The sequence below is a fragment of the Phycicoccus sonneratiae genome (assembly GCF_016887965.1).
Lineage (GTDB): Bacteria > Actinomycetota > Actinomycetes > Actinomycetales > Dermatophilaceae > Phycicoccus > Phycicoccus sonneratiae.
The window spans coordinates 1-115,343 of record NZ_JAFDVD010000012.1 but is presented as its reverse complement, the minus strand read 5'-3'; the positions used below and the strand labels follow the sequence as shown (position 1 = coordinate 115,343).

General features: G+C 74.5%; 97 protein-coding genes, 1 other RNA gene and 1 pseudogene (1 of these 99 running past the window's edge). 70 read left to right on the top strand and 29 right to left on the bottom strand.

Going from position 1 to position 115,343, the window contains the following annotated elements; genetic code table 11:
- From JQN70_RS20945 to JQN70_RS20940, 5 genes are all read left to right on the top strand, one after another.
- Nucleotides 1–49, top strand: the 3' end of a protein-coding gene (locus JQN70_RS20945; protein WP_204131424.1) for a TadE/TadG family type IV pilus assembly protein. 485 nt of this gene lie to the left of the window's left edge; the window shows 49 of its 534 coding nt (coding positions 486–534); its start codon lies off the left edge, out of view; its stop codon occupies nt 47–49.
- Nucleotides 46–1,689, top strand: a complete 1,644-nt coding sequence (locus JQN70_RS11190; protein WP_204131423.1) for a pilus assembly protein TadG-related protein — start codon at nt 46–48, stop codon at nt 1,687–1,689. The genes JQN70_RS20945 and JQN70_RS11190 overlap by 4 nt, the downstream gene beginning before the upstream one ends.
- A gap of 120 nt (nt 1,690–1,809) precedes the next feature.
- The gene (locus tag JQN70_RS11185; RefSeq protein WP_307835931.1) at nt 1,810–3,492 is read left to right on the top strand and encodes a pilus assembly protein TadG-related protein; all 1,683 of its coding nucleotides are present in this window, start codon (nt 1,810–1,812) and stop codon (nt 3,490–3,492) included.
- Nucleotides 3,493–3,541: 49 nt separating this feature from the next.
- Nucleotides 3,542–4,969, top strand: a complete 1,428-nt coding sequence (locus tag JQN70_RS11180; RefSeq protein WP_204131422.1) for a phosphomannomutase/phosphoglucomutase — start codon at nt 3,542–3,544, stop codon at nt 4,967–4,969.
- An 86-nt stretch (nt 4,970–5,055) separates the two neighbouring features.
- Nucleotides 5,056–5,721 (top strand): CHAP domain-containing protein, encoded by a 666-nt coding sequence (locus JQN70_RS20940; protein ID WP_204131421.1) that lies wholly within the window; start codon nt 5,056–5,058, stop codon nt 5,719–5,721.
- 19 nt (nt 5,722–5,740) lie between these two features.
- On the opposite strand, the gene JQN70_RS11170 is transcribed toward JQN70_RS20940, so the two are convergent.
- A complete protein-coding gene (locus JQN70_RS11170; RefSeq protein ID WP_204131420.1) occupies nt 5,741–8,803 on the bottom strand; it encodes an AfsR/SARP family transcriptional regulator in 3,063 nt (1,020 codons plus the stop codon).
- A 148-nt stretch (nt 8,804–8,951) separates the two neighbouring features.
- Here JQN70_RS11170 and JQN70_RS11165 point away from each other — a divergent pair, with 148 nt between their 5' ends.
- Together JQN70_RS11165 and JQN70_RS11160 are read left to right on the top strand one after the other, a co-directional pair.
- Nucleotides 8,952–9,158: a Trm112 family protein gene (locus tag JQN70_RS11165; protein WP_204131419.1), complete on the top strand. Its 207-nt coding sequence runs from the start codon at nt 8,952–8,954 to the stop codon at nt 9,156–9,158.
- A 25-nt stretch (nt 9,159–9,183) separates the two neighbouring features.
- Entirely contained in the window at nt 9,184–10,335 is a 1,152-nt protein-coding gene (locus JQN70_RS11160; protein WP_204131418.1) for an SIS domain-containing protein, read from the top strand.
- Nucleotides 10,336–10,378: 43 nt separating this feature from the next.
- On the opposite strand, the gene JQN70_RS11155 is transcribed toward JQN70_RS11160, so the two are convergent.
- Nucleotides 10,379–10,663: a hypothetical protein gene (locus JQN70_RS11155; protein WP_204131417.1), complete on the bottom strand. Its 285-nt coding sequence runs from the start codon at nt 10,661–10,663 to the stop codon at nt 10,379–10,381.
- Nucleotides 10,664–10,812: 149 nt separating this feature from the next.
- Entirely contained in the window at nt 10,813–11,349 is a 537-nt protein-coding gene (locus JQN70_RS11150) for a YbaK/EbsC family protein (protein ID WP_204131416.1), read from the bottom strand.
- A 42-nt stretch (nt 11,350–11,391) separates the two neighbouring features.
- Between JQN70_RS11150 and JQN70_RS11145 the strand changes: the two genes are divergently transcribed.
- On the top strand, nt 11,392–12,417 hold the full coding sequence (locus JQN70_RS11145) for a cation diffusion facilitator family transporter (RefSeq protein ID WP_204131415.1): 1,026 nt from the start codon (nt 11,392–11,394) through the stop codon (nt 12,415–12,417).
- A 13-nt stretch (nt 12,418–12,430) separates the two neighbouring features.
- Here the strand turns inward: JQN70_RS11145 and JQN70_RS11140 are convergent, their stop codons facing one another.
- The gene (locus JQN70_RS11140; RefSeq protein ID WP_204131414.1) at nt 12,431–13,657 is read right to left on the bottom strand and encodes a hypothetical protein; all 1,227 of its coding nucleotides are present in this window, start codon (nt 13,655–13,657) and stop codon (nt 12,431–12,433) included.
- A 266-nt stretch (nt 13,658–13,923) separates the two neighbouring features.
- Between JQN70_RS11140 and JQN70_RS11135 the strand changes: the two genes are divergently transcribed.
- From JQN70_RS11135 to JQN70_RS11110, 6 genes are all read left to right on the top strand, one after another.
- Complete coding sequence (locus tag JQN70_RS11135) at nt 13,924–14,787, top strand: glycosyltransferase 87 family protein (protein ID WP_204131413.1); 864 nt, start codon at nt 13,924–13,926, stop codon at nt 14,785–14,787.
- 104 nt (nt 14,788–14,891) lie between these two features.
- Complete coding sequence (gene ahcY, locus JQN70_RS11130) at nt 14,892–16,340, top strand: adenosylhomocysteinase (RefSeq protein ID WP_204131412.1); 1,449 nt, start codon at nt 14,892–14,894, stop codon at nt 16,338–16,340.
- Between the two features lie 178 nt (nt 16,341–16,518).
- Nucleotides 16,519–17,571, top strand: a complete 1,053-nt coding sequence (locus tag JQN70_RS20935; protein WP_204131411.1) for a glycosyltransferase — start codon at nt 16,519–16,521, stop codon at nt 17,569–17,571.
- Nucleotides 17,568–18,764 (top strand): dTDP-4-amino-4,6-dideoxygalactose transaminase, encoded by a 1,197-nt coding sequence (rffA, locus tag JQN70_RS11120; RefSeq protein ID WP_204131410.1) that lies wholly within the window; start codon nt 17,568–17,570, stop codon nt 18,762–18,764. Before JQN70_RS20935 ends, rffA begins: the two co-directional genes overlap by 4 nt.
- Nucleotides 18,761–19,528, top strand: a complete 768-nt coding sequence (locus tag JQN70_RS11115) for a GNAT family N-acetyltransferase (protein ID WP_204131409.1) — start codon at nt 18,761–18,763, stop codon at nt 19,526–19,528. Before rffA ends, JQN70_RS11115 begins: the two co-directional genes overlap by 4 nt.
- Complete coding sequence (locus JQN70_RS11110) at nt 19,521–21,305, top strand: hypothetical protein (protein WP_204131408.1); 1,785 nt, start codon at nt 19,521–19,523, stop codon at nt 21,303–21,305. The genes JQN70_RS11115 and JQN70_RS11110 overlap by 8 nt, the downstream gene beginning before the upstream one ends.
- A gap of 10 nt (nt 21,306–21,315) precedes the next feature.
- Here JQN70_RS11110 and JQN70_RS11105 read toward each other — a convergent pair whose 3' ends face one another.
- Nucleotides 21,316–22,776: a hypothetical protein gene (locus tag JQN70_RS11105; RefSeq protein ID WP_204131407.1), complete on the bottom strand. Its 1,461-nt coding sequence runs from the start codon at nt 22,774–22,776 to the stop codon at nt 21,316–21,318.
- A gap of 216 nt (nt 22,777–22,992) precedes the next feature.
- Between JQN70_RS11105 and JQN70_RS11100 the strand changes: the two genes are divergently transcribed.
- Nucleotides 22,993–23,439: a GtrA family protein gene (locus tag JQN70_RS11100; protein ID WP_204131406.1), complete on the top strand. Its 447-nt coding sequence runs from the start codon at nt 22,993–22,995 to the stop codon at nt 23,437–23,439.
- 168 nt (nt 23,440–23,607) lie between these two features.
- On the opposite strand, the gene JQN70_RS11095 is transcribed toward JQN70_RS11100, so the two are convergent.
- Nucleotides 23,608–25,122: a hypothetical protein gene (locus tag JQN70_RS11095; RefSeq protein WP_204131405.1), complete on the bottom strand. Its 1,515-nt coding sequence runs from the start codon at nt 25,120–25,122 to the stop codon at nt 23,608–23,610.
- Nucleotides 25,119–27,329: a hypothetical protein gene (locus JQN70_RS11090; RefSeq protein ID WP_204131404.1), complete on the bottom strand. Its 2,211-nt coding sequence runs from the start codon at nt 27,327–27,329 to the stop codon at nt 25,119–25,121. Before JQN70_RS11090 ends, JQN70_RS11095 begins: the two co-directional genes overlap by 4 nt.
- A gap of 57 nt (nt 27,330–27,386) precedes the next feature.
- On the opposite strand from JQN70_RS11090, the gene JQN70_RS11085 reads away from it, so the two are divergent.
- Nucleotides 27,387–28,766: a hypothetical protein gene (locus JQN70_RS11085; protein WP_204131403.1), complete on the top strand. Its 1,380-nt coding sequence runs from the start codon at nt 27,387–27,389 to the stop codon at nt 28,764–28,766.
- Nucleotides 28,767–28,782: 16 nt separating this feature from the next.
- Here the strand turns inward: JQN70_RS11085 and JQN70_RS11080 are convergent, their stop codons facing one another.
- On the bottom strand, nt 28,783–30,192 hold the full coding sequence (locus JQN70_RS11080; protein ID WP_204131402.1) for a hypothetical protein: 1,410 nt from the start codon (nt 30,190–30,192) through the stop codon (nt 28,783–28,785).
- 215 nt (nt 30,193–30,407) lie between these two features.
- On the opposite strand from JQN70_RS11080, the gene JQN70_RS11075 reads away from it, so the two are divergent.
- The 7 genes from JQN70_RS11075 (at nt 30,408) to JQN70_RS11045 (ending at nt 37,326) form a co-directional block, all read left to right on the top strand.
- Nucleotides 30,408–30,587 (top strand): Flp family type IVb pilin, encoded by a 180-nt coding sequence (locus JQN70_RS11075; protein ID WP_166121552.1) that lies wholly within the window; start codon nt 30,408–30,410, stop codon nt 30,585–30,587.
- 97 nt (nt 30,588–30,684) lie between these two features.
- On the top strand, nt 30,685–30,885 hold the full coding sequence (locus JQN70_RS11070) for a Flp family type IVb pilin (protein ID WP_204131401.1): 201 nt from the start codon (nt 30,685–30,687) through the stop codon (nt 30,883–30,885).
- Between the two features lie 164 nt (nt 30,886–31,049).
- Nucleotides 31,050–31,832 carry a Flp pilus assembly protein CpaB gene (gene cpaB / locus JQN70_RS11065; RefSeq protein ID WP_204131400.1) on the top strand — a complete coding sequence of 261 codons (783 nt, stop codon included), beginning with the start codon at nt 31,050–31,052 and terminating at the stop codon, nt 31,830–31,832.
- Entirely contained in the window at nt 31,829–33,007 is a 1,179-nt protein-coding gene (locus JQN70_RS11060) for a CpaE/TadZ family protein (RefSeq protein ID WP_204131399.1), read from the top strand. Before cpaB ends, JQN70_RS11060 begins: the two co-directional genes overlap by 4 nt.
- Nucleotides 33,004–34,404 (top strand): TadA family conjugal transfer-associated ATPase, encoded by a 1,401-nt coding sequence (locus tag JQN70_RS11055; protein WP_204131398.1) that lies wholly within the window; start codon nt 33,004–33,006, stop codon nt 34,402–34,404. Before JQN70_RS11060 ends, JQN70_RS11055 begins: the two co-directional genes overlap by 4 nt.
- A complete protein-coding gene (locus JQN70_RS11050) occupies nt 34,401–36,413 on the top strand; it encodes a type II secretion system F family protein (RefSeq protein WP_204131397.1) in 2,013 nt (670 codons plus the stop codon). Before JQN70_RS11055 ends, JQN70_RS11050 begins: the two co-directional genes overlap by 4 nt.
- Before the next feature lies 1 nt (nt 36,414).
- Entirely contained in the window at nt 36,415–37,326 is a 912-nt protein-coding gene (locus JQN70_RS11045; RefSeq protein WP_204131396.1) for a type II secretion system F family protein, read from the top strand.
- Nucleotides 37,327–37,356: 30 nt separating this feature from the next.
- On the opposite strand, the gene JQN70_RS20930 is transcribed toward JQN70_RS11045, so the two are convergent.
- Together JQN70_RS20930 and JQN70_RS20925 are read right to left on the bottom strand one after the other, a co-directional pair.
- Nucleotides 37,357–38,013, bottom strand: a complete 657-nt coding sequence (locus JQN70_RS20930) for a response regulator transcription factor (RefSeq protein WP_204131395.1) — start codon at nt 38,011–38,013, stop codon at nt 37,357–37,359.
- 16 nt (nt 38,014–38,029) lie between these two features.
- On the bottom strand, nt 38,030–39,628 hold the full coding sequence (locus JQN70_RS20925) for a sensor histidine kinase (RefSeq protein ID WP_204131394.1): 1,599 nt from the start codon (nt 39,626–39,628) through the stop codon (nt 38,030–38,032).
- Between the two features lie 108 nt (nt 39,629–39,736).
- On the opposite strand from JQN70_RS20925, the gene mtrA reads away from it, so the two are divergent.
- The 7 genes from mtrA (at nt 39,737) to JQN70_RS11000 (ending at nt 47,439) form a co-directional block, all read left to right on the top strand.
- Nucleotides 39,737–40,414, top strand: a complete 678-nt coding sequence (mtrA, locus tag JQN70_RS11030; protein WP_204131393.1) for an MtrAB system response regulator MtrA — start codon at nt 39,737–39,739, stop codon at nt 40,412–40,414.
- 2 nt (nt 40,415–40,416) lie between these two features.
- Nucleotides 40,417–42,075 (top strand): MtrAB system histidine kinase MtrB, encoded by a 1,659-nt coding sequence (gene mtrB / locus JQN70_RS11025; RefSeq protein WP_204131392.1) that lies wholly within the window; start codon nt 40,417–40,419, stop codon nt 42,073–42,075.
- Nucleotides 42,072–43,838: an LpqB family beta-propeller domain-containing protein gene (locus JQN70_RS11020; RefSeq protein ID WP_204131391.1), complete on the top strand. Its 1,767-nt coding sequence runs from the start codon at nt 42,072–42,074 to the stop codon at nt 43,836–43,838. The genes mtrB and JQN70_RS11020 overlap by 4 nt, the downstream gene beginning before the upstream one ends.
- Nucleotides 43,839–43,947: 109 nt before the next feature.
- Nucleotides 43,948–44,748 carry a ComF family protein gene (locus JQN70_RS20920; protein ID WP_204131390.1) on the top strand — a complete coding sequence of 267 codons (801 nt, stop codon included), beginning with the start codon at nt 43,948–43,950 and terminating at the stop codon, nt 44,746–44,748.
- A 92-nt stretch (nt 44,749–44,840) separates the two neighbouring features.
- Entirely contained in the window at nt 44,841–45,485 is a 645-nt protein-coding gene (gene hpf / locus JQN70_RS11010; RefSeq protein WP_204131389.1) for a ribosome hibernation-promoting factor, HPF/YfiA family, read from the top strand.
- Nucleotides 45,486–45,542: 57 nt separating this feature from the next.
- The gene (locus JQN70_RS11005; RefSeq protein ID WP_307835930.1) at nt 45,543–46,247 is read left to right on the top strand and encodes a response regulator; all 705 of its coding nucleotides are present in this window, start codon (nt 45,543–45,545) and stop codon (nt 46,245–46,247) included.
- On the top strand, nt 46,240–47,439 hold the full coding sequence (locus tag JQN70_RS11000; RefSeq protein WP_204131387.1) for a winged helix-turn-helix domain-containing protein: 1,200 nt from the start codon (nt 46,240–46,242) through the stop codon (nt 47,437–47,439). Before JQN70_RS11005 ends, JQN70_RS11000 begins: the two co-directional genes overlap by 8 nt.
- Here the strand turns inward: JQN70_RS11000 and JQN70_RS10995 are convergent.
- Nucleotides 47,429–48,568: a GNAT family N-acetyltransferase gene (locus JQN70_RS10995; RefSeq protein ID WP_204131386.1), complete on the bottom strand. Its 1,140-nt coding sequence runs from the start codon at nt 48,566–48,568 to the stop codon at nt 47,429–47,431. The two genes, JQN70_RS11000 and JQN70_RS10995, sit on opposite strands and share 11 nt — an antisense overlap.
- 168 nt (nt 48,569–48,736) lie before the next feature.
- Between JQN70_RS10995 and secA the strand changes: the two genes are divergently transcribed.
- Complete coding sequence (gene secA / locus JQN70_RS10990) at nt 48,737–51,616, top strand: preprotein translocase subunit SecA (protein WP_204131385.1); 2,880 nt, start codon at nt 48,737–48,739, stop codon at nt 51,614–51,616.
- A 70-nt stretch (nt 51,617–51,686) separates the two neighbouring features.
- On the opposite strand, the gene JQN70_RS10985 is transcribed toward secA, so the two are convergent.
- On the bottom strand, nt 51,687–52,226 hold the full coding sequence (locus tag JQN70_RS10985; protein ID WP_204131384.1) for an Rv3235 family protein: 540 nt from the start codon (nt 52,224–52,226) through the stop codon (nt 51,687–51,689).
- A complete protein-coding gene (locus JQN70_RS10980) occupies nt 52,223–52,975 on the bottom strand; it encodes a LysM peptidoglycan-binding domain-containing protein (RefSeq protein WP_204131383.1) in 753 nt (250 codons plus the stop codon). The genes JQN70_RS10985 and JQN70_RS10980 overlap by 4 nt, the downstream gene beginning before the upstream one ends.
- 90 nt (nt 52,976–53,065) lie before the next feature.
- Between JQN70_RS10980 and JQN70_RS10975 the strand changes: the two genes are divergently transcribed.
- The gene (locus JQN70_RS10975) at nt 53,066–53,608 is read left to right on the top strand and encodes a hypothetical protein (protein WP_204131382.1); all 543 of its coding nucleotides are present in this window, start codon (nt 53,066–53,068) and stop codon (nt 53,606–53,608) included.
- A gap of 24 nt (nt 53,609–53,632) precedes the next feature.
- Here the strand turns inward: JQN70_RS10975 and JQN70_RS10970 are convergent, their stop codons facing one another.
- Entirely contained in the window at nt 53,633–53,881 is a 249-nt protein-coding gene (locus JQN70_RS10970) for a helix-turn-helix domain-containing protein (RefSeq protein WP_204131381.1), read from the bottom strand.
- Nucleotides 53,882–53,982: 101 nt separating this feature from the next.
- Between JQN70_RS10970 and JQN70_RS10965 the strand changes: the two genes are divergently transcribed.
- The 5 genes from JQN70_RS10965 to pruA all read left to right on the top strand — a co-directional run bounded on the left by JQN70_RS10965 (nt 53,983) and on the right by pruA (nt 59,548).
- The gene (locus tag JQN70_RS10965; protein WP_204131380.1) at nt 53,983–54,642 is read left to right on the top strand and encodes an RcpC/CpaB family pilus assembly protein; all 660 of its coding nucleotides are present in this window, start codon (nt 53,983–53,985) and stop codon (nt 54,640–54,642) included.
- A complete protein-coding gene (locus JQN70_RS20915) occupies nt 54,639–55,919 on the top strand; it encodes a CpaE/TadZ family protein (RefSeq protein ID WP_204131379.1) in 1,281 nt (426 codons plus the stop codon). Before JQN70_RS10965 ends, JQN70_RS20915 begins: the two co-directional genes overlap by 4 nt.
- A 12-nt stretch (nt 55,920–55,931) precedes the next feature.
- Complete coding sequence (locus tag JQN70_RS10955) at nt 55,932–57,377, top strand: WS/DGAT/MGAT family O-acyltransferase (RefSeq protein ID WP_204131378.1); 1,446 nt, start codon at nt 55,932–55,934, stop codon at nt 57,375–57,377.
- 22 nt (nt 57,378–57,399) lie between these two features.
- Nucleotides 57,400–57,822 (top strand): DUF6912 family protein, encoded by a 423-nt coding sequence (locus JQN70_RS10950; protein ID WP_204131377.1) that lies wholly within the window; start codon nt 57,400–57,402, stop codon nt 57,820–57,822.
- A gap of 97 nt (nt 57,823–57,919) precedes the next feature.
- The gene (gene pruA / locus JQN70_RS10945; RefSeq protein ID WP_204131376.1) at nt 57,920–59,548 is read left to right on the top strand and encodes an L-glutamate gamma-semialdehyde dehydrogenase; all 1,629 of its coding nucleotides are present in this window, start codon (nt 57,920–57,922) and stop codon (nt 59,546–59,548) included.
- A gap of 10 nt (nt 59,549–59,558) precedes the next feature.
- On the opposite strand, the gene JQN70_RS10940 is transcribed toward pruA, so the two are convergent.
- From JQN70_RS10940 to JQN70_RS10930, 3 genes are read right to left on the bottom strand one after another with little or no spacing between them, the layout of a single operon-like run.
- Entirely contained in the window at nt 59,559–60,053 is a 495-nt protein-coding gene (locus JQN70_RS10940) for a DUF2505 domain-containing protein (protein WP_204131375.1), read from the bottom strand.
- Nucleotides 60,054–60,097: 44 nt separating this feature from the next.
- Complete coding sequence (locus JQN70_RS10935; RefSeq protein ID WP_204131374.1) at nt 60,098–60,619, bottom strand: hypothetical protein; 522 nt, start codon at nt 60,617–60,619, stop codon at nt 60,098–60,100.
- Nucleotides 60,616–60,921 carry a hypothetical protein gene (locus JQN70_RS10930; protein ID WP_204131373.1) on the bottom strand — a complete coding sequence of 102 codons (306 nt, stop codon included), beginning with the start codon at nt 60,919–60,921 and terminating at the stop codon, nt 60,616–60,618. Before JQN70_RS10930 ends, JQN70_RS10935 begins: the two co-directional genes overlap by 4 nt.
- 68 nt (nt 60,922–60,989) lie before the next feature.
- Between JQN70_RS10930 and JQN70_RS10925 the strand changes: the two genes are divergently transcribed.
- The 4 genes from JQN70_RS10925 to JQN70_RS10910 all read left to right on the top strand — a co-directional run bounded on the left by JQN70_RS10925 (nt 60,990) and on the right by JQN70_RS10910 (nt 70,140).
- Nucleotides 60,990–62,162: a M20/M25/M40 family metallo-hydrolase gene (locus tag JQN70_RS10925; RefSeq protein ID WP_204131372.1), complete on the top strand. Its 1,173-nt coding sequence runs from the start codon at nt 60,990–60,992 to the stop codon at nt 62,160–62,162.
- Complete coding sequence (locus JQN70_RS10920; RefSeq protein ID WP_204131371.1) at nt 62,152–63,573, top strand: aminotransferase class I/II-fold pyridoxal phosphate-dependent enzyme; 1,422 nt, start codon at nt 62,152–62,154, stop codon at nt 63,571–63,573. Before JQN70_RS10925 ends, JQN70_RS10920 begins: the two co-directional genes overlap by 11 nt.
- A 145-nt stretch (nt 63,574–63,718) precedes the next feature.
- Complete coding sequence (locus JQN70_RS10915) at nt 63,719–68,632, top strand: NAD-glutamate dehydrogenase (RefSeq protein WP_204131370.1); 4,914 nt, start codon at nt 63,719–63,721, stop codon at nt 68,630–68,632.
- 26 nt (nt 68,633–68,658) lie between these two features.
- Complete coding sequence (locus JQN70_RS10910) at nt 68,659–70,140, top strand: sensor histidine kinase (protein WP_204131369.1); 1,482 nt, start codon at nt 68,659–68,661, stop codon at nt 70,138–70,140.
- Between the two features lie 15 nt (nt 70,141–70,155).
- Here the strand turns inward: JQN70_RS10910 and JQN70_RS10905 are convergent, their stop codons facing one another.
- A complete protein-coding gene (locus tag JQN70_RS10905; RefSeq protein WP_030527568.1) occupies nt 70,156–70,404 on the bottom strand; it encodes a WhiB family transcriptional regulator in 249 nt (82 codons plus the stop codon).
- A gap of 295 nt (nt 70,405–70,699) precedes the next feature.
- On the opposite strand from JQN70_RS10905, the gene JQN70_RS20045 reads away from it, so the two are divergent.
- Entirely contained in the window at nt 70,700–71,113 is a 414-nt protein-coding gene (locus tag JQN70_RS20045; protein ID WP_239111436.1) for a hypothetical protein, read from the top strand.
- On the opposite strand, the gene JQN70_RS20040 is transcribed toward JQN70_RS20045, so the two are convergent.
- Entirely contained in the window at nt 71,070–72,089 is a 1,020-nt protein-coding gene (locus JQN70_RS20040; RefSeq protein WP_239111435.1) for an ATP-binding protein, read from the bottom strand. The genes JQN70_RS20045 and JQN70_RS20040 overlap by 44 nt on opposite strands.
- Before the next feature lie 848 nt (nt 72,090–72,937).
- A pseudogene (locus tag JQN70_RS21155) lies at nt 72,938–75,076 on the bottom strand (FtsK/SpoIIIE domain-containing protein); the annotation flags it as partial.
- Between the two features lie 149 nt (nt 75,077–75,225).
- Here JQN70_RS21155 and JQN70_RS10895 point away from each other — a divergent pair.
- Genes JQN70_RS10895 through JQN70_RS10860 form a run of 8 tightly spaced genes read left to right on the top strand, consistent with a single transcriptional unit; the run spans nt 75,226 to nt 80,200 of the window.
- Complete coding sequence (locus tag JQN70_RS10895) at nt 75,226–76,455, top strand: TadA family conjugal transfer-associated ATPase (RefSeq protein ID WP_204131367.1); 1,230 nt, start codon at nt 75,226–75,228, stop codon at nt 76,453–76,455.
- Nucleotides 76,452–77,321, top strand: a complete 870-nt coding sequence (locus JQN70_RS10890) for a type II secretion system F family protein (RefSeq protein ID WP_204131366.1) — start codon at nt 76,452–76,454, stop codon at nt 77,319–77,321. Before JQN70_RS10895 ends, JQN70_RS10890 begins: the two co-directional genes overlap by 4 nt.
- Nucleotides 77,318–78,247 (top strand): type II secretion system F family protein, encoded by a 930-nt coding sequence (locus tag JQN70_RS10885; RefSeq protein ID WP_204131365.1) that lies wholly within the window; start codon nt 77,318–77,320, stop codon nt 78,245–78,247. The genes JQN70_RS10890 and JQN70_RS10885 overlap by 4 nt, the downstream gene beginning before the upstream one ends.
- A 25-nt stretch (nt 78,248–78,272) precedes the next feature.
- Nucleotides 78,273–78,491, top strand: a complete 219-nt coding sequence (locus JQN70_RS10880; protein WP_204131611.1) for a hypothetical protein — start codon at nt 78,273–78,275, stop codon at nt 78,489–78,491.
- Nucleotides 78,492–78,499: 8 nt separating this feature from the next.
- Complete coding sequence (locus tag JQN70_RS10875) at nt 78,500–78,886, top strand: TadE family protein (RefSeq protein WP_307835929.1); 387 nt, start codon at nt 78,500–78,502, stop codon at nt 78,884–78,886.
- Complete coding sequence (locus JQN70_RS10870) at nt 78,883–79,347, top strand: TadE/TadG family type IV pilus assembly protein (protein ID WP_307835928.1); 465 nt, start codon at nt 78,883–78,885, stop codon at nt 79,345–79,347. Before JQN70_RS10875 ends, JQN70_RS10870 begins: the two co-directional genes overlap by 4 nt.
- A complete protein-coding gene (locus tag JQN70_RS10865) occupies nt 79,344–79,823 on the top strand; it encodes a pilus assembly protein TadG-related protein (protein WP_307835927.1) in 480 nt (159 codons plus the stop codon). The genes JQN70_RS10870 and JQN70_RS10865 overlap by 4 nt, the downstream gene beginning before the upstream one ends.
- Before the next feature lie 59 nt (nt 79,824–79,882).
- Complete coding sequence (locus tag JQN70_RS10860) at nt 79,883–80,200, top strand: hypothetical protein (protein WP_307835926.1); 318 nt, start codon at nt 79,883–79,885, stop codon at nt 80,198–80,200.
- A gap of 243 nt (nt 80,201–80,443) precedes the next feature.
- Here JQN70_RS10860 and JQN70_RS10855 read toward each other — a convergent pair whose 3' ends face one another.
- On the bottom strand, nt 80,444–81,184 hold the full coding sequence (locus JQN70_RS10855; protein ID WP_204131364.1) for a FadR/GntR family transcriptional regulator: 741 nt from the start codon (nt 81,182–81,184) through the stop codon (nt 80,444–80,446).
- Between the two features lie 154 nt (nt 81,185–81,338).
- Here JQN70_RS10855 and JQN70_RS10850 point away from each other — a divergent pair, with 154 nt between their 5' ends.
- Nucleotides 81,339–81,866 carry a gluconokinase gene (locus JQN70_RS10850; protein ID WP_204131363.1) on the top strand — a complete coding sequence of 176 codons (528 nt, stop codon included), beginning with the start codon at nt 81,339–81,341 and terminating at the stop codon, nt 81,864–81,866.
- Complete coding sequence (locus JQN70_RS10845) at nt 81,863–83,296, top strand: GntP family permease (protein WP_204131362.1); 1,434 nt, start codon at nt 81,863–81,865, stop codon at nt 83,294–83,296. Before JQN70_RS10850 ends, JQN70_RS10845 begins: the two co-directional genes overlap by 4 nt.
- Here the strand turns inward: JQN70_RS10845 and JQN70_RS10840 are convergent.
- Together JQN70_RS10840 and JQN70_RS10835 are read right to left on the bottom strand one after the other, a co-directional pair.
- Nucleotides 83,293–83,781: a MauE/DoxX family redox-associated membrane protein gene (locus JQN70_RS10840; protein ID WP_204131361.1), complete on the bottom strand. Its 489-nt coding sequence runs from the start codon at nt 83,779–83,781 to the stop codon at nt 83,293–83,295. The genes JQN70_RS10845 and JQN70_RS10840 overlap by 4 nt on opposite strands.
- Nucleotides 83,775–86,051: a PKD domain-containing protein gene (locus JQN70_RS10835; RefSeq protein ID WP_204131360.1), complete on the bottom strand. Its 2,277-nt coding sequence runs from the start codon at nt 86,049–86,051 to the stop codon at nt 83,775–83,777. The genes JQN70_RS10840 and JQN70_RS10835 overlap by 7 nt, the downstream gene beginning before the upstream one ends.
- Before the next feature lie 111 nt (nt 86,052–86,162).
- Between JQN70_RS10835 and prfB the strand changes: the two genes are divergently transcribed.
- On the top strand, nt 86,163–87,281 hold the full coding sequence (prfB, locus tag JQN70_RS10830) for a peptide chain release factor 2 (RefSeq protein ID WP_204131359.1): 1,119 nt from the start codon (nt 86,163–86,165) through the stop codon (nt 87,279–87,281).
- Between the two features lie 17 nt (nt 87,282–87,298).
- A complete protein-coding gene (locus JQN70_RS10825; RefSeq protein ID WP_204131358.1) occupies nt 87,299–87,805 on the top strand; it encodes a TY-Chap domain-containing protein in 507 nt (168 codons plus the stop codon).
- 31 nt (nt 87,806–87,836) lie between these two features.
- Here the strand turns inward: JQN70_RS10825 and JQN70_RS10820 are convergent, their stop codons facing one another.
- Entirely contained in the window at nt 87,837–89,234 is a 1,398-nt protein-coding gene (locus JQN70_RS10820; RefSeq protein ID WP_204131357.1) for a hypothetical protein, read from the bottom strand.
- Between the two features lie 275 nt (nt 89,235–89,509).
- Here JQN70_RS10820 and ftsE point away from each other — a divergent pair, with 275 nt between their 5' ends.
- From ftsE to JQN70_RS10795, 5 genes are all read left to right on the top strand, one after another.
- A complete protein-coding gene (gene ftsE, locus JQN70_RS10815) occupies nt 89,510–90,211 on the top strand; it encodes a cell division ATP-binding protein FtsE (protein WP_204131356.1) in 702 nt (233 codons plus the stop codon).
- Between the two features lie 3 nt (nt 90,212–90,214).
- On the top strand, nt 90,215–91,120 hold the full coding sequence (gene ftsX / locus JQN70_RS10810) for a permease-like cell division protein FtsX (RefSeq protein ID WP_204131355.1): 906 nt from the start codon (nt 90,215–90,217) through the stop codon (nt 91,118–91,120).
- Between the two features lie 171 nt (nt 91,121–91,291).
- Nucleotides 91,292–92,578 carry a M23 family metallopeptidase gene (locus JQN70_RS10805; protein ID WP_204131354.1) on the top strand — a complete coding sequence of 429 codons (1,287 nt, stop codon included), beginning with the start codon at nt 91,292–91,294 and terminating at the stop codon, nt 92,576–92,578.
- Nucleotides 92,579–92,635: 57 nt separating this feature from the next.
- A complete protein-coding gene (smpB, locus tag JQN70_RS10800; protein ID WP_204131353.1) occupies nt 92,636–93,127 on the top strand; it encodes an SsrA-binding protein SmpB in 492 nt (163 codons plus the stop codon).
- A 4-nt stretch (nt 93,128–93,131) separates the two neighbouring features.
- Nucleotides 93,132–95,099 carry a DUF2207 domain-containing protein gene (locus JQN70_RS10795; RefSeq protein WP_307835925.1) on the top strand — a complete coding sequence of 656 codons (1,968 nt, stop codon included), beginning with the start codon at nt 93,132–93,134 and terminating at the stop codon, nt 95,097–95,099.
- Between the two features lie 70 nt (nt 95,100–95,169).
- On the opposite strand, the gene JQN70_RS10790 is transcribed toward JQN70_RS10795, so the two are convergent.
- Complete coding sequence (locus JQN70_RS10790) at nt 95,170–95,343, bottom strand: CsbD family protein (protein WP_204131352.1); 174 nt, start codon at nt 95,341–95,343, stop codon at nt 95,170–95,172.
- Nucleotides 95,344–95,553: 210 nt separating this feature from the next.
- Between JQN70_RS10790 and JQN70_RS10785 the strand changes: the two genes are divergently transcribed.
- Nucleotides 95,554–96,342 carry a DinB family protein gene (locus JQN70_RS10785; protein WP_204131351.1) on the top strand — a complete coding sequence of 263 codons (789 nt, stop codon included), beginning with the start codon at nt 95,554–95,556 and terminating at the stop codon, nt 96,340–96,342.
- Here JQN70_RS10785 and JQN70_RS10780 read toward each other — a convergent pair.
- A complete protein-coding gene (locus JQN70_RS10780) occupies nt 96,331–99,714 on the bottom strand; it encodes a pyruvate carboxylase (protein WP_204131350.1) in 3,384 nt (1,127 codons plus the stop codon). The two genes, JQN70_RS10785 and JQN70_RS10780, sit on opposite strands and share 12 nt — an antisense overlap.
- Before the next feature lie 229 nt (nt 99,715–99,943).
- On the opposite strand from JQN70_RS10780, the gene JQN70_RS10775 reads away from it, so the two are divergent.
- The gene (locus JQN70_RS10775; protein ID WP_204131349.1) at nt 99,944–100,501 is read left to right on the top strand and encodes a hypothetical protein; all 558 of its coding nucleotides are present in this window, start codon (nt 99,944–99,946) and stop codon (nt 100,499–100,501) included.
- A 118-nt stretch (nt 100,502–100,619) separates the two neighbouring features.
- Nucleotides 100,620–100,987, top strand: a transfer-messenger RNA (tmRNA) gene (gene ssrA / locus JQN70_RS10770).
- A gap of 76 nt (nt 100,988–101,063) precedes the next feature.
- Here ssrA and ppdK read toward each other — a convergent pair.
- The 3 genes from ppdK to JQN70_RS10755 all read right to left on the bottom strand — a co-directional run bounded on the left by ppdK (nt 101,064) and on the right by JQN70_RS10755 (nt 105,075).
- Entirely contained in the window at nt 101,064–103,736 is a 2,673-nt protein-coding gene (gene ppdK, locus JQN70_RS10765; RefSeq protein WP_204131348.1) for a pyruvate, phosphate dikinase, read from the bottom strand.
- Nucleotides 103,737–103,837: 101 nt separating this feature from the next.
- Nucleotides 103,838–104,452: a hypothetical protein gene (locus JQN70_RS10760; RefSeq protein ID WP_204131347.1), complete on the bottom strand. Its 615-nt coding sequence runs from the start codon at nt 104,450–104,452 to the stop codon at nt 103,838–103,840.
- A complete protein-coding gene (locus JQN70_RS10755; protein WP_204131346.1) occupies nt 104,449–105,075 on the bottom strand; it encodes an SIMPL domain-containing protein in 627 nt (208 codons plus the stop codon). Before JQN70_RS10755 ends, JQN70_RS10760 begins: the two co-directional genes overlap by 4 nt.
- 83 nt (nt 105,076–105,158) lie before the next feature.
- Between JQN70_RS10755 and JQN70_RS10750 the strand changes: the two genes are divergently transcribed.
- The 8 genes from JQN70_RS10750 (at nt 105,159) to JQN70_RS10715 (ending at nt 115,314) form a co-directional block, all read left to right on the top strand.
- Nucleotides 105,159–106,589 (top strand): NAD-dependent malic enzyme, encoded by a 1,431-nt coding sequence (locus tag JQN70_RS10750; RefSeq protein ID WP_204131345.1) that lies wholly within the window; start codon nt 105,159–105,161, stop codon nt 106,587–106,589.
- Complete coding sequence (locus tag JQN70_RS10745) at nt 106,586–106,972, top strand: VanZ family protein (RefSeq protein ID WP_204131344.1); 387 nt, start codon at nt 106,586–106,588, stop codon at nt 106,970–106,972. Before JQN70_RS10750 ends, JQN70_RS10745 begins: the two co-directional genes overlap by 4 nt.
- A gap of 213 nt (nt 106,973–107,185) precedes the next feature.
- A complete protein-coding gene (locus tag JQN70_RS10740; RefSeq protein ID WP_307835924.1) occupies nt 107,186–109,270 on the top strand; it encodes a DEAD/DEAH box helicase in 2,085 nt (694 codons plus the stop codon).
- The gene (locus JQN70_RS10735; RefSeq protein WP_204131343.1) at nt 109,267–109,827 is read left to right on the top strand and encodes a YqgE/AlgH family protein; all 561 of its coding nucleotides are present in this window, start codon (nt 109,267–109,269) and stop codon (nt 109,825–109,827) included. Before JQN70_RS10740 ends, JQN70_RS10735 begins: the two co-directional genes overlap by 4 nt.
- A gap of 30 nt (nt 109,828–109,857) precedes the next feature.
- Nucleotides 109,858–110,166: a DUF3039 domain-containing protein gene (locus tag JQN70_RS10730; protein WP_204131342.1), complete on the top strand. Its 309-nt coding sequence runs from the start codon at nt 109,858–109,860 to the stop codon at nt 110,164–110,166.
- 377 nt (nt 110,167–110,543) lie between these two features.
- Nucleotides 110,544–111,497 carry a zinc metalloprotease gene (locus tag JQN70_RS10725; protein ID WP_204131341.1) on the top strand — a complete coding sequence of 318 codons (954 nt, stop codon included), beginning with the start codon at nt 110,544–110,546 and terminating at the stop codon, nt 111,495–111,497.
- Between the two features lie 110 nt (nt 111,498–111,607).
- Nucleotides 111,608–113,374, top strand: coding sequence for a DEAD/DEAH box helicase (locus tag JQN70_RS10720; protein ID WP_204131340.1), 1,767 nt, complete (start codon nt 111,608–111,610; stop codon nt 113,372–113,374).
- An 89-nt stretch (nt 113,375–113,463) separates the two neighbouring features.
- A complete protein-coding gene (locus tag JQN70_RS10715) occupies nt 113,464–115,314 on the top strand; it encodes a bifunctional metallophosphatase/5'-nucleotidase (RefSeq protein WP_204131339.1) in 1,851 nt (616 codons plus the stop codon).
- Nucleotides 115,315–115,343: the final 29 nt, after the last annotated feature.

Sequence of the window (115,343 nt, the reverse complement as noted above, 5' to 3'; positions counted from 1 at the left end):
CGTTCTCAGCTTCGAGCCCAAGCCGTCGACCCAGACGTGCCAGCCGTGAGCCGCGCCGCCTCCCGCCGGACCCGCGACGAGGGCGGCTACGTCGCCGTCGTGTCCGGCCTGCTGCTCATCGTGCTGCTCGGCTTCTCGGCGTTCGCGGTCGACGTCGGGCACTGGTACCTCGAGGGCCAGCGGGCCCAGCGGGCGGCCGACGCCGCGGCCCTCGCCGGCGTGACGAAGCTCCCCGGCGACCGCCCCGCCGCGTTCCAGACGGCGCGCGACTACGCGACGGGCAACGGCTACACCAACGGCGGCGGGACGACCGTCTCGTCCGCGCTCGCCGGCGGCTCGACGCGCCTGCGGGTCGACGTCAGCACCCAGGTGGCGAACATCTTCGGTGGCTTCCTCGGCCTGCCGACCACCGCCGTCAGCCGGCACGCCGTCGCCGAGTTCGCCGCCCCCGTTCCGCTCGGCAGCCCGTGCAACCGGTTCGGCGACGACCCCGAGAACAGCACCACCTACAACAGCACGAGCTGCAACGCGGCCGGCAACTTCTTCGCGATGGTCGGCAACTACGGCACCGACAAGACCCAGGGCGACGCCTTCCAGAACGGCACCTGCACCAGCGGCGTCGACGGGTGCTCGGGGAGCACCAACACCGACTACGACGAGAACGGGTACGTCTACACGGTCACCCTCCGTCAGGCGGTCACGGACCTGACCATCGAGGCATTCGACCCGGCCCAGGTCGTCACCGGGGCCAAGTGCGACAACCCCCAGCTGAGCGGCGCGGCGGGCCTCAACACGAGCAAGACCCTCGTCACCGACCCCGCCACCCGCTACCAGACCGGCCCGGGGGACTGGTGCCCCGGCGACTCGGCATTCCCGAACTCCAACACCAAGAACATCGGCCTGCTGACGACCGAGTTCACCATCCGCTCGCCGGGGGCGAACCCGTGGGAGCCGACCGCCTGGCCGGTGATGACCGGGACCTGCGCCCCGAAGACCTTCGACGGGTTCAACGAGGACCTCTCGAAGGTGCTCGACAAGACGACGAGCCAGTACAACGCGCGCAAGGACGTGGCGCTGAACTTCCGGCGCTGGGTCCAGCTCTGCAAGGTCCCGGGCTTGACGCCGGCCGGCACCTACTCGATCCAGGTGAAGACCAACGGGCAGGGCACCGACGCCCAGGAGGGTCACAACCGCTTCGCGCTCCGGGCCCGCGGCTCCGGAGCCAACGACAAGGACAACATCGCGGTCGCGGGGTTCACGAAGATGGCCCTCTTCGCCAACACCCCGAACGGCACCTCGACCTTCTACCTCGCCCGCATCCCGGGCAACTCCGACGGGCAGTTCTTCAACGTCAACCTCTTCGACATCGGCGAGGGGGCCGGCACGGGCAGCTACGTGCGCGTCGTGCCCCCCGCCGAGAACGGCTCGAGCGCGAAGTTCTCCGGCTGCACCGGCAAGGGCAAGTACAACGGCGCGCTCATCGACTGCAAGGTGACGGTGAACAGCGGCTTCGACGGCAAGTGGCAGACCATCACCGTGCCGATTCCGTCCACCTACTCCTGCACCGACTCCTCGCCGACCGGCTGCTGGGTCCGCCTGGAGTTCAACTACGGCAGCGGGTCCAGCCCGACCGACACGACGTCGTGGAGCGCCAGCCTCGACGGCGACCCGATCCGACTGGTCGAGTGACATGAGCACCGCGGCGCCGCAGCGACCGACACCCCGGGTGTCGGCGGCGGCGCGGTGCGGGCACCCGGCGGTCGGCAGCACCACCCCTCTCTCGCACCCGCCTCACCCCCAGGAGTCCCCGTGGCTCGTCCCCGTCCCCGGACCCGTCCCTCCGTCCCCCTCGCGCTGAGCGCGCGCGCCCGTCGCCGTCCACGCCGCCGCGACGAGCGCGGCTACGTGGCGGTCACGTCCGCCCTGCTGCTCGTCGTGCTGCTCGGCTTCTCGGCGTTCGCGGTCGACGTCGGGCACTGGTACCTCGAGGGCCAACGGGCGCAGCGGGCCGCCGACGCCGCCGCCCTCGCCGGCGTGACCAAGCTGCCGGGTGACCGGACCGCCGCCTACCAGACGGCGCGCGACTACGCGACGGGCAACGGCTTCACCAACGGCGGCGGGACCACGGTCTCCGCGGCGCTCGCCGGCGGCTCGACGCGCCTGCGGGTCGACGTGACCACCCAGGTGCAGAACATCTTCGGCGGGTTCCTCGGGCTGCCGAGCACCGCGGTGTCCCGGCACGCCGTCGCCGAGTTCGCGGGTCCGGTGCCGCTGGGCAGCCCGTGCAACCGCTTCGGGGACGACCCGGAGGCCGGCAGCACGGCGAGCAGCAACTGCGACAACACCGGCCAGTTCTGGGCCAACATCGGGAGCCCGGCGGCGAACAAGCAGAGCGGCGACGCCTTCCAGAACGACACGTGCACCGCGGCGACCTCGGACGGCTGCCCGGGCAACGACAACGTCGACTACGACCCGCTGGGCCACGTCTACACGATCACCCTCCGGCAGGCCGTCAGCAACCTCACCATCGAGGCCTTCGACCCGGCGTTCGTCGCGGTCGGTGACTACTGCACCCTCGGCGCCGCGAACCTCAACAACGCGAAGAACCTGCCCTACCCGGACGCCGCCCTCGTCTCGAACCCGTCCACGCGGTACGCCGGCGGGACGACCTCGTGGTGCACCGGCGACCAGCCGTTCTCCTCGGCGTCGGCACCGGACACCGAGTTCATCCTCCGCGGGCCGGCCGGCAACCCGTGGGAGCCGACGGCCTGGCCGCAGCTCGGCGGCAGCTGCGCCCCGAAGACCTTCGACGGGTACTACGGGGACCTCAACAAGGTGCTCGACAAGCGCACCACCCAGTACGCGGCGCGCCCCGACGTCGCCGACAACTTCCGGCGCTGGGTGCGGCTGTGCCGGATCAGCGGCCCGGTGCCCGCCGGCACCTACGCGGTGCAGATCCACACCAACGGCCTCGGGGCCGACACCGAGGACGGGCACAACCGCTTCGCCCTGCGGGCCTACGGGACCAACAGCTCGGACAAGGACAAGATCTCCATCGCCGGCTTCTCGAAGATGGTGATGTACGGCAACACCCCGAACGGCACCTCGAAGTTCTTCCTCGCGCGGGTGCCGACGAACTCCAGCGGGCAGTTCCTCAACGTCAACCTCTACGACATCGGCGACGGCGCGACGGCCGGCAGCACGGTCACGGTGGTGCCGCCGATCGAGAGCGGCGGGTCGTTCACCGGGTGCACCGGCAAGGGCCGCGTCAACGGGTCGCTGCCGACCTGCCAGATCTCGGTGAGCAGCACGTACAACGGACGATGGCAGACGATCACGGTCCCCATCCCGTCGACGTACTCGTGCACCGACTCCTCGCCGACGGGGTGCTGGGTCCGGCTGGAGTTCTACTACGGCCCGAGCTCGAGCCCGGCGGACACGACGTCGTGGACGGCAACCCTCGACGGCGACCCGATCCGGCTCGTCGAGTGACGGCGGGGTCCCGGGGCCGCCGGCGACGCCTCCCGTAGGCTCGTCGGCCATGACCGCCCGTTCCCTCGCCGACGTCGTCAAGGCCTACGACGTGCGCGGCACCGTGCCCGACCAGCTCGACCCCGAGGTCGCCCGCGCCCTCGGCACGGCGTTCGCCGACGTCGTCCTCGTGCCGGACGGTGCCGCGGGCTGCGTGCTCGGCCACGACATGCGCGACAGCGGACCCGCGCTCGTCGCGGCCTTCGCGGACGGCGTCCGTGCACGCGGGCTCGACGTCACGCTCGTCGGGCTGTGCAGCACCGACGGGCTCTACTACGCCAGCGGGGCGCTCGACCTGCCGGGCGCGATGTTCACCGCGAGCCACAACCCGGCGCGCTACAACGGGATCAAGCTGTGCCGCAGCGGAGCCCGGCCGGTCGGCCAGGACTCCGGACTCGCCGACATCCGCACCCTCGCGGAGCGGATGCTCGCCGACGGCGTCCCCGCCGACGAACCCACCGGGACCCTCGTCGAGCGCGACGTGCTCGCCGACTACGCCGGCTTCCTCCGCGGCCTCGTCGACCTCTCGGGCATCCGGCCGCTGCGGGTCGTCGTCGACGCCGGCAACGGGATGGGCGGCTTCACCGTCCCCGCCGTCCTCGGCACGGGGGCCGGCCTGACCGCCCTGCCACTCACCGTCGAGCCGCTGTACTTCGAGCTCGACGGCACCTTCCCGAACCACGAGGCGAACCCGCTCGAGCCCGAGAACCTGCGCGACCTGCAGGCCGCGGTCACGGCCCACGGCGCCGACCTCGGGCTGGCCTTCGACGGCGACGCCGACCGCTGCTTCGTCGTCGACGAGCGCGGTGAGCCGGTCAGCCCGAGCGCGATCACCGCGCTCATCGCCCGCCGCGAGGTCGCCCGCGCCGTCGCCGAGGGCGCGGACCCCGCCGACGTCGCGGTCGTGCACAACGTCATCACCTCGGCGCAGGTCCCCGAGGTCATCGCGGCCACCGGCGCCCGGGCCGTCCGCACCCGCGTCGGTCACTCGTTCATCAAGGGCGAGATGGCCCGGCACCGGGCGGTCTTCGGCGGCGAGCACAGCGCGCACTACTACTTCCGCGACTTCTGGTTCGCCGACACCGGGATGCTCGCCGCGATGCACGTGCTCGCGGCGCTCGGCGAGCAGGACGAGCCGCTGAGCGCGCTCATGGCCGACCTCAGCCGCTACCCCGCGTCCGGCGAGGTCAACTCGACGGTCGCCGACGCCGGTGCCGCGACCGACGCGGTCCTCGCCTGGGCGCAGGGGGAGGGGGTCACCGTCGACCGGCTCGACGGGCTGACCCTCGTCCACGAGGGTGGAGCGGACGACCCGATGTGGTGGCTCAACCTGCGGGCCTCGAACACCGAGCCCCTGCTGCGCCTCAACGTCGAGGCCGAGGACGCCGTGACGATGGCCCGGGTGCGCGACGCCGTGCTCGGCATCGTCCGGGGCTGACGGCCGCGCAGCCGCGCCGCAGCGTCCTCGCAGCGGCCCGCGGCAGGCTCGGGACGTCCGCGAGACGCCACCCGCAGGAGGTCGCCGTGCACCACCGTCCAGCCCTCGCCCTCGCCGCCGCGTCGGTCCTCACCGCCCTGGCCGCCGTCCCGGCCCTCGCCGACCCGCTGCCGTCCACGACCGGCCTGTCCGGGCTGCGGCAGGCCACGGTCGACCGCGCCGACGCCGCCCTCAACAACCCCCGGTCGTTCAAGCTCGCCGGCTCGAACACGCTGCACAGCAGCACGGTCAAGAAGGCCCAGAACCGCAACGTCCTCGAGCTGTCCGGCAGCAACGACAACCGGGTGGTCTACAACGACTACAACGGCAACTCGTGGTGCGGCTCGTTCATCGCGGCGATGTGGACCGGCCACACGATGCCCGACCCCGCGGCCTTCCCGCGCATCCCGACGAGCTACGAGAGCTCGCAGGCCTGGCGCACCGACCCGCGCGTCGCCGACCGGTGGCATCCGTACACCGGGGCGCGACAGGCCCTCCCGGCGCCCGGAGACGTGCTCGTCTGGAGCGACGACGGCTCGAGCCGGGCCGGCCACGTCGGGCTCGTCGTCAAGGTCACCGCGAGCACGCGCACCATCCTCACCGTCGAGGGCAACGTCGACGGCGACGAGATCGCCCGGAAGAGCTACACGTGGGGCACCGGCGGCCCGCAGCGGGCCGGGAAGACCTTCCGCGGGTACACCTCGCGGGAGTGAGGTCCGCGGTGACGGCGCGTCAGGCGGGGCCCGGGGAGCGCCGCTGCGGGGCGGCCACGCGCGAGGCGGTGGCCCGTCGCAGCGCCGTCTGCTCCAGCCGCAGCGCCTCGCTCGCGCCCACCGCGTCCCCGGCGGCGTCGAGGGCGGCCGCGAGCACCTGGTAGGTGAAGGCGACGCTCAGCGGGCGGTCGAGGGCGGTGAACTCCTCGACCGCCCTCCGCAGCTCGGCCTCCGCCTCGCCGAGCCGGCCGAGCGCGAGCAGCGCCCGCGCCCGGGTCCGGCGGGCCCGGGCGGTGAGGAAGGCGTCGCGGGAGGCCGAGGCCCGCTCGAGCGCGGTGCCGGCCTCGTCGAGGGCCTCGGTGGCGTGCCCACCCGCGAGGCTCACCTCGGCCCGGGCGTCCAGCGCGTACGAGTACATGTGGACGGCCCCGACGCCGGAGAGGATCTCGAGCGACTCGTCGACGAGCAGGGTCGCCGGCCCGAGCTCGCCGGTGCGGCGGCGCGCGCGGGAGAGCTCGAGGGTCGCGAGCGCGTACGCGACGGTGCGCGGCGTGTCGCGGAGGATCTCGCGGGCGCGGGTGAACTCGCGGGCCGCGTCGGAGAGCTCGTCGTAGTCGTTGTGGACGGTGCCGCGGGCGATGGCCGCCCAGGCCGCGAGCGTGTGGTCGGACACCCGGCCGATCGAGGACTCGGCCGTCGCGATCGCGGCCTCCGCCTCGTCGCGCCGGCCGAGCGAGGTCGAGGCCTGGGCGCTGACGAGGGACGCGGCCGCCGCGGCGCCGTGCGCACCGAGCAGCAGCAGCCGGGGCCGGGCCCCCTCGGCGAGGTCGTGGGCCTCGCGGGAGGCCGACCGGCGGTCCTGGAGCAGCCAGGCCCGGCAGAGGAGGAGGTGGGCGGCGCCGAGGCGGCTGTCGTCGTCGGCCCCGCTCAGGGCGCGGGCGACCTCCGCCTCGGCCTCGAACCACGCGTGCAGGTCGCTCGCCGCGTCGGTGCCGAGGGCGCAGTCGTCGAGCAGCCGCCAGGCGAGGTCGGGGCGTTGGCTCGCCACGGACCGGGCGAGGGCGACGAACAGCGGTGTCTCGGTACGGAAGAAGCGGCGCGACCGCCGCCGGGTGCGTGGTCGCGGCTCGGGGGTGCCGAGCTCGGGGGAGCGGGGCGCGACGGGGAGGAAGCGGTGGGGCCGGTCCTCGAGGAACGCCGCCGACCGCGCCAGCGCCGCCGCGGCGGCCGCCTCCGTCTCGCGCCGGGTGTCCGGGTGGGCGGCGGTGCCGGCCCCCGCGCCCCGGGCGGCGCCGGCGCGCACCTGGGCCCGGACGAGGTCGTGGAGCCGGTACTGGGTGTCGTGGTCCTCGCGGACGACCGGCTCGACGAGGCTGGCCTCGAGCATGGCGTCGAGGGCGGCGTCACCCGCGGCGGGGTCGCCGAGCACCGCGCCGGCCACCCATCCGCTGAACGCGTCGGCGGGCAGGTGCGCCAGCGCCGCCACGCAGCGCTGCGCCGTGGCGTCGAGGCCCTCGAGGAGCTCGTCGAGGCTCTCGCGGAGGACGGCGATCTCGTCGGTGCCGGGGGTGCGGCCGAGCCGCTCGAGGCGCTCGACGACGTCGTCGAGCCCGAGGTCGGGACGCTGGCTCAGCCGGGCGGCCGCGAGGCGCAGCGCGAGTGGCACGGCCCCGGTGAGCCGGACGACGTCGTCGACGGCGTCCGGGGCCTCGGCGACCCGGTCCGCGCCGACGAGGGCCTCGAGCAGCGTGCGCGCGGCGGCGGGGTCGAGGCTGCGCAGCCGGACCCGGTGCCCCGCCCCGAGCCCCTCGACGGGCCGGCGCGAGGTGACGAGGGCCATCGAGCCCGGACCGGCCGGGAGCAGGTCGGTGACGTCCTCGCCGCCGGTGACGTTGTCGAGGACGACGAGCACCCGGCGGCCGTCGAGCAGCGAGCGGAAGAGGCCGGCCCGGGCGCGCGGTGACGCCGGGACGGCCTCGGGGTGCACACCGAGCAGCGGGAGGAACGAGGTGACGACGGCCTCGACCGGCACGCCACCGGGGCTGTTGGCGCCGTCGTGGTAGAGCGTGCCGTCGGGGAACAGGTCACGCAGCGCGTGGCCGGCCTCGAGGGCGAGGGCCGAGGTCCCCGACCCGGGGAGCCCGGTGACGGCGACGACGACGGGTCCGTCGTCGAGGCCCTCGGCGGCCCGTCGCACCTCCGCGAGCTCGGTGACCCGCCCGACGAACGGGTCGGGTCGACGGGGCAGCGTGCGCGGCACCGGCAGGCCGAGCACCGTGGGCTGGGCCGGCGGAGTGCTCGGGTGCTCCGGTGCCTCGGGGGCGGGGATGGCGTCGTCGAGCGGCTCGGGGCGGCGCCCGACGGGCACTCCCGAGAGGACGATGCGCTGGGCCTCGGTCAGCTGGTCCGAGGGACGCACCCCGAGCTCGTCGTCGAGGCGGGCCCGGGCCTCCTGGAACACCTCGAGCGCCCGGCCCTGCTGGCCGGTGGCGGCGAGGGCGAGCATGAACAGCGCGACGAAGCCCTCGTGGTACGGGTGCCGGGCGCACAGGGCGTCGAGCTCGGCGACGAGCCCGTCGTGGGCCCCGGAGCGCAGCGCGGCGTCGTGGCGCTCCTCGAGCACCGAGAGGCGCTCCTGGACGAGGCGGTTGCGCTCGACCTCGACCGCGGCCGTCTCCGGGGCGCCCTGGAGGGGCTCGTGCCCGAAGACGGCGAGCGCGGCGTCGTAGCGGCCGAGGGCGGCGACGGGGTCCTCCGGGCGCAGGGCGCGGGCCTCGGCGACGGCATCGCCCCAGAGGGCGAGGTCGACGGCGACGCCCTCCCCGAGGCGGTAGCCGCGCCCCTCGGTGACGATGACCGGCAGCTCGGCGCCGGCCTTGCGGCGGATGCCGGAGACGAGCGACTGGACGCGGTTGCGCACCGACGACGGCGGCTCCCCGTCCCAGAGCCACTCGGCGAGGGTGTCGACGCCGACGTGGCCGTGGAGGGCCGCCGAGGCGAGCAGCCCGTGCTCGAGCTCGGTGAGCCGCACGGGCCCGGCGTCGGTGGACAGGCGCACCCTGCCGAGGATCTCGAGCTGCACCAGGTCCGTCCCTCCGCACGTGTCGTCACAGGGGACCCTAGGCACGGGATCCGCAGGTCACAACACGGGAGGCCGGGGAGCACTCCCCGCCGCGGTCGGCGTGTGGAAGGATCGGGGCCGTCCCCGAACCACCCCCCGAGAGGACCCCATGAGCGAGCCGGCCGGCCCCAGCTCCCACCTCGAGCCCTGGCTCCGCGAGATCCTCCGCTGCCCCGCGTGCCGCAGCGAGCTGCGCGACGCCGACGGCCCCGCCGGCCCCGAGCTGGTCTGCACGAACGCCTCGTGCGGGCTGGCCTACCGCATCGACGAGGGCGTGCCCGTGCTGCTCGTCGACGAGGCCCGCCACCCCTCCTGACCCTCCCCCCGAGGAGCCGCCCGCGATGCCCTGGGTCGACGAGAACCGGCTGGACGACGTCGCCGCGCTCGCGGCGCTCGACACCCGCGACACGCTGCGCTGGCTGGCCTCGGCCGGCGCGCAGGTGCGTCGCGCGGTGGTCGCCGCGCAGGAGGCCGGCGTCGAGCGGGTCGCCGGCGGTGAGCGTCCGCGCTCGGTCCTCGTCGCGGCCCTCGGTGGCTCGGGGATCGTCGGCGACGTCCTCGACCTGCTCGCCGAACCGGGGTCGCCGGTGCCGGTGTCGGCCCGCCGCGACGCACCGCTGCCGGGATGGGTCGGCCCGCTCGACCTCGTCATCGCCGTCTCGCAGTCGGGCCGGGCGGCCGGCCCGCTGGCCCTGGCCGCGGAGGCGGCCCGCCGGGGCGCCTCGCTGCTGACCGTAGGCGCGGCCGACTCGCCGCTCGCCGAGGTCTGCGCCCGGGCGCGGGGGGTGCACGTCGAGGTGGCGCTCGCCGCGCCGTCGTCGCGCACGGCGCTGTGGTCGCTCCTCACCCCGGTGCTCGTGGCCGCCGACGCGCTCGGGCTGGCGGCCGCCCCGCCGGCCGTCCTCGACGCCGTCGCCGACGTCCTCGACGAGGTCGCCGAGGAGTGCCGGCCCTCGTCCGACGCCTTCGTCAACCCGGCCAAGGTGCTCGCCACCGGCCTCGACGGCACGGTGCCCGTCGTCCTCGGCGACGGGGCGCTCACCGGTGTCGCGGCCTGCCGGGCCGCCCAGATGCTCTCGCGCACGGCCCGGGTGCCCGCGACCCACGGCGCGCTGCCGGACGCCGCCGCGTCGGTCGTCGCGACCCTCGACGGACCGTTCGGCAGCGGGTTGGGCGCGGCTCCCACCGGCGAGCGCGACATCTTCGCCGACCCCTACCTCGACGGCCCCGCGCTGCCGCGGCTCGGGCTGCTCGCCCTGCGCGACCCCGCCCTCGAGCCCGCCGGCGCCGCGCTCGCCGAGGCGGTGCTCGGGTCGGCCCGCGAGTCGGGCGCCGTCGTCCTCGAGCACGAGGCGCGGGCGGGTCACCCGGTCGAGCGGTTCGCCTCGCTCGTCGGCCTCACGGACTTCGCGGCCACCTACCTGGCCCTCGGCCTCGGGCTCGACCCCTCGGTGTCGCGCCACGTCACCGACCTGCGCGACCGCACCTCCTGAGCCGGTCCGGCGGTCGGGGGCCGTCCGTTGGCGCGACCCGCCGTCAGCCGTTCTCGGCGTGGTGCCGGCCGGTCTGCGCCTCCCGGGCCTCCCCGAGGCTGCGCTCCTGCACGACACCGGGGTCGTGCCCGGGGTCGGGGACGGGGATCGAGGCCTCGACCTCGTCACCCATCTCCTCGGCCCGCTCGACCGCGTCCCGGTGGATCGCGGCGATGTCCTCGGCCTCGGCCCGCCACTGGCGAGCGGCCTTGCCCGTGCGCTCCTCGTCCTCGGCCGCTTGGGCGTGTGCGGCGTCCTGCCGGGCCCGCTCGCTCGGTTCGATGTCCATGGGTGGGGGGTACCCGTCGGCGTCTCGGCCCAATCCCCACGTCGCGAGGAGCCGGGGGACGGCCGGGGGTGGGGGGGGGGGGGGGGGCCCCCCACCCCCCCGCCCCCCCCCCCCCCACCCCCGCCCGCGGCGGACGCCGGAGCGCCCGGTCAGGGGCTCGGCTGGGCCAGCGCCAGGGCCTGGGCGCCCGGCAGCCGCAGCAGGTCCTCACCGGTGAGCAGCAGCTTGCTGCGGCGCAGGCCGCTGCCGACCACGACCTCGCCGGCGGCCACGACGGCCTCGTCGACGAGCACCGGCCAGTCGGCCGGCAGCCCGACGGGCGTGATGCCGCCGTACTCCATGCCGGTCAGCCCGACCGCCTCGTCCATCGGGGCGAAGGAGATCTTGCGGACGTCGAGGTGGCGGCGGACGACGCCGTTGACGTCGGCGCGGTGCGTCGCGAGCACCATGACCGCCGCGTGGGTCGTGACGCCGCCCCGCCGCCCCGCGACGACGACGCAGTTCGCGCTGGCCCCGAGGGCGACGTCGTAGGCCGCGCAGAACGCGGCCGTGTCGGCGAGGTCGGCGTCGATGGGGGCGACGAGCGCGCCCGGCACCGACACCACCGCCCCGGCCACCGGCGCCGCCAGCAGCTCGGGCCGGTCGGTGGCCGGCGCCCAGTCGAGGGTTCCGCGAGAGGTCGGCATGCGACCGACGCTAACCGACGAGCGGTCCCTAGGATCGGGCCCATGGCGAGCGAGGGTGGACGGACGGCGATCATCGCGGCGCTGCTGGCGAACCTCGGGGTCGCGGTCACCAAGCTCGTCGCCTTCCTCCTCACCGGCTTCTCCTCGATGCTCGCCGAGTCGGTGCACTCGCTCGCCGACACCGGCAACCAGGTGCTCCTCCTCGTCGGCAGCCGGCGCGCCAGCCGCGACGCCACCCTCGAGCACCCCTTCGGCTTCGGTCAGCAGCGCTACGTCTACTCGTTCATCGTCGCGATCATGCTCTTCGTCCTCGGTGGGGTCTTCGCGCTCTACGAGTCGTACGAGAAGGTGCGGGAAGCGGTGCAGGACACCGACTACGACCCCTTCGAGTCGCAGTGGTGGTGGGTGCCGGTCGCCGTGCTGCTCGTCGCGATGGTCCTCGAGGGCTTCAGCCTGCGCACCGCCGTCCGCGAGTCCAACGCCATCCGCCGCGGCCGCTCGTGGGTGCGCTTCATCCGCACGACGAAGTCGCCGGAGCTGCCCGTCGTCCTCCTCGAGGACTTCGGGGCCCTCCTCGGCCTCTCGTTCGCGCTGGCCGGCGTGGGGCTGACGCTGCTCACCGGCAACCCGGTGTGGGACGGCCTGGGGTCCGGGGCCATCGGCGTCCTGCTCGTCGTCCTCGCCGCCGTGCTGGCGGTCGAGATGAGCTCGCTGCTCGTCGGCGAGTCGGCGTCCCTGCCGGTGCGGAAGGGCATCCTCGCGGCCCTGGAGTCCCCGGAGGTCGTCGACCGCGTCATCAACAGCCGCACGATGCACCTCGGGCCCGATGAGCTGCTCGTCGCCGCCAAGCTCGCGGTGGGGGAGACCGACAGCGCGGCCGAGGTGGTCGCAGCCATCAACGAGGCCGAGCGGGCCGCGCGCGAGAGCGTCCCGCAGCTGCGCCTCGTCATCTACCTCGAGCCCGACGTCGACCTCACGCCCGGCAGCCCGAGCGTCGACGGCCCCGGGGTGCCGGAGGGCGCCGACGAGGCCTCGGAGTCGGCCGTCGAGGACGCCTCCCGGGGCTGAGCCCGCACGTCGGTCAGGGGATGCGCGCGGCGTCGGGGTCGGCGACGACGAACACGTACCGCACCCAGAGCCACATGAGGACCACCTCGAGGACCACGACCACGCCCAGCAGCACGGCCCGCCGCCGCGGCGGGAGGTCGGCGGCCATCGGGCCGACGGTGCCGAGCGGGACGAGGGTCAGCAGGGTGTGCCGGATGATCCCCGCGTTCGGCGGTGCGGTGGCGAGCACGAAGACGAGGTAGGCGCCCGCCCAGGTGCCGAGGTGGTCGGCGGGCCCGTCCGGGACGCGGCGGCGCAGCCGGAGGGCGACGAGCGCCACGAGGAGCACGGCGGCGAGGACGGCCGGCACCTGCAGCCCGTTGGTCCACAGGCCGCTGAACCAGCCGCCCACCGAGAGCCCGTCGGAGCGCCAGGCCTTGAGCGTCTCGGAGTAGGCGGCCGCCGACCCGGAGATCACCCCGGCGAGCACCGGCCAGAGGAAGGCCAGGGCCCCGATGCCGGCGACCCGCGCGAGGAAGCGCCGGTCGGCGAGCACGGCCCGCAGCCGGCCCCCCTCGGCACGCCAGCGGACGACGAGCATCAGCAGCGCGACGGGGAGCAGGACCGGACGGGTCAGGGCGAGGAGGGGGGCGACGGCCCACGCGACCCGCCACCGGTCCTCGGCGACCGCTCGCAGGAGGACGACGACGAGGAGCAGCGCGAGCCCGTCGCTGTACGCGGCCTGGAGCACCGGGGCGGCGGGGAAGAAGGACAGGACGGCGACCGCGGCGACCGCCGGGCCGCGACCCCGCGTCACGAGCAGCCAGCGGAAGAGCAGCACGACGGCGGCGGCCGACGCGAGGAGGGAGACCGTCGTCGCCGCGGCCTCGAAGCCGAGCCCGGTGACCGCCATCACCGCGCGGACGACCGCGGGGTAGACGGGTGAGAAGGCGAGGGCGCTCTGCCCAGAGGCCTCCGCTGCCTCGACCCCGCCGTACCCGTGCAACGCGATCGTCTTGAACCACTGCCCGTCCCAGTTCGACAGGATCTCGAGGTAGGAGGGCCCCGCGGGACGCGTGCCCTCGACGTGCCAGAACGGGTAGTCGGTGAGGTCCGGCTGACGCCGGGCCGCGACGGTGAGCATCGCCCCGGAGACGACGCGGGCCACGGCGAACACGACCAGGGGCAGCAGGAGGTCGCCGACACGGCGTCGCGCCGTCTGCGCGGGCTCGGTGGAGGGTCGCTGGTCGGTCAGGGCCACGTGGCGCACGTTAGCCGCCGGGTCGAGACGCTGTCGCGGCGTGGAGAGACCCCTCGGCCGTTCGGCCGGTCGAGACGGTCGAGATGGCGGCACTTCATCACGCAGACCAGGTAGGACGCGTGGGAAAGTGCCGATCAGGCACGCCCGGCTGTCGTGCCGGGTAGGGTGCCACCGCGCCCGGGGGGACCGGTCGGTGGCCGAGGGACGGTCAGCGGGGAAGCGCGGGACGGGTCATGGCGGTGCGCGTGGGGCTTCTCCGGATCGACGTGGACGAGGTGCCGCGCGCCGCCCGGCACGCGCTCTGGATCGGGCTGCTCCCGGCCGCCTGGGTCTTCCTCGGGAGCCGGCGCCACGTCATCGGCCTGGACTCGGCCCACGCCTACTGGCACGCCTGGCAGCAGGACCTCTACGGACCTTCCCCCGGGTCGTTCGACGCGTACAGCTACGCGCCCGTCTTCGCGCAGGTCATCCACCCCTTGGCGGGCGTGCCGTGGTCGGTGTTCCTCGTCGTGTGGTCCCTCCTGCTCGCGGCGGCCCTGGCGTGGCTGCTGTGGCCACTGCCCGGCGCCTGGCGCTGGCTCGCCCTCGGGTACGCCCTTCCTCCCGCCGTGGCCATCGGCAACATCGAACCGCTGGTCGCGGTGGCGGTGGTCGTGGGCTCGACCCGTCCCGGCGCCTGGGCCTTCCCGCTCCTGACGAAGATCACTCCCGCGCTCGGTGTCGTGTGGTTCGCGGTGCGTCGCGAGTGGGGGCGGCTCGCCGCCGTGGCCCTGTGGACCGCGGCGATCGTCGGCGCCTCGGCGGCGGCGGATCCCGACGCCTGGGTGCGGTGGGTGCGGTACCTCGTCGAGAGCGAGGAGACCACGCAGGTCCGCGACCTTCCCCTGTGGGTGCGGCTGCCGCTCGCGGCGGGACTCGTGGCCTGGGGTGCCGCGCGGGACCGCCGCTGGCTGCTGGCCGTCGGGATGGTCGTCGCGATGCCGCTCTGGTCCTCGGGAGTCCTGCTCCTCCTGGCCGCTGTCCCGAGGTTGCTCACCACGTCCCTAGGGCCGACGTCGAGCGGCGCGGGGTCCCCGGGGAGTGTCGAAGCAGGGAGCGCGGACTTCGAGATGACCGGGCGGCTGCGGTAACCTGTTGCGCTGCACCACCGGCCTGGGTGATGACCCTCGCACTGCGCGGCCCAGATGGGCGATGCCGGTCAATCGAACGCAACGACCTCCTGAGGAGCTCACGCATGTCCGTTGACCACAAGGTCCGCGACCTCTCGCTCGCCGAGTCCGGTCGCCACCAGATCCGCCTCGCCGAGCACGAGATGCCCGGCCTGATGTCCCTGCGCGCCGAGTTCGGCGACAGCCAGCCGCTCAAGGGCGCGCGCATCGCCGGCTCGCTGCACATGACCGTGCAGACCGCCGTGCTCATCGAGACGCTCACCGCGCTCGGCGCCGAGGTCCGCTGGGCCTCCTGCAACATCTACTCGACCCAGGACGAGGCCGCCGCGGCCATCGTCGTCGGGCAGGGCACCCCCGAGGACCCGCAGGGCGTCCCGGTCTTCGCCTGGAAGGGCGAGACCCTCGAGGAGTACTGGGACTGCACCGAGCAGATCCTCACCTGGCCCGGCGGCGCCGGCGCCAACATGATCCTCGACGACGGCGGCGACGCCACGATGCTCGTCCACAAGGGCAAGGAGTGGGAGGCGGCCGGCCAGGTGCCGCCCACCGACGAGGACGACTCCGAGGAGTTCGGCGTCTTCAAGGCCGTCGTCCGTCGCACGATGGACCAGGACCCGCAGAAGTGGACGAAGGTCGCCGCCGAGATCAAGGGCGTCACCGAGGAGACCACCACCGGCGTCCACCGCCTGTACCAGCTGGCCGAGGCCGGCGAGCTGCTCTTCCCGGCGATCAACGTCAACGACTCGGTCACCAAGTCCAAGTTCGACAACAAGTACGGCTGCCGCCACTCGCTCATCGACGGCCTCAACCGCGCCACCGACGTGCTCATCGGCGGCAAGGTCGCCGTCGTCGCCGGCTACGGCGACGTGGGCAAGGGCTGCGCCGAGTCGCTGCGCGGTCAGGGCGCCCGCGTCATCGTCACCGAGATCGACCCGATCTGCGCGCTCCAGGCCGCGATGGACGGCTACCAGGTCGCCAAGCTCGAGTCCGTGCTCGAGCAGGCCGACATCGTCGTCACCTCCACCGGCTGCTTCAACGTCGTCACCGCCGACCACATGCAGCAGATGAAGAACAAGGCGATCCTCGCCAACATCGGCCACTTCGACAACGAGCTCGACATGGCCGGCCTCGCGAAGGTCCCCGGCGTGCAGAAGCAGGAGATCAAGCCGCAGGTGCACGAGTGGACCTTCGAGGACGGCGACTCGATCATCGTCCTGTCCGAGGGCCGCCTCATGAACCTCGGCAACGCCACCGGCCACCCGAGCTTCGTCATGTCGAACTCCTTCTCGAACCAGACCATCGCCCAGGTCGAGCTGTTCACGAAGACCGACGAGTACATCGACGAGGACGGCAAGCCGGAGGTCAAGACCCTCCCGAAGCACCTCGACGAGAAGGTCGCCGAGCTGCACCTCGAGGCCCTCGGGGTCGAGCTCACCGAGCTCACCAAGGAGCAGGCCGAGTACCTCGGCGTCGACGTCGCCGGCCCGTACAAGCCGGAGCACTACCGCTACTGAGCCACCGGCTCACAGCACGCCACGAGGGCGCCGTCGGGACCACCCGGCGGCGCCCTCGGTCGTCCGCCCGGACCCGGGTCGGCCGAACGTCCAGTTGTCCCGGCGTCCCCTCGCCCGCCGCGCCGGCCCGCTCCTAGCGTCGACCCGTCACAGTCGGACGGCTCGGCGGAGGTACTCGGTGTCGGACACGCACCCCCGCGCCCACGCGGCCGGAGACGCTCCCTCGGGCGCCTCCCCGTGGTCGGGCGGCGTCTCCGTCGTCGTCCCCTGCTACCGCTCCGAGGGCACGCTCGCCGACCTCGTCCGCGCCGTCGTGCCGGCCCTCGCCGCGCTCACCCCCCACCACGAGGTCCTCCTCGTCGTCGACGGCTCGCCCGACGACACCGCCACCGTCGCCCGCGCGGTCGCCGCCGAGCACCCCGCCCAGGTCGTCCGGGTCGTCGAGCTGCGGCGCAACTACGGCCAGCACAACGCCCTGCTCGCCGGGGTGGCCCGGGCCCGCTACGCCGTCACGGTGACGATGGACGACGACCTCCAGCACCGGCCCGACCAGCTCGCCACCCTGCTGGCGCCGCTCGCCGACCCCCGCACCGACCTCGTGTACGGCGTCGCCGTCGACGAGGAGCACGGCGCGGCCCGCTCGCTCGCCTCCCGCGTCGTCAAGTCCGCGCTGGCCATCGCCGGGGTCCCGAACGCGCGCGACGTCAGCGCCTTCCGCGCCTTCCGCACCGACCTGCGCGAGGCCTTCAGCCACGTCACCGACCCGTTCGTCTCGCTCGACGTCGTCCTGTCCTGGGCGACGACCTCGGTCGAGCGCGTGCCCGTCCGGATGGACCACCGCAGCGTCGGCACCTCGAACTACACCGTCCGCGGCCTGCTCAAGCACGCCGCGAACATGGCGACCGGCTACAGCGTCCTGCCGCTGCGCCTCGTGACGATGCTCGGCCTCGCCGTCTCCGTCCTCGGGGCGGTCGCGCTCGTCGCCGTCCTCGGCATGTACTGGACCGGCCGGATCCAGGTCGCCGGCTTCACGACCGTCGTCGCGATGCTCGGCATCCTCTCCGGCGCGCTCATGCTCTCGATCGGCATCGTCGGCGAGTACCTCGGCCGCCTCCACGTGCGCTCGATGCAGCGCCCCGCCTACGTCGTGCGGCCCGAGCCGCTGGCCACCTCCGCCCTCCTCGACGTCCCGGCCCGGCCGGCGTCCGCCGCGCTCTCGGAGCATCCGTGACCACCCGGACGACCCGGACCCGGCTACGGCCCGCGGCCCCCGTCGCGCCCCCCGTCGCCCCGGTCCGGTTCACCGCCCCCTTCCGCACCGGCCGCGAGCAGGAGCTGCTCGCCCAGGTGCTCGCCTCGCCGATGTGGCACGGCGACGGCGTCCACACCCGGACGGCCGAGGCCCTGCTGCGCGAACGGCTCGGCGGCGGGTGCGTGCACCTGACCCCCTCGTGCACGCACGCCCTCGAGCTGGCCGCGGTGCTCCTCGACCTCGGCCCCGGCGACGAGGTCGTCTGCCCGAGCTTCACCTTCACCTCGACCGCGACGGCGATCGCCATCCGGGGCGCGACCCCGGTCTTCGTCGACGTCCGCCCGGACACCCTCAACCTCGACGTCGACGCCGTCGAGGCCGCCCTCACCGAGCGCACGCGGGCGGTGTTCGTCGTCCACTACGGCGGGGTCGCCGCCGACGTCGACCGGCTCCGTGCCCTCTGCGACGCGCGGGGCCTGGCCCTCGTCGAGGACAACGCGCACGGCCTCGGCGGGGCGTGGCGCGGCCAACCGCTCGGGTCGTTCGGCACCTTCGCGACGCAGAGCTTCCACGACACGAAGAACGTCACGAGCGGGGAGGGCGGCGCCCTCGTCGTCAACGACCCCGCCTTCCGCGCGCGGGCCGAGGTGGTCCGGGAGAAGGGCACCGACCGCTCCCGGTTCCTCCGCGGCGAGGTCGACAAGTACACGTGGCAGGACCAGGGGTCCTCGTACCTGCCGAGCGAGCTGCAGTCGGCGGTGCTCGTCGCCCAGCTCGAGGCCTTCGACGACATCCAGGCCCGCCGGCACCACGTCTGGGACCGGTACGCCGCCGAGCTCGCCCCGTGGGCGGCCGCGCACGGCGTGCGGCAGATGGTCGTGCCGGACGGCGCGGAGCACCCGGCCCACCTCTACTACCTCCTCCTCCCGTCGGCCGCCGACCAGGGTGGCCTCATCCGCCACCTCGGGATGCAGGAGGTGTCGGCGGTCTTCCACTACCAGCCGCTCGACTCCTCGCCGGGCGGCCGGGCGCTCGGCCGCACGCCGTTCCCCTGCCCGGTGACCGCGGACGTCGCCGCGCGGCTCGTGCGGCTGCCGCTGCACGCGGGCCTGACCCGCCAGGACGTCGACCGGGTGGTCGCGGCGGTTCTCGCCTATCGTCCGGTGGCATGAGCTGGGACGACCTCGAGGGGGCCGGGGTCGACGCGAGCGCGAGCGAGGTCGACACGCGGCGCTTCGGGTTCCCCGTGGCCAGGGTCCGGGTCGGTCGGAGGAGCACCGACGACGAGGCCGTGGCCGGTGTCCTCGAGGCGTTCGAGCGGCTGCGCCCCGACGTCCTCGTCGCCCGCTGGCCGGCGGACCGGGTGCGGCTCGCCGGCGCGCTCACGCGGCACGGCCTCGAGGTCCTGCCCGCCGACACCCTCGTGTACTGGGAGGGCGACGCGGCCGCGGCGAGCGGTGACGGCGCCGACGACGTCGTGCCGCTGGCCGAGGCACCCCACCTCGCGGGCGCCGTGGGGGACCTCGTCGCGGCCACCTTCGCCGACTACCCGACGCACTACCTCGCGAGCCGCGCCTTCCGGCCCGACCTCGTCCTCGCCGGCTACGTCGACTGGGCCCGTCGCACCGCCGGGGAGCACCCGGAGGAGGTCCTCCTCCGGCTCGTCGACGGCGCCCCCGCGGCGGTCGCGACGACGGCCCGCGTCGACGGCGGGCGGGCCACCGAGGTGCTGCTCGCCGGCACCCACCCGGACCACCGCGGCCGGGGCGTCTACCGGGCGCTGCTCACCGGCGTGCTGGGCGCGGCCTGCGCCGCCGGCAGCCAGCGGCTCGTCATCTCCACGCAGGCCTCGAACACCGCCGTGCAGCGCGCGTGGTGCGGCCTCGGGCTCCGACCGGTGTCGGCGTGGACCACCGTGCACCTGCGTCGTGGCTGAGGCCGCCGCACAGCACGACGTCGGCAGGTCCGCCCGGGTCCCGCTCGTCGTCGCGGGCGTCGTGTCCGTGGGGCTGCTCGTCCTCCTCCTCGGGTCGGCGTGGCGCGGCCTGGACCCGATCGACGAGAGCTACGTCCTACGGCTCGTGCGCCACCCCCGGTCGTCGGTCGCCGCCGGCGAGGTCTACCTCTTCCCGTTCCTCCTCCACCCCCTGCTCGCCCTCTGCGGCAACGACGTCGGGCTCTTCAGGCTCGTCGGCGACCTCGTCGTCGGCGCGGTGGCCGCGGGCTGCTTCGTCGAGGGAGCGCGGCTGGTCGCCTCGCGCCCGCAGCGACTGGCGCTCGCCGTCGGCGCGCTGACCACGGCCGCCGCCGCACAGCTGGTGTTCCTCCTCGAGGTCCGTGTCCTCAGCTACCGGTCGCTCGCCCTCGTCGGCCTGCTCCTCGCCGCCTGGGGCGTCGCCCGCGTGCAGCGCGGCCGCCCGCTCGGTGGCGGCGCCCTCCTCGGGGCGGGCGCGTGCCTCGTCTTCGTCGCCAAGCCGACCTCGGCGGTGGCCCTGCTGCTCGTCGTCGTCGCGCTCGGGCTGTGGGTCCGACCGCCGCTGCGCTCGCTGCTCACCGCGGCCGGTGCGCTGCTCGCCGGCTCCGTGCTCGTGCTGGCCCTGGCCCGGATGACGCCGGGCGACGCGGGGCGCTACCTCGCCGGGGGCCTGGACGTCGTGCGCCGGACCGGTGCCTACCCGAGCGTTCCGCAGCTGCTGGGCCTCGGCCCGGTCGACGTCGTGGCCCTCCTCTTCGCGGTGCCGCTCGTCGTCGTGCTCGGTGCGTGGCTCGTCGGGCGCCGCCACGCCGACGACGGCGCCACGCGGGTCGACGCGATCGTCGCCCCCCTGCTCGTGCTCGTGGGGGTCGGGACGGCATGGCTGGCCGTCGGCCTGCTGTCCGGGTCGACGAACGGCTACCGGACGCTCGGGGTCGGGGTCGTCCTGCTCGGGCTGGCCGTGCCGGTCCTGCGCGGCTGGACCGGCGAGCAGCGCCGGCGCGTCCTGCCCGTCCTCGTCCTCGTCGCGCTCGTGCCCTACCTCTACGCGGTGGGCTCGAACCGCGAGCTGCTGACGACGACGGGTCAGACCGCTGCCGCGTGGGTCCTCCTCGTCGGCCTGCTCGTCGTCCGCTCCGCCGGTCCCGTCGCCGGTCCGGGTCCGCAGGTGGTGGACGACCTCCCGCCGGTCGCGCCCGGCCTGCTCGTCGCGGCCTGCTCGTGCGTCGTCCTCATGGTCGCGCCGCTGTGGTGGGACGGGCCGCGCAGCGCGCAGGTCAGCCGCGCCGACCGGCCGGTCGGCATCCTCGACGGGACGCTCGACGTCACGCCGGAGGCCGCGGCGGTGCTCGGACCCCTCCACGAGGTCGCCCGGCGTGGCGGGATCGACGACCGGACGCCGGTCGTCGACCTCACGGGCACGCAGGCCTCGGTCGCGCTCGCGCTCGGCGGGCCGCCGTTGGGCCGCGCGCACTTCTACACGTCGTGGAACGGGGGCGTGGACTCGGCGCGGGCGGCCCTCGGCCGGGTCCCGTGCACCGAGCGGGCCCGGGCCTGGCTCGTCGTCCCCGCCTCCGGCACACCGTCGCTCGCCGAGGCGTGGTCGGCGGACTGGGCCCGCGTCGCCGAGGCCTACGTCGTCGCCCACCGGTACACCGGGTACGCGGCGACGGCCGGCACGGAGCACCTCGTCCTGCGTCCCGGTCCCGGGGTCGCCGCGGCCCTCGGCTGCGGCTGACGCAGCGGGGTCAGCCGCCGGGGCGGAGCAGCTGCCACCCGTCGGCGCGGCCGTCGAGGCGCCAGCCGAGGTCCTGCAACGAGTCCGCGGCGGGGGAGGGGTCGCGCAGCAGGGCCGCCGTGCACCCGCGGCGGCGGACCTCGGCCTCGGTCCCCGGCCCGCCCGCGGCGAAGCCTGCGTAGGCGCGCAGGTCGGCCGGGGTGTAGAGCTCGGTGCGACCGTCGATGACGGGGACGAGGTCCGGGTGCGCCCACCACAGCCAGCCACCGGCGTCGTAGTCGTCGCAGACGACCGTGCCGGCTGGCAGGGCCGACAGCCGGGGGGAGAGGGCCGTCGGGAAGCCGTCGGGGGTGCCGCCCTGCGCGGGGGCGAGCACGGCGGTGAGGCCGAGGCCGACCGCGCTCGCGGCGGCGAGGGCCGCGACCTCGCCGCGGCCGACCCTCTCGCGCACGAACGGAAGGCGCTCCTGGAGGGCGCTTGCCAGCGGCGGCACGAGGAGCAGCGCGGCGAGCGAGACGGTCCGGCCGTGGGCGACGGCGAGGTACCCCGCGACGACGAGGACGCCGACCTCGGCCCAGTGCGGGGGCTCGCCGACCGTGCGGAGCAGGACGACGAGCCCGGCCATGACGCACACCGCGACGAACGCGGGCGCGCCGGCGGGCGGCGGCCGCCACTCCTCGATGAAGCCGGTGATCGGGCCGACCTCGAAGGGCGCGACGAGCAGACGCGGGCCCACCGGGGTGAGCGCCGCCGCCGCGAGGCAGGCCCCGGCCAGGGCCACGGCCCGCCCGACGGCCCGCCACGGCGCCCGCTCGAGGACGAGCCCGACGGCGACCACCACGCCGAGGGCGGGGACGAGGAACCAGAAGCCGTGGCAGCAGGCCCACACCCAGGTGAGCGGCACGAGCCACCACCGCGCGCGCAGGTCGCGGACCGTCGAGAGCCACGCACCCGCAGCGATCACGGTGAGCGGCAACGAGATCGACTGTGGCCGGGCCGAGAGGGTCATCGAGGCGCCGACGAGGGCGGCGACGGCCACCGCCGTCGCGACGAGCACCGAGGCGCGCCGCCGGGCCACCGCGTAGACGGCGAGGACGGTGACGACGGAGAACGCGGTGACCAGCCAGGCGATGCCGGGCAGGCCGGCGACGTCGTGCACCGTCACCATGAGCAGGTCGCCGAGCCACTGGTGGCGGATCCACTCATGGGTGGTGAACGGGCTCCACGGGTCGGGTCCGACGAGCTCGAAGGAGCGGCGCAGGTCGGCACCGGTCCGCAGGTGCCACCACGTGTCGGGGTCGTCGACCGCGTGCAGGGTCTGGACGGCGGCCACGACGACGAGGAGGACGGCGGGGGCCAGGCGACCGGTGAGGGGGAGCCCCGACGCGCGCCGCGACCCCTCGACGCGTCCGCCGGTCTCCGGGCCCGGCCGGTCGGCGACCGGGACGCGGGCGGGCCGGGCCTGGTCCACGTCTTGCTCCTCGCCGTCGGCTGCGGGCAGGGGTCCCGCCGCAGCGAAGATAGCCCGCGCGGGCCGCGCCCCGCCCGCCGGCCGCATCGACCGTTCGGGTCTTTCGGGTCGGCCCCGGTCGGCCGAACGGCCCGTTCGCGGCTCGCGCCCGTGACCGCGCACCGGCCCGGCCCGTAGCGTGACCGGCGCCCGTCCGACGCGACCCGAAGGAGCCCGATGGCCCAGCCGACCCTGGCCCCCGTGCCGGTCGCCGCCGACCTCGGCCGGGTCCGCCGCGCGTGGACCGCGCTGCCCGTCGTCGTGCGCTACGGCGTCGTCGGCGGGGTCACCCAGGTCGTCTACCTCTCCGTGCTCGGCGCGGCCCTCGCGCTCGGCGCGCACTACCTCGTCGGGCTCGCGGCCGCGCAGCTGAGCGCCATCGCCTTCGCGTTCCCGGCCTACCGCGGCCTCGTCTTCGCGGCCGAGGGCCCGCTCGGCCGGCAGTTCGCCACCTTCCTCGGCGTCTGGTGGACGGGGGCGGCGCTGAGCCTCGTCGGCGTCCCGCTGTGCGTCGAGGCGTTCGGGTTGCACCCGTTCGTCGCGCAGCTGCTCGTCCTCGTCGTCGTCGTGGGCTTCTCGTTCCTCGGCCACCTGCGGGTGACCTTCCGCCGTCCCGGCGCCTGACGGGCCCACCGCCACTCTCGAACCGGCAGGTCCCCCGCGGAGTCGAGGTGAAACCCGACCAGCATCCGGTCGTACATCACCTCGACCGGCCGGCACCCCCGCGGAGTCGAGGTGAAACCCGACCAGCATCCGGTCGTGCATCACCTCGAACCGGCAGGTCCCCCGCGGTCAGCGCCGCACCCACGTGCGCAGGCCGGGCGCGCTCGCCGTCGCGCGCCACCGCGGGTCGGCGTCGAACGCCGCGGCGAGGTCACCGGTCGGCAGGTCGGCGGCCGAGAGCATCGCGCAGGTCGCCCCCGTGACGGCCGGCACGTCGGTGGAGCGCCCGGCGAGCACCTCGAGCGCCTCCCGGTTGCGGGCGGCTCCCCAGTAGTCGGCCCGGGTGTCGATCCACACCCGGACGTCGGGCCGCAGGAGGAGCACCGGACCGGCCGAGGCCGGGTCGGACACCAGCCGGCAGCCGCGCGGGAGGGCGTCGAGGACGGCGGCCTCCGCGGGCCGGCCGAGCCGGGCGCCCGCGAGCAGGACGAGCGGGCTGAGCAGCGCGAGCGTCAGCCACCCGACGACGCGCCACGGCCCGCCGACCGACCAGCGCCGGACGACCGGGCTGCGGAAGGCACCGGTCGGCACCTCCGCCCGGGCCCGGGCACCGGCCCGACCTGCCAGCCGGGTCGCACCCACCCCGGCGAGCGGCGCGAGGGTGAGCAGCGCGAGGCCGACGAACCGCACGCCGAGGAACCCGCCGACCGCGGCCGGCATCGCGAGCACGAGGAGGGCGGCGGCGAGCCCGACCCGGGGGTCGCCCGCCCGCCCACCCCAGCGGCGGGCGGTGTGCACCGCGCCGGCCCCGGCGAGCACGAGGGCGACGACCGCCGTCGGCACCCAGCGCGCGGCGAGCCCGGCGGCGGTCGGCGGCATCCACTCGAGGATGACCCCGTCGGCGGCGTCCTGCACGGTGCGCGTGACCTCCCAGGCGCGCGTGCCGTACGGGCCCACCAGCACTCCCAGGAGCAGGCCGGCCCCGGCGCCCAGCGTCGCGGCGACGGTCCGCGCACGACCGAGGTCCGGCGTCGCGAGGCAGAGGACGAGCACGGCCAGCCAGAGCGCCGGGGCGAGGAGCAGCCAGGACAGGTGCACCCAGCTCCCGGCGCCGGCGACGACGACCCCGCCGAGCAGCGCCAGGGCCCCGACGACGACGGCCGGGACCCGCTGCGCCGGCACCCGGAGCCGGTCGGTGCCGAGGACCGCCGCGAGGAAGAGTGACTGCGCGACGAGCGTGGCCCGCGGCGAGACCATCGGCAGGGCGAGGAGGAGCACGGCGAGCACCCCGCCGAGGGCCGGGAGCGGGCGTGCCCCGAGCCGTCGCGCGGCGACGAGCACGAGGGTCGTGAAGAGCAGCATGGAGGCGAGCGAGACCGTGAAGAGGCCGGCGGAGCGGGCCGTGCGCCAGCCGAGGGCGAGCGCGTCGTTCCACGCCGGGGAGGTCTGGGTGAAGAGCCGGTCGACCGGCGCCCAGCTCCAGGAGTCCGGTCGCGACAGGGGTGCGCCGCGCAGGTTCTCGAGCCCGGCCCGCACCTGCCAGTACGGGTCCCGCTCGTCGACGACCCCGGCCCGCACGATGGCGAGGGCGGCCAGCGCCAGCCACGGGAGCAGCCACCCGCGCCGCGCCGGCGCCGGCGTCACGGGAGGACCCAGCCGGTCGCGACCTGGTCGAGGAGGGAGACCGCGCGGCGCCCGCCGTCGGCCGTGACCTCGACGTCACTGACGAAGAGGGTGGTGACGCGGTCGCCGTCGGACTCCTTCTCGGTCGGACCGGACACCCGGACGACGAGGTCGGTGGCCCCCCGGGGTGCGTCGACGGTGAGGGCGAGCCGGGTGGAGACGTCGGCGGAGGCGGTGACCCGGGCGAGCACCTCGTCACCGTGGCTCACGGTGACCTCGCGCCGGGACGTGCCGACCCCGCGCACCTCCATCTGCACCGTGACCCGCGCGGGTGCGCCGGGGTTGGCGACGGAGATGCCGCCGAGCGGTCCGAGGTACTGCCCGAGCGTGCCGTCGACCTCCTCGGGCTCGTAGCCGCCGACCGACACGAGCAGCGGTTCGAGCACCCGGGTGCGGCGGGCGGTGTCGCCCTCGCCCGCAGCACCCGCGGCCCGCAGGTCCCACGCGAGGAACGTGCCGTCGGGCGTGCGCGCGACGGGGTCGCCCCACGCCTCGGTGAGCCGGCCGGTCGGGTCCTGCTTGGCGGAGAAGCCCTCGGTGTCGACCTCGAGCGCGCAGAAGCCGGCCGAGCGCAGGTCGGCGGCCAGGCCGTCGAGGTCGCGGGTGTCGACCGCCGACTGCCACGTGGCCGCCGCCGTGCCGCGCATCGCCGCGACGCTGAAGCGCAGGTCGCTGCCCGCGAGGTAGGGCTTGAGCTGGTCGTAGCCCTCCATCCGCTCCGGGCCCAGCGTCTCGGGATAGGGCAGCACCGGCACCTGGAAGACGCCGCACCCGGGGCCCACCCGCTGCTGGAGCGCGGAGGTGTAGGACCGCAGGCCGTCCATCTCGCGGGCGACGGCCCGGTGGTCGGGCGCGAGCGCGGGGTTGGTCTGGTCGAGGCTGCCGACGACGACGAGCAGCACCGCGACGAGCCCCGCGGTGAGGACCCCGCGCCGGCGCTCGAGGCGGGTCAGCCAGGCGCCGACGGCGAGGAGCGCGAGGACGAGGACGTAGAGCGACATCCGCGACCAGGTGCGCACCTGTGGGGTCGCGAAGACGGCGATGAACGACCCGAGCCCGCCGACGGTGTACACGAGGAAGGAGACGAGGGTCAGCCCGGACCACCGGGACAGCTGGGGGTCGGTCCGCCGGCCGGAGAGCAGGGTGAGGAGGCCGAGGAGCGAGAGCCCGACGAGGCCGGCGACGCCGACGACCCCGAGGGCGGAGGTCTCGACCGTCGCGTGCGTGGCGGTGCGGTAGGCGAAGGTGAGGTACTCGAGGGCCGGCAGGCGGTGCCCCGGCCACGGCAGCAGGAGGTCCATCAGCTTGCCCGCGAAGAGCTCGGACTCGCCCGGGTTCCGCTGCGCCGGGACCCGGCCCGTGACGAGCTCGCCCCGCAGGCCGAGGCGGGCCGCGGCCAGCGGCAGGCCGATGCACACGACGAGGCCGGCCATGACCGCCACGCCCCGCAGGAGGTCGACGGGGGACCCGCCGCCGAAGCGTCGCGCGAGGGCGGCGACGAGCAGGAGGATCAGGGTGAACGCGACGTAGTACACGCCGCTCAGCCCCACGACGAGCACCGCCGCGACCGTGACGAGGGTCCGTCCGCCTCGCCAGCGGGGGGTGCCGGTGCCGGCCGGCGAGAGCAGGGCCCGACCCCGGGCCACCTCGAGGACGAGCCACATCGCGACGGGGACCACCCAGTACTGGGCGAGGTAGAGGTGGCCGAAGCGCTCGGCGTGCCCGGGGGCGTTGGCGAACAGCACGCCGAGGACGAAGCCCGCCGCCCGCGAGAGCCCCTGGCTGCGCGCCAGCAGGTAGCCGGTGGCGCCGGTCAGGGGGAAGGACAGGACGAAGTAGACGCTGCCGGCGGTGAAGGTGCCGGGCAGGACGAGGTCGAGGGCCTTGATGGCGAGCATGTGCACGACGTTGAGCTCGGGGAAGAACGAGCCCACCTGCCCGAACGGGAACCCGAGGTCGGGGTTGCGCCAGTACCAGCCGTGGTCGTGGATGTCCTTGAGCTGCATCGAGATCTGGGTGTGGTCCCAGCCGATGGCGATGGGGTTGCGGGGGTCCCACTCCCAGAGGCGCAGGGACCACGCACCGACGGCGAACGCGACGAGGACCGTGGCCGCGAGCCACGGCACCTCACGCGTCCGTCGAGCTCGTGTCGCGGTCCCGGCGGCCATGGTCGTCGATTATGGTCGAGCCGCCGCCCCGACCCCGGCAGCTCGAGGATTCCCGTCATGTCGCGGACCCCCGCACCCGCCCGTGCCCTGCCGCTGGCGACCGTCGCCGTGGGCGCCTGGGTGGTGGGGCTCGCCGTCTTCGTCGTCCTCGGGTCCGACCTGCTGTGGGTCGTCGCGCTCGGCGACGCGGTCCGAGCCACCGGAGCGGTCCCCGACGGCGTCCCGTTCGTCACGGCACCGCAGGCCGGCTGGCACAACCCGATCGTCCTCGCCCAGGTCCTGCTCTCCGTCGTCGACGGGCTGGGGACCTCCGCCCTCGCCGCCCTCCAGCTCGTGCTCGTCGCCGCGACCCTCCTCGTCGTCCTCGCCGACGGGCGGCGGCTCGGCGGCGGGGAGGGGCGCGGGGCGCTCGTCGTGTCCCTCGTCGTCGTGGGGGCCGCGTCCGCGTTCGCCGTCACCCGGCTGCCGTCCCTCTCCCTCGTGCCCTTCGTCCTCGTCGTGCTCCTCCTGCGCCGTCAGCACGACCGCCCCGACCGCGGTCTCTGGTGGGTCGTGCCGCTCGTGCTGCTCTGGGGCAACCTCCACGGCGCGGTGCTCGTCGGGCTGGCCGTCCTCGGGGTCTTCCTCGTCCTCTCGCCCGGCGGCGGGCCGCTGGTGAGGCGGCTCGGGGTCGGGGCCGGTGCCGCGCTCACCCTCGTGCTCACCTCGGCCGGAACCGGGACGCCGGCGTACTACCTGTCGGCGCTGCGGAACGAGGCCGCGGCCCGCCACACCGACCTCTGGGCCCGTCCCGACCTCGGCCACCCGCTCGACGTCGCGATGCTCGCCGCCGCGGCGCTGCTGCTCGTCCTCGCCGTCCGCGGCCGGATGCCGCTGTGGGAGTGGGTCGCCGTCGCCGGACTGGCGGTCGGGACCGCCTCCGCGGCGCGCAACGGCGTCTGGCTGGTCCTCTTCCTCGCCGGCGCGGCGATGCGGGCCCGGGACCGGCGCCCGGACGCCGACGACGCCACGGTCCCCGCCACACGACCCGGGGCGGCGCGCCTCGTGCTCCCCGCGGTGACCGCCCTCGTGGTCGCCCTCGCGGCGGGGGTCGTGCTCGCGGGTCGCGGGTCGGCGGCCGCCGCACCGGGGGAGCGGTTCGTCCCGGCGGTCCGCGAGGTGGCGCAGGGCCGACCCGTGCTCGCCGTCGAGCCGCTCGCCGAGACCCTCGCGCGCGACGGCGTGCGGGTCTGGGCGGCCAATCCCGTCGACGCCTTCCCGCGCGCGGTGCAGGCGGCCTTCCTCGACTTCCTCCACGACGGGACGGTGCCACCAGACGCCGACGTCGACGTCGTCGTGCTCGACACCGACCATGCCGGGCGGCTCGTCGAGGCCGGCGGCTGGCGGGTCGCCCGCGACCTCGGGGACCTCACCGTCCTCGAGCGCGTCCCGTCCTGAGCCCGGCTCCGGACGCTCAGCGGGTCCAGAGCACCCAGCCGTCGCCGGCGGCCGTGCGCGTCCAGCCGCCGTCCGCGGCGAGGGCGCGGTCGAGCGGCTCGCCCGCGCGCCACACGACGGCTCCGACGTCGTGCGCGTCCGCGTACGCCGGCCACCCCGGCCGGGCCCGCTCGAAATCCTCGTACGCGGCGGCCGCGGCCGGGGTGTAGACCTCCGCGCGCAGGTCGCGCAGCACCCGCACGCCGGGGTGCGCCCAGAGGACCCACCCGGACGCGTACGCGTCGACCGCGACGGGCGTCCCGGCGGGCAGCCGGTCCACCGCGGCGTCGACGGACGCGGGCAGCGGCCCGCCCGCCGGCCCGCCGAGGACCACCCCCGGCACGACGAGCAGCACCAGTCCCGCGGCCACCGCCGGCCACCACTCGCGCCGGACCGCCTCCCGGGGGATGGCGGCGCGGTGCGCGCGGGCCAGGGCGGGCACGAGGAGCAGGGCGCCGAGGGCGATGGTGCGCACCGAGGTCGCCGCGAGGGTCACCCCGGCCGCCGTGAGGAGCAGCGCGGCGGGGTCGAGCCTCCGGGACCGCGCCAGCCGGACGAGGACGAGGGCGGCGAGGAGCAGGACGAGCACGAGGAGCGGGTTGCCGGGCGACGGGGCGCGCCACTCGTTGACGCCCGCCCGGGCGGCCGCGCCCACGGCGAACGGCTCGAGGAGCAGGCGCGGGCCGAGCGGGGTGAGCGCCGGGACGACGGCGGTGGCCCCGAGGACCGCCGTGACCCGGCCCCAGCGGACCGGGGGACGCGGGCGCTCGAGCGCGAGGGCGACGAGGACGAGCCCGCCGAACGCGACCCCCACCGGCCACGACCCGTGGACCGTGGCCCACACCCACGAGAGCGGGACGAGGGCCCAGCGCGCCCGCCCGTCGACGAGGGTGCGGCACCACAGCAGGAGCGCGAGGGCCGCCGCGACGACCCCGGCCAGCTGCGGCCGCTCGCCCCAAGCGGCGGAGGTCGCGAGGACGGCCGCCGTCGCGACGACGGCCGCGGCCACCGGGCCGGCCCACAGCCGCGCGACGGCGTGGAGCAGGCCCGCGAGGGCCACGAGGAGCAGCGCCCGGACGAGGTGCAGACCCGTGACGCCGGCGACCTCGTGCACGAGCACCATCGCCCGCTCCGCGAGCCACTGCGTCGGCAGGTACGGGCGGTCGGCCGCGAGGGCCAGCGGGTCGGGGAGCACCCCGAACCACCGCCCGGACCGCAGCTCCGTGCCGATCCGCAGGTGCAGCCAGAGGTCGACGTCCGGCTGCCCACGCAACCGGACCACGACCGCCACGAGCGCGACGCAGACGCCCCAGGCGATCCACAGAGCGCCTGTGGCAGAACGCTTTTCGCGCATGCCGACGCTCTCGCTGGTCGGGCTGGCGGTCATCGCGGCACTTCCGTCGCAGGGCCGGGGGCGGTGTCGACTATCGCAGAAACCGCGTCGCCGGCCCGCTCCGGAGCGATCGGCCGAACGGTTGACCCCGCTGCGCCGTACGGGCGGGCCAGCACGGACCCATCGGCGTATGTCGCGGCCGGTCGCGACCTGACAGCGTTGACCTTGCTCGACAGCACCCCTCCAGACCAGAAAAGGAACCACCCGTCATGACCAAGGCTCTCGTCAAGTTCCAGGCCAAGCTCGCCGACATCCGCTCCGAGAAGGGCGCCACCGCCGTGGAGTACGGCCTGATGGTCGCGCTCATCGCGGTCGTCATCATCGTCGCCGTCGCCCTCCTGGGCACCCGCCTGTCCACCATGTTCAACACGGTGTCCAACAGCATCTGATCCGCCGGATCACCAACGAGTCGGGGCGTCGGTCACCGTCGGGTCACCGACAGGGCCGGCGCCCCGAACCACTTCCGAAGGACAGGTGACACCCCTGATGACCTCCCTCCTGGCCCGGACCACCCTCCGCGTCCGTCCGCACGTCGAGCGCGTCCTGCGCCTCCCCCGCGAGCGCGGCGCGACCGCGGTCGAGTACGCGCTCATGGTCGCCCTCATCGCCCTCGTGATCATCGCGTCCGTGTTCATCCTCGGCCGCAACCTCTCCACCTTCTTCCGCGACGCCGCGACCAGCATCTGAGCTCCAGCCGGACGGCGCCACACCCCTCGCGCACCGCTGCCACCCCCGGCGCGGAGCGAGGACCCGGGACACCGGGTCGCACCCGCGACCCGATGCCCACCAGACCTCCGCGCGACCGGGTCGCGCCGCCCAGCACCCCATACCTCTGTTAGGACACGGTTTCCATGGGTCGTCGAATCCTCGCCATCCTCGCGGCTGCGGTCATCGCCCTCGTCGGCGCGGTCCTCGTCCTCGTCTACGCCCGCGGAGCCGACGCCCGCGCGGTCGCCGCGGCCAGCCCCACGAAGGTGTACGTCAGCACCTCGGTGGTCCCCGCCGGCACGACGCTCAAGGACGCGGTCCGCCTCGGCCAGCTGACGCAGACCGACGTCGCCGCCCGGGCCAAGCCGGTCGGCGCGCTCGAGGGGGTCGACGAGAACAACAGCGACCTCGTCGCGCTCACCGACATCGCGCCCGGGCAGTACGTCCTCGGGTCGGCCTTCGGCGACACCCCCGTCGGCGAGAAGGCCCTCCAGGTCGGCGCCGGCAAGCTCGCGGTGTCCGTGCAGCTCCAGGACCCCGCCCGGGTCGGCAACTTCGTGCGCCCCGGGTCGATGCTGACGATCTTCATGACCTACGACCTCGCCACGCTCGAGAAGAAGAGCAGCGGCGAGACCGAGAAGACCGCCGTCGGGTCCGGCACCTCGATCCTCCTCGACAACGTCAAGGTCATCGCGATGGGCGACGCGTCGCTCACGCCGGTGCAGTCGACGGGCGAGGGGGGAGAGGCCGCGGCGCAGTCCGCGAGCTTCCTCGTGACCCTCGAGGTCACGCCCGAGCAGGCCGCACGCCTCGTCCACGGAATCAACAACTTCACGCTCTACGCGGGCCTGCGCGGCTCCGAGCTGAAGATCGACCCGAACCTGTCGGTGAGCGACATGACGATGTTGAAGGACAAGGTCCGGTGAACATCCTCTGGGACCCCGACCCCTCGGCCCTGGAGCGCTACCGCTTCGCGCTGGGTCCCGACACCACGGCCCTCGACTCCTCGGGCATGGTGGCCCGCGCGCTGCACGACAACCCCCAGGTCGAGCAGGTCGTCATCGGTGCGGACGTGCCGGTGGAGGAGGCCTGCCAGCTCTCCGAGGCCGCCCGCCTCGACCGTCCGGAGCTCGGAGTCATCCTCCTGCGCAGCCGGATCGACGTCACGACCCTCTCGCAGGCGCTGCGCGCCGGTGTGCGCGAGGTCGTCGGCGCCGACGACCACACGGCCATCGCGGACGCGCTGCGGCGCAGCCGCGAGCTGACCTCCCGCCTCATCGGCCACGCCGGTGGCGGTGCCGCCCGCGAGGGCAAGGTCGTCACGGTCTTCTCTGCCAAGGGCGGCGTCGGCAAGACGACCCTCTCGACGAACGCTGCCGTGGCGCTCGCGAGCGAGGGGCACCGCACCCTGCTCGTCGACCTCGACCTGTCCTTCGGCGACGTCGCGATCAGCCTGCAGCTCGTGCCGCACCAGTCGATCTTCGACGCGGTCTCGATGTCGGGGAACCTCGACGACGAGGCGCTGCGCAGCCTGGTGACCCGTCACGAGCCGAGCGGCCTCGACGTGCTCTGCGCGCCGAACGACCCCGGCGACGCCGACCGCATCCCGGTGCCCACCGTGGCCGAGGTCATCAAGGTCGCCCGGCGCAGCTACGACTACGTCCTCATCGACACCCCGCCGTCGTTCACCGAGCACGTGCTCGCCTCGATCGACGTCTCGGACGCGCTCGTGCTCATCGCCACGCTCGACATCCCCGCGGTGAAGAACCTGCGCGTCGCGCTCGACACGCTCGACATGATCGGCAGCCCGAAGGACGCCCGCGTCATCGTGCTCAACAAGGCCGACACGAAGGTCGGGCTGCGTCCCGAGGACGTCGAGTCGGCCATCAAGACCGGCATCGCCGTCAACATCCCGAACTCGCTGACCGTCCCCGCGTCGGTCAACCGGGGTGTGCCGATCGTCCTCGACGAGCCGAAGGCGCCGGTCGCGGTCGCCATCAAGGAGCTCGTCGAGTCCCACATCCGCACCCAGCGCGCGAGCGAGGAGCCGGACCACGGCGACGCCGCCGCGCGCAAGGGCCTCTTCAGGAGCCGTCGATGAGCCTCGCCGACCGTCTCGACAGCGTCCGCCGCGCCCAGGCGGCCGCCACGGCCACGACCGACCCCTCCGCCTCGACCGGCACCGCCCGGCAGGGCGCGGCGGCCCGGCGCCGGGTCCTCGACCCGTTCTCGGAGGTCAAGGGCCGCGTGCACCAGGCCCTCATCGACCACCTCGGGCCGCGCCTCTACGACCCCCACCTGCCCGAGGCCGAGCTGGCCCAGCAGGTGCGCACCACCCTCCAGGAGACGATCGACGCCGAGCAGACGCCGCTCAGCCACGCGGACCGGACCCGCATCGCCCAGGAGGTCTCGGACGAGATCCTCGGCCACGGCCCGCTCGAGCCGCTGCTGCGCGACCCGGACATCTCCGAGATCATGGTCAACGGCGCCGACATGATCTACGTCGAGCGCTCCGGCAAGCTCTACCGGGTCGAGACGCACTTCTCGAACGAGGCGCACCTGCGCCGCGTCATCGACAAGATCGTCGGCCGGGTCGGCCGCCGCGTCGACGAGGCCAGCCCGCTCGTCGACGCCCGCCTCCCCGACGGCTCGCGCGTCAACGCGGTGATCAACCCGATCGCCCTCGACGGCGCCATGCTCACCATCCGGAAGTTCTCCCAGGACCCCTACACCGACGCCGACCTCATCGCCTTCGGGACGATCACGGCCAGCGTCCGCGACTTCCTGCGCGCCTGCGTCATCGGTCGGCGGAACATCATCATCTCCGGCGGTACGGGCTCGGGGAAGACGACGACCCTCAACGTCATCTCCTCGTTCATCCCCGAGGACGAGCGCATCGTCACCATCGAGGACGCCGCCGAGCTCCAGCTGCACCAGGACCACGTGCTGCGCCTGGAGTCCCGGCCGGCGAACATCGAGGGCAAGGGCTCGATCGCGATCCGCGACCTCGTGAAGAACAGCCTCCGCATGCGGCCCGACCGCATCGTCGTCGGCGAGGTCCGTGACGGCGCCGCGCTCGACATGCTCCAGGCGATGAACACCGGCCACGACGGCTCGATCACGACCGTCCACGCCAACACCCCGCGCGACTCGCTCTCCCGCCTCGAGACGATGGTCCTCATGGCCGGCGTCGAGCTGCCGGTCCGGGCCATCCGCGAGCAGGTGGCCGGCGCGGTCGACCTCATCGTCCAGCAGGCCCGCCTCAAGGACGGCTCGCGGCGCATCGTCGCGATCACCGAGGTGGTCGGCATGGAAGGCGACGTCGTCACCCTCCAGGACATCTTCACCTTCGACTGGGGCGCCGGCCGTGACGAGAACGGCCGCTTCCGCGGCACCCTCATCTCCACCGGTCTGCGGCCGAAGTTCCTCACCGACCTCCAGGACCTCGGCGTCGAGGTGGCCCCGCAGCTGTTCGTCACCGGGGCGAGGCTGACGTGAGCCCTGCTCCCGCCCGCTCCGTGCGCCGGCGGCTGTCCGCGGCGCCGGTCGCGCTCGCGACCCTCGCCGCACTCCTCGTCCCCGCCCTCGGCGCCCCGGCCGCGGTCGCGGCCGACGGCATCCCGTCGACCCTCAGCGACGTGCGCGTCGCCAAGGACACGGTGACGGCGACGCTCGTGCTCCGCCCGCGCAGCGCGGTCAAGGTCGACTGGAAGTCCGTCACGGCGACCTTCGGCTCGCGGCTCGTGCCGGTGACCGTCTCCGAGCCCTCGAAGCAGCCGCGCTCGACGATGCTCGTCATCGACACGAGCGGCTCGATGGGCGCCTCCGGCATGGCCACGGTCCGCGCCGGTGTCGCGAAGTTCCTCGCCGAGGCGCCGTCGGACGTCAAGGTCGGCGTCGTCTCGTTCGCCTCGACCTCGGGCATCGACGTCGCCCCGACGACCGACCGCGGGAAGGTGTCGCGGGCGGTCAACTCGCTGCGCTCGGGCGGCGAGACCTCCCTCTACAAGGGTGTGCAGGACGCGGTCCGCGGCCTCGGCACCAAGGGCGAGCGCAGCCTCCTGCTGCTGAGCGACGGTGGCGACACCGTCGCGGCGATGGAGGGCGGCGACGCCCGCGCCGAGAGCCAGCGCCAGGCCGCGCTGCGGGCCCTGACCCGCGCCAAGGTCCGTGCCGAGGTCGTCTCGTTCAACTCCGGCGAGGCGAACACGGCCGTGCTCCAGCAGTTCGCGGACGCCGGCGGTGGCTCGGTGGCCAACGCCGCCGACCGGGCCGCGGTCGCCTCGGCGTTCTCGGCCGCGGCCGTCGCGCTCAACTCGCAGGTGCGGCTGACCATCACCAAGCCCGCGGACGTCGGCGGCGCCCAGACCCTCAAGGTCGACGGCACCGCCTCCGGGCAGGCCTTCCACAACACCTCCGAGCTGAACCTCGGCGACACCGCGCCCGTCGAGGTGCCGGAGGACGACGGCCCGCTCGTCGCCCCGGACCTCGACGAGACCCCGGCCGCCCTCGCGTCGCTCACCGCGCTCTCGCCCGCCCTCCTCGTCCCGGCCGTGGCCGTCGTGTTCATCGGCGTCTTCGTCCTCTCGATCGCCTTCGCCGCCCCGACCTTCCGGAGCAAGCGCAGCGAGCGGATCTCGGCCATCGACGACTACGGCCTCGGCAAGGCCCGGTCCCCGCAGCGGCAGGCCGCGAGCGCGTCGGCCATCAGCGAGTCCATCGTCAGCATGGGCGAGCAGCTGATGGAGGGTCGCGACTCGACCACCCGGACGATGGAGCTCCTCGTCCGCGCCGACCTGCCGTGGCGCGCGGGGGAGTGGCTCGTCATGCGGCTCGTCGCCCTCGTCATCGGCCTGGCCGCCGGCATCCTCCTGCTCGGCTCGCACCCGATCATCGGCGGCGTCCTCGGCCTCGTGTTCGGCGCGATCGCCCCGCCGTTCGTCCTGCGCTTCCTCGCCAAGCGGCGGGCCCGCAAGTTCGAGACCGTGCTGCCGGACGTCATGATGCTCGTCGCGACCTCGCTCGCCTCCGGCTTCAGCCTCCTCCAGGCCCTCGACTCGGTCGCCAAGGACGCGCCCGAGCCGGCCGCCAAGGAGTTCAGCCGGGCCCTGGCCGAGGCGCGCATCGGCGCCGACGTCAGCGACGCGCTCGACAAGATGGCGCTGCGCATGGACAGCCACAACATGCGCTGGACGACGATGGCCATCCGCATCCAGCGCGAGGTCGGCGGCAACCTCGCCGAGACCCTGCGCACGACCGCGGCCACGCTCCGCGAGCGCGAGATGCTGCGCCGCCAGGTCAAGGCGCTCTCCGCCGAGGGCCGGCTCTCGGCCTACGCCCTCGTCGGCCTGCCGATCGGCCTGTTCTTCTACAGCACGTGGGCCAACCACGCGTACGTCAGCCTGCTGTGGACCCGCACCATCGGCCTGTTCATGCTCACGGCGGGAATCGTCGCCATCGGGCTCGGCATCCTCTGGATGCGCAAGATCGTCAAGATCGAGGTGTGACGTGATCCTCCTGCTCGCCGCCGTCTGCTTCATCGGCCTCGCGCTCGTGCTCCTCGTCCTCGCCGTGGGCCTGGGCGCGAACAGCTCGACCGGTGTCGCCCGCTCCCTCGAGCTGCTCGACCACAAGCCGACCGTCCGCGAGGTCGCCCGCAACGAGCTCGGGGTCCAGGAGCGGCTGCTCGCCCCGATGCTCGAGCGGCTGCGCGGCTTCTCGGCCCGGATCTCCCCGGCCGGCACCGGCGGGCGGATCGCGCGCAACCTCGACCGGGCCGGCAACCCGCAGGCGTGGACCGTCGAGCGCGTCATGGGCGCCAAGGGGCTCGGCCTCATCCTCGGCGTGATCGTCGTGCTGCTCGTCATGGGCTTCAGCGTCAAGAGCCTGCTCATCGCGCTCGCGGCGGGCGCCGCCGGGTTCTTCCTCCCGGACCTGCTCGTCTACAACGCCGGGATGAAGCGCCAGCAGGACATGCGCAAGGGCCTGGCCGACGCGCTCGACATGCTCACGGTCTGCGTCGAGGCCGGTCAGGGCTTCGACGCGGCGATCCTCCAGGTGGCCCGGACGGTCACCGGCCCGATCGCCGGCGAGTTCGCCCGCGTCCTGTCCGAGATGCAGATCGGCAAGTCGCGCGGCGAGGCGTTCTCCTCCCTCGGCGAGCGCACGACCGCGCCCGAGCTGAAGAACTTCGTGTCGACGCTCGTCCAGGCCGACCGGCTCGGCCTCCCGATCGCCGGCGTCCTGCGCGAGCAGACCAAGGAGATGCGCGTCGTGCGCCGTCAGCGCGCGGAGGAGCAGGCGCAGAAGGTGACCGTCAAGATCCTCTTCCCGCTGCTCCTGTGCATCTTCCCGGCGCTGTTCATCGTCATCATCGGCCCGGGTGCGATCCAGATCATGGACGCCTTCTCGAACATGTGACGCCGGATCGACGCCAGGGGTGACGGCAGGTCAGGTGCGGTCGACGTCGGCGACGAGGCCGAGCCGGACCGCGGCGATGACCGCGCTGGCGCGGTTGTGCGCGCCGAGCTTCTCGTAGATCTTGCCGATGTGGGTCTTGACCGTCGACGGGCTCATGAAGAGCTGACGGCCGACCTGGGCCACCGACGCACCCTCGACGAGCAGCTTGAGGACCTCGGTCTCACGGCTGGTCAGGGTCGTCTGCGGCGTCTCGTGCTGGCGGCGCATCGCCTCGGCGAGGCCGCTCGCGGAGAACTCGAGCGGGAAGTCGGCCGCGCGGCGCACCGCCGAGAGGACCTGGTCGGCCGGCGCGCTCTTGCGCACGAGCGCGGAGGCGCCGGCGTCGAGGGCCTCGAGGAGCGTGGAGTCGTCGCTGAGCATCGTCAGGACGACGAGCCCGATGTCCTTGGACCGGTCGCGAACGGCGCGCACGAGGGCGAGGCCGCTGCCGTCGGGCATCGTCACGTCGATGACGGCGACGACCTTGCCGGGCGGTGGGGTGCGCAGGAGCCGGTCGAAGAGGGCGCGGCCCTCGGCGAGCGACCCGGCCTGGCCGACGACGCTGATCTCGGGCTGGGCGCCGAGCATGCCGGCGACGGCCTCGCGGACCACCGCGTGGTCGTCGACGAGCACCACGCTGATCGTCACGGCTTCTCCTCGGGGGTCAGGTGGCCCGGAGCGCACCCGCGGCGGACGGCTCCTCGACGGTCAGGTTAACGGTGGTGCGCCCATTCGGCTCGTTGCGTACCACGAGTGTCCCGTCGAGTTCGTCGAGCGTGGTGTTCCGGTAGGACCGCCGCGCGCGCCGCGGGTCGCCGTCGTGCGACACGTCGACGACCGCCGGGCCGACGACCGAGGTCGTGAGGCTGACCCACGCGTTGCGGGCCCCCGAGGCCTGCGCGTCGGCGAGCACGTCCATGACGAGGCGGTGCACGAACATCTCGACCCGGGGGTCGAGGCGGCGCCGGCCCTCGCTGACGGTGATCGTCGTGCGGACGCCGGTCATCGACCCGAAGCTCTGGACCGCCGCCCCGAGGACCGCCCCGAGCCCGGTGCCGGGCCGCTCGGCGACCCGCAGGTCGGTGATGTGCAGGCGCAGGTCGGCCATCGCCTCGCTCAGCTGCTCGCGCAGGGCGTCGAGCGAGTCGCGCATCCCCTGACCGGGCGGGCCGGCCTGCATCCGCAGCGCGTCGACGGAGTAGCCGAGGGCCGCGAGCTCCTGGGCGATGCCGTCGTGGATGTCGCGGGCGATGCGGTTGCGCTCCTCGAGGCTCGCGTACTGCCGGAGGTTGCCGAAGAGCAGGCCGGCCTGGACGGTGGGGGCGAGGCGGCGCGTGACGTCGGAGACCGCCGCCCGCTCGGCCTCGGTGAAGGGGTGGTCGACCCCGCGCTCGACGACGACGACGGTCGTCGGGCCGGTGCCGTAGGCGAAGGGGACGACGAGCGCGCTGCGCCGGCCCATCTCGTCGCTGAACGGGACCTCGGTGGGCCGCCAGCTCGCGGAGTTCTGCGCGAGGAGGTCGGAGACCGCCTCGGCGAGGTGCCAGGGCGCGCGGGTCGAGCCGCGCAGCGCCACCGGCACGAGGTGCTCGGAGTCGGAGGCGACGAGGACGGCGCTGCGCGCGGAGGGGACCTCGGCGGCGAGCAGGTCGAGGGCGAGGGTCGCGCCGGCCGGGGCGTCGAGGCCGGTGGCCATCTCCTCGGAGAGGTCGTGGAGGCGCTGGATGAGCTGGATCGCCTCGCGCGCGGCGGGGTCGGACAGCTCGTGGCCCTGCTCGGAGGCCAGCCGCTGGTTCCACGCGCCGAGCGCGCCGAGCACGAGCGCCGCCGCGAGCCACGCGACGAGCCCGACCTGGAGGCCGTCGTCGGTGCCGACGCTCGCCTTGGCCATGAGGTAGACGAGGCTGCCGACGACCCCGGTGAGCAGGTAACCGATCCGGCCGAAGCGGGTGCCCGCGTGGTAGGCCGGGACGAGGATCAGCAGGGCCGCCGAGAGGTCGACGAGGGCGTACCCGGCCCCGGCCGCGCCGGCGGACAGGCAGAGCAGCGTGAGGACGACGGTGTCGAGCACGCCCTGGCGCGAGATGGGCATCCGGTCGAGGGCGCCGACGACGAGGTCGAGGACGATGACGGCCACGAGCCAGGGCAGCGCGGGCAGCACGCCCTGCTCCGAGACCACGGCGAGGAACACGCTGAGGACCACGAAGGCGAGCCGGATGGTGGCCGACGCGTCGAGACGCGACAGGCCGAGGGTGCGAACCACGCCCACAGGGTACGGCCGGGACGCCGCGGACTCCTGCGTTTCGTGGGTGATGACAGCCGTTTGTGTGATGATTGGCCCCTGTCATCGCTCGGGGAAGGACGGGACGGAGTGAAGGGTCGTGTGCTCGTCGTCGACGACGACCTGGCACTGGCCGAGATGCTCGGCATCGTGCTGAGGGGAGAGGGGATCGAGACCGAGCACGTCGCCGAGGGCGGCGCCGCGCTCGAGGCGTTCCGGCGCTACCGTCCCGACCTCGTCCTCCTCGACGTCATGCTGCCGGGCACCGACGGCCTCGAGGTCTGCCGCCAGATCCGCGCCGAGTCCGGCGTCCCCATCGTCATGCTCACGGCCAAGACCGACACCGTCGACGTCGTCGTCGGCCTCGAGTCCGGCGCCGACGACTACGTCGTCAAGCCCTTCAAGCCCCAGGAGCTCATCGCGCGGGTCCGGGCCCGGCTGCGCCGCGGCGACGACCCCGCCCCCGAGCGGCTGACCATCGGCGACCTGTCCATCGACGTCGCCGGTCACTCGGTCGTCCGCGACGGCGCGCCCCTCGGCCTCACCCCGCTCGAGTTCGACCTCCTCGTGGCGCTGGCGCGCAAGCCGTGGCAGGTCTTCACCCGCGAGGTGCTCCTCGAGCAGGTGTGGGGCTACCGGCACGCCGGCGACACCCGCCTCGTCAACGTCCACGTGCAGCGGCTGCGCTCGAAGATCGAGCACGACCCCGAGCACCCCGAGATCGTCGTGACCGTCCGGGGCGTGGGGTACAAGGCCGGCAAGGCCTGACGATGGCCGGGTCCGCCGGCGTCGGCGTGCAGCGGGTCGCGGCCCCGGGTCGCGGGGCCCGGGCGCGCGCGTCGCTCGCGACCTTCTTCCCCACCGTCCGGGCCGGGTTCGCCGGGGTGCGGCGGCGCTGGCGGCAGTCGCTGCGGCTGCGGGTCGTCGCGACGACGATGCTCCTCGGCCTCGTCGTCGTCACCGTGCTCGGCTCGGTCCTCCACGCGCAGATCGCGGGCGGGCTCGAGCGCAGCCGGATGCAGAGCTCGCAGTACGAGGCGCTGGCCCTCACCGCGCAGGCCCAGAAGCAGTGGGACGCCTCGACCTCGACGTCGGTCGCCGAGCTCAACCGCGCCGCGAACGACATCATGACCAAGTTCCTCAGCGCGCCCGGGCCCGACCCCAGCCGCTACGTCGTCATGGACCGCTCGCCCGCCAACGACACCGACGTCACGCTCGTCCAGCTGGCCAGCAGCCGGGCCGTCGACATCGACGTCGTCACCGAGGAGCTCCGGGAGGCGGTCGCCGCCACCCCCGGCCGGCAGCAGACCCAGGTCACCGAGGTGCGCATCGGCACCCGGGAGGTGCCCTCGGTCATCGTCGGCAGCGTCGTCCAGGCGGGCGACGCCGGCCCCTACGACCTCTACTTCATCTTCCCGATGGAGCAGGAGGTCGCGACGATGGACCTCATCGGCAACGCCTTCCTCGTCGCCGGCGTCATCCTCACCCTCCTCGTCGGGGCGGTCGCGTGGGTCGTCACGCGGCAGGTCGTCACGCCGGTGCGCCGGGCCGGCGAGGTCGCCCAGCGGCTGTCCGCCGGCCGGCTCAACGAGCGGATGCCGGCCCGCGGCGAGGACGACCTCGCGCTGCTCGCGACCTCGTTCAACAACATGGCCGACAGCCTGCAGAGCCAGATCCGCCAGCTCGAGGGGCTCTCGGCGGTGCAGCAGCGGTTCGTCTCCGACGTCTCCCACGAGCTGCGCACCCCGCTGACCACGATCCGGATGGCCGTCGACGTCATCCACGACTCGCGGCAGGCCTTCGAGCCGTCGGTCTCGCGCTCCGCCGAGCTCCTCGCCGGCGAGCTCGACCGGTTCGAGGACCTGCTCGCCGACCTCCTCGAGATCAGCCGGTTCGACGCCGGAGCCGCGGCCCTCGACCTCGAGCCGGTCGACCTGTGCGGCACCGTCGCCAAGGTCGTCGAGGCGGCCCGGCCGCTCGCCGACCGGCGCGGCAGCGTCGTCCGGGTCCACGCCGCGGGCGGGCCCGCCGAGGCCGAGGTCGACGAGCGGCGCGTCGAGCGGATCCTGCGCAACCTCGTCGTCAACGCCGTCGAGCACGGGGAGGGGCGCCCGGTCGACGTCCACGTCGCCTCCGGGTCCGACGCGGTCGCGGTCGTCGTCGAGGACCACGGGGTGGGTCTTCGCCCGGGGGAGGCGGCCAACGTCTTCACCCGCTTCTGGCGCGCCGACCCGGCCCGGGCCCGCACCACCGGCGGCACCGGGCTCGGGCTCTCGATCTCGCTCGAGGACGCCCGCCTCCACAACGGCTGGCTGCAGGCCTGGGGCGAGCCGGGGGAGGGGTCGCGGTTCCGGCTCACCCTGCCCCGGCACGCCGGCGCGAGCCTGCACGCCTCGCCCCTGCCGCTCAGCCCCGCGGACGAGTCGTGAGCCGGCGGGGCCGGCTGCTCCTCGGCGTCGCGCTCGTCGCGGTGCTCACCGGGTGCGGCGGGCTCAGCGGCACCGGGCAGGTCGAGCAGGGCCTCGAGGTCGGGTCGGGCAAGGGCCCGGAGCTCGGGGTCGTCTTCCCCGGTCCCGGGGCGGGCGCCGACCAGGAGAGCATCGTCAGCGGCTTCCTCAGTGCCGGGGCCTCGAGCGACGCGCAGTACGACAACGCCCGGGCCTTCCTCACCTCGAAGGTCAGCGAGCGGTGGAACCCCGACGCGACGATCGTCCTGCTCGCCGACGACGCGCCGGTCAGCACCCGGCTCGTCGACTCGGCGACCGTCGAGGTGCGGGCCAAGGCCTCGGCCACCATCGACTCCGGCGGGCGCCTCACCCCGGCGGCCTCGGGCGCGACCGTCACCGCGACGTTCACGGTGAGCACCGTCGGGGGCGAGTGGCGCATCGACGGCATCCCGAAGGACTTCGGCCGGTGGATCGCCCAGAGCTACGTCGCCCGGCTCGTGCAGCCGTTCGCCGTCCACTACGTGTCGACGAGCCGGCGCTCCACGGTTCCCGACGTCCGCTGGTTCCCGCTCGACCGGCTGGCCACCCGGTTGGCGCGCGCCCAGCTCGACCCCGTGCCCGACTTCCTCGTCGGCGCCGGCACCACCGCCGTCCCGGCCGGGACGCGGCTGCTCGGTGACGCGGTCTCGGTCGACGCCGACGGCGTGGCCTCGGTCAACCTCGTCGCGAGCCGGCTGGCGCCCGGCGAGGCCACCCGGCAGAACCTCTGGGCCCAGTTCCTCACGACGCTCACCCAGGACCCGACGGTCGGCGCGGTCTCGCTCGCCGTCGACGGCGTCCCGGTCGACCTCGACGGGGTCGACGGCCCCGTCGACTCGCTGAGCCGTGTCGGCTTCCCGGCCGCGTCCTCGTCGACGTCCACGACCAAGCCGGTCGTCCGGCGCGGGGCGGACGTCGGCGTCTTCGACCCGGGCGGCAGCGCCCGTCAGCAGGGTCGTCCGGCGACCCCGTCGAGCGGCTACCCCGACGTGCCCGCCGAGTACACCCACCTCGCGCTCTCGGCCGACGGCACGGAGCTCGCGGCCGTCGACCCGTCCGGCGACGGCGTCTCGCGGTGGCGCGGTGACACCCGCTACGAGGTCCCGGGCGTCGGCGGGGCCGTCGGTGCGCCGGCCTACGACCGGCGCGGCTTCCTCTGGGTCGGGGGCCTCGGGACACAGGGCCAGCGCCTCTTCGTCGTCGACACCCGGGTCGACCCCGCCGACCCCGAGGCCGCGCGCGCGACACCGGTGCGGGCCGACTGGCTCGCCGGGCGCCGCGTCGTCGAGGCCCGGGTGGCCGCCGACGGCGACCGCGTCGTCGTCCTCTCGACGAAGCCCGACGGCACCGGACCGACGCTCGACCTCGCCGGCGTGGTCCGGGGCAGCACGCAGCGCCCCGAGCGGCTCGCGGCGCCGCTGCGCCTGGGGTCCGGGCTCACCTCGGCCCGCGGGCTGGCCTGGCTCGACGACCGGCAGGTCGTCACCGTCGCGGCGACCCGCGCGGTCGGCGCCCGCCCGCTCGTCGTCTCGGTCGACGGGTCGGTCACCGCCCTCACCGCCGCGCCCGGGGCCCGGGCGGTCGCCGCCACCGGCGGCGAGCGCGACCTCTACGTCGTCACCGACAAGGGGCGGCTGCTGTCGCGCTCGGGGGTGCGCTGGGTCGACAGCGGCCCCGCCGACGACCTCGCCGCGGCGGCCGGCTGACCCACGGCGCGTCGGTGCGCCCGTCCACAGGCCGCCCCGGACCGGGCCTCGTCCACAGGTCCCGCCGCACCCCTCGCCCGCGCACGGGGTCCCGGGGCAGGCTCGCGTCGTGGGCGGGACGAGGCGGCGGTGGGGCGGGGGCCTGCGGGCCGCGGCCGGCCTCGTCCTGCCCGTGCGCTGCGCGGGGTGCGGGGCCCCGGGCGAGGGGTGGTGCCCGCGCTGCCGGCACGAGGCGCGCCGCCCGGCCGGCGGCCTGACGGTGGGGGCGGGGGTCCCGCCGTGCTGGTCGGCCACGCCGCTGGTCGGCCCGGTGCGCCGTGCGGTCTCGGCCCACAAGGACGGTGGCCGCCGCGACCTGCACCCGGTGCTCGTCGACCTCCTCGCCGCCGCGCTCGCCCGGGCCCTCGCCGAGGACCCGGTGCTCCGGGCCGCCGTCGCCGCGGGGGGCCCGGTGCTCGTCGTCCCGGTCCCCGAGACGCGGTCGGCGGCCCGGCGCCGGGGCGAGGATCCCGTCGGTCGGCTGGCCGGCGCGGCGGTCGGCCGGCTCGACGACCCGGGGGTCGCCCTCGTCCCCGTCCTCCGGCACACCCGCCGGGTCGCCGACCAGTCGCGTCTCGGCCGCTCCGAGCGGGCCGCCAACCTCGCCGGCGCCCTGGGGGTCGCGGGCCGCGGGGCGGAGCGGGTCGTGGGTGCGGCGTGCGTCGTCGTCGACGACGTCGTCACGACCGGGGCCACGCTCGGCGAGGCCGCCCGGGCGCTGCGGGCCGCCGGTGCGGCGCACGTCGTGGCTGCCACCGTCGCCGCGACACCGGGCGCGCCACCGGGCCGGCCGCGGCTCCACGAGGAGGGTGACCCAGCCGACGGCCCGGGTTCGGCCGTCGGTGTTGTGAGGGTCCGGTCCGACGGCTAGCGTCTGTGCATGGACCCGATTCCTCGGGAGGTGGTGCGTCCCACGCCAGACGAGTGCTGAGCCCGAACACCACCGAGCACGAGGAGGACCACGTGGACATCGTCGTCACCGGACGGCACCTGACCGTCTCCGACCGTTTCCGGGACCACATCGAGGAGAAGCTGGCCAAGATCACCCAGCTCGCCCCCCGGACCCGACGGGTCGAGGTCATGGTCAGTCACGAACCCAACCGCCGCCAGGCCAAGGCCTGCGACCGGGTCGAGATCACCTGCTACGCCAAGGGGCCCGTCGTCCGGGCCGAGGCGTGTGCCGATGACAAGTACGCCGCCCTCGACGTCGTCCTCGACAAGCTGATGGAACGGCTGAGGCGCCGCAGCGACAAGCACCAGGTCCACCGGGGGCGCCGCACCCCCGAGTCCGTCGCCGCCGCGACCGCGCGCATCGAGGCGCCCACCGAGGCCGCGCCCGACGACGCCGGCGTCGACGGCCGCCCCTTCGGCGACTCCCCGATCGAGGTCCGCGAGAAGGTCCACCGCTCCGAGCCGATGTCCCTCGCGGACGCGCTGCGCGAGATGGAGGCCGTCGGCCACGACTTCTACCTCTTCCACGACGTCGACACCGACCGCGCGAGCGTGGTCTACCGGCGGCGCGGCTGGTCCTACGGGGTCCTCCACCTCGACCTCGACGGCTCGCTCGCCGACGCCGGTGGGGACGTGGTCGAGGTCGCGGCCTCCTAGGCGGGCCCCGGGCGTGGAGACTTCGTCGGCGGCCCCCGACCTGACACCATGACCCCCGTGGAGGAGAGCGTGAACGACGACCACGACGGGGACGCCCCGCCGGGGGTCATCCGCGTCGTCATCGCCGACGACCACGCGCTCTACCGCCAGGGGATGGCCGTCGTCGTCGAGCTCGACGGCGCGGCCAAGGTCGTCGGCCAGGCGAGCAACGGGGCCGAGGCCGTCGAGGTCTGCGCCCGGCTGCGCCCCGACGTCGTCCTCATGGACGTGCGGATGCCCGTGGTCGGCGGCATCGAGGCGGCCGGCCGCCTCCACGCCGCCGACCCGGGCGCCCGCATCCTCATGCTGACGATGAGCGACGACGAGAGCGACCTGTTCCAGGCGATCAAGGCCGGGGCCAGCGGCTACCTCCTCAAGGACCTGCCCGGCGAGGAGGTCGCCGACGCCATCCGCCGCGTCCACGACGGGCAGGCGATCATCCCACCGGGGATGGCCGCCACCCTCCTCCAGGAGTTCTCCCGGCTCAGCCAGGACGCCGCGCCCGGCGACCCCGCCGCCGCCCACCTCACCGACCGCGAGGTCGAGGTGCTGCGCCTCGTCGCCCGCGGGATGGTCAACCGCGAGATCGCCGAGAGCCTCGGCATCGCCGAGAACACCGTGAAGAACCACGTCCGCAGCATCCTCGAGAAGCTCCACCTCCACTCGCGGGTCGAGGCGGCCGTCTACGCCCACCAGCAGCGGCTCGTCCCCCCGGATGCCTGAGCCGGACCCGGTCCGGCTCGGCGTCCCCGCGGCGCGGCGCATCGCCCTCGCCGCCCAGGGCTTCGCCCGGCCCCGCCCCGACCTCCCCGGCACCCGCGACCTCCAGCGGGTGGTCGACACGGTCGGGATCGTGCAGATCGACAGCGTCAACGTGCTCGTCCGCAGCCAGTACCTGCCGTTCTTCTCCCGCCTCGGCCCGTACGACCGCTCGCTCCTCGACCGGGCCCGCGACCGCGCCCCGCGCCGCGTCGTCGAGTACTGGGCCCACGAGGCCTCGCTCGTGCCGCCCTCGACCTGGCCGCTCCTCGACTTCCGGATGCGCCGGGCCCGCTCCGACGCGTGGGGCGGGATGCAGCGCGTCGCCCGCGACCACCCCGACCTCGTCGCCCGCGTGCTCGCCGAGGTGAGCGCCGGCGGCCCGATGACCAGCCGCGAGGTCGAGGCGGCGCTGGCCCACGACCTGCCGCGCGAGCGGGAGCACTGGGGCTGGAACTGGTCGCTCGTCAAGAACGCGCTCGAGCACCTCTTCTGGAGCGGCGAGCTCTCCAGCGCCGGTCGCACGCAGCAGTTCGAGCGCCGGTACGCCCACCCGTCGCGGGTGCTGCCGCCGGCGCTGCGCGCGGTGGCGCTCGACCCGGCCGCCCGCCCCGGCGACGAGGAGGCGTTCCGGCGGCTCGTCGAGATCTCCGCACGGGCCCACGGCGTCGGCAGCGAGCAGTGCCTGCGCGACTACTTCCGGCTCAAGCCCGAGCAGGCGCGGCCGGCCATCGCCTCGCTCGTCGCCGACGGCACGCTCGTGCCCGCGACGATCGAGGGCTGGCACCGCCCGGCCTACCTGCACCGCGAGGCCCGGCGGCCCCGGCGGGTGCACGCCCGCGCGCTGCTCTCGCCGTTCGACTCCCTCGTCTGGCAGCGCGACCGCACCCGGGCGCTCTTCGGGTTCGACTACCGGCTCGAGATCTACGTGCCGGAGGAGCTGCGGGTGCACGGCTACTACGTCCTGCCGTTCCTCCTCGGCGACCGGCTCGTCGCCCGCGTCGACCTCAAGAGCGACCGGGCGGCCGGTGTCCTGCGGGTGCGCCGGTGTACCTGGGAGGCCGGTCGCGGAGGGCCCGAGGACGCGCGCGAGCTGGGCGAGGAGCTGGCCCTGCTGGCCCGCTGGCTCGACCTGTCCGGCGGCGTCAGCGCCTGAGCCGCTCCCAGTGCAGGGCGGCCACCTCCCGGCCGCCCGGGAGGACGTCGGCCGCGCTCTCGCGGCCCCACAGGTCGAAGCCGAGGGCGTCGAGGACCTTGTTGCTGCCGGTGTTGTCCTCCGCGGTCTGGGCGACGAGCCGGCGCAGGCCGAGGCCCCCGTCCTCGCGCGGCGCGAGCGCGTGCTCGGCGACGAGCCGGGCCGCCGCCGTCGCGACGCCGCGCCCGCGGGCGCTCGGGACGACCTGGTACCCGAGCTCGGCGGTGTCGTCGTCGAGCGTGCCCTCGTGGACGAACACGAGCGCCTCGCCGAGCGCCCGCCCGGTGGCGGCGTCGGCGACGCACCAGCTGAGGGTCGTGCCGAGGGCCATCTTCTCGCGGCGGGTCATCAGCCACTCGGGGAAGGTGTCCGGCTCGAGGACGCCCCGCGCCGGCATGTGGTGCGCCGGCTGGTCGCGCGGCTCGAGGGCGTCGACGTCCTCGTCGAGCCACGGGCGCAGGACGAGCCCGCCGGCCTCCTCGGTGCGCAGGACGAGCGGCTCGGGCCACGGCGTGCGGGCCTCGAGGACGTCGTCGGCGCCGAGGCTGGCCATCCAGGTGTCGGCGGCCGGGCCACCGTCGGGGTCCGGGTGCGAGCCGGGCAGCGTGCCGTGGTGGGTGAAGCCGCACGCCCAGGCCACCCGCCACGAGGCGAAGTTGCCGCGCAGGGCCCGCCAGTGCAGGCGCTGGCCGCCCTGCTCGAACCAGTGCTGGGCGAGGAGCCGCAGCGCACCGGCCATGAGGCCCCGACCCCGCGCGTCGGGGTGCAGGCCGAACCCGACCTCGGCGACGCCGGCGGCCGCGGACGGTCGCAGGTCGATGGTGCCGGCGTAGCGCCCGTCGGCGTCCTCGGCGTCGGTGATCGCCCAGTACCGGTGCCCGCCGGGGTCGTTCCAGGCCGCCTCGATGAGGGCCAGGAACTCGCGGCCCTGCTCCTCGCCGTAGGGGCGGGGCACGAGCGTCCAGCGCTTCGAGTCGGGGTCCCCGCTCTGCTCGACGATGCGCTCGAGGTCGTCCGGGCGGTGCGCGCGCAGCCGGACGTGGCCGTCGGTGAGCTCGGGCACGCACCCGGGGAAGGTCGCGTCGGTCATGGCGACAGCCAACCACCGTCGCCGGTGCCGGGGGAACTCGGCGCGGGGCCCGGCCCGTTGGACCCCTCGGCGGGCACCGCCGCGCCGCCGGGTCCGGGGGGCTCGACTACCCTAGGCGGGTCCGGCGGCCACGCCGCCCGCATCCGTCTTTCCCAAGGAGTCCCACTCGTGAAGATCGTCGAGAAGCTGCTGCGTGCCGGTGAGGGACGCATCCTCAAGAAGCTCGACAGCATCGCGGCCCAGGTCGGGGCCATCGAGGAGGACTTCGAGAAGCTCTCGGACGCCGAGCTGCGCGAGGAGACCGAGAAGTTCCGCGCCCGGCTCGCCGACGGCGAGACCCTCGACGACATCCTGCCGGAGGCCTTCGCGGCCGTCCGCGAGGCGAGCAAGCGCACCATCGGCAAGCGCCACTTCGACGTGCAGATCATGGGTGGGGCCGCGCTCCACCTCGGCAACGTCGCCGAGATGCGCACCGGTGAGGGCAAGACCCTCGTCGCGACCCTCCCGAGCTACCTCAACGCGCTGTCGGGCAAGGGCGTGCACGTCATCACCGTCAACGACTACCTCGCCGAGTACCAGTCCGAGCTGATGGGCCGTGTGCACCGCTTCCTCGGCCTCGAGACCGGCTGCATCCTCGCCTCGATGACCCCCGAGCAGCGGCGCGTCGAGTACGCGAAGGACATCACGTACGGCACGAACAACGAGTTCGGCTTCGACTACCTGCGCGACAACATGGCGTGGTCCACCGAGGAGCTCGTCCAGCGCGGCCACAACTTCTGCATCGTCGACGAGGTCGACTCCATCCTCATCGACGAGGCCCGCACCCCGCTCATCATCAGCGGCCCGGCCGATGCCCCGACGAAGTGGTACACCGAGTTCGCGCGCATCGCTCAGCGCCTCGAGCGCGGCGAGCTCGAGTCCGGCCGCGGCGACTACGAGGTCGACGAGAAGAAGAAGACCGTCGGCGTCCTCGAGCGCGGCATCGACAAGGTCGAGGACCACCTCGGCATCGAGAACCTCTACGAGTCGGCGAACACCCCGCTCATCGGGTACCTCAACAACGCGATCAAGGCCAAGGAGCTCTTCCAGCGCGACAAGGACTACGTCGTGATGAACGGCGAGGTCCTCATCGTCGACGAGCACACCGGGCGCATGCTCGCCGGCCGTCGCTACAACGAGGGCATGCACCAGGCCATCGAGGCCAAGGAGGGGGTGGAGATCAAGAACGAGAACCAGACCCTCGCGACGATCACCCTCCAGAACTACTTCCGCATGTACGACAAGCTCTCGGGCATGACCGGTACGGCCATGACCGAGGCCGCCGAGCTCAACTCGATCTACAAGCTCGGGGTCGTGCCGATCCCGACCAACCGGCCGATGGTCCGCGCCGACCAGGCCGACCTCGTGTACCGCACCGAGGAGAGCAAGTACAAGGCCGTCGTCGACGACATCGCCGAGAAGCACGAGGCCGGCCAGCCGGTGCTCGTCGGCACGGTGTCGGTCGAGAAGTCCGAGTACCTCTCCGAGCAGCTGCGCCGCCGGGGCATCCGGCACGAGGTCCTCAACGCCAAGCACCACGAGCGGGAGGCGGCCATCGTCGCCGACGCCGGGCGCAAGGCCGCGGTGACCGTCGCGACGAACATGGCCGGTCGAGGCACCGACATCATGCTCGGCGGCAACCCCGAGTTCCGGGCCGTCGCGACGCTCAAGGACCGGGGCCTGGACCCGCACGAGACGCCCGAGGAGTACGAGGCGGCCTGGGACGCCGCGCTCGAGGCGGCCGAGGCCGAGGTCGCGGCCGAGCACGAGGAGGTCACCGAGCTCGGCGGGCTCTACGTCCTCGGCACCGAGCGGCACGAGTCGCGGCGCATCGACAACCAGCTGCGCGGCCGCTCGGGCCGTCAGGGCGACCCCGGCGAGTCGCGGTTCTACCTCTCGCTCGAGGACCACCTCATGCGGCTGTTCAACGCCGGCCTCGTCGACCGGGTGATGACGACCGCCAAGCTCGACGACGACCAGCCGATCGAGTCCAAGCTCGTGTCGCGCTCGATCCAGTCGGCGCAGGCGCAGGTCGAGGCGCAGAACTTCGAGATCCGCAAGAACGTCCTCAAGTACGACGACGTCCTCAACCGCCAGCGCACAGTCATCTACGACGAGCGCCGCCGGGTCCTCGAGGGCGAGGACCTCCACGAGCAGCTGCGGTTCTTCGTCAACGACGTCGTCGAGGGCTACATCGACGCCGAGACCTCCGAGGGCTTCGCCGAGGACTGGAACCTCGAGCGGCTCTGGGGGGCGCTGCGCGCGCTCTACCCGGTCTCGATCACGCCCGAGCAGCTCGAGGAGGCGGCCGGCGGGCGCAACGCGCTGACCGCCGAGGTGCTCAAGGAGGAGATCCTCTCCGACGCGCACCACGCCTACGACGAGCGCGAGAAGGCGCTCGGCGAGGAGGTCATGCGCGAGGTCGAGCGACGGGTCATGCTCTCGGTCCTCGACCGCAAGTGGCGTGAGCACCTCTACGAGATGGACTACCTGCAGGAGGGCATCGGCCTGCGCGCGATGGCCCAGCGTGACCCACTCGTCGAGTACCAGCGCGAGGGCTTCCAGCTCTGGCAGGCGATGAACGAGTCGGTCAAGGAGGAGTCGGTCGGGCTGCTCTTCCACGTCGACGTCAAGGTCGACGAGCCGCAGGAGGCGCCGGCCGTGCAGCCGGTGACCGTCTCGCAGATGCTCGGCGCGATGAGCGGGGAGGCGAAGGCGGCCGCCGAGGAGCCGGCCGGCGACGTCGTCGTCGAGACCGAGCCGGAGGCGGGAGCCGAGGAGGCCGACGGGCACCCGCACGTCGAGGTGTCGGGGGTCGGGGTCGGCCGTCCGCGCACCGGCGCCCTGCACTACTCGGCGCCGACCGAGACCGGCGAGGTCGAGGTCCGCGACGAGCGCGGGGGCGCGGGCACGACGCTCACCGACGAGCAGCTCTCGGGCACCCCGAAGAACGCGCCCTGCCCCTGCGGGTCGGGCAAGAAGTTCAAGATGTGCCACGGCCGGCGCTGACGGCGCTCCCGGCAGCACGACCGCGGGCCGCACCCTCCACGCGAGGGTGCGGCCCGCGGTCGTGCGCGGCTCAGCCGACCTGGAGGGCGCTGACCCGCCACTTGCCGTCCTGGCCGACGAGCCGCAGCGCCACGGCGCGCACCCGCGGGCCGTCCTGGACGACGACCGCGGCCTCGGCGACCCCGTCGACCGGCTCGCAGACCCGAACCCGGCGCACGGTGAGCCGGTGCCGCCGGCCGGAGCGTCCGTCGGCGGCGCGGCGGGCGACGAGGGCGCCGCGGCGGGCGACGACCGCGTAGACCTCGGGGGTGGTCCACCGGACGACCTGGGGCGCGGGCCGGGCGCCGGTCATCACCTCGAGGAGGGCGTGCGCCATCCGCGCCGCCCACTCGACCGGGTCGGGCAGGTCCGAGCGGGTGGTGCGCTGCGGCCCGAAGACCTGGTCGTCGGAGGCGCACGAGAAGTCGACGGCGAGGGCGTCCTGGACGTAGCCCGGCACCCGCCGCGCCGCGGGGTCGGCGGCCCGGGCCCGGCGGACCGCCTCGTGGAGCGGCAGGGCGGGGGGCAGGGGACGCACCGGTGGCGCGACGTGCAGCGGCGCCCGGCTCACGACACGACCGCCGACGGGGCCCGGAGCACCTGACCGGGCAGGAGCAGGTCGGGGTCGGGACCGACGACGTCGCGGTTGGCGGCGTACCAGAGCGGCCACTGCTCGGCGATCTCCGCGTCGGACGCGCCAGGGCCGAGGTGCCGGGCGGCGACCGACCACAGGGTGTCGCCGCGGTGCACGACGACCACGCCGTCGGCGTCGCGGGCCGCCGGGCCGCGTCCGCTGACGACCGAGACGTCCGGCTGAGGCCGCACGGCGGGCGCCCGCGGCGTCCACCCGGGGTCGGGCTCGACCCGCCACCCCGGGTCGGGGAGGGGGTCGGCCGCCGCGAGCACCACGGGCGGGCCGGCCGACGGCGCGAGCGCCCCGGCGACGACCGTACCGACGGCCCGGGCGGGTGCGGCGACCGCACCCCCGGCGCCGACCCCGGTGGCGCCGACGCCGACCCCGAGCACGACGGCTGCGACCCGGCGGACGACGAACGGCGAGAGCGCGGCCGAGGCGCGGCGCGCGAACCGGCCCACCACGCCCGGCACCCGCGCGAGGGCCTCGAGGAGGACCCCGAGCGCCAGCCACGCCAGCCCGAGGAGGCCGAGCGCCGCCACGAGGGCGAGCAGCACGTCGGCGGCCTCGACCGGCGCCCCGCGCAGCGCCGCCGCGAGCGTCGACCCGAGCACGACGGAGAGACCCGCGGCGCACCCGCCCGCCGCCACGAGCGTGGCGAGGGAGACGATGAATCGCAGAAACATGCGTTTGGTGCTGTTTGGTGCGGTTTGCATGACGAGGACACTAGACGGTCGGTCCGACACCGGCAAGGGTCGTGCGTACCCTGTGCATCCATGAGGTGGGAGGGGTTGTTCGCGGACCTCGAGGGCCAGCTGGCCGCCGAGGAGCGCCGCGAGCTCGACAGCGAGGTCGCCGAGCGGACCCGGAGGGAGCGCGCGCTCGTCGACCTCACCGCGCGGCTGGCCGGCGGCGTCGGCTCGCCGGTCGCGGTGGCGCTGACGGGCGGCCGCGTCGTCACCGGCACCCTCACCGACGTCGGGGACGAGTGGCTCCTCGTGGCCGGTGGGCTGCGGGAGGTGCTCGTCCCCCGCGCCGGCGTCGTCACGGTCGAGGGGCTCACCGCGCACGGCGACCCGGCCCGGTCGGCGCGTCGCTTCGGACTCGGCTACGCGCTGCGGGCCCTCGCGCGGGACCGGGCGACGGTGGCCCTCGACCTCGCCGCCGGGCCGCCGATCGTCGGCACGGTCGACGTCGTCGGGGCCGACCACCTCGTCCTCGCCGAGCACCCCGAGGGCGAGCCGCGCCGGCGCGAGAACGTGCGCCGGCTGCTCACCGTGCCGTTCGGCGCGCTGCGGGCGGTGGAGTCGCGGCGCTGAGCCGGCCCGACGCCGGGCGCCGGCTCAGGCGGGCGCGGTGTCGTCGCCGGCCGCGGGGTCCTCGGTGTCGGTGCGCGTGGAGACGAGCTCGCGGGTCTCGGCGTACATCCGCTGGATGTAGCTCTCGAGCTCGCTCGTCTCGACCCGCCACTGCCCCCGGCCCCCGACCTTGATGGCCGGCAGGTCGCCGCTGCGGACGAGCGCGTAGGCCTGCGCGGCGGACACGTCGAGGATCTCGGAGACCTCGGTGAGCGGGATGAAGCGTCGCGGCACGCGCACAGTGTGCCACCCACGGCAGGGGGTCCGGCAGGCGTCATCCACAGGCTCACGGATTCGGCGGGCGGGGGTCCGCGCGGTCGGGCAGGATCGCGGCCATGAGCGAGCTCCCGACACCCACCGCTTCCCGGCTGCGGGCCCCGTCCTGGCGCGACTCGCGGCTGCTCGTCGGGGTGCTCCTCGTCGTCGTCTCCACCGTCCTCGGCGCCCTCGTCGTGGCCCGCGCCGACCGCCGCGTGCCGGTCTACGCGGCCGCGGGGGCGGTCGCGCCCGGGCAGCCCCTCACCGCCGACGACGTCACCGTCGTCCGCGTCCAGCTCGGTGACGGCACGGCGGCCTACCTCCCGGCCGACGCCCCGCTGCCCGCCGACGCCTACGCGCTGCGCGACCTGCGGGCCGGCGAGCTCGTGCCGCGCTCGAGCGTCGGCACCGCCGCGACGGTCGACCGCCAGCAGGTCGCGCTCCAGGTCGACGCCACCTCCGCGGCCTCGCTGCGGCGCGGCGCGCTCGTCGACGTCTACGTCAACCGCCCCGTCGAGGGCACCACGGTGGGGGTGGTCAGGCTGCAGGGCCCCGAGCGCGTGCTCGAGCGGGCGGCGGTCGTCGCCGTCGCCGAGGAGGACTCGGTGCTCGCCGGGGCCGAGCAGACCCGGGCCGTGCGGGTCATGGTGCCGCGCGACGCGGTCCGCGGCCTCGTTGCCGACGTCGACGTCGGGGCACGCATCACCCTCGTCCCCGTCCCGGGCGGCGGCTCGTGACCACCGTCCTCACCGCGCTCACCCACCGCCACGAGGCGGCGTTCGTCGAGGTCCTCGGCGCCGCGTCCGGCATCGAGCTCGTCCGGCGGTGCGCCGACCTCGCCGAGCTCCTCTCCACCGGGGCGGCCGGGGTCGCCCGCGTGGCCGTCGTCTCGCCCGACCTGCGCGGCCTCGACCGCGACGCGCTGCGCCACCTCGCCGGCCACGGCGTGCGGGTCGCGGGGCTCGCCGCGCCCGACGACGAGGAGGGGGAGCGCCGGCTGCGCCAGCTCGGGGTGGCGACGCTGCTGCACCCCGGGGACGGCGCCGACGTCGTCGCCGCGGCGCTCGTCGCCCTCGCCGACGCCACGACCTCGCGCCCGGTCGCCGGCACCGCCGGCACCGCCGGCCCCGTTGACCACGAGCCGCTGCCGCCCCCGGACCCGCGCGTCCCGACCCCCGTCACCGTCGTCTGGGGTCCCACCGGTGCGCCGGGCCGCACCACGGTCGCCGTCACGCTCGCGGCCCGGCTGGCCGGCTCGGGGGTGCGCACCCTGCTCGTCGACCTCGACACCTGGGGCGCGTCGGTCGCCCAGCTGCTCGGGCTCGTCGACGAGGCACCCGGCGTCGCGGCGGCCGCCCGGGCCTCCGAGCAGGGGAGCCTCGACGTCCCCGGCCTGGCCCGGCTCGCGCCCGAGGCGCTGCCCGGCCTGCGCGTCCTCACCGGGCTGCCGCGCGCCGACCGCTGGCCCGAGCTGCGCGCGGCTGCGGTCGAGGACGTCCTGCGCCTGGCCCGCGGCGTCGTCGACCACGTCGTCGTCGACACCGGGTTCGCGCTCGAGGACGACGAGGAGCTCAGCTACGACACCGCGGCGCCGCGGCGCAACGCCGCCACCCTCGCCGCGCTCGAGGCCGCGGACCGGCTCGTCGTCGTCGGCGCCGCCGACCCCGTCGGGCTCCAGCGCCTCGTCCGCGGGGTCCAGGACGTCGCGGTCCTGCCGTGCCCGCGCCCGCTCGTCCTCGTCAACAAGGTGCGCGCCTCGGCGGCCGGCCCGCGCCCCGAGCGCACCATCCGCGAGGTCCTCGGGCGGTTCGCCGGGCTCGAGGAGGTGCGGATGCTGCCCTGGGCGCCGGACGACTGCGACGAGGCGGTCCTCACCGGTCGGGCGCTCACCGAGGTGCGCCCCCGCTCACCGCTCGTCACGGCGCTCGGCGCGGTCGCCGCCGAGCTCGACGAGCGGTGCGCCGACACCTCCGCGGCCGACCGCCACGGCCGTCGGCGGCGGGTGCGGGTCTGACACGATGGACCCGTGACCGACCGGTTGAGCGCCCTCGACACGTCCTTCCTCCGCCTCGAGGACGCGACGACGCCGATGCACGTCGGCTCGGTCATGGTCTTCGACGTGCCGGACGGCGGCTTCGACTACGCGCGGCTCGTCGACCTCATCAGCGAGCGGATCGCCTACGTCCCGCGCTACCGGCAGCGGATCAAGACCGTGCCCGGCGGGCTCGGCAACCCGGTCTGGGTCGACGACCAGTCCTTCGACATCGGCTACCACGTGCGGCGCAGCGCGCTGCCGCGGCCGGGCTCGGACGAGCAGCTCGAGGAGCTCGTCGCGCGCATCCAGCCGCGCCCCCTCGACCGCTCCCGCCCGCTCTGGGAGCTCTACCTCGTCGAGGGCCTCGCCGAGGACCGGTTCGCGATCATCACCAAGAGCCACCACAGCCTCGTCGACGGCGTGCACGGCGTCGACATCGGCGGGGTGCTCGTCGACGGCAACCCCGGGGGAGCCGACGGCGTCCTCGCCACCTGGCGCCCGAAGCCCGAGCCGACCTCCGCCGAGCTGCTCGTCGGGGCCCTCGCCGACGTCGTGCGCACGCCGAGCCAGCTCGTCGACACCGTGCGCTCCGGGGTCGACGACGTCACCCGCACCGCCTCGAAGGTCGCCTCGGTCGCCGGCGACGTGCTCTCGACCCTGGCCCGGGTCTCCACCCGTCCGGCACCGGAGTCCCCGCTCAACGCCTCGGTCGGGCGGGCGCGGCGCTACGTCATGGTCGGCACCGACCTCGACGACTACCGCTCGGTCCGCTCGCGGCTCGGGCAGGGCTCGTTCGCCGACGAGGTGACGATCAACGACGTCGTGCTCGCCACGGTCGCCGGCGCGTTCCGCTCGTGGCTGCTCACCCGCGGCGAGCCCGTGTACCCCGGCACCACCGTCCGCGCCCTCGTGCCCGTCTCGGTGCGCTCGGTCGACGTCGGCGAGGACGCCCCTCCGGGCCCCGAGGTCACGGCCTGCTTCGTCGACCTGCCTGTCGGAGAACCGAAGCCGTCGATGCGCCTGCACCAGATCGCCTTCTCGATGCGCCAGCAGACCGAGGGGGGCGGACGCCGCGCGGTGTCCGCCGAGGCACTCGCCGGAGTCGGCGGCTTCGCCCCGCCGACGCTGCACGCGCTCGGCGCCCGGCTCGGCGGGATGGTGTCGCGGCGGCTGCACAACGTCGTCATCACCAACGTGCCGGGGCCCCAGACACCGCTGTTCGCCGACGGCGCGCAGATGGTCTCCACCTACCCGGTCACCCCGCTCGGCGCCGGGCAGGCGCTGTCCATCGGCCTCACCTCCTACGACGGCGGCGTCTACTACGGGCTCTACGCCGACCGCGACGCGATGCCCGACGCCGACGTCCTCGGCCGCGGGCTCGTCGACGCGCTCCAGGAGCTCCTCGACGCCCCGAGACCCCGGGGACGCCGCCCGTGAGAACCGACCGAAGGATGCGCCGATGCCGCTGACCCGCGTCTACCTCCCGCTCACGACGGACGACCTCGACGCGCTCGCGGCCGGCCGGGGGCTCGGCCCGGCACCGCTCGCCGCGCACGGCGTCACCCCCGCGCTCGGCCGGCCGGGGCTGACCACCGACGAGGAGGAGCTCGAGCACCACGCGTGGGTCGCCGCCACCGAGGAGGCCTCGCTCCGGGCGGCGGGGTCCCGTCGGGTCGTCGCGGCCGCCGACGTCGACGCGGCGGTCGTGTCGGTGCCGGAGCGTCCCGACGTGCCCTCGCGGGTCGAGGTGGGTGCGCCGGTGGCCGGCAACCGCGTCGTGTCGTTCCACGTCGACGAGGAGCCCGGCGGCACGGGCACCGCCGACCTGCTCTGGTACGACGTCACCGAGCTCGGGGCCGTCCGCGCGCTCGTCACCGGCTGAGGCCACCGCGGCGACCTGCGCGAGTTGCGTCCGGGGAGCGCCGGACGCGAGAGTGGGCGGGAATCCGTCGTCGTGACCCGAGCGAGGTGCCCACCCCATGGACGCTGTGACCCACGTCCCCGCCCCCACCAACGAGACCGTCCTCGAGTACGCCCCCGGCAGCCCGGAGCGCGCGTCCCTCGAGGTGGCCCTCGCCGAGCTCGGCTCGGTGCGCCACGAGCTGCCGCACACCATCGGCGGGAAGCGCGTCATGGGCGGTGGCAAGCGGTTCGAGGTGCGCCAGCCGCACGCCCGCCGGAAGGTCCTCGGCGTCTCGAAGGGCGCGACGAAGGCCGACGCCACCGCCGCCGTCGAGGCCGCCCGCGCCGCCGCCCCCGGCTGGCGCGACCTCTCCTTCGACGACCGCGCCGGCATCCTCCTCAAGGCCGCCGACCTGCTCGCCGGCCCGTGGCGCGCCCGCCTCAACGCCGCGACGATGCTCGGCCAGAGCAAGACCGCCTACCAGGCCGAGATCGACGCCGCCTGCGAGCTCATCGACTTCTGGCGCTTCAACGTCCACTTCGCCCGCCAGATCATGGAGGAGCAGCCGCCGGCCAACTCGCGCGGGGTCTGGAACCGCAGCGACCACCGCTCCCTCGAGGGCTTCGTCTACGCCGTCACGCCGTTCAACTTCACGGCCATCGCGGGCAACCTGCCGACCGCCCCGGCGCTCATGGGCAACACCGTCGTCTGGAAGCCGTCGCCGACCCAGCAGCTCGCCGCGCAGCTGACGATGGAGCTGCTCGAGGAGGCCGGGATGCCGCCGGGCGTCGTCAACCTCGTCACCGGCGACGGCGTCGCGGTCTCCGACGTCGCGCTCTCGCACCCCGACTTCGCCGGCCTGCACTTCACCGGCTCGACGGCCACCTTCCAGCACCTGTGGCGGACCATCGGCGAGAACCTCACGTCCTACCGGCACCACCCCCGCATCGTCGGCGAGACCGGCGGCAAGGACTTCGTGCTGGCGCACCCGAGCGCCGACCCCGACGTCCTGCGCACCGCGCTCGTCCGCGGCGCCTTCGAGTTCCAGGGCCAGAAGTGCTCGGCGGCCTCGCGGGCCTACGTGCCCCGCTCGGTGTGGAAGGTCATCAAGGACGACCTCGTCGCCGTCACCGAGTCGCTGACCCAGGGCGACGTCACCGACCTGTCGAACTTCATGGGCGCCGTCATCGACGAGCGGGCCTTCGCCAAGCACCAGGCCGCCATCGACCGGGCGCACGCGACGAGCCACCTCGACGTCGTCGCCGGCGGTCGGTACGACGACTCCGAGGGATGGTTCGTCCGCCCGACCGTCGTCGAGAGCAGCGACCCGACCGACGAGATGTTCTCGACGGAGTACTTCGGCCCGATCCTCGCCGTGCACGTCTTCCCGGACCGCCAGTACGACAAGGTCCTCGACCAGATGGAGTCGATCGCCCCGTACGCGCTGACCGGGGCGGTCATCGCCCGGGACCGGGCGGCGATCGCCGACGCGACGCAGCGGCTGCGGTTCGCCGCGGGCAACTTCTACGTCAACGACAAGCCGACCGGCGCGGTCGTCGGCCAGCAGCCGTTCGGCGGCGGCCGGGCGTCCGGGACGAACGACAAGGCGGGCTCGGCGGCCAACCTCATGCGGTGGACCTCGACGCGCTCGATCAAGGAGACGTTCGTGCCCCCGACCGACCACCGCTACCCGCACATGGGCTGAGGAGGACGGGTCAGCCGCCGAGGCGCTCGCGGAGCAGCTCGACCTCGACGCCGATGGCGGCCCCGATGGGCTCGGCCGCGGCCTTCTCGATCTTCCCGCCGACGAACGGGACGTTGGCCTTGAGCTCGGCGTCGAGCACCTCGACCGACCCCGATCCATCCGGCTCGAGGCGCAGCACCCCCTTGAGGGTCAGCGGGGCGCCCTTGACGTGGAGGTCGACCGCGGCCTCGCGCGTCCCGTCGGGACCCGCAGCGCCCCACTCGTAGTCCTCGACGACGGTGAGGGTCGCCCCGACGAAGGAGCGGGCGACGTCGGGCAGGCCGTCGGCGGGCAGCTCGCGGGAGGTGTGGACCCGATGGCCCGTCGCGGTCGGCGTCACGTCGGCGGAGTACGCCCCGCCGTCGGTCGTCGCCGCGCACTTGGCCTCCTGGAAGGCCGGGTCCGTGAGCACCGCGTAGACCTCCTCCGGGCCGGCCGGCAGCTGCTCGCGCCTCGTGAGTCGCACTCGGGTCGTCCTCTCCGCGGGGGGTTCCGGTCCGGGCGATCCTCTCACCCGTGGCGCAGGCCGTGGGAGAGCGCGGCCAGCCGGTCGGTCGACTCGCGCAGCACGCCGAGGACGAAGTCGCGCCGGCGCCGGTGCTGGGCGAGGACGAGGTCGAGCTCGGCCTGGAGCCCGGTGGCCCGCTCGGTGAGCGCCCGCTGGGCAGCGGCGTCGGCCTCGCCCCGCACCCCGTACGCGGGCACGACGCGCTCGTCGCGCACCACCAGCCCGGCCGCCTCGGCGCGTTCCTCGACCGCCCGCGCCCGGGCGAGCAGGTCGGCGAGGTCGCTCGCCTGGTCCTGGAGGACGCCCGCGACCCGGACCAGCTCGTCGGCGGTGGCCGCTCCGGCGTCGGCGAGCCCGCCGCCCCGCCGCCGGGTGGCGACGGAGGCGCGCCCCGGCCAGCCCTCGCCGAGCGCGGCGACCTCGGGCCCGAGGGCCTGCGCGAGGGCGTCGAGCCGGCGCCCGACCGCGGCGGTCGTCGCCGCGCAGGCCGAGAGCGAGGCGGGGTCGCCGGGGACGGTGGTCACGGCCGGACCTCGCGCTCGACGGGAGCGGCGCCGCCGGTGGACCCGAGGTCCTCGCCCGACGACCCCGGCGTGCCGGCGAAGGGGGCGAGCGCGGCGGCCACCTCGTCGGCGGCCTCCCCGAGGGCCCGCAGGGTGTCGACGACCTGGTCGAGCCAGTCGTCGAGCACCCGCTGCGGGCGGGGCTCGCCGGTGACGACGAGGCTGGCGAGCACGTCGTCCTCCGCCGCGGCGAGCGTGTCGCGCAGGGCGTCGAGGCGGCTCGTGGCGGCGCGGGCGCGCAGCGGGTCGGGGCCGGGAGGCACCCGGCCACCGTAGCCCGGATGGCGCGCCCGCCTGCCGGGTTGCCCACAGGCCCAGTAGCGTCGGCGCCGTGGCCCCCGGAGCGATCGACCTCGGCGCCGAGGCGGAGCAGCTCACCGCCGCGCTCGTCGCCCTCGACTCGGTCAACCCCGGCCTCGTGCCGGGCGCCGCGGGGGAGGCCGGCGTCGTCCAGCACCTGCGCTCGCGGCTCGCGGCGTCGGGGTTCGAGACCACCGTCCACCACCCCGCGGGGCACCCCGACCGCCCGAGCCTCCTGGCCGTCGGCCCGGCGGGCCCGCCCGGCCCGACGGTCGTGCTCACCGGCCACGTCGACACGGTCGGGGTCGCCGGGATGGACGACCCGTTCGTCCCGCGCGTCGACGGGCACCGGATGACCGGCCGCGGCGCCGCCGACATGAAGGGTGGCGTCGCCGGGCTCGTCGTCGCCGCTGAGGAGCTGGCCCGCCGGGGTGCACCCGGCCGGGTCGTCCTCGCGCTCGTCGCCGACGAGGAGGACGCGAGCCTCGGCACCGAGACCGTCCTCGCCGCGCTGCCCGGGCTCGACCTGCACCCCGACGTCGCGCTCCTCGCCGAGCCGACCGGCCTGGCCCGCACCACCTCGCTGCGGGGCTACGCGCTCGTCGAGGTGCGGTTCACCGGCCGGGCGGCGCACTCGTCGCAGCCCGCGGAGGGGGTCAACGCCGTCGCCCACCTCGGTCGGCTGCTCGCGGCCGTCGAGGACCGCGACCGCGCGCTGGTCCCGTCCGGCGGGTCGCTCATGGTCACGGTCGTCCGGGGCGGCGAGTCGCCGTTCGTCCTCGCGCAGCACGCGGAGGCGGTCGTCGAGCGGCGGACCGTCCCGGGGGAGGACCCCGCCGGCGCGCTCGCCGAGGTGCAGGTCCTGCTGGACCGGCTCCGTGCCGACGACCCGTCCGTCACGGCGACCGCGCGACCGGTCGTGGCCCGCGCCCCGTGGCGTCTCGACGGCTCCGGGCCGGCCGCCGACCTCGCCGACGCGCTCGACGCCGCCCTCGGCGACGCGTCGCCGGCCGACCCCCTCGACGCGCCCTACTGGGTGGAGGCGCCGCTCTGGCAGGAGGCGGGGGTGCCGACGGTCGTCTGCGGGCCCGGGGGCGGTGGGCTGCACGCGGCCGACGAGTGGCTCGACCTGCGCCAGCTGCGCGCGTTCACCACGGCGGTCGTCGCCGCCGTCGAGAGCTGGACGGTCGGCTGTGGCCACTGACCCGCGCGGGTTGCGGTCCGACGCACCGCTGCTCGATGCCTGGCTGCGCTTCCAGGAGCAGGATCCCTCGCCCTTCACCATCCCCGGCCACAAGCGCCGGCTCGACCTCGTCGGCGACGTCGTGGCCGGCGACGTGCCGCTCTACGCCGGGCTCGACACGATGCAGCTCTCGCGCGGCGTGCTGGCCGACGCCGAGGCCCGGGCGGCGCGGGCCTGGGGCGTCGACCTCTGCCGCTTCTCGGTCGGGGGCTCGACGCACGGCAACCAGGCCCTCGCGCTCGCCGTCGGGCGGCCGGGGCAGCGGGTCGTCGTCGCGCGCACGCTGCACCGGTCGATGCTGCTCGGGCTCGTCCTCGCCGGACTCGAGCCGGTCTGGGTCCGCCCCCGCGTCGACCCCGCCCACGGCCTGCCGACGGGCGTCGCGCCGGCCGACGTCGAGGAGGCCCTCGGCCGCGCCCCGGACGCCGTCGCCGTCCTCGTCGGCGACCCGTCCTACGTCGGCACCGTCGGCGACGTCGCCGGGCTCGCCGAGGTCGCCCACGCCCACGACGTCCCGCTCGTCGTCGACGCCGCCTGGGGCGCCCACCTCGGCTGGCACCCGGACCTGCCGCCGCACGCCCTCGCCGCCGGTGCCGACGCCCTCGTCACGAGCGCGCACAAGGCCCTCCCGGCGGTGTCGCAGGCGGCGCTCGTGCTCGCGCGCTCGGGCCGCATCGACCCCGCCCGCCTCGACGCCGCGGTCGAGGCCACCGCGACGACGAGCCCGGCCGGCGCCATCCTCGCGAGCACCGACGCCGCCCGCGCCCTCCTCGAGCGCGACGGCGCGGCCCTGCTCGGTGGGGTGGTCGACGCGGTCGCCGCGGTCCGGCGGCGGCTGGCCCGCGTCGAGGGGCTGGTCGTCCTCGACGGCCCGGGGGTCGACCCCACCCGCCTGGTGCTCGTGCTCCCGGGCACCGGGGCCGACGGCACGCGGGTCGAGGCCGACCTCGTCGCGGCCGGGATGCCGCTCGAGATGGCCGACCGCGACACCCTCGTCGCGATGGTCACGCTCGCCGACACCCCCGAGGGGCTCGACGCCCTGGCGACGGCTCTCGAGCGGTCGCTGGCCCGCCACCGGGGGAGCCCCCGGCCGACCTCCCCGTCCGGGGTGTGGTCGGTCGACCCGGTCACCGCCCGCTCACCGCGCGACGCCTTCTTCGCCGACCGCGAGCGGGTGGCGCTGCGCGCGGCGGTCGGCCGGGTCGCCGCCGAGCTCGTGGCGCCCTACCCGCCCGGCATCCCCGTGCTCGCGCCCGGCGAGCTGGTCACGACCGAGGCGCTCGACGCACTCGAGGCCGCCCGGGCCGCCGGCAGCCGCATCGCCTACGCCGCCGACCCCACGCTGACCACGCTCGACGTCGTCGCGCGCTGACCGGCGCCACCGTCCCGTGGACGAGACACCCGGCGGTGTCCCCGCGGACCACCGGGGCGGCCCGGGTCGATAGGCTCGGTCGAGGCCACGAGGACGTGGCCCGCCGCCACCGCGGCGACCCCCGACGAAGGAGTGCGACCGCACCATGTCGACCGCCCCGGCCACCTCCCGCGAGGACGTCCTCGCCCCGATCGCGGCAGCGTACGAGGAGCTCGCGCCGGACGGGTGGGGGCGGGAGTTCGTCGAGCGGTACTACCGGCACACCCCCCTCGACGAGCTGACCTCCCGCGACGCCGAGACCTTCGCGGGCGTCGCGCACAGCCACCTCGTCCTCGCGCGCACCCGACCCCCGGGCACCGCCAACGTCCGGGTCTACAACCCCTCCACCGAGACCGACGGCTGGTCCAACCCGCGCACGATCATCCAGGTCGTCACCGACGACATGCCCTTCCTCGTCGACTCCGTCACCGGCGCCCTCGTCCAGGCCGGCATCGACATCCACCTGATCATCCACCCGCAGCTCGTCGTCGTCCGCGACGCCGTCGGTGAGCTGCAGTCGGTCGAGAACCGCGACATCACGAAGTCGTTCCGCAGCGGCGCCGTCGGCGAGCTCGCCGAGTCGTGGATGCTCCTCTCCGTCGACCGCGAGGGCGACGAGGAGCGCCGCGCCGAGCTCGAGCGCACCGTGCGATCGGTGCTCGAGGACGTGCGCCAGTCGGTCGAGGACTGGCCGAAGATGCGCAGCCGCTGCCTCGTGCTCGCTGCCGAGCTCGAGGGCAGCGCACCGCCCGACGCCTCCCCGGACGAGGTCGCGCTGACCACCCGCTTCCTGCGGTGGATGGCCGACAACCACTTCACCTTCCTCGGCTACCGCGAGTACACGCTCGACCGCACCCCCGAGGGCGAGGTCATCTCGCCCGTCACCGGCACCGGCCTCGGCCTGCTGCGGGCCGACCCGCCGCTCGGCGCGCCGCCCGAGGTGCTCACCGACGAGGCGTCGGCCATCGCGCACGCCCCCGACCTGCTCGTGCTCACGAAGGCCAACTCGAAGTCCACGGTGCACCGGGTGGCCCACCTCGACTACGTCGGCGTCAAGACCCACGACGCGTCGGGCGCGGTCGTCGGCGAGCGGCGCTTCCTCGGGCTCTACGCCTCCACCGCGTACACCGAGTCGGTCACCCGCGTCCCGCTCGTCGCCGAGAAGGTCGAGGCCGTCCTCGAGCGCTCCGGGCTGGCCCCCGACAGCCACACCGGCAAGGACCTGCTCGGTGTCCTCGAGGCCTACCCTCGCGACGAGCTGTTCCAGGCGAGCGTCGACCAGCTCTACGAGACCGCGCTGGCCATCACCCAGCTCCAGGAGCGCCGGCGCACGAAGCTCTTCATCCGCGAGGACGACTTCGGGCGCTACGCCTCGTGCCTCGTCTTCATCCCGCGCGACCGCTACAACACGGCCGTGCGCACCCGGATGGCCGACATCCTCAAGGACACCTTCGGCGGCGAGGAGGTAGAGTTCGCGGCCCGGGTCAGCGAGTCGGCCCTCGCCCGACTGCAGTTCGTCGTCCGGGTCGCCAAGGGCAAGCGTGTGCGCACCCTCGACCGCGCCGAGCGAGACGCTCTCGAGCAGCGCCTCGTCGAGACCAGCCGCACGTGGTCCGACCGGCTCGGCGACGCCCTCGACCAGGCCCAGGGCGAGGAGGCCGGCGACCGCCTGATGGACCGCTTCGGCCGCGCGTTCCCCACGGCGTACGAGGAGTCGTTCTCGGTCGTGCAGGGCATGGCCGACATCAGCCACCTCGACCGGCTCGGCCCGGACCAGGGCACGAGCGTCGCCCTCTACCGGCCGCTCGACGCCCCCGACGACATCCGCCGCTTCAAGCTCTTCCGCGTCGACCCGTTGTCGCTCACCGACATCCTCCCGATCTTCACGCACATGGGCGTCGAGGTCGTCGACGAGCAGCCGTTCGCGGTCGAGCGCGCCGACGGCGCCGACCTCCACGTCTACGACTTCGGGCTGCGGGTCACCGACAGCGCCATCTGGGACGCCTGCCCGCACGAGCAGCTGCGCGACCTCTTCGAGGGCGCGGTCGCCGCGGTCTGGGACGGCCGGGCCGAGTCCGACGGCTTCAACAAGCTCGTCCTCGGGGCGCACCTCACCTGGCGCCAGGTCGTCATCCTGCGCACCGTGGCGAAGTACCTGCGCCAGACCCGGGCCACGTACTCGCAGGACTACCTCGAGGACGCCCTCGTGGCGCACCCGGCCATCGCCCGCGACCTCGTCGACGTGTGGGAGACGCGCTTCGACCCCACGGTCTGGCAGGAGGACGAGGCCGGCCGCGACGGTCGGGCCACCGCCGAGGAGGAGGCCGCGCAGCGCGTCCTCGACGCCCTCGACGACGTGTCGAGCCTCGACCACGACCGCATCATCCGGGCCTTCCTCGGCGTCATCCGGGCGGGGCTGCGGACGAACTTCTACCAGCCGGGTCGTGACGGCGCCGAGCACCACGCGTACGTCTCGCTCAAGCTCGACCCGCGCAAGGTGCCCGACCTGCCCGCTCCCAGACCGCAGTTCGAGATCTGGGTCTACAGCCCGCGCGTCGAGGGCGTGCACCTGCGCTTCGGCCCGGTGGCCCGCGGCGGCCTGCGCTGGAGCGACCGGCGCGAGGACTTCCGCACCGAGGTCCTCGGCCTCGTCAAGGCACAGATGGTCAAGAACGCCGTCATCGTGCCCACCGGCTCCAAGGGCGGCTTCTACGCCAAGCAGCTGCCCGACCCCGCCGCCGACCGCGAGGCGTGGATGGAGGAGGGCAAGGCGGCGTACCGGATGTTCATCTCCGGCCTGCTCGACCTCACCGACAACCGCGTCTCCGGCACCATCGTCCCGCCCGAGCACCTCGTGCGGCACGACGGCGACGACCCGTACCTCGTCGTCGCCGCCGACAAGGGCACGGCGACCTTCTCCGACATCGCCAACGGTGTCGCGCAGTCGTACGGCTTCTGGCTCGACGACGCCTTCGCCTCCGGCGGCTCGGCCGGCTACGACCACAAGGCGATGGGCATCACCGCCCGCGGCGCCTGGGAGTCGGTCAAGCGGCACTTCCGCGAGATGGGCGTCGACACCCAGTCCGAGGAGTTCACCGTCGTCGGCGTCGGCGACATGAGCGGCGACGTCTTCGGCAACGGGATGCTGCTCTCCGAGCGCATCCGGCTCGTCGCGGCGTTCGACCACCGGCACGTCTTCGTCGACCCGAACCCCCTTGCGGCACAGTCGTTCGCCGAGCGCCGCCGGCTCTTCGACCTGCCGCGCTCCTCGTGGGACGACTACGACCGCTCGCTGATCTCCGAGGGCGGGGGCGTGTTCCCGCGCTCGCTGAAGTCGATCGCCGTGACGCCGCAGATGCGCGAGGCGCTCGGCCTGCCGGCGTCCGTCACGACGATGACGCCCGCCGAGCTCATCCACGCCATCCTCCTCGCGCCGGTCGACCTGCTGTGGAACGGCGGCATCGGCACCTACGTCAAGGCCTCCACCGAGGACCACCTGTCCATCGGCGACCGCGCCAACGACGGCATCCGTGTCGACGGCCACGAGCTGCGGGTCAAGGTCGTCGGCGAGGGCGGCAACCTCGGTCTCTCGCAGCTGGGTCGCATCGAGGCCGCCTTCCACGGCGTGCGCGTCAACACCGACGCCATCGACAACTCGGCCGGCGTCGACACCTCCGACCACGAGGTGAACATCAAGATCCTCCTCGGCGAGGTCGTGCGCGACGGCGCCCTGACCCTCGAGGAGCGCAACGAGCTGCTCGCCTCGATGACCGACGACGTCGCCGACCACGTGCTGCGCGACAACTACGAGCAGAACGTCCTGCTCGGCAACGCGCGTGCCCAGGAGCACGCGATGGTCACCGTCCACGAGCGCTTCATGCACTGGCTCGAGGACCGCGGCCTGCTCGACCGGGCGCTCGAGTTCCTCCCCACCGACGCCGAGCTCGAGAAGCGCGCCCAGAACGGTCTCGGGCTGAAGAGCCCGGAGTTCTCGGTGCTCGTCGCGTACGCCAAGCTCGCGCTCAAGGAGGACATCCTCGCCAGCGCCATCCCCGACGACCCGTGGTTCGCGACGACCCTCGCCGAGTACTTCCCGCCGCCGATCCGCGAGCGGTACGCGGGCGAGCTCGAGGAGCACCCGCTGCGCCGCGAGATCGTCACGAACTCGGTCGTCAACTCGATGGTCAACCGCGGCGGCATCACCTTCGCCTACCGGTCCCAGGAGGAGGCCGGCGCGGCGCCCGAGCAGGTCACCCGTGCCTTCGTCGTCTGCCGCGAGGTCTTCGGGCTCGCCGACTTCGTCCGGCGCGTCGAGGAGCTCGACAACGTCGTGCCCACCGCCGCCCAGACCGCGCTCTACCTCGAGTTCCGCCGGCTCCTCGACCGGGCCGTGCGCTGGTTCCTCACCGCGCGCCCGGCCACGCTCGACATCGGCGCCGAGATCGAGCGGTTCGCCGGCGTCGTCCGCGAGCTCGCGCCGACCGTGCCCGACCTGCTGCGCGGCGAGGAGCGCTCGCGCCTCGACCGGCGGGCCGGCGAGCTCGAGAAGGCGGGGGTGCCGGCCGACCTCGCCCAGCACGCCGCCTCGCTGCTCGACCAGTACTCGCTGCTCGACATCGTCGACATCGCCACCGACACCGGGCGCGAGCCCACCGACGTCGCGCCGCTGTACTACCTCGTCTCCGAGCGCTTCGGCATCGACACGATGCTCGGCAAGGTCACCCGCCTGCCGCGCGAGGACCAGTGGGACGCCCTGGCCCGCGGCGCGCTGCGCGACGACCTGTACGCCGTGCTCGAGGCGCTGACCCGCTCGGTCATCGAGACGAGCGCGGGCACCGGCGCCGACGCCGGCGACCCCGCGGCGCAGTACACGGCGTGGCGGCAGGCCAACGCGGAGTCGGTCGAGCGGGCGGCCTCGGCGCTCTCGGGCTTCAAGCGGCTCGACGCCCCGAACATCGCGGCGCTCTCGGTGGCCCTGCGCACGCTGCGCTCCGTCATCCGGGTGGGCTCGTCGAGCTGACCGGCCGGTGACCTAGGCTCGGCCGCGTGAGCACGCTGGCCGAGATGCTGCGGACGACGACCGACCTCGAGCCGGCCGAGTCCGAGTGGCTGCACCTGCTCGTCGGCGACTGGCAGCTCGTCGCCGACCTGTCCTTCGCCGACCTCGTGCTGTGGGTGCGCGGCGGGATGGACGGCTGGCGGGCCGTGGCCCACGTCCGCCCGAACACCGGGCCGATGGTCTTCTACGACGACATCGTCGGGCGCTCCTCGACCCGCTCGCGGGCGGCGATGCTCGACAACGCGGCCAAGCAGCGCCGGATGGTCGCCGCCCCGGTGCCGACGGTGCGCGAGGACATGTCGATCCGCGAGGACGCCGTGCCCGTGGTCTGCGGCGACCGGGTCGTCGCGGTCCTCACGCGGCACACGAACCTCACGGGCGGTCGCACCCCGAGCCGGCTCGAGCTGACCTACCGCGACCTCGCCGACTCGATCCTGCGGATGGTCGCGACGGGGGAGTTCCCGTCACCGTCGGCGCCGACCGGGATGCGCCGCGGCGCGCCGCGGGTCGGGGACGGCGTCATCCACCTCGACGGCGACGGGGTGGTGCGCTACGCGAGCCCGAACGCGGTCTCGGCGGTGCACCGGCTCGGGCACGTCGGCGACGTCGTGGGGGAGACCCTCGCGAAGGTCGTCGCCGACCTGGCGACCGAGAGCGGCCGGGCGGTGGACGAGTCGCTCGCCGTCGTCGTCATGGGCCGGGCGTCGTGGCGCACCGAGGTCGAGACGGCGAACGCGACGGTGACGATGCGGGCCATCCCGCTGACCATCGCCGGCGTGCGGACCGGGGCGATGATCCTCCTGCGCGACGTCTCCGAGCTGCGGCGGCGCGAGCAGGAGCTGCTCACCAAGGACGCGACGATCCGCGAGATCCACCACCGGGTGAAGAACAACCTCCAGACGGTGGCGGCGCTGCTGCGGCTGCAGTCGCGGCGGGCGCCGGAGGAGCACGCGAAGGCGGCGCTCGAGGAGGCGGTGCGGCGGGTGGCGACGATCGCCCTCGTCCACGAGACCCTGAGCACCGGGTTCGACGAGACGGTGAGCTTCGACGAGATCGCCCTCCGCGGGTTGCGGGCGGTCGTCGAGGTGGCCACCCGCGAGCACCACGTCGACTCGCGGTTCGAGGGCTCGTTCGGGCGGGTGCGGGCCGAGGACGCGACGGCGCTGGCGATGATCATCTCCGAGCTCGTGCAGAACGCCGTCGAGCACGGCCTCGCCGACCGCGACGGCACGATCACCGTGGGGGTGGAGCGGCGGCCGGCCGACGCCGGGGACGAGCTGCGGGTGACGGTGACCGACGACGGTGCCGGGCTGCCGGCGGGGTTCCGGCCGGGGATGGCCGGGCTCGGGACGCGGATCGTCACCTCGTTCGTGCAGGACCTGCGCGGACGGATCCGGTGGGAGCCGAACGAGCCCTCGGGGACGAGGGTGGAGTTCGTCGCGACGCTGCGGCCGGTGGGGCCGCGCTGAGGAGCGGGGGAGCGGTCAGCCGGCGCGGCGGGCGCGGGCGTTACGGCGCTTGAGGGCGCGGCGCTCGTCCTCGGACATGCCGCCCCAGACGCCGGCGTCCTGGCCGGACTCGATGGCCCACTTGAGGCAGGTGTCGAGGACCTCGCACCGACGGCAGACGGCCTTGGCCTCCTCGATCTGAGCGATCGCCGGGCCGGTGTTCCCGATCGGGAAGAACAGCTCGGGGTCCTCGTCGAGGCAGGCAGCGCGGTCGCGCCAGTCCATGGATGGGGCTCCTTGGTGTGGGGTACGTCGGGAAGTCGTGGGCACCGGATGACCGGAGGGGTGGGGTCTGGCGGTGCACGGGCGCGCCGTTGCACCCCTGTGGCGGACGTGTTACGCACAGACGTCCGTGGCGTTACTCTACCGTGACCTACCCAATCGCGGCTAGGGGATACCCCCCGTCGTTCCGGGTGTCGGTGATCACTCCGGCTCAACGGGTGGACGGGGGTCGCGTGTTCCCGGGGGTGGGGGGAGGACCACGCGACGCGCGATCGTATCGCTCGCCTACGCTGCGACGGTGGTTCCGCTCCCGCCTTTCGACGCCGCTCCCGCGCCGGCCGCCGGCCCCCGACGGGCGGCCGCCGTCCTCTGCGCCGTCCAGGCCCTCGCGCTGCTCGGGTTCGCCGTCTTCTACGTCTACGAGCTGGCCGTCGGGGAGGGCAGCGACGCGACCCGGGTCGTGATGTCGGCGGCGGTCATCGCGCTCGGCGCGGTGGGCCTCGGCCTGCTGGCCCGGGGGTGGCTCGGCGAGCGCCGCTGGCCCCGGACGCCGACCATCGTCTGGGACCTGCTCCTCGTGCCGGTGGGCATCAGCCTGCTCCAGGCGGAGAGGACCGGGCTCGGCTGGCTCGTGCTCGTCCTCGCCCTGGCCACCCTCGGCGCGGCGCTCATCGCGCGGGTTCCGGACGTGGAGTTCGACGACCCGGAATGACCTCCGGCCCACCCGCCGGTTCGACGCCCGCGCCCGACGGGTCGTCGACGACCACCTGCAAGGGCGCCGCCCGTCCGTCGAGCACGAGCAGCCCCCGTCCCGGCGGGTCGTCGGGTGACGCGGCGAGGTCGGCGCGGGGGAGGCCGAGCAGCGCCAGGTCGTCCGCTCGGGGCCGCAGGAGGACGCCGGCGCCGTAGCGGGCGACGGTGACGTCGAGGCCACGGAACCGTGAGCCGAGCGCGGTGGCGCTCGCCGCGACGACCGCTGCCCCGCCGTCACGGACGAGGAGGTCGAGGACCTCCTCGAGGACCGGCCGGACCGGGGCGTCGTCGAGCCGGTCGGCGTCGTCGACGAGGACCACGAGGTCGGGGTGCGCCGTCCGCAGCGCGACGAGCCGGTCGGCGTCGTCCGGCCCGAGCTGCTCCACCCCGGACCGGCCGGTGCCTCCGGCCGGGCCGTGGGCACCGACGAGGACGACGGGGCGCCCGCCCTCGGCCACGGAGCGCGCGAGCGTCGCGAGGGCGGTGCTGCGGCCGGAGCCGGTCGGTCCGAGGACGAGGAGTCGCCGGCCGTGTGCCTCTGGTCGCCACGTCCACGGGGTGCTGTCGGGGGCGAGGGCGCCCAAGAGCCAGCCCCTTGCCGGGTCGGTGCCGAGGTCCCGGCGGCCGACGCGGGCGGGCAGGGGTCGGTAGGTCCAGGGGGCGACCTCGCCGAGCGGCGCGGGGGACGCGGGTGCCGAGCCGGGGTCGACGACCTGCACCTCCCGCCCGTCGCGCACCCGGAGCCCGCGACCCGGGCCGGCCGTGGGCCCCGGACCGGGGGCGTGGGTGCCGAGAAGGGCGAGGTCGAGCGGGTCGCCCGGCCCGAGGAGCAGCACCTCCCCGCCGAGGCCGGACCAGCGCGGGCGCAGCAGGTCGCGCCCACCCGCGACGGCGCACGAGGTGCCGCGTTCGCCGCCGTCGCGCACGAGCCGCATGACCCGCTCGGAGGGGGGCAGCGCGGTCCGCGGTCCTCGGCGTCGACGAGCTGGTCCCATCCGTCGACGACGAGCAGGCGTCGCGGGGAGCCGGGGCCGACCGGCGCGGCCAGGTGGTCGAGCAGTGCGCCGACGGCCCGCGCGTCACCCACCCCGGCCACCGTCCCGAGGTGCGGCAGGGCGCGCGGCCAGGCCGTGACGTCGGTGGTGAGGACGTGCACGTGGAGCCGGTCGGGCGCCTCGCGGGCGGCTGCGGCGTGGACGAGGGCACGCAGCGCGGTCGACCGCCCGGAGCGGGGCCGGCCGACCACGCGCCAGAGCGGCACCCCGGGGTCCCAGGCCCACGGCGTGTGGCGCTGGGCCTCGGGTTCGTCGACGAGGGCCAGGGTGCCCGCAGGCAGGTCGGCGGCCGGGATGACGGAAGGCAGTGGGGGGAGCCACGGCCGCCGAGGTGGGGCCGCCCCGGTGGCGGCGTGTGCCTCCCGCACCACGTCGACGACGGCCGCCAGCTCGGCGCTCCGGTCTCCGGTCGAGCCGGCACGCAGCCGCCCGGGTTCGGCCGCGACCACCTCGAGGGACGGGCCGTCGGGGGCGGCCGGTGCGACGAGGGCAGCCTGGAAGGCCGTCGAGGTGCCGTCGCCGCCCCGGGACACGCCCCTGCCGGGCCGGTCGACGGGTAGCAGCGCGGCGGAGTCGTCCTCGACGATGTGGTGGGAGTCGGCGCGGTCGCGGACCCGGAAGGCGAGCCGGAGGTTGACGTTGGCCTGCACCTCGGCTGTCACCGTCCCCGCCGGGCGCTGGGTGGCGAGGACGAGGTGCATCCCGAGGCTGCGGCCCTGCGCCGCGAGCCGGGCCAGGGCGCCAGCCACCTCCGGGTGCCCGTCGACGAGGGCGCGCAGCTCGTCGACGACGACGACGAGCCGGGGGATCCGGTCGCCGGAGTCGGCCGACCTCCGGTGGTCGTCGAGGTCGGCGCAGCCGTGCGCCGCGAGCATCTCCTCGCGGCGACGGAGTTCGGCCTCGAGCGACGTGAGCACCCGGCGGACGAGGTAGTCGTCGAGGTCGGTGACGAGCCCGACGACGTGCGGCAGGCGGGCGCACGGCCCGAACGCCGCACCGCCCTTGAAGTCGACGAGGAGCAGGGTGAGGTCCTCGGGCGGGGAGTCGAGGGCCAGACCCGTGACGAGCGTGCGGAGGAACTCGGACTTCCCGGAGCCCGTCGTGCCCCCGACGAGCACGTGGGGACCGTCGGTGGCGAGGTCGAGGCGGAAGGCACCCGTGGCGGTGGCGCCCACGACCGCGGTCGGGCGCTCCGCCGCGGCCCAGCGCCGGCCCACCCCGTCGACGGTGAGGGCCGCGTCGCCCAGCACGTCGGCGAGACCGAGCTCCCGGGGGAGGTCCGCATCGGACGTGCCCTGTTCGCGCAGGGGGGCGAGGGCGCGTGCCAGCCGGTCGGCCCATGCCGGCCCGACGCCGTCGGCGACCGCCGTGTCGTCGGCACCGTTGCCGGACAAGCGGATCCGTCCGCCACCGACGAGCTCGACGTGCGCTCCGCACGCCTCCGGCAGCCGGGCCGTGACGGTGGCCGCTGCGAGCACCACTCCACCGGCGGCGTGCACCGCGGCGACGCGGGCGGTGACCCCCGGCGCCTCGACGTCCGGGACGACGAGGACGACACGCTCGTCGTCCTCCGACGTCGAGCGGTGCGGCAGCAGGTCGAGCCACGTCCACTCGGCGCCCCCGCCGACGACGTCGACGACGAGGCGGGACGGCGGGTTGCGGACGACGAGCTGGCCGACGAGCGCGGCGAGCAGCCGCCTCGTTCCGCTCTCGGGTCCGACGAGGCCCAGGCCCCCGGCCTCGGCGAGGTCGACGACCACGGGTGCGCCGCGAACCAGCCGGGGAGCCGTCACGCCGCGGTCGTCGACCACGCGACAGGACGCCGCGACGTCGCCGAGCCCGAGCCGGACGGTGCGCTCGCCACCGGACCAGAGCCCCGACCCGCGCCGTGTCGCCCGGCTCCCCACCTCGTGCGGGTCGGGGTGGCGCAGGTGGCGCCATCGGAGCTCCGCAGCGAGCGCGGCCTCCACGTGCGCCTCGTGCTCGGCCAGGGCGTCGGCGTGCTCGGCCACCGCCCGGCGGTGCCGTCGCCCGGACCCCCACCGGTCGCCGAGACCGGTGGCGAGCAGGACCACGGGGCCGAGGACCGCGAACGCGAGCACCTGCGGTCCGAGGAAGACGGCCAGCACCGCCACGACCGGCACGGGCGCGAGCGCGGCGACCCACGGCACGCGGGCGCGCGTCGGGGGCTCGGGGGCCCGGGGCGCCACCAGCTCGGTGACCGGCGGCGCGGCTGAGGCCGCGGGCGCCGGGGAGACGACGACCGTGCCGTCCCCCGGGTGGCGCACGGGCGCGCCGGGCGGCCCGGTCCGAAGCAGGCGCAGGGCGGTCGCGCCGATGACCATCCGGGAGGTGGTGTCGACGAGGGCGGCCCCCGCGACGCGCGCCCCGTCGACCTCGACGCCGTTGGTCGAGCCGAGGTCGACGACCCTGACCCCGTCCGGGCCGACGTCGAGGCGGCAGTGCGACCGGCTGAGCGAGGGGTCGTCGAGGCGGAGTCCGGCAGCAGGGGACCGGCCGACGACCACCCCGGGCGGCGTGAGGGGAAGGGCCCGACCGGCGTCCGGGCCGCCGACCGAGACGACCTCCAGAACGGTGCCCGGGCCGGCCGGCCCAGCGCCCCGTCCACGGGCCACCTCGGGCCCGGCCACGGCGGCGGACGCGCCGTCGAGCAGCGGAGGGACGCCGACGGGGTGGTCGTCGGGCAGGGCGTGACCGTCGACGACGAGGGCCTCCACCGGCTCGCCGAGATGGTCGGCCAGCGCCTCCCGCAGCGTGGCCACGGTCTCCGGACGGCGCCAGCGCACGACGAGCTCGACCGGGCGCGGCCGGCGCCTCGGCACGTGGAGCGTCAGGCGGATCTGCATGCGGGTGACCGTAGGCGGCCCGTCCGTCACTCCCGCCGAGTTATCCACAGGTGTCACGTTCGGGGTGCGCGCGGGCGCTCCGGTGGGGTTGTCTTGTCCCGGGCACACCGGGCCGCGCAGGGGCGGCCCACGGGAAAGGGGGTCGCCGCGTGGATGCCGTCCGCACGCTCGAGGGGGAGGTCCGCGAGCTCATCCGTCGCTCGGGGCTCGACCCCGTGCGCGACGAGGGCGCCGTCCGGCGCCTGGTCCGCGAGGCCGTCAGCGACTACGACGAGCGCTCGATGCATGGCGGGATGCCGGTGCTCCCCGACCTCGACGTCGCGTCGAAAGCGGTGTGGGACAGCGTCGTCGGGTACGGGCCGCTCCAGCAGTACTTCGACGACCCCCACGTCGAGGAGATCTGGGTCAACGAGCCGTCCCGGGTCTTCGTGGCCCGTGACGGCGTCGCCGAGCTGACGACCACACTCCTCGACCACGAGCAGGTGCGCGACCTCGTCGAGCGGATGCTCAAGTCCTCCGGTCGTCGGGTCGACCTCAGCTCACCCTTCGTCGACGCCGTTCTCCCCGACGGCAGTCGGCTGCACGTCGTCATCCCCGACATCACACGCGAGCACTGGTTCGTCAACATCCGCAAGTTCGTCGTCAAGGCCGACTCGATGGACGACCTCGTGCGCCTCGGCACCATCACGCCCCAGGCCGCCCGCTTCCTCGAGGCCTCGGTCGCCGCCGGCCTCAACATCCTCGTCGCCGGAGGCACCCAGGCCGGCAAGACGACGCTCCTCAACTGCCTCGCCGCGGCGGTCCCCGCGCGCGAGCGAGTCGTCACCTGCGAGGAGGTCTTCGAGCTGCGCATTCCGCACCGCGACGTCGCCGCCATGCAGTGCCGGCAGCCCTCCCTCGAGGGCACCGGGGAGATCCCGCTGCGCCGGCTCGTCAAGGAGGCTCTGCGGATGCGCCCCTCGCGCATCATCGTCGGCGAGGTGCGCCAGGCCGAGAGCCTCGACCTCCTCATCGCGCTCAACTCCGGCCTCCCGGGGATGTGCACCATCCACGCCAACAGCGCGCGCGAGGCGGTGACGAAGATGTGCACCCTCCCGCTGCTCGCCGGTGAGAACGTCTCGGCACGGTTCGTCGTCCCGACCGTCGCGTCGTCGATCGACCTCGTCGTCCACGCCGCCCTCGAGCGGGACGGACGGCGGACGGTGCGCGAGATCGCGGCGGTGCCCGGGCGGGCCGAGGAGGACGTCGTCGAGATCGCCGACCTCTTCGTGCGGCGCGGAGGCGAGCTCGTGCGCGCCGACGGGTTCCCGCCCCACGCCGACCGCTACGAGCGGGCCGGGTACGACGTCGCGGCGCTCCTCGCGCGGGGTGCCTCGTGAGCGGGCTGCTGCTGGGGCTGACCTTCGGGGTCGGGGTGTTCCTCGTCTGGTGGAGCTGCTGGGTGCCGGCGCCCGGCGACCGCCGCCGCGCCCGTCGCTCCGGGCTGCTCGGCAGCCTCCACGACGAGGTCGTGCAGGCCGGATTCTCGGGGCTCAGCGTGCGCGGCCTCGTCGGCGCGTGCCTCATCGCCGCCGGGTTCGTCCTCGTCATCGTGCAGCTGACGGTCGGGGTCCTCCCGATCGCCGTGTGCTTCGCCGCCATCGCGGGCGCCCTCCCGGTGGCCGTGGTCCGGCGCCGGGCCCGCCGCCGACGCGCCCTGCTGCGCGACCTCTGGCCGGAGGCCGTCGACAACATCACCTCCGGAGTGCGCGCCGGCATGGCCCTGCCCGAGGCGCTCGCCCAGCTCGGGTCGCGGGGTCCCGAGGAGCTGCGCGAACCGTTCCGCCTCTTCGCCGACGACTACCGCCTCACCGGCCGGTTCTCGGACTGTCTCGACCGCCTGAAGGACCGGCTGGCCGACCCCGTGGGCGACCGGCTCGTCGAGAGCCTGCGCATCGCCCGCGAGGTCGGCGGCAGCGACCTCGGGCGGCTCCTGCGCACCCTGTCCGGCTTCCTGCGCGAGGACGCGCGCACCCGGGCCGAGCTCGAGACCCGCCAGTCGTGGACGGTCAACGCGGCCCGCCTCGCGGTCGCCGCCCCGTGGTTCGTCCTCGCGATGCTCTCGACCAACCCCGAGTCGGTCCGGGCCTACTCGACGGGCGTTGGGGCTGGGGTCCTGCTCGCGGGAGCCGTCGTCACGGGCATCGCGTACGCGCTCATGGTGCGCATCGGGCGCCTGCCCGAGGACCAGCGGGTGCTGCGGTGACCGGGCTGGTGCGCGACGGCGCGCTGCTCGGCCTCGTCGCGGGCGTCGGCCTGCTGCTCGTCTGGACCGGGTTGCCGCGCAACCGCCGTCACGGGTTGGCCGAGCGCGTCCTGCCGTACCTCCGCGACACGCCGCGGCCGTCGCGGCTGCTCGACGACTCGCGGTCGCGCGGGGTGCTGCTCACGGTGGCCGCGCCCCTCGTCCGCGAGCTCGGCCAGGGTGTCGAAAGGGTCCTCGGCGGGTCGGCCTCGGTGCGCAGCCGGCAGCTCCGTGCCGGCCTCGCGCCGGACGTCGACCGGTTCCGGGCCGAGCAGGTCCTCTGGGGTATCGCCGCCGCGGTGCTCGGCGGCGTCGTCGGCACCGTGCTGGCCCTGCTCCGCGACGGGTCGGTGGCCCCCGTCGTGCTCCTCACCGTCATCGGGCTGGGGCTCGGCATCACCGGCGCCGACTACCTCCTCACGGCTCGGGCCGTCCGTCGGGAACGTCGGATGCTCGCGGAGTTCCCCACCGTCGCCGAGCTGCTGGCGTTGGCCGTCGGTGCGGGCGAGGGGGCCGTCGGTGCCCTCGAGCGGGTCTGCCGCCTGTCGCACGGTGAGCTCGCCGACGAGCTGCGGCGGTGCCTGGCCGACGCCCGGGCCGGCGCCAACCTGCCGACCGCGCTCCAGGGCCTCGCCGACCGCACCGGCCTGCCGAGCCTACGTCGCTTCGTCGACGGGGTCGTGGTCGCGGTCCAGCGCGGCACCCCCCTCGCCGAGGTGCTGCGCGCCCAGGCCCAGGACGTCCGGGAGGAGGGACGCCGGGCCCTGCTCGAGGCGGGGGGCAAGAAGGAGATCGCGATGATGGTCCCGGTCGTCTTCCTCATCCTGCCCGTGACGGTGCTCTTCGCCGTCTACCCCGGCTTCAGCTTCTTCCGTTTCACGCTCTGACCCGAGCCCCGAGAAAGGACCGACCATGACCCCCACGAGAGCCGCCGCCCGGGTGCACGTCGCGGTGTTCCACCAGATGGGTCGCGCCGAGCGCAGGCTCGCCGCCCGGGACGAACGCGGTGACGTGCCGGGCTGGGTGCTCATCACCCTGATGACCGCCGGGCTCGTCACGGTGCTCTGGGCGGTCGCGCGCGACCAGCTCGTCTCGATGTTCAAGAGCGCCCTGAGCTCGGTCACCGGCTGAGGCGCGTCGTGCCCGGCGCCCGACGCGGGGAGCAGGGCGCAGCCGTCGCCGACTTCGCGATGGTCTCCGTCCTCGTGCTCGCCATCGTGCTGGCCGTCTTCCAGCTCGGTCTGGCCCTGCACGCCCGCAACACGCTGATCTCGTGCGCGTCCGAGGGGGCACGGGCCGGGGCGCGGGCCGACGCGGTGCCCGGGCAGGCCGTCGCGCGGACCCAGGAGCTCATCAGTGCGTCCCTGTCGCCCCGGTACGCCCGTGCGGTGACGTCGCGTCCGGCCGTCGTCGACGGCGTGCGGGTGGTGGAGGTCCGGGTCGTGGCACCCGTCCCCGTCCTCGGGCTGCTGGGTCCCGAGGGGTCGATCGACGTCGTGGGCCGGGCCTTCGCGGAGGACCAGTGAGCGGGACCGTGCCGCGTGGGCCGCGGCGCGACGTCAGGCACGACGAGCGGGGCAGCGCCGTCGTCGAGTTCGTCACCCTCGCCGTGCTCCTGCTCATCCCGCTCGTCTACCTCGTCCTCATGCTCGGCCGCGTGCAGGCCGGTGCCTACGCGGTGAGCCAGGCCGCCCGGGAGGCCGGTCGCGCGTACGTGACGGCCGACTCGGGCGAGGACGCCGCGGCCCGGGCGCGGGCGGCGGCCGACCTCGCCTTCGCCGACCAGCGGTTCGAGGGTGTCGGGCGCCTCGAGCTGGCCTGCGACGGGACCCCCTGCCTGCGGCCCGACGGCCGGGTCCGGACCACCGCGACGGTCCGCGTGCCGCTCCCGCTCGTCCCCGCCTTCGTCCGCGAGGTCGTCCCCCTGAGCGTGCCCGTCTCGGCCGACCACGTGTCCACCGTCGACCGGTTCCGGGGGTTTCCGTGAGCGGGCGCCCGGTGCCGGCGCCGGTCGGTGGCCGCCGAGACGAGGAGGGCACGATCACCGTCTACGTCCTCGGCCTCGCGGTCGTCGCGATGCTGCTCATCGCCGGCACCGTCGCGGTGACGTCGGCCCACCTCGCCAGGATGCGGCTCCTCGACGTCGCCGACGCGGCCGCGCTCTCGGCCGCGAACGGCCTCGACGACGCCGCCTACCGGCAGGGGGTGGGGGAGTCGGTCCCGCTGAGCAACACCTCGGTCCGCGAGCGCGCCGCGGCGTACGTGGGCGGCCGCGAGCGACCCACCGGCGTCGTCGGCTGGCGGCTCGGCGCCGGCACCGGAACCCCCGACGGACGCACGGCGGTCGTCGACCTCACCGGCGAGGCCGAGCTGCCGATGGTCGGGGGCGCGCTGCGCGAGCTCGGCGTGAGCATCACCATCCACGTCACGTCGCGGGCCCGCTCGGACCTCGTCGTCCCGTGAGCGGGAGCAGGCGTCCGGCACCCTTCCCCGCGGCCGGCTCCGCGCGTAGCGTCGAGGACGTGAGCAGCGTCCCGGAATCCCTGCGCGGCCGGTGGTGCATCGCCTCCACCGACAGCTTCCTGTGCATCGGCTCGCGCGGGTCAGTGCTCTCGATCGGGAGCATCGGGTCGGCGTTGAGCATCGGCAGCATCGGCTCGTTCGCCTCCGCCTTCAGCATCGGGTCCTCGATGAGCCTGCTGTCGGCGTTCTCGAACATGAGCCGGCTCTCCGCCCTCAGCCACCAGAGCGACGCCAGCCTCCTGTCCGCGCAGAGCCGGAGATCCGTTCTCGCCCACCGCAGCTCGCGTGCTCGTCCGCGGCTGCTCCCGCTCGACTGACCCCGGACGCGGTTGTGGGGCGATCGGGCCCTGCTCCCGATCGCCCCACCGTCCCGGACGCCGGCGCCCCTGCGCGCCTGCCCCGTCGGACCGCGTCGGCACATGAACCCCGCCAGAGGCCACCCTCGTGCCGACCGACCCGGTTCCGGGCCGTCACAGGTCAAGAGCGCACGAGGGAGCCCCTGATACACCGAGTGCAGATTTCTTCTCCGCGGGCCTGCGCACGCACCGGAGGGCGCCGGGTCAGGCGTCGTCGGCGGCGGCCGAGCGCACCGCGGCGCTCGCCTCGTCGATGATCCCCGTCATCGCGGCGGTGGCGGCCACCGCGTCGCCGGCCCCGATGGCCTGCGCGACGTCGGAGTGCAGCCGGATCGCCACGGGGTTCGGCCGCGCCGGCATGAGGTCGTGGTGGGTGCGCCCGGCGAGCACCTCACCGACGACCCCGGCGAGCGCCGCGAGCATCTCGTTGCCGGACGCCTCGAGCATCGTCGCGTGGAAGACCTGGTCGGCCGCGAGGTAGGCGTCGAGGTCCTGCGCCCGGGCCTGCACCTGCATCTCCATGACGGCGGCCGCCATCCGCGCGCACTGCTCCGGGGTGGCGCGCTCGGCGGCCAGTCCCGCGGCCACCGGCTCGAACCCGCGCCGCAGCTCGCCGAGGGAGAGCAGCTGCTCCTCCCGGCCGGGCCCGTCGAGACGCCAGCGGATGACCCGCGGGTCGAAGACGTTCCACTCGGTGCGGGGGCGGACGAGCACCCCCACCCGGCGGCGGGTCTCGACCAGCCCCATCGACGACAGGACGCGCACGGCCTCGCGGACGACCGAGCGCGAGACCCCGAACCGCTCGTCGAGCCGGTCGATGCGCAGCACCGACCCGACCGGTGCCGCCCCCGAGATGATCTCGGCCCCGAGCGCCTCGAGGACGTCGCCGTGCAGGCCGGGGGAGGACGCGCCGCGCCCGGCGGCGGGGGCCTCGGAGGGTGCCATGCGCCCAGCGTGCCAGACGCCGACGTATCACGGCAGCCCCAGCATTGACTCGGAGTTTCTTTCGTCCACCTCTTGATAAGTCAGACTTAATGCTCCATCCTGTTCGACGACCGCCTTCGCAGGAGAGGGCCCGCCGACACAGGAGTCGTGCAGCATGACCACCACCGCCCACCCGCCCCTCGTCGTCGTCATGGGGGTGTCCGGATCCGGCAAGACCACCGTGGGTGCTGCACTCGCCCAGCGGCTCCGGGTCCCCTTCGCCGACGCCGACGACTTCCACCCGCCCGAGAACGTCACGAAGATGGCCGCCGGCGTGCCGCTGACCGACGAGGACCGCGAGCCCTGGCTGCGGACCATCGCCGGCTGGCTCGACACCCACACCGCGGGCGGGGGAGTCGTCTCCTGCTCGGCCCTGCGCCGCAGCTACCGCGACGTGCTGCGCGAGCACGCCACCCACGCGTTCTTCCTCCACCTGCACGGCGACCGCGACGTCATCGCCGCCCGGGTCGCCGGGCGCCCCGGCCACTTCATGCCGGCCGCGCTCGTCGACAGCCAGTTCGCCACCCTCGAGCCGCTCGAGCCCGACGAGACCGGCGCCGTCCTCGACGTCAGCGCCCCGGTCGACGACCTCGTCGAGCAGTCCCTGCACACCCTCGCCCCGAAGGACGGAACCCTCCGATGACCACCGACCTCACCAGCCTGCTGTTCCCGGCCCTCGGGGCCGCCGACGAGGCCGCGGCGGCCATCCCGGCCGGCCGCCTGATCCCGGCCGCGCTGCTCGGCATCGCCGTCATCGTCCTGCTCATCACGAAGTTCAAGATCCATCCGTTCCTCGGCCTGACCCTCGGCTCGCTCACCGTCGGCGCGGTCGCCGGCGTGCAGATGTCCGCCGTCGTCGAGTCGTTCACCAAGGGCTTCGGGTCGACGGCCGCCGGGGTCGGCACCCTCATCGCCCTCGGCGCGATGTTCGGCAAGCTGCTCGCCGACTCCGGGGGCGCCGACGAGATCGTCGACACCCTCATCGGCCGCTCCTCGCCCCGCACCCTGCCGTGGGCGATGGCCGGGGTCGGCGCGCTCATCGGCCTCCCGATGTTCTTCGAGATCGGGCTCGTCCTCCTGATGCCGGTGATCTTCCTCGTCGCCCGCCGCGCCCAGATCTCCATCGTCAAGGTCGGCATCCCCGCCCTCGCCGGCCTCTCGGCGATGCACGGCCTCGTGCCGCCGCACCCCGGCCCGCTCGTGGCCATCGACGCGCTCAAGGCCAACCTCGGCATCACCCTCGGGCTCGGCGTGCTCGTCGCGCTGCCGACCATCGCCGTCGCCGGCCCGCTCTTCGCCCGCGTCGCCGGCCGCTGGGTCGACGTCCCCGCCCCGCACCTGTTCGACGCGGACGGCACCGACGGTTCCGACGGCGGCGACGACGAAGGGCGCGAGACCCGGTCCCGCCGACCGTCCTTCGGCACCACGCTCTTCGCCGTCCTCACCCCCGTCGTGCTGATGATGGGCAAGGCGCTCGCCGACATCTTCGCCGCCGAGGACACCGCCGTGCGCACCGTCCTCGACTTCATCGGTACGCCGATCATCGCCCTGCTCATCGCCGTGCTCGTCGGGATGGCCACCCTCGGCCGCGGCGCCGGCATGGGGATGAAGGAGATGAGCAAGAGCCTCGAGGCCTCGCTGCCGCCGATCGCCGGCATCCTCCTCATCGTCGCCGCCGGCGGTGGCTTCAAGCAGACCCTCGTCGACACCGGCATCGGCGAGCTCGTCGCCGACTGGGTGCGCACGAGCGGCATCTCGGTGCTGCTCCTCGCCTGGGTCGTCGCGGTCCTCATCCGCCTCGCGACCGGGTCGGCCACCGTCGCCACCGTCACCGCGTCGGGCATCCTCGCCCCGCTCGCCGCCGGGATGCCGGCCGCCGAGGTCTCGCTGCTCGTCCTCGCGATCGGCGCCGGGTCGGTGTTCTTCAGCCACGTCAACGACGCCGGCTTCTGGCTGGTCAAGGAGTACTTCGGCCTCTCGGTCGGCCAGACCATCAAGTCGTGGTCGGCGATGGAGACGCTGCTCTCGGTGACCGGCCTCGTCGTCGTGCTGCTCGTCGGGCTCGTCGTCTAGGACGCGCAGAGGGCGCAGGGCAGGACGGCGGTCCACGTCACCATGGCGAGGACCGCCGCCCTGGCCAGCACCCACCCGCGCACCCCGACCGTCGCGGTGTCGAGCGAGCCGCCCGCGGGGGCGGCCACCGCGGCCCGCGAGCCCCCGAGGCACCCGCACCCGGCCCGCAGCGGCGCGTCGGCCAGGCCGGCACGCAGCATCGCGCCGACGTGCAGCGCCGCGAAGGTCCCGGCGAGGATCACGCCCACGACACCGGCCGCACGCGTCGCCACGCCCAGCACCAGCGCCGCCCCGACCGCCACCTCGAGGAGCGGCACCGCCCACCGCAGGACCGGGTGGAACCGGCCGAGCCCGGGGACCAGGTCGTCGACGTCGGTGCGCGAGAACGGGGTCCGCAGCTTGGCCAGCCCGGCCCAGAGCCACACGGCACCCGCGAGGAGCACGAGGACGTCGAGCGCGACGGCCCGCGCCGTGCCGGTCAGCACGTCGGGGCGCAGCCCACGCGCCGCATGATGAACGAGAGCCAGGCGAGGATCGCGCCCCAGTAGCCCCAGCTGGCCGCCGCACCGAGGCCGCAGGGGATCCCCCCGAAGATCGCGAGCAGCAGCACGAGCACCGGGAAGACGGTACTGACGAGCACGAACAGGACGCACTGGACCACGCGCATCAGCGAGCAGGCGGTGCGTCCCGCGCAGACCAATGCCCAGATGACGAAGAGCACCAGCCCGACCGCGACGACGATCGCGCCGGCCACGATCACGTAGACGTTGCTCGCGCAGGCACCGATGATCGCCAGCACCGTGCCGATGAGCATCAGCGCGAGCGCGACGAGCAGGAGTGCGGCGCACGAGATCGTCACGGGCGGGGTGACGACGACCGGCGGAGCAGCGCACGACACCGTCGTGGAGGCCGTGCGGTCGGGGCACCCCGGCGAGGACAGTGTCGCCGTGACGACCCGGGAGGTCCCGGCCGGCACCGTCACCCGGGCCGTCGGGCCGGTCGGGCTGCCCGGCAGGTCCCACGTCACCCGGCTCGCGGCCGTGCCGCCGCTCACCGACACGGCGAGGTCGAAGGTGCACGGGTCGGCGGCGGTGGCGGTGGCCGAGACCCCGGAGGCGAGCTCGGGGCAGCCGCCCCCGCCGCCGCAGTCGAGGGTGACGGTGGTGCTCGCCGAGGTGCTGCAGCCGTCCGTGCCGGTGACGGTGAGCGTCACCGTCCGCGGGCCGTTGCCCGAGGCGTAGGTGTGCCGCAGCGGCGGCGCGGCGGCCGACGTCGTGCCGTCGCCGAAGTCCCACGAGTAGGTCAGGCCCGGCACGCCGGTGGCCACGACCGTGGCGGAGAAGTCGAACGAGCACCCGTCGACCCGGGTGGCCGTCAGCCCGCCGAGGATCGTCGGGCAGCCGCACGTCGCGACGTCGACGACGACCGCCCCGGCGAGGATGGGCGGCTCGCACGCGGGGTCGCGCACGATGGTCGCGGTGACGACGTAGCGGTCGGCCCGGGTGAAGGACGTGGTCAGGGTGCTGCCGGTGCTGACCGGCGGCGCGAGCGGCACCACGAGGCCTGCCGAGTCGCGCACCGTCCACGTGAACGGCCCCGTCCACGGCACCGGCGCCGGGGGCGTGCCCGCCCTCACCTCGGCGGTGAAGGTCACCGGGCCGGTCGTCCCGGCCGGGTCGACGCACAGCCCGCTGCGGCTCGCCGTGACGACCACGTCGGGGCACGGCTGGTCGGTGGGACAGGTGGGCACGACGAGGGAGGGGACGTAGAGCGGTGTCGTCGTCGAGGTCCCGGCCGGTGAGGTGAGCACGACCGTCGCCGACGGGTAGAACGTCCCCTGCGGGTAGGTGACGACCGTCGACACCGAGGGCAGCGGCGCACCCGTCACCGTCCCCGTCGAGGGCGCCGGCGGCGGGGGTGCCAGGGCCGTCGCCCAGCTCACCGAGTACGACCACCCGGTCGGCAGCGGCGGGGCGAAGTCGACCTCGAGGGTCACCGGCCGCCGGCCGGCCGCGTCGCACGCGCCGATGACCGTCGTCATCGAAGGGGTCGGCGCCGGCGTCGTCGTGATCTCGACCCCGTCGAGCTCGACGCCGAGGATGCCCTCGAACGGGCTGTTGTACGGCGAGACGAACGTCTCGCGCACCGCGTTGGCCGGCGAGGCCGCGTCCGGGTAGAGGCTCGGTGCCGGCACGGACGCCCCGGGGGAGCGGTTGACCCGCACCGTCCAGATGCCCCGACCGTCGGCGAGCCCGGCGGGCACCGGGATCCACGCGGTCCAGCCGGCCGTCGAGGTGACCGTGCCGAGCACCGCGCCCGTCGGGTCGAGGACGGTGAAGGTGAACGCGGTCGCCGAACCGGCAGCGCCCCCGCGTACCCAGAGCCGGAGGCGGTTCACCCGGAAGCCCGTCGCCGTCGGGCCGTACCCCCGGTCGGCCGTGCTCGCCGGCGCGCCGGACGCCGACTCCCAGTACGGCGGTGGCGACCCGGCCCAGCCCGGTCCCGCGACCCATCCCGAGGCGTCGAGGTCGCTCTCGGCGACGACGGGGAACCAGACGGCGTACTCCTCCTTCGTCGACACCGGCCCGGAACCGGTCCACGGTGGCGGGGCGGTGCCGCCCGCGGGCGTGGGGTCGAAGGGCTGCAGCGGGACGGGCCCCGGGTACCCGCCGGTCCAGGCGGGGGGTGGGGACAGCTGCGGCAGACCGGGTGGCGGCTGGTCGGTCCAGTGGGTGCGCACGTACAGGCTGACCATGGCGCGGCCTCTCGCTCAGGGGATGCTGCCGAGGAGGAGGCGCCGCGCAGGGCGGTGATACGCACCGGCGGGCGACGAGGCCCCGCCCCTGCTCGCGTAGGCTTGCCCCTCGTGGCCACCGACTTCACCCAGGAGATCAAGGACCTGCGCAACACCATGGCGTCGGTCCGGGAGGTCACCGACCTCGCCGCCCTCGAGCAGCAGATCGGCGAGCTCGAGCAGCAGGCCGCCGACCCCGCCCTCTGGGACGACCAGGAGCGCGCCCAGCAGGTGACCTCCGGGCTCTCCCGCGCCAAGGCCGAGTTCGACCGCGTCACCGGCATGGACGCGCGCATCGACGACCTCGAGGTCCTCGTCGAGATGGGTCAGGAGGAGAACGACGCCGACACCCTCGCCGAGGCCGAGCGCGAGCTCGTCAAGGTGCGCAAGGCGGTCGGCGAGCTCGAGGTCCGCACCCTGCTCTCCGGCGAGTACGACGAGCGCGCCGCCGTCGTCACCATCCGCTCCGGCGCGGGGGGCGTCGACGCCGCCGACTTCGCCGAGATGCTCCTGCGGATGTACCTGCGCTGGGCCGAGCGCCACGGCTACCCGACGAAGGTCATGGACACGAGCTACGCCGAGGAGGCGGGCCTGAAGTCCGCGACCTTCGAGGTCGACGTGCCCTACGCCTACGGCAACCTCTCGGTCGAGGGCGGCACCCACCGGCTCGTCCGGATCAGCCCCTTCGACAACCAGGGCCGCCGCCAGACGAGCTTTGCGGCCGTCGAGGTCGTACCGCTCATCGAGGGCACCGACTCGATCGACATCCCCGAGAACGAGCTGAAGATCGACGTCTTCCGCTCCAGCGGTCCCGGTGGGCAGTCGGTCAACACCACCGACTCCGCGGTCCGGATGACGCACATCCCCACCGGCACGGTCGTCTCGATGCAGAACGAGAAGAGCCAGATCCAGAACCGCGCCGCCGCGCTGCGCGTCATGCAGTCGCGCCTCCTGCTCATCAAGAAGGCCGAGGAGGCCGCCGAGCGCAAGGAGCTCGCCGGCGACATCAAGGCCAGCTGGGGCGACCAGATGCGCTCCTACGTCCTCCACCCGTACCAGATGGTCAAGGACCTGCGCACCGAGCACGAGGTCGGCAACACCTCCGGCGTCTTCGACGGCGACATCGACGGCTTCATCGAGGCCGGCATCCGGTGGCGCAAGGCCCAGGAGAAGGCCGACGCCGCGGGCTGAGGCCCCACCCCCGCCCGATGAGCACCGACCCCGCCGCCGCGCCCGCCGGCCCCACCCCGGCCACCTGGGCCGCCTGGACCGACGCCCTCGCCACCGCCGTGCGTGCGCTGCCCGACGACGGCGCGCTCGTCGTCGCCGCCCCGCGCCGGTTCGCGCGCAACGCCCGCCCGCCGGGCGCCGGCCGGCTCAGCCGGGTCCTCGGCGGACGGAAGCGGCCCACCGTCCCCTCGGTGCGCCTCGTGCGCGTCGAGGAGCACCTGCGCGGGCACTGGGTCGGCTCCGAGCGGCTCGGCGGACCGTTCCCGTGGACGGCCGAGGAGACCGACGCCGTCCTCGCCGCCGGCTGGCACGCCCCGAGCGCCGGCGACGGCGACGACTTCGTCCGGTTCTGGCCCGACGACGTCCCCGAGCACCCCTACCTGCCCGAGGCCGACGCCCGGCGCGCCGCCGAGGCCGTGGCCGACACCTTCCGCACCGTCCTCGGGGTCACCGAGGACGAGCTGCCGGTCCTGCGCACCCCCTGACCCTGTTCGCGGACGTCGGCCAAGCGAGCCGTCAGGCGGTGGAAGCCTCCCGAGGCGTCCTCGTGGTCGGCTGCCACTTGACGAGCTCGGCGACGGCCAACGGCAGGCTCCCGACGGCAGCGCTCAGCATCGCCGTGCCCCCGACGGAGAGCGGGGAGCCCTGGCCGAGCGCGTAGGCCAGCACCGCGGGCACGACGGCGGTCAGGGTCGCCCCGACGACGACCGCGACGACGCGGTCGAACTGCGTGAAGATCCAGAACCCGAAGGCCGTCGCCAGGCAGAGGGCGACGGGAAGGAGGGCGACGCCCACGACGAACCGCTGGGTCCACGCCGCATGGTCGTCAGCGGGCCACGAGGAGACGACGCGGCCGATAGCGAACTGTGCCGCGAGCAGGACCGCGAGGGTCATCGCGGCCTCGGCCGTCGCCGCCAGGCACTGGCGCAGGGTGTGGTCGCGCACAGCGCGCACGTAGGAGGCGCCGATGTCGACCTTCGGCAGGAAGGTCCGCCCGGTGTTGGACCTGATCGCCTCGTACTCCTCGGTCTCACGCAGCATGCGATGCGCGTCCTCCCGAGCGCGCCGGGCCTCGTCCGTCATCATCGGGATCTCGCTCGGGAGCTCGAGGCCGGCGACGTCGTCCGGATCGAGGAGGACGACCTGCCTCAGTCCGACGGTCCACAGGAGGAACGCCAGGCCGGACACGACGAGGCCGGCGACGAGGGTGACCTGGAGGGGCACCAGGGGATCACCGGTACGGGCTGCCGACGCACCGGCCCAGGCCACGGCGGCGACGAAGATGCTGAGCATCGCGGCGAGCAGGTCGCCGACGAAGCGCATGTTCAACGTGATGAGACCGGCCAGGCCGGATCGCACGGCGTCCAGGAGGGTTGCGCGCCCGAGCGAGGTCGACGAGATCTCGGCCCACGCGCGAGGCCAGTCGTCCCGCCCGTGTCGCTGCTCGTACTGGCGTCGCAGGGTCTCGCTCATGACCTTCTCGGCGGCGGCAGCCTGCACTCCCAAGAGCTCGCGCCCGACCGGGTCGAACTCGAGCCGGAGGCCGTCCGCGCACCGCAGCAGGAAGACGAGCAGACGCCTCGGCATCACGTCGAGGTGCTCGAAGGCGGGAGGGCCGTCCAGCAGGCGGCGGCTCCGAGGCCGACGGGCCACGTTGGCGATGAGCGCGCGCAGGGCGCCGAGGGCGACCACGCTCACGACGACGACCAGGACCTGGACCCACCAGCGCCGCTCCGCGCGCAGCGGCACGGTCACCGCGAGGGTGACGACGACGATCGCGGCGGCGCTCCACGCGAGGCGGGTCACCGGTCGGAGGAAGAGCGTGGTGATCGCGCTCGCCGCCAGCGCTGTGAGCCGGACGGCCCTGGAGGGTTCGGTGAAGACGAAGCTCGGGGGTGTTTCGGATGCGGCCATGGGTGTCCTCGTCATCGGTACGGGGCCCGCGTCAGGGTGGGCAGGGGCCACGCGGGGAGGAGGCGTCGTCCCGCTCGGTGATACGTGGGTTGTTCCAGATCGTCCCGCGGAAGGGCGCCGTCCGTCCTGCAGCTGCCCTGGTCGTTCGGAGGGTGCCGGGCGGAAACGCCGACGGCCGGGCGCTCACGAGGATTCTCGGCGGACCGACCTATCCTCGATGCTGCCGCGCATCGCCGCCGGTCCCTGCTCCCGAGCCGTGAGGCCATCCCCACCGCATGATCCGCTTCGAGAACGTCACGAAGGTCTACCCGAGGTCGACCCGCCCGGCCGTCGACGACATCACCGTCGACATCGACCGCGGCGAGTTCGTCTTCGTCGTCGGCCCCTCCGGCTCCGGGAAGTCGACGATGCTGCGCCTCGCCCTGCGCGAGGAGGCCGCGACCTCCGGGCTCGTCCTCGTCGCCGGGCACGACCTCGGCCAGATGGCGATGCGGCAGGTGCCCCGGCTGCGGCGCGAGATGGGCGCGGTGTTCCAGGACTTCCGGCTGCTGCCGAACAAGACCGTCCACGAGAACGTCGCCTACGCCCTCCAGGTCATCGGCAAGCCGCGGCACGCCATCCGCCAGCTCGTCCCCGAGACCCTCGAGATGGTCGGCCTCGCCGGCAAGGAGAAGCGCTTCCCGCACCAGCTCTCCGGCGGTGAGCAGCAGCGCGTGGCCATCGCCCGCGCGGTCGTCAACCGGCCGCAGATCCTCCTGTGCGACGAGCCCACCGGCAACCTCGACCAGGCGATCAGCCTCGAGATCGTCCGCCTCCTCGACCGGATCAACCGCACCGGGACGACCATCGTCATGGCCACCCACGACCACGACATCGTCAACGAGATGCGCCGCCGCGTCATCCAGCTCGAGGACGGGCAGCTCGTGCGCGACGAGCAGGACGCCTCGTACCACCAGCACGCGGACGAGGAGGTCTGAGCCGTGCAGACCCGCTTCCTCGCCTCCGAGGTCGGCTCCGGCCTCCGGCGCAACGTCTCGATGGCCGTCTCCGTCGTCCTCGTGACGATGGTCTCGATCTTCCTCCTCGGCCTCGGCCTGCTCGCGCAGCGCCAGGCCGACACGATGAAGGGCTACTGGTACGACCGCATCCAGGTCTCGATCTACCTGTGCACCGCCGACTCGCTGCAGCCGAACTGCGAGAACAAGGCCGTCACCGACGCCGAGAAGTCGGCGCTGCAGTCCCAGCTCGAGGCGCTCCCCGAGGTCAAGCAGGTCTTCTACGAGTCCGAGCAGGAGGCCTACGACCGGTTCAAGGAGCAGTTCCGCAACAGCCCGATCGCCGGCAACGTCCAGGTCGGTGACATCCCGCAGAGCCTGCGCGTGCAGCTGAACGACCCGACGAAGTACGCCGTCGTCACGAGCCAGTTCGAGGACGCCCCGGGCGTGGCCACGGTGCAGGACCAGGAGAAGGTCCTCTCGAAGTTCTTCACGATCATCAACTGGATCACCGTCTTCGCGGTCTTCCTCGCCGCGCTCATGGCCTCCTGCGCCGCGCTGCTCATGGCCACGACGATCCGGCAGGCGGCGTTCATCCGGCGCCGCGAGATCGGCATCATGCGGCTCGTCGGGGCGTCGAACTGGACGATCCGCATGCCGTTCGTCTCCGAGATGGTCATCGTGTCCGCCACCGGCGTGGCCCTGGCCGTCGGCCTGCTCGTCGGCCTGACGAAGTACGTCTTCACCGAGGGGGCGAGCCAGATCGCGCTGTCGCAGGCGTTCATCGGCGTCTCCGACGTCTGGCTGCTCGCGCCCTGGATGCTCGGCGGCGTGGTCCTCATCGCCGTCGGCACGAGCCTGGTCACGCTGCGCCGCTACCTGCGCGTCTGACCCGCGGGACGGCTGCGCGGGGCCCTGTGGCCCTGAGAGACTTCTGATGCGGGGTGTCACCCGTGTGGCTGCTTTTCCGCCCGTCGACTGGTCAGACTCGTGTGAATCGTGTTACCAATGGTGATCATGGGACGACCTGACCACGCGCGCGCCTCCGCCCCCCGTCGCGCGATGGGAGCACTCGCGGCCCTGGTCTGCGCCGTCGTCACCGTCACGGTCGCGGCCCCCTCGGCCCCGGCGGCCCCCGACCCGGGGGACCAGAAGCGCTCGGTCGACCGCAAGATCGACGCGCTCAAGGACCACCTCGACGACACGAGCGCGGCCCTGAGCAAGGCGTACTCCAGCCTCAAGGACACCCAGGACAAGCTGCCCGCCGCGCGCGACGCCCTCGAGAAGGCGCGGGCCGCCGCCGTCGCGGCCGACCAGGCCGAGGCCGAGGCCACCCAGCAGCTCGAGGTGGCCAAGGCCAACGAGACCAAGGCCCAGGGTGACCTCGCGAAGGCGACCAAGGAGGTCGCGACCGGCCGCAAGCGGCTCGCCCAGTTCGCCGCGCAGATCTACCAGCAGCAGGGTTTCGGCCAGCTCGACGTCGCCCTCTCGAGCACCGAGCCGCAGGACTTCGCCGACCGGCTCGCGATGGTCGACACCGTCCTCGACGTCCAGAACCGCACGATGGAGCGGCTCTCGACCGAGCAGGCCGGGCTCACCGCGCTCGAGGACCACCTCTCGGCGCTGCGGGTCGACTCCGACCGCAAGCAGAAGGCGGCCGCCGCGGCGCTCGCCCGCGCCCAGGCCGCCCGGCAGGCCGCGACGAAGGCCCAGGCCGACCTCGAGGCGCTCGCGGCCACCCAGACCAAGGCCGCCAAGGGCTACGAGGACCAGCTCGCCGCCGACAAGAAGCAGCTGGCCTCGATGCAGGCCGAGGCCGCCCGGCTGCGCAAGATCCTCGCCGCGCGCGCCGCCGCGGCCCGCGCCAAGGCCGCCGCCGAGGCCAAGAAGCACCCGAAGAACGGCGGCGGGGGCGGTGGCGGTGGGGGCAGCTCGACCGGCTCGGGCGTGCTGAGCCGCCCGGTCCGCAGCGGTTGGGTCAGCTCCGAGTACGGCATGCGCTTCCACCCCATCTACCACTACTGGAAGCTGCACTCCGGGCGCGACTACGCCGTCAACTGCGGCACGCCCGTCTACGCGGCGGCCGGCGGCACGGTGATCTCGGCCGGCTGGGGCGGCGGCTACGGCAACCGCGTCGTCATCGACCACGGCCTCGAGCGCGGGGTCGGGCTGGCGAGCACGTACAACCACCTCTCGCGCATCGTCGTCGGTGGTGGGCACGTCAGCCGCGGGCAGCTCATCGCCTACAGCGGGACGACCGGCACCTCCACGGGCTGCCACCTGCACTTCGAGACCCTCGAGAACGGCAACTTCGCCAACCCGCGGAAGTGGCTCAACACCCTGTCCTGAGCCGGCGGCCGGGAATCCCCGGCGCGCCCCGCGGGACCGGACGGTAGCCTCCCTGTCGTGGCGAAGGACAACGGGCGGAACCCGGGGAAGAAGCTCGTGGCGAGCAACCGCAAGGCCCGCCACGACTACCTCGTCGAGGACACCTACGAGGCCGGCATGGTCCTCATGGGCACCGAGGTCAAGGCGCTGCGGATGGGCCGGGCCTCCCTCGTCGACGGCTGGGCCGGCTTCGACCGCGACGAGGAGCTCTGGCTCGAGGGCGTGCACATCCCCGAGTACGTCAACGGCACCTGGACCAACCACACGCCGCGCCGCCGCCGCAAGCTGCTCCTGCACCGTCGCGAGCTCGACAAGATCGCCCAGGCCACCCGCGAGACCGGGTACTCCGTCGTGCCGCTGAGCCTGTACTTCCTCGACGGCCGGGCCAAGGTCGAGATCGCCGTCGTCCGGGGCAAGAAGGCCTACGACAAGCGGCAGGCCCTGCGTGAGCGCCAGGACCGCCGCGAGGCCGACCGCGCGATCGCCGCACGTCGTCGCGGCGAGGACTGACCCGGTGGGCACCCGGGGGCGGCGGGGGGCCGCCGTCACGGTCCTCACCCTGCTGCTCGCCGTCGGCACGGTGCTGCCGGCGTGGGCCCTGCCCTCCGGCGCCACGGACACCGTCCCGCGGGTCGGGGCGTGGGGCGGGGCGGTGCCCGCCGCCCTCGTCGCGGAGGAGCAGGCCGACCGCCTGCACACGAGCATCGAGGCCCAGCCCGACGGGTCGGTCCTCGTCACCGAGGAGATCACGTGGCGCTTCCCGGACGGGGAGGACCGCCACGGCATCTACCGGCTGGTCCGCGTCCGGGCCGGTTACCGGGACAGTGACACGCAGTACCGGTACTACGAGCTGTCCGGCATCGAGGTGTCCTCGCCGTCGGGCGCGCCCACCGACATCACCGTCGAGGACTACGGTGCCGACCGTCGCATCCGCATCGGCAGCCCGTCCGAGACGGTCCGCGGCACCGCTCGCTACGTCGTGCGCTACCGCCTCGCCCACCTCGTCAACGACATCGGCGACGGCACCGCCGAGGTCTACTACGACGTCGTCAGCACGGCGAACGGGTTCCCGCAGAGGGACGTCCGCGCCGAGGTGAGCGGTCCGGCGGCCGTCACCAAGGCGGCCTGCTTCTCCGGGCCCTACGGGTCGACGGACGCCTGCCCGGCGACCCCCGGCGAGACGGCCACGTACGACGTCCCGGACCTCGGGGCCGAGGAGGGTGCCTCGGTCGTCGCGTCCTTCCCCCGCGACGCCTTCGAGGACCTCACGCCCGACCTGCGCGAGGGCGACGTCGAGAGCAGCGACGGCAGCGCGGTGAGCCCCGGGGTGTCGCGCACGGTCGGTGCGCTGACCATCGGCGCCGGGGTGCTCGCACCCCTGGCGGCCGGGTCGCTCATGGGCCTGCTCGTGTGGACGCGGGGGCGCGACGAGCAGTACGCCGGCCTGACGCCGGGGCTCTCGCCGGGTCTCGGGCAGGAGGCCGCCGTCACCTACGGAGGCCCCGCCCCGACCGTCGCCGTGCAGTTCACGCCCCCGCCGGGCGTCCAGCCGGGACTGGTCGGCACGATCATCGACGAGGACGCCGGGCTCACCGACGTCACGGCGACGATCATCGACCTCGCGGTCCGCGGCCACCTCACCCTGGCCAAGGAGGACCGCGCCCTGCGCAGCGACGACTGGGTGCTGACGCGCACGGCCCCGCCGGCCGGCTCGGCCCCGTTGGCCCCGTACGAGCAGCTCCTCCTCGACGCGCTGTTCGCCGGGTCCGACCGCACCGAGCTGTCGTCGCTGAAGAACCGGTTCAAGCCGACCCTCGACGCCGTGCAGCGGCTCATGTACGAGGAGGTCGTCGAGCGCCGGTGGTTCCGGCGCAGCCCCGAGTCGCAGCGCTCGGGATGGGTCAGCCTCGGCAACGTGCTCGTCGGGCTCGGGGCCATCACCGTCTTCTTCCTCGCCGGACCGGCCTCCGGGCTCTTCGCCGACTCGGGCTTCCCGGTGAGCCCGGTCTTCGTGCTCGGCGGGGGCCTCGGCGTCGCCGGCGTGATCACCCGCTCGCTCGGGAAGCGGATGGCCTCGCGCACCGCGGAGGGCTCGGCCGTCCTCGCCCAGTCGCGCGGCTTCGAGCGCTACCTCGCGACGGCCGAGGCGAACCAGATCCGGTGGGAGGAGGCGCAGGACCTCTTCAGCCGGTTCCTGCCCTACGCCATCGTCTTCGGGCTGGCCGACCGCTGGGCCGCGGTCTTCGAGCAGGTCGCGGCGGCCGCCACCGCCGCCGGCCACGTCGTCTCGCCCCCGCTCTGGTACGCCGGGTCGTGGGGTGACGGCGGGTTCCACGACGTCGCCTCGAGCATGGACTCGTTCTCCACGGTGGCCGCGGGGACGTTCGTGTCGACGCCCGGCTCGTCGGGCTCCTCGGGCTTCAGCGGCGGGGGCGGCTTCTCCGGCGGAGGTGGCGGCGGGTCCTCCGGCGGCAGCTGGTGATGCACGACGACGGGCCGCCCCCGGTGGGGGCGGCCCGTCGTGGTTCCCCGGAGGACCCGGGAGTCGTGGCTCAGTGCTTGAAGGCGTCCTTGACGTTCTCGCCGGCCTGCTTGAGGTCGGCCTTCGACTGGTCGGCGCGGCCCTCGGCCTCGAGGCGCTCGTCGTCGGTCGCCTTGCCCGTGGCCTCCTTGCCCTTGCCGACGATGTCGTCCTTCATGTTCTCGATCTTGTCGCCGAGTCCCATGGCGCTCTCCCTTCACCGGTGACGCGGTGGCACCGGTCCGGTGCCCCACGATGCTGACTCCTCCACCGTATGCAGGCCGTCGCCGGCCCGGGGCTTTCGTGACGTCGAACTTTCGACGAACCTTGAACGTCGCAGGTCGGGGCCCATCGTTGACCACCCCGCGCGGCCTGTGGCCAGTCGATCCGCGCACCTCCGTGGGATGCTCCCGCCGTGACCTCCAGCGAGTCGTCCGACGCCTCCCCCGAGCGGGCCGAGCGGTCCGCGCTCTTCGTCGACCGGGACCTGCGCGGCGCGCGCTTCGTGCGCTGCGACCTCTCGCGCGCCGTCCTGCGGGCGGTCGACGTGGCCGGCGCGGAGATCGACGCCCCCTGGCTTCTCGACGGCGAGAGCACCCTTCTCGTCAACGGCATCGACGTCACCGGCTTCGTCGACGCCGAGCTCGACCGGCGCCTGCCCGGGCGCGCCCTGCGTCGGGCCGAGGACCCTGACGGCCTGCGCGCCGCCTGGGCCGCGGTCGAGGAGGCCTGGGCCGGCGCGGTGGCCCGGGCCGAGACGATGCCCGAGGGCACGCTCGATGCCTCCGTCGACGGAGAGTGGTCCTTCGCCCAGACGGTGCGGCACCTCGTCATGGCCACCGACACGTGGGTGCGGGGCGCCGTGCTCGGGGTCGAGCGACCCTGGCACCCGCTGGGGATGCCGAACGCCGAGTACGCCGCCGACGGCCACGACCCGTCGGTATTCGCCCCGGGCACGCCGCCGTGGTCCGAGGTGCTCGCCGCCCGGGCGGACCGGACGGCCCTCGTGCGCGACCTCCTCGGTGCGGCGAGCGCGGACGAGCTCGACGCGACCCGCGCCAACCCGTGGGCGCCGGAGTACTCGGAGACGGTGCGGTCCTGCCTGCACACCGTCCTCGAGGAGGAGTGGGAGCACCTGCGCTACGCCCTGCGTGACCTCGACGTCCTCGACGCTCGTGCGGGGGAGTCCGGCTCAGCCGGGTGACACGACCAGGACGAGGTCACCACCCTCGACCTGCTGGTGCCCGGCGATGGCCAGCCGCTCGACCCGGCCGCCCGTCGGCGAGGTGATGTTGGCCTCCATCTTCATCGCCTCGATGGTCGCGACGACCCCGCCGGGCTCGACGGTGTCGCCCTCGGCGACGGTCGGCGTGACGACGCCGGCGAACGGCGCGGCGACGTGGCCCGGCGTGCCGGGGTCGGCCTTCTCGGCGGCCTTGGTCTCGGCCTCGACCGACCGGTCGCGCACCTGGACCGGGCGGAACTGCCCGTTGAGGGTGCACATGACCGTCCGCATGCCCTGGCGGTCGGCCTCGCCGACCGAGCTGATGCCGAGCAGGAGCCGCTTGCCGGCCTCGATCTCGGCCTCGTACTCGACGCCGTGCTCGAGCCCGTGGAGGAACTCGATCGTGCCGAGGACCGAGAGGTCGCCGTAGAGCTCGCGGGTCTCCTCGAACTCCCTCGTCGGGCCGGGGAAGAGCAGCTGGTTGAGGGTCCGCCGGGTGTCGGTGACGAGCGCCTCCTCCTGCTCGGGCGTGAGCTCGGTGACGCGCGGCTTCGCGGTGCGTCCCTGCAGCGCCTTGGTGCGGAACGGCTCGGGCCACCCACCGGGCGGGTCGCCGAGCTCGCCGCCGAGGAAGCCGATGACCGAGTCCGGGATGTCGTAGCGGGTCGGGTTCTCCTCGAAGTCCGCCGGGTCGGCCCCGGCGCCGACGAGCGCGAGGGCGAGGTCGCCGACGACCTTGCTGCTCGGGGTGACCTTGACGAGGTGGCCGAGGATGCGGTCGGCTGCGGCGTACATGTCCTCGACGTCCTCGAAGCGGTCGCCGAGGCCGAGGGCGATGGCCTGCTGGCGCAGGTTCGAGAGCTGGCCGCCGGGGATCTCGTGGAAGTACACGCGCCCGGTGGGGGAGGCGAGCCCGGACTCGAACGGCCGGTAGAGCCGGCGCACCGCCTCCCAGTACGGCTCGAGGGCGAAGACGGCGTCGATGTCGAGGCCGGTCTCGCGCTCGGTGCCGTCGGTGGCGGCGACGAGGGCCGACAGGCTCGGCTGGCTCGTCGTGCCCGACATCGTCGCGGTCGCGGCGTCGACGGCGTCGACCCCGGCGTCGATGGCCGCGAGCAGCGTGCCGACCTGCCCGCCGGCGGTGTCGTGGGTGTGCAGGTGCACCGGCAGGTCGAAGTTCTCGCGCAGCGCCGTGACGAGGCGACGGGCTGCCGGCGCGCGCAGCAGCCCGGCCATGTCCTTGATGGCGAGGACGTGCGCGCCGGTGCCGACGATCTCCTCGGCGAGGCGCAGGTAGTAGTCGAGGGTGTACAGCTTCTCACCCGGGTCCATGAGGTTGCCGGTGTAGCAGAGGCAGACCTCGGCGACCGCCGTGCCGGTGTCGAGGACGGCGTCGACGGCGGGGCGCATCTGCGAGACGTCGTTGAGCGAGTCGAAGATCCGGAAGATGTCGAGGCCGGTGCGGGCCGCCTCGTGGACGAACGCGTCGGTGACCTTCGTCGGGTAGGGCGTGTAGCCGACGGTGTTGCGCCCGCGCAGGAGCATCTGCAGCGGGACGTTGGGCATCGCCTCGCGCAGCAGGGCCAGCCGCTCCCACGGGTCCTCGTGGAGGAAGCGCAGCGCGACGTCGTACGTCGCCCCGCCCCAGGCCTCCACCGACAGCAGCTGCGGGGTCGTGCGCGAGACGTGGCCGGCGACGTGCAGGAGGTCGCGGGTGCGCATCCGGGTGGCCAGCAGGCTCTGGTGGGCGTCGCGGAAGGTCGTGTCGGTGACCGGCACGTCGGTGCGCTCGCGCAGCCGGCGGGCGAACTCGGCCGGGCCGACCCGCTGCAGGAGGTCGCGGGTGCCCGGCGGCAGCGGCGCCTCGCGGTCGAGGGCCGGCAGCTTGGTGCGTGGCTTGAGGTGGGTCGTCGCCGCGCCGTGCGGCTGGTTGACCGTGACGTCGGCGAGGTACTGGAGCAGCTTGGTGCCGCGGTCGCCGCCCATCCGCGCCTCGAGCAGCTCGGGGCGCTCGTCGATGAAGCTCGTCGTCGCCTCGCCGCGCTGGAACACCGGGTCGGCGAGCACCGCCTCGAGGAACGGGATGTTCGTCGAGACGCCGCGGATCCGGAACTCCGCCAACGCCCGTCGGGCCCGTCGCACCGCGACGCCGAAGTCGCTGCCGCGGCAGGTGAGCTTGACGAGCATCGAGTCGAAGTGCGGGCTGACCTGCGCGCCGACGAAGACGGTGCCGCCGTCGAGGCGCACCCCGCCGCCGCCGGCCGAGCGGTAGACGGTGATCTGCCCGGCGTCCGGGCGGAAGCCGTTGGCGGGGTCCTCGGTCGTGATGCGGCACTGGAGCGCGGCGCCACGGGTGCGGATGTCCTCCTGGCGCAGCCCGAGGTCCTCGAAGGTCTCGCCGCTCGCGATGCGCATCTGCGCGACGACGAGGTCGACGTCGGTGACCTCCTCGGTGACGGTGTGCTCGACCTGGATCCGCGGGTTCATCTCGATGAAGACGTAGCGGCCGTCCTCGCCGAGGAGGAACTCGACGGTGCCCGCGTTCTTGTAGCCGATGGCCTCGGCGAACCGGACCGCGTCGGCGCAGATGCGGGCCCGCAGCTCGGGGTCGAGGTTGGGTGCCGGCGCGATCTCGACGACCTTCTGGTGCCGCCGCTGCACCGAGCAGTCGCGCTCGAAGAGGTGCAGCACCGTGCCGGTGCCGTCGGCGAGCACCTGGACCTCGATGTGCCGGGGGCGGACGACGGCCTGCTCGAGGTAGAGGGTGGGGTCGCCGAAGGCCGCGTCGGCCTCGCGCTGGGCCGACTCCAGCGAGTCGCGCAGGGTGGAGGGGTCGTCGACCCGGCGCATCCCGCGTCCGCCGCCGCCGGAGACCGCCTTGACGAAGACCGGGAAGCCGATGTCGTCGGCGGCCGCCGCGAGGGCGTCGAGGTCGGTGGTCGGCTCGGCGCCGCGCAGGGTCGGCAGGCCGGCCTCGCGGGCCGCGGCGATGGCCCGCGCCTTGTTGCCGGCGAGGTGCAGGGCCGAGGCGGGCGGGCCGATGAAGGTGATCCCTGCGGCCTCGCAGGCCTCGGCGAGGTCCGGGTTCTCGGAGAGGAAGCCGTACCCGGGGTAGACGGCGTCGGCGCCGCACTCGACGGCGACGCGCACGATGTTCTCGTGGTCGAGGTAGGCGCGGACCGGGTGTCCCTCCTCGCCGATCTCGTAGGACTCGTCGGCCTTGAGCCGGTGCTCGGAGGTGCGGTCCTCGTGCGGGAAGACGGCGACCGTCTTGGCGCCCAGCTCGGTGGCGGCGCGGAACGCCCGGACGGCGATCTCCCCGCGGTTGGCGACGAGGATCTTCTGGAACACGGACGGACCTCCGGGTCGGCGGCGCAGCGACGGGCCCAACCCTAGTGACGGGGCGGCGGCCTGCGGCGGTCCCGTCCACGCGACCCGGTGCGACCCGCCGAGCCTCCCGGAGCGTGCCCTCCACATCGTCCGTTCGGACGTTCCACCTGCGGGAACGGTCACCTAGGGTGGAGGAGTGCACGGTCATCGCAGGGGACGTGCCACCTCACAGCGCGCCAAGGCGCTCCAGGTGGCTGCCGTGGCGTGCGTCGGCGTCCTCACCGTCGGCGGGGTCGTGGCCCTCCAGCCGGGCGGCCTGAGCACCCTCCACATCTCGCCGAACGACCCGTCGTTCGTCCACCCGCGCGGCGGCTCCGCCGACGAGCCGATGGCCCGCCCGAGCGAGGGCCCCACGCCCACACCGGTCGCGCCCACGGCCACCCCGCGCGCCTCCGAGCTGCTCGTGCCGTCGCCCGGGCCGACCACGACGGGGCCCACCGCGCCCGCGCCGACCCCGGCCGACGACGCACCGGTCGGTGCCCCACCCACCGGCCCGTCCGGCACCTCGGGGACGTCCGCCCCGTCGGTGCCGCTCCCGGCCCCGAGGCCGTCGCGCACGCCCGCCCCCGACCCCACCCCGACGCCGACCCCCACGCCGGACGGCGGCACGGGTGGCTCGACCGGCGGCTCCACCTCCGGCACCGACGGCGGTGGGGCCTCGTCGCCCGCCGGTGGGTCGGCTCCCGAGGGCCAGGCCTCCACGGGCACCGACGGCGCCTCGTCCCCGGCGCAGGCGTCCGGCGCCTGACCACCGTCCCCGAGGGGAATGGGGTTGGGCCGGGCGCGCGTTGGACGGCATACTGGCGGTCCGGGACGACACGGTCGGCCCGGTTGACAACTCGACAGCGTGGGAGTGACCCCCTCAGGGGGGTGATCGGTTTCGACATTGGTCGGATGTCCAGTGGGAAGCGGGTCGAGGACGCACGGTCATCTCGTACAACGCTCCGTGCAAAACAACAGGTGCCGATTCCAAGCGCACCGACTTCGCCCTCGCCGCCTGAGCGAGCCCGAAGTCCGTTGGCCTGAGCTCGATCTCGGCTCAGTAACCAGCGTCAGCCAGAGATCTTGCTGCGTCGTCGTGCCGAGAGGCGACGCGGGACTCCTCCTCGGCTGGGCCTGTCGGGGAACGTGTGCGCGCGAGCCCCGGGGCCGAGAAACTCCTCAGCGCACTGCACCCGGAGAAGCCCTGGGCTGCGGTCAGTGGACGCGGGTTCGATTCCCGCCACCTCCACCATCGCGGTGCACTCCCACGCCACCGAGCCACGGCCCGGCCCCCCTCGTGGGGGCCGGGCCGTGCGTCGTCCGGCGGGTCAGCCGCCGACCACCGCGCGGCCGGCCTCGAGCCGGGCGACGGGGACGCGGAACGGCGAGCACGACACGTAGTCGAGCCCGCGCTCCTCGAAGTAGCGGACGGACTCGGGGTCGCCGCCGTGCTCGCCGCAGACACCGACCTTGAGGCCCGGCTTGGTCGCCCGCCCCTCGTCGGTGCCGATCCGCACGAGCCGGCCGACCCCGAGCGGGTCGATGGTCTCGAAGGGGGAGACCCCGAGGATGCCGGCCTCCATGTACCGCGAGAAGAAGCTCGACTCGACGTCGTCGCGCGAGAAGCCCCACGTCGTCTGGGTGAGGTCGTTGGTGCCGAACGAGAAGAAGTCGGCGGCCTCGGCGATCGCGCCGGCCGTGAGGGCGGCCCGCGGGAGCTCGATCATCGTCCCGACGAGGTGCTCGAGCGGGACGTCGTGCGTGAGCCGTGCGCGCTCGGCGGCCTCGTCGATCTCGGTGCGGATGGCCCGCAGCTCCTCGACCGCGCCGACGAGCGGGACCATGATCTCGGGGCGCGCGTGCCCGCCCCGCTCGTTGACGACGGCCGCCGCCTCCAGGACGGCCTGGCTCTGCATCTCGAACAGTCCGGGGATGGCGATGCCGAGCCGCACGCCGCGCAGCCCGAGCATCGGGTTCTCCTCGTGCAGCCGGTGCACGGCGAGCAGGAGCAGCGACTCGGTGTCGTGCTCGGCGCCGGTCGCCTCGGCCACCGCGACCTTCACCGACAGCTCGGTGAAGTCGGGCAGGAACTCGTGCAGCGGCGGGTCGAGCAGCCGCACGGTGACCGGCAGGCCGTCCATCGCCTCGAAGATCTCGACGAAGTCGGCGCGCTGGAGGGGGAGCAGCTGGTCGAGGACGGCCTGCCGCTCGTCCGGTCCCTCGGCGAGGATGAGCCGCTCGACGAGCGTGCGGCGGGTCCCGAGGAACATGTGCTCGGTGCGGCAGAGGCCGATGCCCTCGGCCCCGAAGCGCCGGGCCCGGGCCGCGTCCTCGGCGGTGTCGGCGTTGGCGCGCACCGCCATCCGCCGGTGCTTGTCGGCCACCGTCATGAGCCGGTCGACGGCGGCGACGACGGGGCCGCCCTCGTCGACGGAGGCGCTGCCCTCGAAGTACCGGACGACGGGGGAGGGGCGGACGGCGACCTCGCCGGCGAACACCTCGCCGGTCGAGCCGTCGATCGAGACGACGTCGCCCTGGTGGACGACCGTGCCGCCGTGCGTGGTGAACCGGCCGGCGCGGGTGTCGACCTCGAGGGTCTCGGCGCCGCAGACGCAGGTGCGCCCTATGCCGCGCGCGACGACGGCCGCGTGCGAGGTCTTGCCGCCCCGGCTCGTGAGGATGCCCGCGGCGGCGACCATCCCGTGGAGGTCGTCCGGCGTCGTCTCGCGCCGGACGAGGATCACCGGGGTCCCCGCGGCGGCCATCCGGACGGCGGTGTCGGAGTCGAAGACCGCCGCGCCGACGGCCGCGCCGGGCGAGGCGCTCATCCCCGTCGCGAGGAGGGAGCGCGCGCCCGACGGGTCGAAGTGCGGGAACATCAGCTGGGCCAGCTGGTCGCCGGTCACCCGCAGCAGGGCCTCCTCCTCGGTGATGACGCCCTCGTCGACGAGGGCGACGGCGATGCGGAAGGCGGCCTCGGCCGTGCGCTTGCCGACGCGGGTCTGGAGCATCCAGAGCCGGCCCTGCTCGATGGTGAACTCGATGTCGCACATGTCGCGGTAGTGCGCCTCGAGCCGGCGCATGATGTCGAGCAGCTCGGCGTGGCTCGTGGGGTCGAGGCGCTCGAGGTCGGCGAGCGAGAGCGTGTTGCGCACCCCGGCGACGACGTCCTCGCCCTGGGCGTCCGGCAGGTAGTCGCCGTAGACGCCGGACGCCCCGGTGGCCGGGTCACGGGTGAAGGCCACGCCCGAGCCGGAGGTGGCGCCGCGGTTGCCGAACACCATCGCCTGGACGTTGACGGCCGTGCCGAGGTCGGCGGGGATGCGCTCGCGGCGCCGGTAGAGCGCGGCCCGGTCGGAGTTCCACGAGTCGAGGACGGCGACGACGGCCGCCTCGAGCTGCTCGCGGGGGTCCTGCGGGAAGGGCCGGCCCGCGCCCTGCTCGACGAGCCGCTGGAAGGTGCCGACGAGCGCGCGCAGGTCGTCGGCGTCGAGGTCGACGTCGGCGCGGACGCCCTTGGCCGCCTTGGCCGCGTCGATCGCGTCCTCGAAGCGCTCGCCGTCGAGGCCGAGCACCGTCTTGCCGAACATCTGGACGAGCCGGCGGTAGGAGTCCCAGGCGAACCGGGCGTCGCCGGTCTGGGCGGCCAGCCCCTCGACCGACGCGTCGCCGAGCCCGATGTCGAGGACGGTCTCCATCATCCCCGGCATCGAGAACTTCGCGCCCGAGCGCACGGACACGAGCAGCGGGTCGTGCGGGTCGCCGAGCCGGCGACCGGTGCGGGCCTCGAGGGCGCGGACGTGCTCGGCCACCTCGTCCCAGAGGCCGGGGGGCACCTCACCGGTCGACAGGTAGTGGCGGCAGGCGTCCGTGGTGATCGTGAACCCCGGCGGGACGGGGATGCCGAGCCGCGTCATCTCGGCGAGGTTCGCCCCCTTGCCGCCGAGCAGGTCCTTGTCCTCCATCGAACCGGTCTCGAAGCTCCGGACGAAGTCGGTCACGGTGCTCGCCTCCTCGGGCTGTCGGTGCGCTCATACTACGCTGTGTAGTACAAGAGCGTAGTACCCGAGGGGGTATCTGCCGACGAAGGGTGGCGAGCGTCTCAGGCGAGCTCGAGGCGGTACCGGTCGCCGTCCCGCGCGAAGCCGAGCCGGTCGTAGTACGGCGCGACCATCCCGGGCGCCGTGAGCACCCGGGTGAATCCGCGCTCACGGAACAGCCCCGAGCGCCGGAAGACGAACTCGCCGGGGGCGAAGTCGCGGAACCGCGGTGTCACGTAGTCGAGCTCGACCTGGGCCGTCCCGTCACCCGCGTCGCGCACCGCGATGACCCCGGCCGTCTCGTCGCCGTGCTGCACGAGGTAGGTGGACCGCCCGTCGGCCGGCGCGCCGGCGAAGCCGGGGAAGAAGCGCTCGATGTCCGCACCGTGCACCGCGAGGAAGTGCCCGAGGTAGGAGTCGTCCTCCCGGACGGCGAGCACGGCGTACGCCCGCTCGTCGCCGCGTTCGCGGAGCATCCGGGCGATGAACCAGAGGTTGATGGCGGCGAGGACGATGTTCATCGCGACCATCGGCCACACCGCGAGCAGGGCGTTGAAGACGGTGAGGATGGCGCAGGCGACGGTGTTGAGGACGCGCAGGCGCAGGATCCGCGCCTGGAGCAGGGAGAAGACGAGCAGGGCCGAGCCGAACCAGCCGAGCGCGTCGAGCCAGCTCACGCCGGACCCAGCGCGAAGCGGACGACGACGGTCGCGGTGATCGAGGACTCCCCGCCCTCGACCGGCACGCCGCCGGCGTCCATCGCGGCGAAGCGGGCCTTGGGCATCGGGACCGGGCCGCCGCCGGCCGGGACCTCGGTGAGCTCGAGCACCGGTCCGAGGTGGCGCCCCGCGAGGTCGGCGTACTGGCGGGCGCGCGTGCTGGCGTCGGCGAAGGCCGCGGCCCGGGCCCGGACGAGCAGGGGCGAGGGGTCGGCCACCTCGAGCGAGACGTTGTCGACCCCGAGCGCATCGCCGGCCGCGCCGGCCAGCGCGGAGATGACGTCGCCGACCCGCTCACGGTCGCGCACGCGCAGCCGGAGCGCCTGGTGGGCCGTGTAGCCGGTGATGCCCTGGCCCTCGCGGTCCCAGCGGGGCGAGACGCCCATCCCGGTGGTGCGGCGGTCGTGCTCGTGCACCCCGTGGTCGGCGGCGGCCGTCAGCGTGGCGTCGAGCCGGGCGGCGAGGCCCGAGAGGGCGGCGGCGACGTCGGCCGCCTCGACCGAGACCCGCACGTCGACGACGACGACGTCGGGGGAGGCGCTCGCGGTCCCGGTGCCGATGACTTCCACGTGGTCCGACATGCGGGTCACTGTAGGGCGCGGACGGGCCGCCCCACCACGGACCGGATTCGGGCTACCTGCCGGTACGTGGTCTCATCGACCCCATGCCCGCTGCGCCCTCGATCGCCAACAGCGTCACCGTCCGTCTCGTCCTGCCGGCCCGGCCCACCGCGGTCAGCGAGATGACGAGCCTCATCGAGAAGGCCGGCGGCGTCGTCACGGGCCTCGACGTCACGGGCTCGGGCCACGCGCGGATGCGCGTCGACATGACGATGCTCACCCGTGACCCCGGCCACGCCGACGAGATCGTCGCCGTGATGCGCACGGTCGAGGGCGTCGAGATCGGCAAGGTCTCCGACCGCACCTTCCTCATGCACCTCGGCGGGAAGCTGACCGTCGAGTCGAAGGTGCCGATCCGCACCCGCGACGACCTCTCGCTCATCTACACGCCCGGCGTCGCCCGGGTCTGCATGGCGATCGCCGACAACCCCGAGGACGCCCGCCGGCTGACCATCAAGCGCAACACCGTCGCGGTCGTCACGGACGGCACGGCCGTGCTGGGGCTCGGCGACATCGGCCCGCTCGCCGCGCTGCCGGTCATGGAGGGCAAGGCGGCGCTCTTCAAGCGGTTCGCCGACATCGACGCCTTTCCGATCTGCCTCGACACCACCGACGTCGAGGGGATCATCAGCACGGTCAAGGCGATCGCCCCGGGCTTCGCCGGCATCAACCTCGAGGACATCTCCGCGCCGCGCTGCTTCGAGGTCGAGGCCCGGCTGCGCGAGGAGCTCGACATCCCGGTCTTCCACGACGACCAGCACGGCACGGCCATCGTCGCGCTCGCCGCGCTGCGCAACGCGCTGCGGGTCGTCGGCAAGCGGCTCGAGGACGTCCGCCTCGTCATGAGTGGTGCGGGCGCCGCCGGCACCGCCATCCTCAAGCTGATGCTGCACGCCGGCGCGCGGCACGTCGTCGTCACCGACGTCGACGGCGTCGTCCACCGCGAGCGGGCCGACGTCCTCTCCGGCGACCACCCGAACCACGCCTGGATCGCGGCGAACACCAACCCCGACGGCATCAGTGGCACACTGGCCGATGCCGTCCGGGGTGCCGACGTGTTCCTCGGCGTCTCGGCGCCGAACATCCTCTCCGAGAAGGCCGTCGCGTCGATGGCCCCGGACTCGGTCGTCTTCGCGATGGCCAACCCGGTGCCCGAGATCGACCCCGAGCTCGCCGCCCGGCACGCGGCCGTCGTCGCCACCGGGCGCTCGGACTTCGCGAACCAGATCAACAACGTGCTCGTCTTCCCGGGCGTCTTCCGCGGCCTCATCGACGCCGCGAGCAAGCACGTGACGATGGACGTCCTGCTCGCCGCCGCCGACGCCCTCGCCGGTGTCGTCACCGAGGACGAGCTCAACGCGACGTACATCATCCCGAGCGTCTTCCACCCGGACGTCACCCACGTCGTCGCCGACGCCGTGCGACGGGCCGTGGCCGCGGACCCCGCCGCCGAGGCCGGCGACGCCGACGCGTGAGCGACCGTCCGGCCGCCCGGCGGCTGCTGCGCGCGGGACTGGTGCTCGCGGTCGTCCTCCAGCTCGTCGTCCTGTACCTGCCGCGCGACCCCGGGCCGCTGCCGTTCCCGCAGGCCGACAAGGTCGTCCACCTCACGGTCTTCCTCCTGCCGGCACTCCTCGGGCTGCTCGCCGGGCTGCCGGCGCGCTGGGTGGTCGGGGTCCTGGCGGCCCACGCCGTGCTCAGCGAGGTGGTCCAAGCGACGCTGCTGCCGGTGCGCAGCGGGGACCCGCTCGATGCGGTCGCCGACCTCGTCGGGGTGGGCCTCGGGGTGCTCCTCGCGCGGGTCGTCGGACCCCGCGTCGCCCGGCGGGCGTCCGGGACGACCTCCGCGCGCTGGTAGACTCGTCCCTCCACCGAGGTGGCGGACGCCTGGCCGCGTCCACCGGGTCGCACCCCGCGACCACCCCCCACTCCCACCCGGTGCCGCCGGTGACACCCCCGGGTCGAACCGGCCGCCCAGGACCACTGCTGGTCCGGAGACTCGTTGTACTCGCTGTTTCGCCACCGGCCGACGACGTGTCTGTCCGAACGTCCTCCCCACGACGAAGCACAGGTGAACACCCCCATGCCCAAGAAGGCATCCGGGCCGAAGGCCCGTTGGACCGCTGCCCAGAAGGCGGAGGCCCGCAAGGGTCCCAAGAAGCCGCACCGTGGCCAGGCCGGCCGCCCCGGCGCCGCCGCCAAGCCCGCCCGCGGCGGGGACGGCGAGGAGCGCACGAAGCGACCGCGCTCCGAGCGCTCCCCCCGCTGGGACCGCGAGGACCCGCGCCGCGGCGGCACGCCGTCGCGCGCCGAGCGTCGCGAGGGCCGGCCCGAGCGGCCCGAGCGCGGCGACCGTCCCCGCGTCGAGCGCGACGACCGCCCGAGGTTCCGTCGCGCGGACCGCGACGACCGTCCGCGCCGGGACGACCGGGGCGACCGGCCCCGGTTCGAGCGCGACGACCGCCCGAGGTTCCGTCGCGAGGACCGCGACGACCGTCCGCGTCGCGACGACCGCGACGACCGCCCCGCCCGCGAGCAGCGCGAGGACCGTCCGCGCCGCTGGGTCTCCGGCGAGCGCGACGAGCGCCACGTCCACCGTCCCCACGACGGCCGCCCCCGCCGCGAGCGCGGTGACCGCCCGGTGCGCGACCGCGCCCCGCGCGTCGCCGACCCCGTGCGCCGCGACCGCCACGAGGGCCGGCACGCCGAGCGCCCGTGGGAGCGCGACGAGCGCCCCCGCACCTTCGAGGACGCCGAGGCCGAGCGCGCCGAGGCCGACACCTGGACCACCTACCGCTCGGCGGCGGCCGGCGGTCCGAAGCAGGTCACCGAGGACAACGGCTTCGCCGCCCTCGGACTGCCGGAGCGGATCGTCGAGCGGCTGGCCCGCGACGGCATCACCGACCCCTTCCCGATCCAGGCCGCGACCATCCCGGACGCCATGGGCGGTCGCGACGTCCTCGGCCGGGGCCGCACCGGCTCGGGCAAGACGCTCGCGTTCGGCCTGCCGACCATCGCCCGCCTCGCCGCGGGTGGGCGGCCGGAGCCCAAGCGCCCGAAGGCGCTCGTCCTCGTCCCGACGCGTGAGCTCGCGATGCAGGTCAGCGACGCGCTCGAGCCGTTCGTCCACGTCACCGGCATCACCCACCGGCTCGTCGCCGGCGGCCTGTCGTACGAGCCGCAGATCAAGAGCCTTCAGCGGGGCGTGCACCTGCTCGTCGCGACGCCGGGGCGGCTCGTCGACCTCATGGACCGCGGGGCCGTCGACCTCGGTGGGGTCGAGGTCGCCATCCTCGACGAGGCCGACCACATGGCCGACATGGGCTTCGTGCCCGAGGTCACCGCGATCCTCGACGCCGTGCCCGACGGCGGGCAGCGCCTGCTGTTCTCGGCGACCCTCGACCGCGGCGTCGACACCCTCGTCGACCGCTACCTCGTCGACCCGGTGACGCACTCCACCGACGACGCCCAGGCCGCGGTCACGACGATGAGCCACCACGTGCTCCTCATCGACCCCCAGGACAAGAAGGCCCTGACCGCCGAGCTCGCCGGCCGCGCCGGTCGCTCGGTCGTCTTCGCCCGGACCCAGCTCGGCGCCGAGCGCATCGCCGGCGAGCTGCGCGGCCGGGGCGTCCTCGCGGCGGCGCTGCACGGCGGCCTGTCGCAGAACGTCCGCAACCGCGTCCTCGGCGCGTTCCGCGACGGCAAGATGCCCGTCCTCGTCGCCACCGACGTCGCCGCGCGCGGCATCCACGTCGACGACATCGGGATGGTCATCCAGGTCGACCCGCCGACCGACCACAAGGACTACCTCCACCGTGCCGGGCGCACGGCCCGCGCGGGCGAGGAGGGCGCGGTCGTCATGCTCGCGCTGCCGCACCAGCGCAAGATGGTCACCCGCATCATCGAGAACGCCGGCGCCGAGGCCATCACGGCCAAGGTCGCCCCGGGCGACTCCGTGATGAGCGCGCTCGGTGGTGTCACGCCGTCCGGCGTCCCGGTGCCCGACGAGGTGTGGCGCCCGATCCTCGAGGGCCAGCCCCGGGGTCGCCGCGGCGGTCGTCCGGGTGGTCCGCGCGGTGGTCGGCCGCAGCGTGGCGGAGGTGCGCCGAGGTCCGGCCGCGGTGGCGGTCGCGGAGGCAGAATGGGCGCGTGAGCGCGTCCCACACCACCGGGAAGCTCCTCGTCGCGACCCCGCAGATCGAGGAGGGCGTCTTCCGGCGCAGCGTCGTCCTCGTGCTGCACCACGGCGACGACGGCGCGCAGGGGCTCGTGCTCAACCGGCCGATCGAGGCCGGCATCGAGGCCGTCCTCCCGGGCTGGGAGGAGCACGCCAGCCGCCCGGCGACGATGTTCCAGGGCGGGCCGGTGCAGCTCGACTCCGCGCTCGGGCTCGTCGCGGTCCCCGGCGACCCGCCGGACCCCACGGGCGTGCGCCGGCTCTTCGGCGGTGTCGCCCTCGTCGACCTCGACACCCCGCCGGTGCTCGTCGCCCCCGAGCTGTCCGGGCTGCGGATCTTCGCGGGCTACGCCGGCTGGTCGCCGGGGCAGCTCGAGGAGGAGATCGCGACCGGGTCGTGGTTCGTCGTCGAGGGGGAGAGCCACGACGCCTTCACCGACCACCCGCACGACCTCTGGCAGCAGGTGCTGCGGCGCCAGCGCGACCCGCTGCGGTGGATGGCCTGGTTCCCGCCGGACCCCTCGCTCAACTGAGGTCCGGCCGGCGCGGCGTACCCTCGGGGGATGAGCGAGACGATGCCGCCGCCCAGCGACCCGAACGCCCCGCAGGGCGAGCCCGGCGGCCCGCAGACGCAGACGGCCGTCCTCGAGCGCACCGAGACCGTCCCCGAGGTCGCCGAGCCCGGCGACCACGAGCGCTTCGCCCACTACGTGCGCAAGGAGAAGATCCTCGAGAGCGCGCTGTCGGGCGAGCCCGTCACCGCCCTGTGCGGCAAGGTCTGGATCCCGGGGCGCAACCCCGACCGCTTCCCCGTCTGCCCGACGTGCAAGGAGATCTACGACGGTCTCCGGCCGCCGGAGGACGGCGACTGAGCGACCGCGCTACGTCCTCCGCTCGGGTCGAGGTGAAACCCGACCCGATGGTGGTCGCCTGTCACCTCGAACCAGGCGGCCTGCGCCCGGGTCGAGGTGAAACCCGACCCGATGGCGGTCGCCTGTCACCTCGACCCGATCGGGAACCTGGACGGCCCCGCACGCGTCGATCCACCCGGAGCGCCACGGGTGGTCCCGCGGACCTTTGCGGACTTCTTACGTCGCACTGACCCGATGTTGGGACCGGGGGCGTATCGCGCGAGGGCGAGGTCTTACCCAACCCTGACGACGGACAGACCCACGACCCCGTGGCCCGCGCCTAACGTCCTCCGGGTGCCCTCGCCGACCGGTGGGGCCATTCCCCCGGAAGGACGCCCATGCGCACTCGTTCCCTGACCGCACTGGCCGCACTGACCCTCGGTGTCGCCGGTGCCCTCCTCCCCGCCTCCGCCTCCCAGGCCCGGCCGATGTCGGCCGACACCGCCGCCACGGCGCAGTGCGGGACGCACTCCGACGCCGTCGGTGGCCGCCACGCGAGCGGCCCGAACCGTCTCGACCCCCACGAGATGTCGGCTGCCGAGGCCGCGACGCTCAACGCCCGCTTCGAGAAGGACATGGCCGCCAAGGGCGTCTCGGCCGCCAACCGCAGCGCCGCGAAGAAGCCGGCCAGTGCCGCCTTCGCGAGCACGGTCATCCCCGTCCACTGGCACGTCATCACCGACGGCAGCGCCGGCAACCTCACCGCCTCCGAGCTCGCCGGGCAGATCTCGGTCCTCAACAGCGCCTACGCGGGCACCGGCTTCTCCTTCCAGACGGTCAGCACCGACTACACGAACAACGCCTCCTGGTACAACGGCATCACCGACGGCACGACCGCCGAGCGCAACATGAAGAACGCGCTGCACGTCGGCGGCAAGGGTGACCTCAACCTCTACACCGCGAGCCTCGGCGGCGGCCTGCTCGGCTGGGCCACCTTCCCGAAGTCGACCGTCGACCCGATGGACGGCGTCGTCATGCTCGACGAGAGCCTGCCCGGTGGCAGCGCCGCCCCGTACAACCAGGGCGACACCGCGACCCACGAGATCGGCCACTGGCTCGGGCTCTACCACACCTTCCAGGGTGGCTGCAGCGGGCAGGGCGACTACGTCGACGACACCCCGGCCGAGGCCTCGCCGGCGTACGGCTGCCCGACCGGCCGCGACACCTGCACGGCCGCCGGCACCGACCCGATCAAGAACTTCATGGACTACACCGACGACTCGTGCATGAACACGTTCTCGGCCGGCCAGGTCGCCCGTGCCCAGAGCCTCTGGACGACCTACCGAGCCTGACCACCGGGCGCGCGGACTCCGTTGTCCGCTAGCACATCCCGAAGGCCCCGACGAGTTCCGTCGGGGCCTTCGGTGTGTCGCCGCGACGCCGGTTATCGTGGCCGACGCCCATGAGTACCTCTGCCGCCGGCCACCTCCCTCCCGCCTATCCCGAGCGGGCCGCGTGGGGTACCGCGGCGAAGCTGCGGGCCTGGCAGGAGGAGGCGCTCGAGGCCTACCTCGGGCGCGAGGGCAAGGACTTCCTCGCCGTCGCGACCCCCGGCGCCGGCAAGACGACGTACGCCCTGCGGATCGCCACCGAGCTCCTCGACCGCGGGGTGGTGCGCGCGGTCACCGTCGTCGCCCCCACCGAGCACCTCAAGACCCAGTGGGCCGACGCCGCCGGCCGGGTCGGCATCCAGCTGAACCCGGGGTTCTCGAACTCCGCGGGCGTGCACTCCAGCGAGTACGACGGCGTCGCCCTCACCTACGCCCAGGTCGCCGCCAACCCGGGGCTGCACCGCCGCCGCACCGAGCACGAGCCGACCCTCGTCATCCTCGACGAGATCCACCACGGCGGCGACGCCCGCTCCTGGGGCGACGGCATCCGCGAGGCGTTCACGCCGGCGGTGCGGCGCCTGTCCCTCACCGGTACCCCGTTCCGCTCCGACACCAGCCCGATCCCCTTCGTGCGCTACGAGATGGGCCAGGACGGCATCCTCCGCTCGGCGTCCGACTACACCTACGGCTACGCCGCCGCCCTGCGCGACGGCGTCGTGCGGCCGGTGCTGTTCCTCGCCTACGGCGGGGCGATGCGCTGGCGCACCAAGGCCGGCGACGAGGTGGCCGCCCGGCTCGGCGAGCCACTGACCAAGGACCAGACCGCCCACGCGTGGCGCACGGCGTTGGACCCGAAGGGGGAGTGGATCCCCTCGGTGCTCGCCGCCGCCGACAAGCGCCTGTCCGAGGTGCGCCGGCACGTGCCCGACGCCGGCGGTCTCGTCATCGCCTCGAACCAGACGGCCGCGCGCGCCTACGCCCGCATCCTCACCGCCGTGACGGGGCAGGAGACGACCGTCGTCCTCTCCGACGACGCCGGGGCCAGCTCGCGCATCGAGGAGTTCGCCGGGTCGACGAGCCGGTGGATGGTCGCGGTGCGGATGGTGTCCGAGGGCGTCGACGTGCCCCGGCTGGCCGTCGGCGTCTACGCGACCTCGACCTCGACGCCGCTCTTCTTCGCCCAGGCGGTCGGCCGGTTCGTCCGGGCCCGGCGCCGGGGCGAGACGGCCTCGGTGTTCCTCCCCTCGGTGCCGGTCATCCTCCAGCTCGCCGCGACGATGGAGGAGGAGCGCGACCACGCCCTCGACCGCCCGAGCAGCGACGAGGACGAGGCGTCGCTGTGGGCCGAGGAGGAGGGCCTCATCGCGGCGGCCAACCGCACGGAGTCGGCCCTCGACCTCGAGGACTCGCGCTTCGAGGCCCTGGAGTCCGACGCGCACTTCGACCACGTGCTCTTCGACGCCAAGCAGTTCGGGCTGCACGCCGAGGTCGGGTCCGAGGAGGAGCAGGACTACCTCGGGCTGCCCGGGCTGCTCGAGCCCGACCAGGTCGCCCTGCTGCTCCACGAGCGCCAGGCCAAGCAGGCCAAGGGCGGTCGCACCCGCTCCCCGGAACCGGCCGGACCGAGCCCGGTCGCCCAGCACCGCGCGCTCGCCGCGCAGCGCAAGGAGCTCAACAAGCTCGTCGCCGCGTACTCGAGCAAGACCGGCGCGGCGCACGCGAGCATCCACCTGGACCTGCGCCGCGCGTGCGGCGGACCCGAGCTCGCGTCGGCGACGAGCGAGCAGGTGACCGAACGGATCGAGCGCATCCGCCGCTGGTTCGTCGGCCGTCGCTGAGCGGCTTCTCAGGCCGTTCACCTGCAGGTCGACATCCGGCCGTCCTCCCGACGCGCGGGGCGGCGCGGCTCGGGCTAGGGTCCCGGTCCGTGACCGACTCGACGCTCTCCGCCGCCACCCGCCGCCAGCTCCTCACCCTCGCCGCCGTCGGCGGGGCGGGGGTCCTCTCCGCCCCTGCCGCCTCGGCCGAGGACCGCCACGGCCACGGCCACCACGGCCCGCACGGCTGCCGGACCCGGGTCACGGTGCTCGGCACCACCGACCTGCACGGCAACGTCTACAACTGGAACTACTTCGCCAACACCGCGTACAGCGACAGCAAGGGCAACCAGATCGGCGTCGCCAAGGCCGCCACCCTCATCAAGGCCGTGCGCGAGGAGCGCGGTGCGGACCGCTGCATCACGCTCGATGCCGGCGACACGATCCAGGGCACGCCGCTCGCGTACTACTACGCGAAGATCGACCCGATCACGAAGGGCGCGAAGCACCCGATGGCGGTGGCGATGAACGCCATCGGCTACGACGCGGCCGCCCTCGGCAACCACGAGTACAACTACGGGCTCGACACCCTGCGCGCCTTCGAGCGCCAGTGCCGGCACCCGCTGCTCTCGGCGAACTCGGTCGACTGGAACACCGGACGTCCCGTGTTCCGCCCGTACGTCATGAAGCGGATCAAGGTCCGGGGGCAGAAGCCGGTGACCGTCGGCATCCTCGGGCTCGTCACGCCGGGCGTCGCGATCTGGGACGCCGCCAACGTCGAGGGCAAGGTGAAGTTCCCCGGCATCGTCGAGCAGGCCAAGGTCATGGTGCCGCGGATGAAGCGCGAGGGTGCCGACGTCGTCGTCGTCTCGTGCCACTCCGGCCCGGTGCCCGGGTCGAGCTACGGCGACGCGCTGCCGTTCCCCGAGAACGCGAGCACCCAGCTCGCCCAGGAGGTGCCGGACATCGACGCGATCCTCGTCGGCCACGCCCACCTCGAGGTCGCGCAGCAGCTCGTCAAGAACACGGTCACCGGCCGCGACGTCCTGCTCTCCGAGCCCCTCTACTGGGGCATGCGCGTCAGCGTCATGGACCTCGACCTCGAGCTGGTCCGCGGGCGCTGGCGGGTGACGGGGTCGCAGGCCTCGCTGCTCAACGCCAACACCGTGCCCGAGGACGCGCGCATCGCGGCCCTCGTCCGCCCGGCCCACGAGAAGGTCCTCACCTACGTCAACTCGGTCATCGGCGCGAGCACCGCGGCGATGTCCGCGGCCACCTCGCGCTACGAGGACACCGCGGCCATGGACTTCATCAACCTCGTGCAGGGCCAGGCGGTCAAGGACGCGCTCGTCGGGACGCCGCAGGCCGACCTCCCGGTGCTCTCGATCGCCGCGCCGTTCAACAAGGACGCGGCCATCCCCGCGGGTGACGTCACCGTGCGCGACGTCGCCGGGCTCTACATCTTCGACAACACGCTGCTCGGCATCACGATGACCGGGGCCGAGGTCAAGGCCTACCTCGAGTGGTCCGCGCGCTACTTCAAGACGGTGCCGAACGCCGGCCCCTTCACTCCGGACCAGGTGACCAACGCCGTCACCGACACCGCCCCGAACGGCACCCCGGACTACAACTACGACATCATGGGCGGCCTCGACGCCCCGCTCACCTACGCGATCGACATCGCGCAGGACCCGGGCTCGCGGATCGTCGGGCTCGCCTACGACGGCGCCCCCGTCGCGGACGGCGACCAGTTCGTCATCGCGATCAACAACTACCGGCAGAGCGGTGGCGGCAACTTCCCCGGCGTCAAGACCGCGCCGGTGGTCTACAACCGCCAGGTCGAGATCCGCCAGCTGCTCATCGACTGGGTCACCGCCAAGGGCCAGATCGACCCGCCGAGCTTCTTCTCGCAGGACTGGGAGCTCACCGCGAACGGCGAAAGCGTCGTCATCCAGGGCTGAGCTCGGCTACCGTGCAGTGGCCCGGCCGG

Excerpts from the sequence above, each read along its gene's own strand:
- JQN70_RS11145 (WP_204131415.1), top strand. The coding sequence starts at position 11,392 with ATGGCGAGCGAGGGTGGACGGACGGCGATCATCGCGGCGCTGCTGGCG.
- JQN70_RS11000 (WP_204131387.1), top strand. The coding sequence starts at position 46,240 with ATGCCTGAGCCGGACCCGGTCCGGCTCGGCGTCCCCGCGGCGCGGCGC.
- JQN70_RS10750 (WP_204131345.1), top strand. The coding sequence starts at position 105,159 with ATGCCCGCTGCGCCCTCGATCGCCAACAGCGTCACCGTCCGTCTCGTC.
- ftsE (WP_204131356.1), top strand. The coding sequence starts at position 89,510 with ATGATCCGCTTCGAGAACGTCACGAAGGTCTACCCGAGGTCGACCCGC.
- JQN70_RS10850 (WP_204131363.1), top strand. The coding sequence starts at position 81,339 with ATGACCACCACCGCCCACCCGCCCCTCGTCGTCGTCATGGGGGTGTCC.
- JQN70_RS20040 (WP_239111435.1), bottom strand. The coding sequence starts at position 72,089 with ATGCGGCTCGTGCGCGACGGCGGCGAACGCGGCACCTCGTGCGCCGTC.
- JQN70_RS10790 (WP_204131352.1), bottom strand. The coding sequence starts at position 95,343 with ATGGGACTCGGCGACAAGATCGAGAACATGAAGGACGACATCGTCGGC.
- JQN70_RS10980 (WP_204131383.1), bottom strand. The coding sequence starts at position 52,975 with ATGTTTCTGCGATTCATCGTCTCCCTCGCCACGCTCGTGGCGGCGGGC.
- JQN70_RS11155 (WP_204131417.1), bottom strand. The coding sequence starts at position 10,663 with ATGGACATCGAACCGAGCGAGCGGGCCCGGCAGGACGCCGCACACGCC.
- JQN70_RS10805 (WP_204131354.1), top strand. The coding sequence starts at position 91,292 with ATGGGAGCACTCGCGGCCCTGGTCTGCGCCGTCGTCACCGTCACGGTC.
- JQN70_RS10725 (WP_204131341.1), top strand. The coding sequence starts at position 110,544 with ATGCGCACTCGTTCCCTGACCGCACTGGCCGCACTGACCCTCGGTGTC.
- JQN70_RS11160 (WP_204131418.1), top strand. The coding sequence starts at position 9,184 with ATGCCCTGGGTCGACGAGAACCGGCTGGACGACGTCGCCGCGCTCGCG.
- JQN70_RS10995 (WP_204131386.1), bottom strand. The coding sequence starts at position 48,568 with ATGACCGACGCGACCTTCCCCGGGTGCGTGCCCGAGCTCACCGACGGC.
- JQN70_RS11090 (WP_204131404.1), bottom strand. The coding sequence starts at position 27,329 with ATGGCCGCCGGGACCGCGACACGAGCTCGACGGACGCGTGAGGTGCCG.
- JQN70_RS11085 (WP_204131403.1), top strand. The coding sequence starts at position 27,387 with ATGTCGCGGACCCCCGCACCCGCCCGTGCCCTGCCGCTGGCGACCGTC.
- JQN70_RS10820 (WP_204131357.1), bottom strand. The coding sequence starts at position 89,234 with ATGGCCGCATCCGAAACACCCCCGAGCTTCGTCTTCACCGAACCCTCC.
- mtrB (WP_204131392.1), top strand. The coding sequence starts at position 40,417 with ATGGCCGGGTCCGCCGGCGTCGGCGTGCAGCGGGTCGCGGCCCCGGGT.
- JQN70_RS10835 (WP_204131360.1), bottom strand. The coding sequence starts at position 86,051 with ATGGTCAGCCTGTACGTGCGCACCCACTGGACCGACCAGCCGCCACCC.
- JQN70_RS10825 (WP_204131358.1), top strand. The coding sequence starts at position 87,299 with ATGAGCACCGACCCCGCCGCCGCGCCCGCCGGCCCCACCCCGGCCACC.
- JQN70_RS11080 (WP_204131402.1), bottom strand. The coding sequence starts at position 30,192 with ATGACCGCCAGCCCGACCAGCGAGAGCGTCGGCATGCGCGAAAAGCGT.
- JQN70_RS10965 (WP_204131380.1), top strand. The coding sequence starts at position 53,983 with ATGAGCGAGCTCCCGACACCCACCGCTTCCCGGCTGCGGGCCCCGTCC.
- ahcY (WP_204131412.1), top strand. The coding sequence starts at position 14,892 with ATGTCCGTTGACCACAAGGTCCGCGACCTCTCGCTCGCCGAGTCCGGT.
- JQN70_RS10845 (WP_204131362.1), top strand. The coding sequence starts at position 81,863 with ATGACCACCGACCTCACCAGCCTGCTGTTCCCGGCCCTCGGGGCCGCC.
- JQN70_RS11115 (WP_204131409.1), top strand. The coding sequence starts at position 18,761 with ATGAGCTGGGACGACCTCGAGGGGGCCGGGGTCGACGCGAGCGCGAGC.
- cpaB (WP_204131400.1), top strand. The coding sequence starts at position 31,050 with ATGGGTCGTCGAATCCTCGCCATCCTCGCGGCTGCGGTCATCGCCCTC.
- JQN70_RS10755 (WP_204131346.1), bottom strand. The coding sequence starts at position 105,075 with ATGTCGGACCACGTGGAAGTCATCGGCACCGGGACCGCGAGCGCCTCC.
- pruA (WP_204131376.1), top strand. The coding sequence starts at position 57,920 with ATGGACGCTGTGACCCACGTCCCCGCCCCCACCAACGAGACCGTCCTC.
- JQN70_RS11180 (WP_204131422.1), top strand. The coding sequence starts at position 3,542 with ATGACCGCCCGTTCCCTCGCCGACGTCGTCAAGGCCTACGACGTGCGC.
- JQN70_RS11100 (WP_204131406.1), top strand. The coding sequence starts at position 22,993 with ATGGCCCAGCCGACCCTGGCCCCCGTGCCGGTCGCCGCCGACCTCGGC.
- JQN70_RS11070 (WP_204131401.1), top strand. The coding sequence starts at position 30,685 with ATGACCTCCCTCCTGGCCCGGACCACCCTCCGCGTCCGTCCGCACGTC.
- JQN70_RS10730 (WP_204131342.1), top strand. The coding sequence starts at position 109,858 with ATGAGCGAGACGATGCCGCCGCCCAGCGACCCGAACGCCCCGCAGGGC.
- JQN70_RS11150 (WP_204131416.1), bottom strand. The coding sequence starts at position 11,349 with ATGCCGACCTCTCGCGGAACCCTCGACTGGGCGCCGGCCACCGACCGG.
- JQN70_RS10880 (WP_204131611.1), top strand. The coding sequence starts at position 78,273 with ATGACCCCCACGAGAGCCGCCGCCCGGGTGCACGTCGCGGTGTTCCAC.
- JQN70_RS10720 (WP_204131340.1), top strand. The coding sequence starts at position 111,608 with ATGAGTACCTCTGCCGCCGGCCACCTCCCTCCCGCCTATCCCGAGCGG.
- JQN70_RS11165 (WP_204131419.1), top strand. The coding sequence starts at position 8,952 with ATGAGCGAGCCGGCCGGCCCCAGCTCCCACCTCGAGCCCTGGCTCCGC.
- JQN70_RS10975 (WP_204131382.1), top strand. The coding sequence starts at position 53,066 with ATGAGGTGGGAGGGGTTGTTCGCGGACCTCGAGGGCCAGCTGGCCGCC.
- JQN70_RS10855 (WP_204131364.1), bottom strand. The coding sequence starts at position 81,184 with ATGGCACCCTCCGAGGCCCCCGCCGCCGGGCGCGGCGCGTCCTCCCCC.
- JQN70_RS10950 (WP_204131377.1), top strand. The coding sequence starts at position 57,400 with ATGCCGCTGACCCGCGTCTACCTCCCGCTCACGACGGACGACCTCGAC.
- JQN70_RS10905 (WP_030527568.1), bottom strand. The coding sequence starts at position 70,404 with ATGGACTGGCGCGACCGCGCTGCCTGCCTCGACGAGGACCCCGAGCTG.
- JQN70_RS11055 (WP_204131398.1), top strand. The coding sequence starts at position 33,004 with ATGAGCCTCGCCGACCGTCTCGACAGCGTCCGCCGCGCCCAGGCGGCC.
- JQN70_RS11075 (WP_166121552.1), top strand. The coding sequence starts at position 30,408 with ATGACCAAGGCTCTCGTCAAGTTCCAGGCCAAGCTCGCCGACATCCGC.
- JQN70_RS10915 (WP_204131370.1), top strand. The coding sequence starts at position 63,719 with ATGTCGACCGCCCCGGCCACCTCCCGCGAGGACGTCCTCGCCCCGATC.